Source organism: Leptospira kobayashii, assembly GCF_003114835.2.
Taxonomy (GTDB): Bacteria; Spirochaetota; Leptospiria; order Leptospirales; family Leptospiraceae; genus Leptospira_A; species Leptospira_A kobayashii.
This window is the reverse complement of record NZ_AP025028.1, coordinates 173,015-288,357: the sequence shown is the minus strand read 5'-3', so window position 1 is coordinate 288,357 and position 115,343 is coordinate 173,015. Positions and strand designations below refer to the sequence as shown.

Sequence of the window (115,343 nt, the reverse complement as noted above, 5' to 3'; positions counted from 1 at the left end):
CTTTGACAATGCATTCGTTTCCAAACTGATTAAAAACAAAGTTTATACCGTTCGCACTAAGACCAGAGAACAGTCATTAAACGAAATTCAATTCAGCCTTTCCGGTCTTACTTCCAACAGATTATCCATCGGGAAATTAAAATCTCCCAATTACTTTGTACGGGCAGACATCAATGAAAACCTGTTTACTGCAGACGGCGAAAAAATCGTAGAACAGTCGATCAATATCGAATTGGTAGAAGTGGAAACAACCATCGCAGTATGGTCTGAAAAAGTATCCTATCGCAAACAAGCGGTTCGCGGAAACAAAGGTGTTGGTTGGTAATCTTAAGGAGCTATAGATTGTTCCCCAAATTCTTAAGCTTTTTTGCCATTCTCGGTTTTGCCGTTTTAGGTTGTGCTTCCGATTATAAAAAAATAATCGAAGCCACTGAAAACGCCTACTTTAGCAAAAACTATGATTCCGCAATTCCTTCCATACGCGCACTTTACGAAGATTCCGCAACCAAAGACAGATTGCTCTTTCTTATGGAAGCGGGAATGATTTTTCATTCCAAAGGTGATTACGAAAGTTCCAATAAAGTATTTAAAGAAGCGGAAGATCTTTCGGATAATATAAAAACAAGTATTACAAAGGAAGGTCTTGCCTTCCTTCTTTCCGACAATGAGTCCAATTATACCGGCGAAGACTTCGAAAGGGTCATGATCAAGTATTTTGTCGCCTCCAATTATCTTATGTTAGGTGATTTAGAAAATGCGAAGATCTATTTCAGACGTTTGGATTTCGAACTGAAAGAAATGAAATTCATCGCTGCCGAGTACCGCCAAAACAATGCGGCACGTCTGATCGATGCGTTTGTTTCCGAAAGATTGGGAAGATTCAACGACGCAAGAGTTCAATTCAGAAATATGGAACAACTTATGTCCGGAAGTTCCGTACTTATGAGCGATCGTTACGTACTTGCCGTCAAAGAAAACGATTCTCGTGATATGGGAAAATATGCGAAAGGCGCTCCTTTCGTTCAGGCATACAATCAATCCATGCAAAAAGTGGACATAAAATCACCTAACCTATCCGAGGTGATTATCATTCACGAAGCAGGTAAGTCGGCAACAAAAGAATCCCGTGGAAAACTTTTAGATGACGAATATTTTGCTTTAGCGCTTCAAGGTGCGATAGAAATTGCGATTCGAACCGAAGGTGCGGGCGCTTCCGTATCGGGAGTTCTGGCGACTCTCAGCACCGCTGAAAATCCGATTCCTATCTACAAAGAAAGGGATTTGGAAGGATCAAGCAAACGTCATTTTTATATCAATGGAACAGACATCGGTGCCCCGGAAATTTTAAATAATTATTCGGACACTGCGATGAAAAACTTCAACGATAACTACAAAGCCATCATTACCAAAAACCTAACTTCCCTTGCAGTTAAAATTGTTGCAGCAGTAGTCGCATCGGAAGCAGCTTCCCGGGCCATCGAATCCAGTATGGGAAACCGAAAAAAGAAAGGAGAAGGCGACTTGGTTTCCAGCTTGATTCGGTTAGCTGCCGGTGCCGCCGCAGGGCTTGCCACTGCGCAAACCATCGCACCTGATTTACGTTGTTGGAGAACAATACCTGCCAATTTTCAAGTCAAAAGAATCTTCCTCGAGCCTGGAGAATATTCCTTTTCTCTGGATGAGTCTTCCGGACTAGTTACAAACGCTCCGAACAAAATCATCGTGGAAGAAGGAAAACCACTCTTCCTTTCCATTCGTTCTTATATCAATTAAAACGACTGTAGATTTTAAGTTTCGTTCTTTCTTCTTAAAAAAGCGGGGATATCATAATCCTCGCCGAAATTTTGGAAAGGTGAATTTTGCGACGAACGGTTGTTACCGAGCATTCTTCCCCCTCCCGATTTAAAATTCCTGTTGGATTCAAAATGAGAAGGTTCTTTTTCCACCTTCCTCTCTTCCGCTTTTCGAAGGTATACCATAGGAGCGACAGTCTGTTCTTCAGCACCGACAGCTTTCGATTCACGCGCATTTTGCCTTTGAAATCCTTTCTTTTGAAAACCAGTGGCAATCACAGTCACTCGAATTCTATCTTCCAGACTCATATCTTCATTTAAGCCGATGATGATATTTGCGTCCGGATCCGCTTGCGCGGTAATGATTTGCGATACTTCATTCCATTCATGAATGGTAAGATCACTTCCCCCGGTAACATTGATGAGTAAAGATTTGGCACCTTGTATGGAAGAATCTTCTAACAACGAATTATTGACCGCCTGTTCCACAGCTTCGGTAACTCTGGTCTCTCCGCGACCTTCTCCCACACCTAAAATAGCATCCCCAGTATCTTTCATAATGGTTTTGACATCGGCAAAATCCACATTGATAATTCCCGGATGGTTGACTATATCACTGATTCCGCGAACACCGTTTAACAAAATATCATCGATCACCCGGAAAGCCTGATCTACGGGAGTGGTTTTGTCCACTACCTGAAAAATAGAATCATTGCGAATTGTAATGAGCGTATCAACATTGGAGCGCAAAAGATCTAAACCTTGTTTGGCGAGGTCCGCACGTCTTTTTCCCTCGAAAGAAAAAGGAACCGTAACTACACCTACTACCAGACATTTCATCTCTTTTGCAATTGCTGCAATGATCGGAGCGGCACCTGTTCCGGTCCCTCCTCCCATCCCCGCAGTAACGAAAACCATATCTGCGCCTTTCAAAGCGGCCACAATTCTATCTTTGTCTTCCAATGCGGCTTTTTGGCCAAGCTCGGGATCACCACCCGCGCCCATTCCGCGGGTTACTTTCGTTCCCAGTTGGATTTTATGCTCAATAGGAGATTTTAATAACACTTGTTCATCGGTATTCATCACAAGAAAATCAACACCTTTCATTGCAGAGTTGATCATTCTTGTTACGGCATTCATTCCGCCGCCGCCGACTCCAACTACTTTTATAATGGCCGGGCTAGTTCTTTCTTCTTCTAGGTACAACATAGACTTTCCTTAGAGATTATTCTCCATCCAACGACGAACCTTCTTCATCAAACTATCTTGTTCAGAATTAGAATGTATATTTCTCTGTTCTAAGTTCTGTAATTTTGAAACGTATTTAATCAAACCGATCGCCGTTGCATATTCAGGCGAAGAAACTTTATCCGTGAGGCCGGTTAGTCCAGCGGGTTTTGCACGTCCAACAGACAATCGGAATACTTCTTCCGCCAAAACATCGATTCCATGGAGCAAGGATGTTCCACCCGTAAGGATAACTCCACCGGCTAATGCAGGTTTAAACCCGGATCTGTTCAATTCGTGATCCACCATTTCCAGAATTTCTCTGACTCTTGGCTCCATGATTTCCACCAATTCCTGGCGGAAAATCGAGCGTGCAGCTCTTCCCGAGATGGCGGGAATTTCTATTTTTTCGGTGGGATCTATCTGGTCTATCTGCGTATGGCCGTATCTTTTTTTAAGAATTTCCGCGGTTTCGATCGTGGTTTTCAAACCGATGGATAGATCGCTTGTTATGTGGAATCCGCCGAAAGGCACTACGGAAGAAAAAGCGATCCCTCCGTCCACATAGACGATAATATCACAAATTCCGGAACCGATATCGACGACTACGGTTCCCAAGTCCTTTTCCCCGGAAGTCAAAACCGCTTCCGAAGAAGCAAGCGAGGACAATACACGATCCATTTGAATGAGTCCCGACTGTTCGACACAACGATCGATATTATTTAAAGCGGTGGAACCGCAGGATACGATATGTACCTCCGCTTCCAACCTAACACCAGTCATACCAATGGGATCTTTGATATTTACCTGATCGTCTACTTTGAACTCTTTTGTTAAAACATGAATGACTTGTTGGTCGCCCGGAACGTGAACCGATTGGGCAGCTTCCACAACACGCATAATGTCCATCTCGGAAACAGTGCGTTCTCTGTTTGTGATCGCGATGATTCCTTTTTCATTAAATCCATGTACGGATTTGCCGGAAACATTTACAACAACTGCACTCACCTCTTGGCCGGCCATAAGTTCCGCATCGCCAAAGGCTTCGATGATGGACTTTGTTGTAGTTTCAATATTTACAATAGAACCGTTTTTGATTCCTCCGGAAGGATAAGAACCTGTTCCTATAATTTCGATTTCGTATTCATTGACAAGGCGCCCGATCACAACTTTGACAAGAGATGAACCTAGATCTAATGCTGTAACAATGGGTGCATCTTCCATATCAGTGATAGACTGCGTCTTCTCCCCTTAAATCAATTGTGGAAGCTTTTATATTTTCAGTTTCTAAATAAGCAAGAGAGGCGTATAATTTACGCATCGAATAAAAATCCAGTTTATCTCCAATAAATACTCTTGCCCGAAAAGGAGATTTTAAATAAACAACAACATCACCGTCATCTTCCAAAGTTACTTCGGAGATTCTTGTCCGAAGAGCAGGATAACTAAGTATGGTTTTTCGCATTTCTTTTGTTATATCTTCAATTTGAGTACCTTGAACCACATTCCCAGTCACAGGAAAATTACCCGACAAAACAATCAGGTTTTCCGCAAGAACTTGGTTTTGTGAAATAATTTCACGGTTTTCGTCAATCTCGTATAACATATCTCCCACATGAACACCGAACTCTGCAACTTTCTCTTGTAAGGTGATTACAAGAAAACCTTCCCTATCCCGAGAAACCCGAACTTTTCGAATCCTAGGGTGAGTTAAAAGTTTTTTTTCCCAATCCTTCCAGCCGACCATCTCAGGATCTATTTTTTCCGGATCTACTTCCAAAAAACCCATTAGATCGGCGGGTTTCAAAACTTCCAAACCTTCAAAAACCAATTTTTGAATGGGCTTCGGGCTCTTTACCCAATGAAGGATCAATGCCAAAGCAATTACACCAGAGACAAATAACGCCAATGGTACCATATACTTTCGGTTTGGTCTTTTTTCTGAGTTTTCCGGGGTACTGTCAACCATATATTGATTATGTCACATATGATGGTTTAGAAATCCTTTTATAGCCTGTCGATTGGGAAAAAGGGAGGATATAAAAAAAGGCCAGACATTTGTCTGACCTTTTGCAACCGTAAAGCTGAATGCTTGGGATTAGTTGCTAGCGACTTGCTTTCCCGCTTCTGCGAAACTCATAGATACTTTTTTGTATTTTTGAGCTTCTCTTTCGAGAGCTTCTGCGCGTCTGATCAATTCTTTTTGTTCATTGATCTGAGAAATGATTTTCCCACCGTGAGAAACTCGAGCTCTGTCACGAAGAGCTTGTGCAAGTTCGGTTTTTTCTTTAGCCACGTTCGCAAGGTATTCCGAAACGGCAGACTTTTGTGCTGGAGTGGATGCTTGTTCGATCACAGCATTTTCCAATAGTTCAAGTCTTTCGTTTGTATCTAGTGCGTAAAGATTAGCAGTTGCTAAACCAAATCCTAGAACCCCTGTTGCGATTATTTTTGTTAGTTTCATAGTCTTTTTACTCCTCTCTAGAGTAGGGAACCTCTTTAGGAGATCCCTCTTTGTGTTTTATATGACTCTATTAAACAAAAATGCCCGATTAATTTCAATCTCGAAAAATCAAAAATCCTGCTCAAATGCCCTTTTTCATTAAAAATTTAAGAAAAAAGTGCAAATTTTAATCTAATTTGGATTAAAATTAATCATTTGCGACATAAGAACGAGTATATTAAGAAAATTTAAGCACAAAGTTCTGTTTCTCTTCTATCTTTATAGAAAATTAAGGTCTTTTTCATTTGTGAATTTTTATAAAAAAAGCCAACCACGAAACCCAGGAATGGTTACGCGATTGGCTTATCTAAAGTCAGAAAGGAAGCTCTATGCCTTAAGATCTAATACTTTGTCTTAGTGTAGCTCAGCTTTTTGTTGAGAATGATATCTACTTTTGTTACTTCCCCGGGGGTCACAATGATCTCCGAGTTTTCCAACTTCATTTCTTCCATAAAGCTAGCTCTGATTTCGTATTTACCCGGTTTCAAATTGGTAAACCAGAAATATCCGTCTTTGTCAGTCGTTACTTTGAAGATTTGGTTGGTAGCTACTACAGTCGGCATATAGATAGGATGCTTTTCAATCGGGTTGTCCAGGGTTTTGTAAAAAACTCTTCCTTGGATGGCACCATATCCGTCCATCGAATTGATCACATCTACATTTGTAGTTTGTTTGGGAATCACTGCCGCCGCGGTCTTGTAAATCGGGTAATTGTCCGCTCTCACTTCAATCTGATGTACTCCGGCAGGAAGTTTTTCGATTTTGATATTATAAATATCTCCCGGAACCAAAGTTCCGTTTTTCGTGATTGCTCCCCAAATTTTGGATTTTTCCGTAGTGACTGTGGATTTGTATTCTTGGTCATCCACAAGCACCTTTATCTTTCTCAGTTTGTCTTCGGCAGTTCCTTTGGAAGAACTGAGTTTGCCTTGTTTGTTCAACAAATCGTAAGGGGACTTTGAAGCCACACCTCCGTAAGATTTGTCTTTGATGATGGAAGTCCGAATCAATATATCCCCCGTCGTGATCGAAGGTACAACAGGAGGTTCTACTTCTACGATCGGAGGAATAGGAACCGTAGTGTCATTCGCAGGAACTGTTTCCGGTTCCGGAGTAACCGGTGTTTGGTTGTTGTTCGTATTTGTAGTGTTGTTATTCGTATTGTTTGTTTCAGGAGGTTTGATCGGCTCGTTGATCACAATATTCGGTGGAGGCGGAGGAGGATCTTGCGGTTTGGGAGAACCGGTTAGAAAAATCCCTGCTGCATTCCCGGATACTTGCGGGTTTTGTTGGTGATTGAACTGTTTTGCCATTTTGACAGTATCGTCTTTTGCAACAAAGAAGGCTTCGAGTGCAGTGACCACGGAGTCATTGTTCAAGTCAGCTTTGTCCAAAGCCAATCCCAGGTTGTATGTAAAAATACCATGGTTGATCGATCCGCCCACTTCGATGGAAGTTTCATCCGAATCGGAAGAAGAAATTACAGCCTTGTCTTGGAAAAAATAATCTTCCGGATTCTGGCGCACCACTCCGTCGTTGCCTTGTGCAATCGGTACATCCGAAGCACCTCGTGTATTTTTTCCTTTTTTGGCAATTCCTCCCGAATAACAACAGTCCATCACAAGAACCGTTTTGGGAGATTTGATATCGCTTAAAAATTCATTGAGTTCTTCATCCGAAACATGGGGACGATCATAACAAATCAGATAATTACGCATTCCGTTCTTGGCTTTTGCATCTTTCTGATACATACCGTGACCGGAGAAATAGATGATTACAGAATCATTTTTGCCCGCTTGTTTTCCTAAGGTGGAAATCGCATTTTTGATATTGTCTCTGGTCACCATCTGGCCCAATAGAACTTTGATATCTTTGAAATTTCCTTTTTTTTGGATCTTGTCTCGAAGGAATGTAGCATCCGCTTCACAAAGGCCTAACTCGGGGATCTTCGCGGTATTGCCCTTGTAATTGCTTCCGATGAAAAGTCCGTACCGATTTTGTGCGGAAAGGGAAGTGACGAGCAAAAACCCTATCAATAGGGATGAAAGAATACTTCTAAAAGAGAACATGAATGGGATTCCTCTCAGTTTCATTTGAGTCTTTCAATTAGAAGGTCTATAAAAGGGAAATCAATTGGATTTTTCTCTATTTTGCAAAAAACGAAAGACTTCAGGTAAAATCAAATTATGAAATTCCTCATTCACTCTGGTCTCTCCCCTGCAATCATAATGGATATTATCCACAAAAAAATCGATAGGATAACCCGAATCGGGAAAAAAGAAAGATCCCACTTCCGGATGAGTTTTTAAAAATTTACGGAGCTCGCCTAATTTGTACTGAACCTCGGGAACATTTTCTCTTTCCCGGATCCATGGCATATATACAAAACCGAACCTGATTCCTTTTTCTTTCGTGTAAGCAATCAGTTCTTCCAAAACCAGATAATCCGGTTTTTCAAAACTCGAAATATCCGTGTTATGTGAAATATTTTTAACTTCTTCTTTTGCCTGGATTCTGGCCAAGGCTACAAGCTGGGGATTCACACGATTGGAAATATTATACTTACCCAAATGACGGTCGATTTGATCTTGGATGATCAAATTGTCTTCTCTTTGGGAATGAGGAGGCATACAAAGTCCTACTTCCACGTTTTTGCAATCCTCACAAAACTTTGATTTGGTGAGATAGTCCTTGGAAAGTTTCCAATGAGAAGAACTGATCAGGTTTCGAATTCCTCCGTGAAAACGATAGGATTGGTAAAGAAGAGGAATCGCCTTGGAAATGATGAATAATCTTTCCACACCTTCGTATTGATTCCAAAGTTCGGAAATGGAAAACTGGTGAAGGTATCTATGTCCGAAAAATTCCCATAGAATTTGATCCGCATCATCCTGTTTCCCGCCGTAACGGATGATATTTTCTTTTTTAGGAGATTGGAAGATATTTTTTTCCCAACCTTCCCTCCATCTTCTGGCTATATATTGGGATATACTTTCGTTTGAAGTGACTACTTTTCCGCTGGGATCGTAAAGAGGAGGCCCGTACCCCGACGAATAGAGTTTAGGTGAAGCGGCAAACAGAACCATTTTCGGTTTTTTGTTTCCCGCTTTCAGGTATTTATCCAAAAAGAATCGATAGTACTTCGGTCCCATTGCGGGGAGGCTGTGGTTGTACACGGAGAATTCCTTGTCATTTTTAGGAGAATATCCCTCCAAAGCCATGGAACGGGAATCACCTAACACAACGATATCGGCATCGGCTTTGCCCGATTCCACGTAGTTTTTCTTCAGGTTTACGAAAAAAATCTCGGGCTGTTCGAAATAATAAACATCCGTTAATCGAACAACGATTTCGAGTATTGCGAAAAAAGATAATGCGAATAGAATTCCGATAAATTTAGAACGCAAAGTAGATCACCTCTTTTCCAAAAATACCTTTGGTCAGAATCAAAAATCCGACTACGCAGAAGATAAATGCCTGTATGAGATAATGATAATTATAAAACCAGTATCTGTCTTTTTTGAAATAAGTAATTCCATCCAAAATAAAAAGAGGAAGAGTGATTTTCAACATCTCTTGGAATAAGATCCAGGAAGATTTCACCCCGTTGGTAGGAGCAAGGCTCCAATCCCAAAAGCAAAATACCTTTTGAAAATAAAGCAACATCATACTTCCGTCGTAACTTCGAAATGCAACTCCGCTGACTGCGACCAATACATAAATCAATATACGGGACGCAGTACCGGATAGGAAGGATTTGAATGTAATTTTGTTATCCGTTTCTTCTTCCTTCTTTTTAGGAGCGAAAAAAGCCAGATAAACTACGGTATAAACCCCTTGCATGGTTCCCCAAGTGACAAATGTCCAATTGGCTCCATGCCAAAATCCGGAGACTACAAAGATGATAAACAGGTTTCTAAGTTGTTTGAATTTTCCAAAACGGCTTCCCCCGAGAGAAATATAAATATAATCCCGGAACCAACGATTCAATGTTACATGCCATCTGTTCCAAAATTCGATCGGGTTACGGGAATACTCGGGAGTTTCAAAATTGACTGTCAATGTAACACCAAGTAGGCGGGAAGTGCCGAGCGCAATGAAAGAATAACCCGCAAAGTCGCAATAGACTTGCATCAGTAAACCGAGACAAGCAACGAAGATCTGACTTCCGTCGACAGTTGTAATGAGTCCCGGATTTGCAAGATAGAGTCCCTTGCCGCCGAGAAATACCTGGTCGATGTACATTGCAAGATTGTCCGCAACATAGACCTTCATAAAATAACCCAAAAGGATATCCCAAGCTGCCAAGGGAAGTACATCCAAAGTAGGAAACTTGGGCTTTTTCAATTGAGGTAGTAAGTCGACGGCTCTTTCGATCGGACCCGCCACCAGTTGGGGAAAATAATTTACGAAAAGTGCGAAATCAAAAAAATCTTTTTCGGGTTCGATTTGACCACGATACACATCAATTGTATAAGACATGGTTTGGAAAGTATAGAAGCTGATTCCCACTGGTAGAACAAAGTTTTGCAATACCATGATGGAACTGAAGGAAAGAGGATTTCCTCCCCAAATACCAACTAACGCATTATATGACGATACAAAACTGGAAGTAAAAAAGTCGAAATACTTCATCGTAAACAAAAGCCCTAGGTTCGCTACGACGGAGAATGCTAAAAAAAGTTTTTTGCCTGTGACGGATTTGGAACGTTGAATTCCAAGCGCAGCGAAGTAGTCGATGAAAGTACTGGTAAAGATCAGAGTGAGAAAAAACCATTCCCACCATCCGTAAAAAAAATAGGATGCGGCAAGTAGCCATAGATTTTGCGCACGAAGTGCCCAAGGACGATCTTTGGCAAAGTATCCGAAAACGAGAAATACCGCATAAACTGCTATAAAGAATAGAACGAATACAAAAGTATTAAAAAGCATGAATGGTTATTACAAGTTTCAGACGGGATGGAATTATTAAAGTGAAAAAACCCCTGATTTTTAGAATCTCATTTGCTTTTTGCTGTTGATACTTTCCGGTTCCGCCGGACCGTTTCCCGAACATCCTACTTATCCGTTTAGGTGTTGACCGAAATCAGTTTGGATTTATCCTATTCCCTGTTTGGATCTTTTAACTTCACTTCATTCTCAATTTGGCTTCAGCCAGTTTCGCTCCGGTCAAAAGGAAGCGATCGAATCCGTTCTTGCCGGCAATGATACTCTTGCCATTCTTCCTACGGGAGCGGGCAAATCCCTTATCTACCAATTGCCGGCAAGTCTCCAAAAAGACAAACTAACTCTTGTTATTTCTCCTTTGATCGCACTTATGAAAGACCAGACGGAGAGCCTCCTCTCCAAAGGAATACCGGCCGCATTTTGCAATTCCACGCAAGACGAATTGGTGCAGATGAAAACGATAGCACAGGCGGTAAACGGATCTTTGCGTGTTCTTCTGATTTCCCCCGAGAGAGCGCTCTCCCCGAGTTTTCTAAAAGTATTCAAAGAAATGAATTTATTTTCTCTCGTTGTAGATGAAGCACATTGTGTTTCTCAATGGGGACATGACTTCCGTCCCGAGTACAGACAGCTTCATTTTTTAAGAGAAAGGCACCCTTCACCTAACTTTCCTATTTTGGCGCTTACTGCGACTGCAACTGAAAAAGTAAGAACCGATGTACAAGCCGCCCTGGGAATGAAATTTCCCAAAATGGTACTTTCCACTTTCTTTCGTCCCAATCTTAAATTTTCCGTGGAATATCCGAATACGGAACGTGATAAGGCAGATCGTCTTTTTGAACTTTTGGAACCTTGGAAGGATGATAAAAAATTTGCAGGACGTACAATCGTTTACTGCGCCACCCGTAAAAAAACGGACGAAGTGTTTGAATTGCTAAAAGACTTCGGGTTCACTGCGGGGAAGTACCACGCGGGACGTACGGACGGAATCCGGGAAAGAACTCAAAATGCTTACACAGGAGGAAAAGTTCCCATCCTTGTTGCGACAAACGCATTCGGAATGGGGATGGATCAACCTGACGTACGTTTGGTGGTTCATTACCAAGTTCCGGCTTCTCTCGAAGCCTACTACCAGGAAGCAGGCCGGGCAGGAAGGGATAACAAACCGGCCGACTGTGTATTGTTTTATAAAAACGCGGACGTTGCCACCCAAGCCTTTATGATCTCCAAAGAAAGCAATTTCAAAGGAGGAGATAGTTTACTCAAACATATCAAGGATTATGCCAATCAGGAAAAATGCAGACAGGTTCAACTTTGCGAATATTTCGGAGAGTCGATCGAACCTTGCGGATCCTGTGATATTTGTTCCCATTCGACAAACGGAAAAGACAGAAAGGACTTTTTGCATGCGGAAGAAATCAAACAACGCAAAAAAGAAGAGAAACGGACCTACGAATTCGACCCGAATGAAGAGGAATGGATTCTGAATTTTTTAGCGGAACATCCCGGAGTCTTCGGAAAAACCATCATAGCAAAAACGTTAGCCGGTAAAACCACGAAAGATGTACTTCGTTACCGAATGGAAAGAAACCCGTTCCACGCAAAACTAAAACATATCCCGGAAGAAGCAATCATAGCCAAATTGGAATCCTGGACGGAACAAAGGAAAATCCTGGTCGCAGGCTCCAAATACCCGAAACTCTACCTTCCCCAATTTTCTCCCGTAAAGAAAAGAATTGGGAAAGAAGGCGATTCGGAAAGCCTGGTAAAAAAAACCAAAACTCCTACTGTCAACTCACAGATATTACGTGAATTGATGAATTACCGGGACAGAAAATCCCGCCAGCTCAAATGGAAAAAGTTTATGGTCTTCCAAAACCCTGTTCTGAAACGAATTGCGGAAAGGAAACCCAGAACTCTTTCCGAACTGGAAGCGACCAAAGGAATCGGTCCGGCCAAAGTAGAAAAGTTTGGAAGCGAAATACTGGAAATCTTGGAAAAGTGGAGATGAATTTCCGGATAGAGACATAATCTCTATAACGAAGATTTTAATTTCTGATTGTACTTCTAAGAGGGGAATTAAAATGAATTTTAATTTACACTTACCAATTAAGTTTGAGATAATAATTTTGGAGTTCTCATGAACGAATGCATTCAAAAAGACCTAGAACTTGCTAAACAGTTAATTTCTGATCCAGATTATTTACGTGATGTCGTTGTTAGACTAGACAATAGCGCATCCTCTTCCAATTCAAATACCTGGAAAGAAGAAGTAAAATACTCAATAGCAAATTACAAACTTACGGACTTTTTGGATGAAAGTTCCAACTGACATTCTTACCCAAGAGGAGCTGGAAAAAGCAACCGAACGGCTTGATCTTATTTTTTCTACCTGGGATGATCTTTGCCAAAATCATACTCTAACCAGCGAATTCAAAAATTCTTTTTTTCTCTCCGTGCCGATTACAACCGAAGCCACTCTGCGATATATTTTAGATGTCAGAAGAATTAAACAATTTCATCCGGAGGAAATTGAAAATATCAATGAATACAAAATTGCCGGTTATTTAACATATTGGATTTGCAAGCTAAAACCGGTTGTTGCCAAAGAGCAGATTAAAAGATATACTCGAACACAAAATTTTCTGAATGAAGAATTAGCATTTCATATCGCCATAGCGAGAATAAACCAGGAACGAACCATTAATAACCGCAAGAGAATCAATTTTGATGAGCAAAAAAGTAGATCTTCTCAATTTTTAAACGATTTGTTCTACACACTAAAATATAGAATCACTACAGGGGACACTTTGGCTTTGATCTATAGAAATCTAGAAACTTTTTAATTTCAGTGCGCTTCGAAATATATTCCTTCCCTAACTTATTTTAAATAACTCACTCCTTAGGAACGACCAAATGGGAAAAATCGCAGGTAGAATCGTAACACATACGGAAGAATTCAAAGGCACGGTTGTTTTTGACGAAACCGCAGGGCTAATCAAAGAAGTAAAAAAATCCGTTGATCCCGATGCACGTTTGTTTGGTGATGAGTGTGTGATATTTCCGGGATTCGGTGATATTCACATTCACGCACGCGAAGATGTCAGTGGAAAACATTGTTATAAGGAAGATTTTGTCTCAGCAGGAAATGCAGGAATAAACGGAGCGGTTTTGCATGTTGCCGATATGCCGAATAATCCCGTTCCGCCGATTGATGACAAGAGTTACGAAGAGAAACTCGCGCTTACTAAAAAATCACCGATACATATCACTCTTTATGCGGGAATCGGTCCTACCACCAAACCTTTATTAAAGAAAGTTCCCTATAAAGTTTTTATGGGACCTTCCATAGGAGAATTGTTTTTTGAAGACAACATCAGTCTCGAAAATACAATTCGGCATTACCAGGGACAGGATGTGAGTTTTCATTGCGAAGATCCAGAGATACTGACGGAAAACAAAAATAAACCCACTCACGAAGAACGTAGACCGAAAGAAGCCGAAACACTTGCGACCGACTTTGCACTTTCCCTGATTGAAAAATACGATCTCAAGGGAAAACTTTGCCACTATTCCACCAAAGACGGCCTGAATAAAATCATAGATGCAAAAAAACGAGGTGTGAATGTTACCTGTGAAGTAACACCGACTCACCTTATGTTCGATACTTCCATGCTAACGGATGATAATCGAAGCTGGTTTCAAATGAACCCCCCTCTTCGCGGCAAAGAAGATAGGGAAGCAATGGTAAAAGGGATACTAGACGGTCATATCGATTTTCTCGCGACGGACCACGCTCCTCATAGTATAGAAGAAAAGAAAAAAGGAACAAGCGGAATTTCACAATTGGATACTTACGGATTATTTGTAACTTATATGATAAATGTTCTTAACATTCCTTTGCAAACGATTGCAAGAATCTGTGCAAAAAATCCTGGAGATTTTGTCAAACAGTATTTACCGGAAAAGTTCGGATCGGGCTTTGGCGAGATTAAAGAAGGTTATGCGGCAAATTTTTCCGTTTTAAATTTAAAAAAGCCTTTTGTCTTTGAGAAAAGCATGATAAAAAGTAAGTCCGGTTGGTCACCTTTTGAGGGATTCGAGTTCCCCGGATCGATCGAAGCAGTTTATTTTTTAGGCAAAGATTTGCATGCGAAATGAAGCGGAAAATACATCTAGAACATTAGAAGACTCATTATACCCTATTCTATCTCAATTTCCGAATAGTCTGCAAATTTTCAATTGGGACGGAGAGTTCATCTCCGTCACCGAACGTTTTGCACGCTCTTTAGAATATTCTCAAAAAGAAATGGTAGGAAGGAGTTTGTTCGACTTAATCCATGAAGATGACAGAGATCAATCGATAGATGCATTGACCGACCTCAGAGACAGAAAAGCCATCATCAATTTCGAACACCGCCTGAAAACGAAATCGGGTGAGGATGTATGGATCATGTGGCTCGCGATTCCTCTTTCTGAATCGCAAATCATCATCGCAATCGACAGAGATATCACCATTCAAAAAGATATCTCTTTCGAATTCATCCTACAACAGCAAAAATACAAATCCATATTCGATAATCTTCCCATGGGCATCGCCATCACCGACGCCAAAGGGAAAATAGTGGAAACCAATCGCACGGCAAGACAGTATTTTGACATACAAGACGGAGAAACTTTAAACAGGACTCTGAACTTAAGAAAGTATACATTACTACAACCTAACGGAAGCAAGATGTATCCGCGCAATTCCAGTCTGATGAGAGCTTTGAAACAAAAAGAAGTAATCCGTAATATGGAACTCGGGCTGATCAAAGATGCAAAAGTAACTTGGTTTGAAATACTAGCGACTCCGATTCCTTTGGATAATTTCGGTCTCGCAGTAGCCTTTGTCGACATCACCCAAAGAAAACAAGCGGAAGAAAAGATAGCCTATATGGCTTTCTTTGATCAACTTACCAATCTTCCGAACCGCAATTCACTCATTGATAAATTTTTTCCCATATTTGAAGAAGCAAGAAGACACGAAAACTGGGTGGGAGTTCTCGCAATCGACATTGATAATTTCAAATTCATCAATGATTCCAGGGGCCATGAGTTCGGAGACAAAGTCGTTCAACTCATGGCATACCGCCTAAGAGAAAGCGTACGATCCTATGATTTGATCTCCCGCCAAGGAGGGGATGAATTTACAATCGTTCTGCCCGACCTTATGAATGAGAGGGACGCGGGAGTCATTTGCGAAAGCATTCTCGATGCGATGAATCATCCTTTTGTCATCGAAGGAGAGCAGATATTCGTTAACGTATCCATCGGTGTCGCTTTGTACCCGAATGATGGGAAAGATTCCAATTCTCTTTTGAAAAATGCTGATAGCGCTCTAAACCTGGCAAAACAACAGGGGAAAAGTTGTTATGTATTCTTTACGGAAGAGTTACAGACGTTAGTTGTTCAAAGACTGGAAATCGAAAACCAGATGAGAATGGCTCTCGCAAAGGACCAGTTCACATTATTCTTCCAACCAAAGATCGATCTGCAAACCTACAAACCGATCGGAGTGGAAGCTCTCATCCGATGGAATCATCCGGAAAGAGGAATGATTCCCCCCGATGTTTTTATTCCTATCGCGGAAGAAACCGGAATGATTCTCTCTATCGGAGAGCTGGTTCTCAAACTTGCCATCCAGACTTTGCGACTCTGGAGAGAAGAAGGGATCGAGGGAGTCAGCATGGCGGTCAATATTTCTACCAAACAGTTCAAACATGAAAAATTGATTTCCATCATCGCTGAAAATCTACGCCTCTTCCGGGTGGATGCCAAAGACCTCGAAGTGGAAATTACGGAAAGTTCCCTTATGGAAAATGCGGACGCCGCAGTGAAAACCATGAAAGCAATTCGTGAACTGGGGGCTACGATTGCGATCGACGATTTCGGAACTGGATACAGTTCTCTCGGATATTTAAGACGTCTTCCTATCTCTTGCCTGAAAATCGACCGTTCCTTCGTTTCCGAAATTACGATCGACAAAGACTCCGATACGATCGTCCATGCGGTTGCCAATCTGGCGCATAACTTAGGTTTGAGTGTAGTCGCGGAAGGTGCGGAAACTAAGGAACAAGTGGAAAGATTGATTGTGGATGGAATCGATTCCGTTCAGGGCTTTTACTTTTCAAGACCCCTTTCCGGTCCCGATTGTATCAAATTTCTTAAGGAAAAGCTCGGAATTTCGGATTGACCCCTTCTTAATCTCTCGGTTTCCTACACTTAAGGAAACCGCTTGAAACTCTCTCTTCATTGGCTAAACGACTTTCTTCCGTTAAATTCTGTTCCTTTCGATGTTGTCATTGAAAAGATCAATACATCCGTCTGCGAGATAGACGATATTGACGAATACAAACACCACCTAAGCTCGGTTATTACTGTAAAAATTTCTTCATTATCCAAACATCCCAACGCCGAAAAACTGCAAGTCACCGAATGTACAGACGGCAAAAAAAAATACCAGATTGTGACCGGTGCCACGAATGTCAAAGAAGGCGACATCGTTCCACTTGCACTTCCGGGAACAAAGCTAGACGGCAAAGAAATTTTATCTTCCGAACTGCGAGGAGTTCCTTCCGAAGGAATGTACTGTTCTGAAAAGGAATTGGGACTTGCGGAAGTTTCCTCAGGGGTTTTGATTTTTCCAAGCTCGACGGAACTGGGAATTTCCATCCGCAAACTATTCGCTTGGGAAGACACTATTCTTACCATCGACAACAAATCCATTACACATAGACCGGATCTTTGGAGCCACTTCGGATTCGCGAGAGAACTTTCTTCCCAATTGGAAATCCCTCTTCATTTCGAACCGCTTTCTGCGAAAGAAGATTTTCAAAAAGGAAACGACGGTTTGACGGTAAAAACAAATGGGAACGCTCACTCTTATAACGTCGCGTCCATTCCCAAAATAAAAATCGCTCCTTCCCATTTAAAAATCAAATCTCGTTTGGAGAAATGCGGAATCCGATCCATCAATAATGTCGTAGACGTTTCCAACTATCTTTTGTTAGAAGTTGGTCAACCGACTCATTTCTTTGATCGAGCCAAGCTAAAATCGACCGAGTTCCAAGTTGATTTTGCAAAACAAGACGAATCCTTCCCACTTTTGGATGATTCCGATCAAAAATTAACATCCGATATACTATTAATTCGAAACGGTTCCGATCCTGTTGCCATTGCCGGTGTGATGGGAGGAAAAGACAGTGCAGTGAGCGAAAGCACTGTGGATTTGGTTTTGGAATCGGCAGTTTTCAAAAGAGAAGATGTCCGTAAATCCATTCGAAAAACTTCCATTCGTTCCGAATCCGCCGTCCGTTATGAAAAAGGTTTGGATTCTTCTACATGCCTGCCTGTAATTGCGCGCGCCTTACAATTATTACGCGAGAATGGAAATCCGGAGGCAAAAGGTTTTGAACCGCAAGGATTCAATCATACCGCTTCTAAAAAAGTAATCATAGAAACTACATTGCGTTTTCTTCATTCCAAACTTGGCAAAGACATTAGCCTTGCGGAAATCCAAAAGATTCTGGAAAGACTCGGATTTGCGGTAAAAACATCGGGAGATTCCATCGAAGTGGAAGTTCCCAAGTTCCGTCAAAATTATGATGTCACTATACCTGAAGATTTAGTGGAAGAAATCGGACGCACCATCGGATATGCTTCCATTCCGGTTCAACCTTTGGCTTTGGCAGTGGAGACTCCCATCCGAAATCCTTTGCGGGAATTGGAAAGAAGGACGAAGGCATTTTTTGCAAACAACCTTACATTCCATGAAGTATATAATTATTCTTTTTCTTCTACCCAAGAATCACAAATCGAAGGGGAAAAGGAAAAAAACATTCTGGGAATTGCAAACGAAATGCCGGAAGAATATTCCGTTCTCAGAGCTTCCCTTTTGCCGGGACTCATCAAACAAGCGGCAAGCAACCAAGATCGTTTTGATATCGTCGATTTATTTGAAATCGGTCGCACCTATCATAAGATAAACGAAAAAGACCTCGCTTCCGAAAATCGTTGGATCGGTTTTATCAGTCTTTCTTCCGCAAAACAAAACGATTATCAAACGATTGATTCCGAATTTGTATCCCTTAGACATAAAATATCTCAAATTTTCGAAGTATTGAATATAAGATCCGGTCTCTGGTCAAAGGAAAATCTTCCTTACTTACACCCGAACGCGGGGCTCTCTTATAAGCTTGAAGGCAAAACAATCATTGAGATGGGAATCTTACATTCCAGATTTGCAGACAAATACGACCTCAAGAAACGGGCGTTCGTCGGCAAAATCAATTTGTTGAATCTTTTGGAAGTTTGGGAAAAAGAAGGAAGACAAAGTCATTTCAAAGCACCTTCTTCTTTCCCTCAAGGTCAATTGGATCTTTCCATTCTATTGAATGAAACGGAATCTACGGATCATTATCTGAACCTGGTAAAAAGTCAAAACATTCCTGAAATGGAAACCGGCTGGGTACATACGATTTTTCGCGGAGGCAATTTGGGTGAAGGAAAAAAATCAGTGACATACAGGTTTCGCCTTATGTCGTATGAAAAAACTTTTACCCAGGAAAGATTCAAAGAACTTTCCGATGAGTTGGTGAAACTTGCGGAAAAATCGGGATTGACCCTTCGCTAAATTTTCTTTGACAAAGCCGAATTTATGAATTCAATCGAGAAGACTTATGTTTTCTCGATTGGTTAGGGTCATACCTTTTTTATTCATTGTTTCCTGCACCCAACTACAAATTCGAAAATATCTTAAGAACGATACATTCATTCCGCAAAAGATCGGTTATATAACGGAAACATCTTCCTTTTATAACTTGAATTATTTGGTTTCGGATTCGGATGGAAAAATTCCCTTTACTCCTGTTTTAAAAAACAATCTTGCTTTCGGATTCAGATCGGAAGCGGTTTGGCTGCGAATCGAAGCGACCAATCATTCTTCTTCCGGTAAAATTATTTTCGATTTGGGTAACGCGCATTTGGATGAAGTGATCGTTTACGAAAAAGGAAACACCATACCGATCAAACAGGGAGGAGATTTCATTCCTCATACACAGTGGGATACTTTTTCCAAATCGGTGGCTTTCGAAATGGACTGGCCTATCGGAGAACAAAAAATATTTTTCGTGAAAACAAAATCAACGTCAAATATCAGTTATACGCTTCGTTTTTTTACCAAAGAAGCGTTCTATTTGAAGGAAAATCGTGAAAATATGATTCTCGGTTTTTTCTACGGGACCATTTTCATCATGGTTCTTTACAATCTATTCATCTATTTTATTCTGAAAGAAGGGGTATATATACTCTATTCCGTTTCCATCTTTACACATCTATGTGTTCAAACCTATTTAAACGGAATCCTCAATCAATTTTTAACTTACGATCATCCTGAAATCCATAACCGAAGCGGGAGTTTCATCATTTGTTTTTCCGTCATTTTCGGATGGAGATTCGCACAACAATCGTTAAACTTAAAAGATTTCAATCCTCGTTCCCATCTGATCCTTTGGTTTCTTATATTGATAACCTTCTTATACTTACTCTTCGGATTTCCGTTTTTAGGTTTAAACTATCTGGTTCGAATTGCAAATCTGATCGCTCAAATATTCGTAGTTTCCGTATTTGGTGTTGCACTATTGAATTATAATTCGGGAAACAAACGGGCAAAATTATTTCTATTGGGATGGAGTACTTTGCTTGTAGGTATTTTGTTATACACTCTTATGCAAAACGGATTGTTGCCTGCAAATCTAATCACAATCTATTCCAATCAAATCGGTTCTACTTTGGAAGCGGGTATACTTTCCCTAGCACTGGCAAGCAAGATCAATCAATTGAAAGAGGAAAAGGTAAAAACACAAGAAGAAGCTTTGATCACGTTGGAAGAAAAGGTAAGAGAAAGAACTAAAATTCTGGATGAGTCCTTATTCAATATCCGAAAGGATTTGAATGTTGCCAAAAAAATTCAACAAACCTTCTTTTCGCAAGTTACGATCAGCGATAGTCGTATCAAATTCGGATCTTTTTATCAATCCATGAATGAAGTAGGCGGTGATTTTTACGATATGACTCAGGTAGATTCCGATCATTACCGGATTTTCATCGCGGATGCAACTGGTCATGGAATCCAAGCCGCGCTCATAACGATGGCGATCAAAGCGGAATACGAATCTTTAAAGATTATGTATGATTCTCCCAACGATCTTATCTTTCATCTGAATCAAATTTTTATCAATAAGTATCATAATGTACAAACCATATTTACCTGCGCAGTCTGCGACATTGATCTGAAAAAAAGAAAACTTTATTTTGCATCGGCAGGTCATCCGGATCAAATCCATATCCGCGCAGGTGAGAAAAAAATTCTGCCGAGAACCGGGAAAATCATCGGCCTTATGGATCATACCATTTATAAATGTACGGAATATTTTTTAGAAGAAGGGGATCGTATCTATCTCTATACGGACGGCGCGTTCGAACAATTCAATAAATCCCGTGAGATTTTCGGAGAAAACCGTCTTTATGAAATTCTACAGGAATCAGATAAACTTTCGTTAGATGAAAGTATTCGATCGGTTGTTGAACATCTGGAAGAGTTCACTATGGAGAACTCACACCAAGACGATATTACAATCGTCGGATGTGAGATTGATAGTTTTGTTTGAAATGACTAGCGGGACCCGAAGGTAGTAAGTATAATCGAATCCGTTTGTTCCCATAAAGATTCCGATTTTTCAGGGGCAGAAATTTCTATCGCAGAATCTTGGGACAGAGGACTGTAATTTTCCTCTTCAATCTCAAAATTTAAAAATTGAGAAATCCCAATAGCAAAAAAGAAAGCACTTGCGACCGCATAAATCCATTTGATAGGAAAGCCGTTATTGGCAGGCATTAATTGTTGGTCCGCCGCTTTCAAAACCCGCGAAGCGACCCTTTTCGAAAATTGCGGATCTTGGATCAATTGATCAATGGTTTGGTCTAATTTAGATTTCAAATTTTCGTTCATAAATCCAGCTCCTGTTCTTTTTGATTTTTATTCATTAATCTTGCAAGCATTTCCCGTCCCCGAGCAAGCCTTGACTTTACAGTGCCCGCGGAAACTCCCAATTGTTGGGCGATTTTATTCACTTTATGTCCCGCCAAACGATACAATGTAGTTTGACGAAACGGCTCGGGCAATTCATTGATTTGCGCCCTCACCCACTTATCCCTATTCTCGTGATCAATCTCCACTGTGGGAAACGAATACAAAGATTCTATTCCTGTAAGATCATCCGACATTTGGAACGGCAGACTTCCAGCTTTTTTATTATCTCTCCAAGCTCTTCTGCATTCATTGCGTGCGACAACATAAAGCCATTTGTGAAGTGACTCTCCCGATAACGGAGGTTTTTCTCTAAAAGCAAGATAATATCTTAAGTAAGTCTCTTGAGTCACATCTTCGACGAAAGAAAAAAGATCCTCGGGCAGATTCTTGTGAATTGCCCGAAGAACAGTCGTTTTACTCTCTTCGATAGAATGAACTAATTCGTTTTCCGTCATTTTTTAGGTTCTACACATTCCAAACGATCAGGGCCGGGAAAGGGCTCTTTTCGGGATCGCATGGTTTCCATACGTTTTTTGTTAATGGATTTTAGTGTATCTTTTTGTTCCGGATTCAATTGCGATTCAAATTCAAGCCTTCCCTGGATTTGAATCATACGGATATCCAATTGAGTGTTGCTGATTTCCTGAAGCTTTGACTTAACAACCGCTAAATCTACCTTTTCGGATTCCAAAATGGATCTTAGATCTTCATGCAGAGGTGACATTTTGTCCACTTTCTCTTTTAGAAGACTCTCTTTTTTATCCAAAGAAGACTTGATCTTTTCTTTTTTTTCTTTGGTAAGTTTCAGATCCTGCGCTAATTTTTCGAACTCCTTCCCCTCCGGATCCGGGAAAGGAAAAATGATACCGAGTGGTGGTCCCATAAAAGGTCCCGGTGGAGGCGGTTGTGGAGGCTCGGCACTCAAACTCATATAAGTGCACATGGTCACCAAAAACATCGTCTTTACGGGGAATTCTTTCATTTTTGCTCCTTACTAATGATTAAACCCAAATGAAAAGAAAAGGTTCCCAAATATTTAAAAAATTTGAAACAATTCGAAAATCACAATGGAATGACACTCATCTATGAACTATTCCGAAATTCCTGAATTCTCAGATCCGTTTATCCATCCCCAGGCAACTGCGTTTGGAATGTTAAAATTCGGCATATCCGTTTCCTTATGGCCGGGAGCCGTCTTACGCGCTGATATGAATCAAATCGCATTGGGGGATTATGTAAATATCCAAGACAATTCCACATTGCATACCGACTCTCGTTCTCCCATTTCCATCGGAGCCTGGAGTCTTGTGGGGCATAATGTAATGATCCACGGATGCACGATCGGGCGGGGTGTGCTTGTGGGTATCGGCTCCATCGTTCTCGATAAAGCAGTGATAGGTGATGGTTGTCAGATCGCAGCAGGTTGTATGATTCGGGGAGGAAAAAAAATCCCACCGAGATCTTTGGTTGTACCAAATAACGGAGATATAAAAATTTACGAAGGAAAGGCCAAACCGGAGTTAACTGTAGCAGGGTGTATTGAATATGCTCATCTAGCAGTTCGGTTTCAAAAAGGAATCTTTGTCCCTTATACCGAAGAAGAAGAAAATTTGTTCGTGGAACAAGCGAAGGGAATCATAACAAGCTTAGGAATCTAAATTAACATAATCTCCTAAATGCCTTTGCGCTGCCGAAAGCATTTTTTCTTTTTACCTTCCTTATTTTTAAGAGAAGAAGAAGTTATAAGCACATGTTAATGTTCTTTTAATTTTCCTGTGACGTATTGATGTAAAATACTAGAAACTAAAGTTTGATAAGGAACACCAACTTCAAGGGCTTTCGTTTTTAGAAGTTGAATGTCTTTACCAGCAATTCTAATATTCATTCTCTTATCTTTAAGTAGGGTATTTTTAGCAGCAGATTTCAACTTCTTAAGATAGAGATTTTTATTCTCAACGGAAACCCATTCATTCTTCTCAATTGAAGTTTCTATTCTTTTTTCATCTTCATTAAGCTTCATCTTCATTGTCTGACCTCAGGAAAGAGTATATTAGTATATTTTCTAGAAGGAAACGCCGTTTTTAAAAAAGAAGAAACTACCCATTGTTCATTTTCTACTATCTTTGATTTTCCGAGCGAGTTCTTTTGCCGTTTCTATCCTTAATTTTCCTTCTTCGTATCGGCGAATTTCCGTAGGGGTTTTCAAAATCAATTCCGGCACCGGGGCAGGTTTTTTATTTTCATCCAAAGCAACAAACGACAAATAGGCGGTTGTAGCTCGAACACTTTCCCCCGTAAACGGGTTTTCCCGATTCACTTGCACGCCGACTTCCATCGAAGTTTTTCCTACATAATTGACCATTGCTTTCAGATGAACATGATCTCCGATCTGAATGGGTGAAATAAAATTGATCCGGTCAATACTTGCAGTGACCGCCTCCCTGCCCGAATGTCTCTGTGCTGCCATAACGGCAATTAGGTCAATCCAGGACATGATCGCTCCACCGAAAGCAGTTCCATAATGATTTGCATGATCCGGCATCACTACATGACGGGTTTCGACGGCAGAATCATTCGGCGATTTGGGATGTGGGGTTTGAGACATACCTCACAGGATTTTTAAAAATGAGATGGAAGGGAATGATTTTTTAAAAAGAAAATAAGATCGAAAAAGTGACATAAGCGCTGGCCTACGTTACCGCTAGAAGTGATTTCCTTGTTTTAAAAGTAGATCACTTACTTGATTTCCGCTGCGATCGTTGGCGCGGAATGCCTTTTCCAGTAAGAGAAATACTCTCTTAATTTAAGCAAAAACCGAAGAATGGCTTTATGGATAATAATATATTCAATCAGATTGCAAACAATTATGATACAAAGGAAAGAAAAGAATTAGCGCAAATCATCGTGAATGCGATAAAACCGGAGTTAAAAGAGGGCAAAAATAAATCGCTACTGGATTACGGATGTGGCACCGGACTCGTCGGACTAGAGTTATCTCCTCTGGTTGATAAACTTTTATTCATGGACTCTTCGGAACAAATGCTGGAGATAGTGAAAACAAAGATCATTCAAAATAACATAAAGAATGCGGAAGTCATTCACTCGGATTTTACCAAAATCACCTCAAATTTGAAAGCGGATATAATCGTAGTTTCGCTCGTTCTTCTTCATGTACCGGATGTTAAGAAGATACTGGGGCATTTTTATTCGGTCTTAAATGCAAATGGAAAGTTAATCATCGTTGATTTTGATAAAAATGAAAAAATCAATCACCCGACTGTGCATAATGGATTCACACATACGGATTTAAAATCCTTACTCACTGATGCGGGATTTCATACGATAGAAATAAAAAACTTTCATCATGGCAAAAATATTTTTATGAACCAAGATGCATCTTTACTGATTTCTACAAGTTTGAAATAAGTTTAGGTGTATGTGGTTTATTGATAAATTTAGAATTTAAGACTTGAATAAGTCGTTTTTATCCGATCTTGGATTTTTTAACGAAATATAAATCTTTCTATGATGGAACAATGAACGCAGTAAACAATTACCAAATAGTTCTTAAACCGGAAATTTTATATTTTTTCATTTCTGCATCTTTCGAAATTAGGGTAAATTTTCTAGAAATACATTGCCAGATGAGCATTCGATCGAAAGGATCTCTGAGAAAATCCTCTTTTAATTTATAATAGGAAGATGCATCTTCTTGATTTAGTTCTATTATGTTAATATTTAATTTTTCAAGATATTTTGGAATATCTTCAGGTTTAAAACCGGAAAGATTAAGTTTTCCTAATTTATATTTTAGTGAAATTTCCCATAATGATATAGAACTTACAAAAATCTTATTTTCTTGGTTTTCAATGATCAGAGCGACCTTTTTACTTAGTTGTTTTGAATCACCAATAACCCAGAGTAGAGCATGGGTATCTAAAGTATAAGGCATTTAAATACTTAAGAACTCTTCCTCAGAGATAGAAAAATCTTTTGCAAATGAGATTTTAACTTTTCCATCAAGAATCCCAATCTTTCTTTTTGAATCAGTCTTTTGAGGAACGGGAACAATCATTGCAATTGTTTTTTTATTTTTCCCAAATAGTATACCTACCTTTTCTCCATTTTTAACGTATTCTAACACTTCAGAAAAATGTGATTTTAGTTCACCAACCGGGAAAGATTTCATAATACTATGAGCTTGAAGCAAGTTGTCAAGAAAAAAGAATTTTTCTTTCTTCTCAGTTATCTTTAAAATGAGATTTTTACTTCATCGCGTTATACGAAGTAGAGATAAATTATTCTTTATTCACTGAGTGATCCTATTTCCTTAATATTTTATCCATAGCCTTCCCTTTTGCCAATTCATCGATTAATTTGTCAAGGTAGCGGATATTTCGCATAAGCCCTTCTTCCATCTCTTCTATTCGATAACCGCAAATAGTACCTTTAATGAGGGAAACATTATCATTTATATGCGGTGCCTGGTCAAAAAAATCTTCAAAATTGGTTTCTTTCTTTAGCTGTGCTTCCAAGGTTTTTTTATTATATCCGGTGAGCCAAAAAATGATTTGATCCACTTCCGATTTGGTTCGGCCTTTTCTCTCAGCCTTTTGCAAATAGAGAGGATAAACACTGGCAAAGGACATTGTAAAAATTTTTGATTCTTTCATTTGACCTTCCTTTAACTGTCATGCTATTTCTTTAAAGTCTTATACCAATTTTATTGCATTGGGAATCCCGCAGCGATGTTGGTAAAGTGTTCATACATCTTTGAATTGTTTTAGGATAAGATTTACAGTAGTTTTATATAAATTCCAATCTCTCTATAATTTCTTCAGACATTAATAAGATCTTTTTGGATACGATTTAAGAAAGAGACCTTAATTTGACTTCTCTTCCTAATTAAATCAACATTTCTCTCAAGAAGTTTTTCAAGAAAGATTTGAAGGCCAGCGAAAGAATCATAATCAGGGCTTCTCAAATCCACGAAAATATCGACATCACTATTAGAATTAATTTTGTCTTTTGCAAAAGAGCCAAAAAAGCCAATTTGTAAAACACCAAAATCATGTTCCAGCTTAGGCTTTGCATCGGAAAGCTTTTGAATCAATTCTTGTTTGCTTTCTACCTTCATATGTAAATTATCGGGAATTAGTGCGAAAAGTCAATGAAATCGTGCTTCGACGGTAATGTGTCGAAGACCGAGCAAAGGGGCTGTGCATCCTTTACCGACAAAATGAATCCAACCACTGTATAACAATTGCTTTGTAATCTCAAAAGCACCTAGAGATATAATCACACTGGCAATATTAAAATCCCCTACCCTTGCTTCGCTGGTGATTCTTCGAATGAGTTAAGCTGATAATAAATTCAGTTTATCTAAGTTTTTCAATGCAGTCGATTTTAGATTGTTAGTGATTGCTTCTTGAATCTGTTTACTATTTTCTTCCCTATTGATAAAAAAGTTTTTAAGGTCCTCCAGCACATCATTGGAAAATTCCTGATCCAAAATCGATTGTCGGATTTTATCATCCGTAAGCAGATCTAAAACCAGTGTTCTTTCGAAATCAAAGATAGCATTGGCGGAGATAAGTCCATAATCATCAAATTTGTCGATATTTTCGTTTGTTAAAAGTGCATATGTGGAAGTAAGTATTTTAGCTATTTCCGTAATCGCGTTTTGTTTTTGATAATAATTCAATAAAATTCTATGTACGTAGAGTTTTCCTTCGGTATAATTATTCTTTTTTGCAATTCTGTAGGCTTCTCTGATATTCGGACTGGCTTCCGATCTTTCGTCCAAGTTATAATAACATTCGGCCTTATCCGCAAGATTCCGAACTCTTTCTCTTATATCAACAGCTTGAAGTAATTCCGAAACTTTAGTTAAACATTGAATGGAACGATGATAATCTCCTATTTTATTATAGCAGACGCTCAATAGATTGTATTTGTTTTTTTCGGACTTTGTATCCGTAGTCTTCATTGATTTAAGATTTTTAATTGCTTTATGAATTTCTCCGTTGGAATAAAGGAGCATGGAGAGAGATTCAAGTAATATCGGTTCGGAGATGGTTTTAAGACCCAAATGCAAATTGTGAAGCGCTTCCCTAAACTTTCCTTTAATTTCTTTTGCTTTTACCGTTTTGAAATATTTCTTTATTCTTATAATCGCTTTATGATTTTCTATATAATAGTTTTTAGGAATAAAGGGTTTAGGAAATAATCTGAATAACGCCTCTTTGCTTTTTTGATATCTTTGCTTGTTCGTATTGTACACGATCTCGTTGACAATAAATCCGAATAAAATGGAGATCGTAACGATGGTTGCCTCTTTCAGAAAATCGTAAAAGATAATGTAGAAAGCAATTACACTCAGCAAACCAACGACAAGTAGTATTCTAACAATATTATATTTGTTCATTTCACATTCCTTAAACTTTTTCAAGGAATGTGTAGAATCCAGGCATTTAACTGACGCTAGAAGATTACAAAGAGGACAAGAAACCGAGATTTGAAAATCACAGGATCCTTGAAACAAGTATATTACATGATAATAGTAAGCAAATCCATTTAACAAGTATTATTTCCCATCCCGGAAACACCCCGCGCTAGGGATCGAAGCGGAAATCTTTCGCGGAACGCGAAAATTGGAGCGAAGAGCCCGGTCGTTCCTGATAGGATTCCAACAATGCAGATTGATCCGAAGCGCCCACCTAACAAGGATATTTTTCGGTTTTGCATCGTAGGAAAAAATTTTCTTCGAACCGCAAAATAAGGAAATTCCCATAGATCGCGCAGGCAGTGATTGTAAAAAAGGGCTCAAATCGATCAAGATATTATGTCACATACAGTAATGAAGGGAAATCGGGGGTTTTCCTCGTGAAAAACAAATCTTAATAATAAATCCGATTTCGCCCTTGACTTCCAGATTGGTACCAAAAGTCTTCTCAAAAGACTCTTTTTTTTCCGCGATTATATATAAATTAGGTAATTTTCATGAAACGTACATACCAACCGAGCAACACGAAACGCATTAGAACTCATGGTTTCCGAACAAGAATGGCAACTCCAGGCGGAAGAAATGTGATCAGCAACCGCAGAAAGAAAGGTCGCCACAAATTGACTGTCTCCGACGAGAAAATCGGGAGAAAGTTCTAGGATAGGAGCTTCCTTCGGAGACTCTTTGCAATAAATCGAGGATCCAAGAACTCTTTCGTAGTGCCAAAAAAGTAGGTAGGTTTCCTATTAGCTTTCTTTCCCGCAAGAACGGGACGGAAAACACCTACTTTTTATTCTGTCCCGACAGGTCCCACAAATCAGCCGTAGACCGAAATCGAACGAAACGACTCTTGAAGGAACTGGTTCGTTTGCATTTGTCTGCCTTTCCCGCAGGCAATGACATTGCAATCTTAGCTCATATCGATTTTGCACGGAAACTGCCGCAGGAAAGAGAAGAAATTTTTCTTTCTATCTTTCAAAAACCTCAATGAATCGGATCGCCCTCCTACTCATATTTCTTTATCAGAAATTTGTATCTCCGATACTTCCGCCTGCTTGTCGCTTTACGCCCAGTTGTTCGGAATATGCAAAAGAAGCATTTCAAACCTATCCCTTTTTCAAAGCATTCGGAATGAGCTTAAGCAGAATTTCCAGATGTCACCCGTTACACGAAGGCGGATTCGATCCGCTCCCTAAACCAACCAACAAGAGTTAAATTATGCAAAACGATACCACAGCCAGACAAGGCAGACTTTTTCTTGCTCTATTCATCAGCCTCGCGGCATGGATGGGGATCAATTATTTCTTCTTCCCGCAAAAACCGGAAGCTCCCAAAACTCAAGTAACACCCGTTACAGCCGATCCTAAAAAAGAAACGGATCAGGCAAGTGTCAAGGAAGCCGCAAAAAACAAAGACCTTCCTCCTGCGGATGCGCAAACAAAACCTTCCGCAATCGATCCCAAAGATATCAAAACTTATAATATCAAAACGGATTCGTTTTTAGTCAGTTTTTCCAGTCTCGGCGGAAGGATCACCGAATATTACATTCGCAATCATAAGGAAGCGGACGGTTCCGATTTTATCATCGCAAAAGATCCGAAATTCGAAGTCAACTTTGACGGACAAATCGAACGTGCCGTGGAACTTTCCCGTTTCGAAGGGTTTGATTTCAATATCATAGAAGACAAAGACGGAATTCCTTATTCCAGATACAACAAAGTCAACTTTGCTTCTTCTTACGATGCTTCTACGAAAACAATTACATTCGAAGCTCCTTCTCTCGATGGAAAATATCTCATCCAGAAAAAATTTCAATTTTTCCCTACGGAAAATTATTTCAAATTCAACTTAACTCTTAAGAACCTAAGCAAAGAAACAGTGACTCTGGCTTCTTCCAGTTCAGAAGCATTTTTCCGATCCTTCGGTTCTCTCGGTCCCATTCTAAAAGGAAAAGAAGAGTTCAACGATAGAGACACTGCGCATTACTTCCGTTATTATTACCTGGACGGATCATTCAAAGACCACGTAGACGGCACTACCACGATCGGATTTTTTGATAATCTATTCGGTTCCAGCGATGGAAAAGACGAAAGATTCGAAATCAAAAAAGGGATCAACGAAAGAGTCGATTTCGTAGGAACGGGAAGTCGTTATTTCATAGCTGTTCTCGATCCGCTCACACATAAACCTGCCGGAGTTCTTTTGGACAACCGAAAAGGAAATGAAACAGGTGTTCTTTTGGCTTATGACGATTGGAAATTGGCTCCGGGCGAATCGGTCAATTTGGATTATGCAGCTTACGTAGGAGTCAGAGAGCTGGACGGGACTGCGTTTCGGGACAGCAAATTCGATCCGATCATCAATAAAGAATCTCCTTTTGCGGGACTCAGTGATTCACTCAACAAATCGTTTAATCAAGGTATTACGACTCCTCTCCGTAACGCGATCATTTGGGTTCTGAAAAAAATCTATCTTGTGATTCCAAGTTACGGTTGGGCGATCGTTATCTTTGCGATTCTATTCAAACTTGCATTCTATCCGCTGAACAAAAAACAAGCGGAGTCCATGAAAAAGATGCAGGAACTTTCTCCTCAGATCAAAGCTCTGAACGAAAAGTATGCGGATGATCCGAAACTCAAACAAGAAAAAACGATCGAACTCTACAAAAAGAACGGAACCAATCCGATGTCCGGTTGTTTGCCGATGCTGATTCAGATTCCGATTTTTATCGCCCTTTATACTGCGTTCTCGGACACTGTGGATCTTTGGAATTCTCCTTTCCTTTGGATCAAGGATTTGAGTGAGCCTGATACAGTTTTCACCACACCGAAACTGGTATTCATCGGTGCTCTTAGCATCAACGTTCTCCCTCTCATCATGGTAGCGACCCAAGTGGTTCAATCCAAGATGACTACCGTTTCCACCGACCCGAACCAAAAGATGATGATGTATATGATGCCTTTTATCATGTTATATTTCTTCTGGTCCATGCCTGCCGGTGTAACAATGTATTGGACAATGCAAAATATCCTATCGATCGCCCAACAATTTTACACGAACAAGTTCGGTAAAAAGGACGATAACAAACCGAAGCCGGCCAATCAATTGAACGAGTCTTCGAACGGTGCGATCCCCAAAAAGGGATTTAGAAACCAACAAAAACGTAAAAAGTAATCATAGTATTTAAGGAAAGATTATATGGATAATTACATATTTGAAGCAGAAGGAAAAACAAAATCAGAGGCTGAAGAATATACACTGGAAGTATTGAGGTTGGAACCAGGCGACCTCAAATTCGAAGTAGTAGATTCCGGTAAGTCCGGCTTTTTGGGGATCACTCAGAAAAAGCCTGCCGTAGTACGAGCGTTTGTTGCCAATACGGACATCCCTTCCGAAAAAATCATTCACGGAGTCATCATCACCATCCTTCGAAAAATGGGAATTCCTGCGGAAGTTGTGGGAATGGGGGATGTGGACGGAAAAATCTACGTGGAACTTGCAAGCAAGGAATCGGGACTGATCATCGGGAAAAGAGGAGGAACTTTGGACTCTCTTCAATTCCTTGCCAACCTGATGGTAGACCCTCGCACCCGTCACAATCGTAAAATCGTTTTAGACATCGAATCCTACCGCGACAAACGTGAGTTATCTCTCATTCGACTTGCAAAGTCAATCGCATCTTCGGTCATCAAAACAGGACGTTCCAAACTTTTGGATCCGATGAATCCTTTCGAAAGAAGAATCGTTCATATGGCGATCCAAGACGACGAAAGAGTATTCACTCGCTCCGAAGGAAACGGAACTTTCAAACGGGTTAGAGTGATTTCTGCGAAAGACAAACACAAATACAAAGATCTGGAAGATACCTCTAAAAAAGGTCTGCCTGTAGAAGACTTCGCAGACTCAGAAGAGCTTGATTGATACAATTGCAGCATTATCTACCGCAAGCGGACCCGGAGCGATCGGAATCCTCCGGATCTCCGGTAGAAATACAATCAAGATAGCCACAACTTTACTTTTCAAAAACAACACACCACTTACTGAATCCTACCTGATGGAAAACAAAAGATCGGCGATCTTTTGCGATTTCATCTTCGAAGGAAAACCCTTCGATCAAATCGTATTTCTATTTTTTCCAGCACCTAACTCATATACAGGCGAAGATCTGGGAGAATTCCACTTACATGGAAATCCCATCCTATTGAAAAAAGCTTTGGATGCAATCTTCCAAACGGGTGCCCGTCCCGCAGGACACGGAGAATTCACCAAACGGGCTTTTCTCAACGGAAAATTATCGCTCACAGGTGCGGAAGCCATAGGAAGACTCATTGAAGCGCGTTCCCGTTATGAATTGGAACTTTCTCAAAAGAACGTTTTCGGAGAACTCTCCAAGCTCGCATCCAAAATACGGAGTGATTTGATTTCGTTGAAGGCGGAATGCGAAGCGGAGATTGATTTTTCAACGGAAGACCTAACTTTTGAAAGCCTGGAACAAAGAAAAGAAAGGATGATCGCTTTAAGGGATTTATGTTCCTCTTTATTACAAAATTCCGAACGCGCGGAAAAACTGATATTACAATCCACAGTGGTTTTGTTCGGAGCACCAAACACGGGTAAATCGAGTTTAATGAATCTTCTCATAGGGAAAGACCGTTCCATCATTTCTGATATTCCCGGCACAACAAGGGATTATATAGCGGAAGATATTACACTCGACGGCCTTCCTATCCGCTTGGTAGATACGGCGGGTGTAAGGGAAACTTCAGATCAAATAGAAATCCTGGGAATAGAAAGGAGTGAAAGGGAAGCAGATTCGGCTAATCTTCGTTTGATTCTAATCGATGTCTCTCAAACTCTGGACAGGAAAAAATTCATCAATGCATACCGAAACCGACTTCCCGGTTCCATTCTGGTAGCAAATAAAATCGATATCCCTCATCCCGACTGGAATCGAAAGGAATGGGAAGAAGATAGCAAATCCTTATCTTTCCAAATCGCGGAAGTCTCCTGTAAAACCAAACTGGGGCTTGGCGATTTACTTTCCCTTCTAAAAGACAGACTCAGTGCCAAAGAAGCGTTGGAAGATGTGGTTCTATTGGAAGAGAGACAAAGTTTTCATATAAGAGCAATTTACAATCATTTAGCGGAAGCCGTGGGCCTCCTGGAGTCATCCGCTCCAGCGGAAATTTATATTCAAGAAATCAATTCCGCGCTACGAGAAATCGGCGAAGTAAACGGGCGCGTAGACAATGAGGAAATTTTAGGTCGTATTTTCAGCAAATTTTGTGTGGGAAAATAATCTTAAATTTTAGCAAATTTTTATATTGTCGAAAGGAAAGACAGGTCTCAAATTGAGTCCACAATCATTTCGAGGTATAAAAATGAAAAAATTTCTAGCTATTCTCACAGTTGTCTCTTTCTTCTCCTTCGGAGTTTTCGCACAAGCAACAGAAGCACCTGACGAAGAGCCTACTATGGAAACAGAAACTGTAAAACCTGAGAAAGCCGAAAAGCCATCCAAAGGTAAAAAAGAAAAAGCTGAAAAAAAGGGAAAGAAAGCTAAGAAGGCTAAAAAAGCCAAAAAAAAGAAATCTGAATAAGATTTACTGATATCTCAAAGGCCCCTGTTTTTGCAGGGGTTTTCTTTCCTGTTTTACATTCCTAAAAATTCTCATATTATAAATCAGATGAAACACAACACTTCCAAGATTTTTTCTTTCTTATTTGCACCTAGCTTATGTTTGTTGATCTTGACTTGTTTGCCCGGTCAGTGGACAAAAGAAAAAACCAAGCCGGATTCTTTTCTTTTCAATCTGAAGATAGATAACTTGCCGAAGTTACCCGGCTTGGATAAATTAGGTTTTCAAATTCGTATTTATAACTGTTCCGTCGAAGATCTGAAGGCTTACAAAACACAGCCTAAAAAAAATCTTCCCGTTTGTCTGAAAGCCCCTCTCTCCAGCTCTCATCTTTCACAAGGACTTGCGTCTTCCATTACCATTCGTCCGACTATGGAAAATTTTTCCTGGACCCATCTTTCCATTGAGCTCACCGGAATCGAACCTATCAAAGGAATGTACTCTCCCGGCCACAATCCTTTCTGGGTGACCAACGAAGAAAATACAACGGACATTTCCATCAACCATACGTTTCGTTTTGTATCCCAGGAAAATCCGATCCCTGATGAAAAACAAAAGAAATTGGCCGAAACCTTTTCTCCTATTCTGGTTTTTCATAAAGATAAAAAAGTATTACCAACTAACTTAGAAAAGTATTTCCCGAATTATTCCACGGAAGAATACCCTCTTCCGGGAAATGACATCCGTCGTTACTCCACAGGAAAAGAGTCCTGGAAGTATATGATTTTTCCGGATGAGAAAAAAAACCAAGGCGACACACATCTTTATTATCATGTTCGTTATGCGAAGTCTACTGTTTCCGGTACACAAAAAGAAGCTCTTCCGGGTTTTAGAGACAATTGGAATTATTGGTATGAAGAAGCCGACGGAGATATGGTTATCTCATACTGGATATGGTATGATTTTAACGAAGGACCAACCAGTTTCGGAAATGTCCACCAAGGAGATTTGGAATCTTATTCCATTTTGGTTTCCAAAGAAGGAAAACCGAAACGAATTCTTCTGACAGGACACGATCATGTTCTGCTTGATACTTCATTTCAAAATATCAATTCATTGAATTCCCATCCCATACTTTACATTGCCAAAGGAAACAAAGGTGCGGACGGAGGAAATCCCACATCCGCTTACGAAAATTATACGGTGAAGCTGGAAGCTGGGAACTTTTTATTCAATTGGATTTCCGATCCGGAAGATATATTCCCTGTATTTGATCCTGAAAAATCACTGATCATCATTCCTGACAATCTCGATGCGAAAAAATTGGAAAAAGTGAAAATCGGATCGGGCTTGGACAAAACAACACGCTATATAGATGCAAGAAAAATGATTTTGAAACGAATCGTAAAACTGGTTGCTTGGGAAGAACCGGGTTGGATCGGCAAAAAAGCGGATAAAGACCCGGATGGAAATCATACGGTTTCGGCGGATATAGAAAAGATTCTCAGTTTTGAAGGCAGGCTAGGCAAACACCCTCGCGGATCTCTTGTTTGGCGGGAATTAAAACAATACGGCGAATCTCCCGAAAACGCCCCATTCAAAACAAATATAGAACAACATTTTAGTTTTGAAAGTCCGCGGATCGAAAGAAATCACGAAGACAGAAAAGGGAATTACGGTCCGAAATGGACCGGGGATGAAAAAACACCTCAGACGGAGTAGAATCTAGTCTATCAGTCGATTTTCCATTTGTATTTTTCTTCCGTAGTGAAGGGTTTTTCTTCCGCCACAAAAATTTGAATCTCTTTGATTTTGGATGCATCGTTTGCATCCAAAGCTTCCTTCCAGGTTTTTCCCAAAGCCTCTTTCATGATTTTCAAACTATGTCCGTATTTTTCCCGATGCAAAATGGAATAAGCAGTGTCTCCTTCATTATTTTTAGCAAGAAGATCAACACCTAACTTAATCCATTCGATGATAAACTCGGTAGCATCACCTTCGCACGCGGAAAGCAAAGCTGTATTTCCCGCTTCGTCCCTTGCCTCCCGATCAAGACCTAAATCAGTTAACAATTGTAAAATGGAATCGAGATTTCTTTCCGCTGCCAAATGAAACGCATTTTTTCCTTCCGAATCTGTAAGAGAAAAAGTCCAGGGAGCAATTCGAATCACATCCAAAATAAAACCTTCTTCTCCGGAAACAACAGACTGCAAAAAAGCATTCCACCCTTCCTTGTTTTTCATTTCCCATAAATGGATAGGAACAGAAGGTAAAATCAAATCCCAAATGTCTTTTAGGTCGGTTTCAATAAGATAGTGTAGGATTGTATTGCCTGTTTCGCTTTGTGTCTCCCAACTCACAGGAGTATCTTTTGCTTTCGCATCTGCCAAAGCATTTCCCAAAATGGAAATGGATCTGGTGTCATTCAAAGAAATCGCTTCAAAAAAGGGAGACCCTCCCGTTCTCTGGGGATACAGAGGATCAGCACCTAACTCTAATAATATGGATAAAACTTCATGATCCTTTTTGCGGATCGACCAGGAAAGAACGGTTACTCCGAAACCGTCCAAAGAATTGAGGGAGTCAGGATCTTCTTTACATATTTCCCGGATCTTTTCTAAATCACTAACCTTTACAAAATCAAATAAGGAACTCATTTCCCTTTAATGGAATGAGTCGGCTTTCTTTTCGGCGAGCGAAATAATATGGAATCGAATTTTCTCTTCTTTTCAAATGCAAAGAAAGAAACGTTTTTTTCCTCTTTCGGTGCAATCATACTCATCGCCCTTTCCGACAAGGCGGTGATCGTCAGACTGGGATTGACACCTAAATTCACGGTGAGCATCGAAGCATCGCATATATAAAGATTTTCATAACCGTAAACTTTATTTTCATAATCAATCACTCCTTTTTCGGGAGAATCTCCCACAATGCAACCCCCCATAATATGGCCTGTCACCGGAGCGCTTAATAATGTATCATTCAAGGAACTACGTGGAATCCCCCCTGCAATCTCTGCAAGTTTTCGGGCAAACGCATTTGCAATCGGTATATAAGTAGGAGTCCTTTCTCCGGTAGAGAGTGCGGATGTCATCGTTTTTTGGAAAGGCCAAACAAACCTTCTTCGCCGAACAAGCTTTACACTGTTATCGATCGTCTGCATCACAAGTAAAATGATGGATTTTTGTGCGAAGCCGAAAGGATTATGAGCTTTCAAAAAATAAATCGGTTGGGTCAGCATAATCCAAAAAAACTTCACAGGTCTTGGGATTTTGCCTCCTCCGTCCGCCATCACACTGGCAAGTGTTCCTAACAAATCGGAACCTTTTGAATAACGTACAGGTTCGATATGAGTGTTTTCATCCGGATGAACGGAAGATGTAATGGCAATCCCTTTGGAAAAATCCGCATTTTTATCGGAGACTGTTACGGGAAGAACGGTCTCACTATTGGTTCTCACCGTATCACCTAGTTTAGGTGATAGACGGATCATTTTTTCCTCTTGTTCCATTTTCAAAAGAAGACCCACTGTTCCCATCACACTCGCGGAGAGAACAACTCCCTTGGCTCTGAACTTTCGTTTGGGAAAACCAAACCATCCCGTAGTGCTTTCCGTTGAAATTTCATATCCGAAATCACCGCTTGCTTCCGGATCAGCGATCCCCCGTTCGTTGAGAGGTACAAGACTTACAACTTTTGTTTCCGGTAAAATTTCAGTTCCCAACTTCTCCGCCAGATAGAGGTAGTTTTTATCCAAAGTGTTTTTGGAATTGTGTCTGCAACCGACCATACAGCCGCCGCAGAAAGTACATGAATCCCGATCAGGTCCGTCTCCGTCGAAATAAGGATCCTTTGATTCGGCTTTTTCTTTTTCACTTCCAAAATAAATCCCGACAGGCGTTTTCCTAAATGTATTTTCCTTTCCAAAAGTTTTTGCAGTTTCCAAAAGCAAACGATCTGGTTCCCAAAGTTTGGGATTTTCCGTTACACCTAACATATGCTTCGCTACTTCGTAATAAGGTAATAATTCCTTTTCTCCTCCCATTTTGGAATAAGTAGGACTATTGAAAAATTTTGCGGGAGGAACATAGAGAGTACAAGCATAGACAAGAGAGCCTCCGCCGACACCCGCACCACTCACCAATAAAAAATCATTCAATAGATTCATTCTCAAAATCCCGTAGAATCCGAGCTTTGGCATCCAAAGAAATTTACGGACGGACCAATTGGTTTTGGGAAACTCCTTGGAGGCCCAACGTTTACCGGACTCTATGACCAAAACCGAATATCCTTTTTGAGCCAACCGGAGTGCCGATACACTTCCTCCGAACCCTGATCCGATGATAATATAATCGTAGTCATACGGGATAGATTTTGGAATGGATTGATTCATGGTTCTTTTTTCCTGAAAGTAATCTTTGACGAAGATGGATAGATGGTACAGATTTCAAATTTATGTCAATCTGCTCTTAATAAGATGGTAAATTTGTTATAGTCAATATTGACCAATCTACTAAATCATTCAGAATGACTGAAATTATCTCCTCCCTTCCCCTGCATTCCGCAAAAGGAGTTCTCACAAAAGCGGGTTGGGCCCGTGCCCCCTACTGGAAATATGATCGCTCCGCCATCCAATCTCCAAAATGGAGGATCAAGGAATGGGATTATTATTCCATCCTTTCTCCGAAACAGGAGTTCGGGATCACATTTACAGCATCAGACTTGGGTTATGCGGGAATGTTCGCCATTTGTTTTATCGACTTCAAGACGGGAAAGTTCAAACAAATCGATACTCTCTCCCTTTTGCCGATGGGAAAAACGGGATTTCCCGCCACCAACAAAAACGGAGTCATCAGTTATAAAGATGATAAGCTAATGTTGGAATTCACAATGAAACCCGGAAAAAGAAAAATCAAATTCGAATCCGCTCATATGGAATGTAGTAACGGAGAAGAGGGAATCGAAGGCGAGATTCATTTGGCGGAACCAAAAGATTTGGAGTCCATGAACATCGCCACTTCCTGGAAGGAAAACAGAAAAGCATTTTATTATAATACAAAGATCAACTGTATGCCTGCTTCCGGAGGATTTTACTATGGAGGCAACGATTATAAATTTAACGATAAACAAGACTTAGGTGCTTTGGATTGGGGTCGCGGAGTCTGGACTTATAAAAACAGGTGGTATTGGAGTTCCGCTTCCGGACATCTGGGCAAAAAAACTTTCGGATTCAATTTAGGTTATGGATTCAGTGATCGCTCCCCTGCCTCCGAAAATGTACTGATATATGAAAACAAAATTCATAAACTGGATGAAGTTCTATTTCATATCAATACCGAAAACTACATGGAACCTTGGAAATTTACCAGTAACGATAATAGATTGAATCTTTCTTTCCAGCCGATTGTAGACAGATCTTCATCGATCAATTTCCTGATTATGAAATCCGTTCAACACCAAGTATTCGGTCATTTCAACGGGACGGTCGTTTTGGATTCCGGCAAAAAACTGGAACTTAAAAACTTCTTAGGTTTTGCGGAAGACGTATTGAATTGGTGGTAATTTTTTCCTCTTTGGGCTAGACAGAAAAATCTTCCGGGTTTATCCTAGAAGATTAATGAAACAGATTACACCTTACGCCCTTTGCCTCATATTCCTCCTTCTTCCGTTTTGCGGCGGACCTTATGTTAAGATTCCCGCAAATGTGGAGTTAGGAAAGGAATACCCGTTCCCTGACGAAGAAAATACAACCAAACGAACATTAGACTTAACACTCAAGTCTCTGGAAGAAAGTTACGCTTCCAACGATTTGGTAAAAAGAGATGCTCACCCCAAACACCATGGTTGTGTTGCTGCTTCTTTTACGGTAAATAAAGACATAGATCCGTCTTTGAAACTGGGAGTTTTTCAACCTGGGAAAAATTATTCCGCGCTACTTCGTTTTTCCAACGGAGCACAAAAACCGAAAACAGATAAAGAAGGAGATATCCGCGGAATCGGAATCAAACTCTTCGACGTTCCGGGAAAAAAATTATTAGCTGATGAAAGCACTGCAACTACACACGATTTTTTATTAATCAATCATCCTGTTTTACCGATCGGAGCACCTGACGAATATTTGGCGCTTTTCGAAGCGGCATTTGCGGGTAAACCCGCTTCTTATGTTTTCGGATGGAACCCCTTCGGATGGAAACTGGGAGCATTATCCAAAGTAAGAGCGATCCGCGGCAAAAAAATCTCCAGCCCATTGGAAATCAGATATTGGTCCACTACTCCTTATGCATTGGGAGAAAACAGAGCTGTTAAATATTCGGTGAAACCTTGTAAAGATACCGTATCTGAAATTCCATCCGACGCCGGAGAAAATTATCTGAGAGATACGTTGAAAAAACAACTGAAAGAATCCAGCTCTTGTTTCTCTTTCTTAGTTCAATTGCAAAAAGATCCGAAGTCGATGCCTGTCGAAGATCCGGCCGTGGAATGGGATGAAGACGAATCTCCTTTTATCAAACTCGCCGAAATTCAAATCCCAAAACAGGAATTTGATTTCAAAGAAATGGACACTCTTTGTGAAAACGCATCCTTTACCCCTTGGCATGCACTTCCCGAACATCGTCCGTTAGGTGGGATTAACAGGGTTCGTAAACCGGTCTATATCGGAATCTCCAAATATAGACACGAGCGTAACAAAACCCCTAGAAAGGAAATCGGGAAAAAAGATATCCCCGCGAAACTACTTCCTTCCTCTTAATCGATAGTAGGCGGAAAAACTCGCTGGTATGAAAATCAGCGAGCCGAAGGTTCCGAACCCAAGTCCCCAAGCAAGAGAAAGAGTCATTGGAATAAGCATCGGATCGGAACCTCCGATCGCATACGCGGTCGGAATCATCCCAGCCATAGTAGTCATCGTTGTTACAAGAATCGGTCTGAATCTTTCTGCAGAAGCAGTAACAAGCGATTCATACAATCCTTCTCCCTTTTTCTGAAACTCTTCGATCGTATCCACAAGCACGATGGATGCGTTCACAATCACCCCGGCGAGTCCGATGATTCCGATCATGGCGAGAAAGCTCAACGCCTTACCAGAAATCAAAAATCCGAATACTACTCCTATAAATCCCAAAGGAATGGATAGTATGATCAGAATAGGTTTGGTCAAACTATTGAAGATGATAGCGAGGATGGCAAAGATTCCGAACATAGCAAGTATTCCCGCTTTCGCAAGAGATACCATGGACTTCGCCGTCTCTTCCTGCTCTCCCCGGAATTTGATTTTATAACCGGGGTATTTTTTGCCGAGATTTCCGAATTGTTCGATGATCTTGGAATTTACTATATTGGAGCTGGTGATTGCTTCATCAACGTCCGCAAGAACGGTAATCGCTTTCTCATAATCGTTATGGTAAAGTGCTTCAATTCCCTGTACAATCGTCCTAGTCGTAACGGCTGTTATTGGAGTTAATAACCCGTTTTTATTTGTAATCTGAATGGCATCCAAATCTTCAATTCCATCCCGGTGATTGTCACCGTTTTGAATCACAATTTTAACTTCGTCTTTTCCCTTTCTTAAATTGGATGCTTCAATTCCTTCCATTGCAGTACGAACGTAATATGCGGTCAGTTCGGTATCAATTCCAGTCATAGCGGAAGCCGTGTCTTTGACACGAATCTGAATCTCTTCTCTACCGGGCTTGTAATCATCGCGAATATTGATCACTCCCTTTTCCTGCCGGAGAAAAGATTGCATCTCTTCCGAAATCACTTTCAAAGTTTTATATTCTTTACCTTCGATCGCAACAGTAACGGCAGCACCGATAGGAGGACCATTGACAACTAACTCTACCATTACGGTCAATGCGTTAGGCAACATCTTCAACTCCGATTCGATTTCTCCGAAAATTTCCTGTGCTGTTCTTTTCCGTTCGGTTTCAGGAACCAAAATAATCTGCGCCATCCCCAATTGTTCGCCAATCCTTGTAAGCGGGTCGGTCGGATCGGTTTGTTGAATTCCCACTTTCAAAATGATACTTTGCACTTCTTCTTTGGGAATGCGTTTCAAAATAGGTTCGAAATATTGCAATTGTTTGGCGGTTTCCTGTGCGGAATAATCGGGTGGAAACTCGGCCTTTATCATCACATAATCGATTCCTTCCTTAGGGAATAAGTTGAAATTCATGATTCCAAGCATTCCACAGGAGCTGATGAAAACCAAAAAGATCATTCCAAGCGTAAGAACAGGTCTTGCTACAACTTTTCTGATGAATCTTTCGAAAGCATTTTTACTTTTATTGAAACCATTTTCCAAGAAAGTTCGAATGGAAGTCCTGATTCCCGATTTTTTATTCTTTTTCTCTTCCACGGCAAACAAGGAATAACGCACCGGAAGCAAAAAGAAAGATTCAAACAAGGATAAAGTAAGAGCCACAATCACCATAAAAGGGATTTGCCAAATGAATTTCCCCATGATCCCGGACATAAAAGCCATTGGCAAAAATGCCGCTACGGTAGTTAAATAAGAACCGATGATCGGTACAACAAGTTCACTCGCCCCTTGGACAGCTGCAGACTTCGCATCCCAATTCTGAGACCTATATTTATAAATATTCTCAGAAATGATGATACTATTATCGACCAACATCCCGAGAGAAATAATAATCCCCAACATCGATACCAAATTGAATGACACATCAAACAATGGAAAGGCGATGATTGTTGCAAGCAGCGTCAACGGTAAGGAAAGGCTGGTTAGGATGGAATCTCTCAAATTGAAAAAAACAATCAATACGATCACTACGAGCACAAGCCCTTGCAATGAGTTTGTGATCACAACATCGAGCCGTTTGGTAGCTCGGTGTCCTTCGTTGTTCAGATCAGAAAATTGAATATTTGAAGGGATTTGTTTTTTTATTTCAACTATAGCGAGTTTGATGGCAGCTACGGTATCAATGATATCGGCACTGTCTTTTTTGATGATCTGTAAAACATAAGCATCGCTACCGTTTGAAATCGCAAGCATCCTGGGTCTTTCATACGTATCTTTTAAAGTCGCCACTTGTGAAAGTAAAATGGCATTGCCGGTTTCATTGGAACGAATAGGGATATTTTTAATATCTTCCATCTCGTTGATTTCCCCGGTCACCCGAATGTCTTGGGTAATGGGTCTTAAAAAAGATCCTGCCGGTACACTGATATTTCTTTTGGCAATGGCATTGATGATATCCGAGAAACCAAGCGTATAACGGGATTTAAGCGTAGGATCGACGCGAATCCTCCACTCCTCTTTTCTTTTTCCGAACGCATCTACTCTTCCCACTCCGGAAACTTTTCGAATTTCATCTTCAACGATTCTACCGACTTCCTGAAGTTCCTTCTCATCGACAGCGCCGTGAATAGCAAGTTCCAGAATAGGGAAGTTGGAACTTTTTTGTTCCGTTACGATCGGGCGATCTTTTACTTGAATCGGTAAATTTGTTACCCGATCGACGGCACGACGAATGTCATTTACCACTTGATCAGGATTGTCATTTTCCAAATCTATTTTGATACTAATGTCTGATTCCGTGTTTCTGGAGATGGATCTGACTGAGTCCAATCCTTCCACCTCTCGAAGTTTTTCTTCAATGGGAATCGTTACTTTTTTTTCCACGTCCACAGGACTTGCCCCGGGATAAATGGTCAAAATTCGCACCTGACGGAAATTCACCCTAGGGAATGCTTCGCGTTTCATTGATAAAACGGAGATGATGCCTGCTAAGAACAAGAATACAAATATTAAAGTTGCAACTAATGGCCGATATACGAAGTAATGTATTATTTTTTTCATAAGGAAGGAATATTAGAAACTTTTCCAACAACCAATTTTTTGACAACAAAACAAACATGAATGTTCATTCAATTTGTTATCTTTTATTTCATTTTACGAATAATTTTGTGATTACAACCGCCGTTTCCGACTTTAACCACCAAACAGCTTAAGAAACCGGGATGACCAGATTTGTACCAAGACATCAAATACTTTTTCGTATGAGCAACCGCCAGTTCACCGGCAAATTCATGGTATGTTCTTCCGATCCCGGGAACATCTGTCCCACCTCTGATAGAATTGTTTCCGTCTTTGTGCATACATGCATGAGTGGCACCTACCAATCCTATTTTCCAATCGCTTTCCGGAGCGGTAAAACAATCCATCTGGTCATTGATGGATTCATGAGAATAAGGATACATTCCCGATTGTAAATTTTTGATATAAGAAACATTTCTCATATCTTCTACCGGGGCAAGTATGGGAAGAGGAGCTACCATCTCCGCCCAATTGCTATGAGAATAAAAATCCTGAATCACATGCATCCCTCTTCCGACTCGGATCAAAGTAGGATCTCCACTGAGCTGTTTTCCTTCATTGACTATCTTTTCCAGATTTTCACTACAACCTTGGAAGTTCGAATTATCACAATGAAACTCCGTTCGATCGGGAAAAAGTTTATCACCTTGCAGATTCCCTTGCATGATGAGCTCGGCACAAGGTGCGGCGATTTCGAATTTTGTATCGTCTGCAAATTGCTCCATCGCTTGAAAAGTGATCTCCCTATGTGTATAAGGGCCGAAAGAACTGAATCCTTTCAGCGGAAAAATCGTAAATTGGTTCAAAAATAAAATCAGGATCGTTAATCCGAAAAATCTAAGCATCTATTATTTATGACTAACTGGTCATTAATAATAGCAAAACAATACTGACTATTTGGTCAATGTTTACAAAAACATTACAAATAGCACTACGTGGTATCCTGTAAGAATTTTTACTACAAATTATTCTTCATCTGGCAACAAGGGGAGTATGAAATAGGCAATAAAATCCAGTTTTCCGCGAGTTCCCGATTTCTGATAAACGGAATAGGCCTGCGTTTCTATCGTTCTCAGGCTGGTTCCCCTCGTACCTGCTATCTGTTGGTTGGAAAATCCCCTGAGTAAGTAGGTAGCGATTTCGGATTCCGTCTCGGTATAATTCCATTTTCGAAATTGTTCTTTTACCCCGTTCCAAAATTCTTCCCGATTCGATTTGCTCAAAAGATTTTTGTGACTCAGTGTTTCGATCAATTGTTTGGATTCCCGGATTTCCTTTTTTAAGGTCATGGATTCGGTAAATACAAAATAGACGCCTAACAAAGATAAAACACCTATTCCCATTTCCAAATATACTGCAAACTCGGAAATAAGAGTGGCGAGTTTGGATTCGGAAAAAACTTCAATCGATTCTAAACTCATCCAAAATAAAACCACTAAGACATATATAAGAAAGAATTTGGATCTTTTCGGTAATAATAAATGAAAACTCATACGTACTCCCCGCAACTACGGTATTCTCGTATATATACAACGATAAAATAAGGATAAACTCTTCGTCATAGCCAAGACAAGGAGAATTAATTTTTGAAACTAACAATCAAATTCATTTCCATCAGTATCCTTTGTATTTTAAGCATTCCCGTTCATTCACAGTCAAAGTCGAAACAAAGCCTATTAAAGGAAGAAAGGCCATCTTCTGATTCCTTTACTCCTGCCAAAGAGGAAGAAAACACGAGCGAAACCAAAAAAGAACATTCGGAAGGAGGAGAACACAACGATCACCCGGTAGAAGTAAAACTGGAATTTGCAACGGATTATATACGAAGAGGTTGGGCTCTTGGAACGGAAGACGTTTCCAGGATGAACAATACTCCTTATAAATCCTTTCAACCTGTCTGGGCTTTTCAACCTACGATCGAGTTCCCTACTCCGATCAAACATTTATACGGAGAAGTATTTCTGAACTTATGGATGTCCAATCGCGGAGACAAAGACAACGAACAACGTATTCTGCAAAGCCAATCGGGAGGGCCCGAACTCTTTCCCAGATACCAACACGATTTACAAACAGGAAACTTTTGTCCTAGCCCTTCTTCCTGTTATAATCCTCTGACTGTTGAAAAATATGTAAATCAAAACGGTATGGCGCGAAACAGCGCGGGAGAATTCACCTTATTTTACGATTTCGAAAAATCAAAATACGGAAGATTCAAAGTAGGAGCGTTTCGATACGCTATTTTTCCGACATCGGGAAGTGGAGGACTTGCCAAGACACAAACATTTGTCAGTTGGGAAATTCCGTTTTTAACTTTTTTAAATCCTAAGTTATCCGTTTATAAAACTGTCAATTTCCAAAACCAAGGAACTCCTGCAACCGGACTCAACAGAAGCAATCTTTATATTCCTCTCGAATTAAGCCATGTTTTTAGAGAAGGCGAATTTTTCAAAGTCACTCTTGGAACTAATATCGGTTATATGTACCAAGCAAATCCTAAAAATAAAACTTCCGGATTTTCCGATATTTCCAGTTTCGTGAAACTGCATTTCGGCGATTTTTTTGTGACAGGTAACCATGTAAACCGTCCCGATGTGCATCTTTATGATAACAATAATTATTTCGATGGCGCGACGAGATTAACTTACGACGGACATGTGCAGGATCCTTCCAAGTTGTACGGTTATGACAATACCTTTATCTATGATAGGATTAACTCATTTACTTCAGACACGCTATTAAGACAGTATTTGAAAGAAACTTACAACCAACAGAGAATCGTTACGAACTTCTTTTACTTTAGCTTAGGTTATTCCCGTCACTTTTAATTATGAAAACATATACTAACAAACTAACTCATTTCATCCATAAACATTTTTTTTACTTCATCATCGGATCTTACATTGCCGGGGGTCTCTTTCCCCGATTCGGATTATTCATCAGAGATACTCACTTCGGGACATTTACGTTTTTTGACGGAAGCAAAGTAAAACTGTCACTGGCTCTCATTATGCTTTCAATCCTACTCTTTAATGCGGGATTGGGAATTATAAAATCGGAATTAACCAACTTATTCAAACAGCCAAAGTTACTATTGGTCGGACTCGTTGCCAACCTCTCCATCCCGATCGTATTTACTGTTTTCATTTCGATTACAATGACTCTATGGCACAACCCGGATGAAGTACAAAATATTTTGGTAGGCCTTGCACTGATTGCATCCATGCCGATCGCCGCATCATCCACCGCATGGGTGCAAAAAACAAACGGAAATCTGGCATTGAGTCTGGGTCTTGTTATTTTTTCAACTATGTTCAGTCCGATCACTACTCCACTTGGCTTGCATTCCATAGGGTTTATTACTGTAGGAGATTATTCGGAAAAATTACATGCATTAGCCGGGGAAGGAACGGGAGCTTTTTTATTTATCTCCGTACTATTGCCAAGCCTTCTTGGAATCGGTTTGCACTTTGTTTTTAAACCTTCCGTGATTATAAAAACAAAAGAACCGATCAAAGATATCAATTTGGTGAATTTGATTTTGCTTAATTATGCAAATGCATCCGTTGCTTTGCCGCAAGTATTCACTCATCCTGATTGGGATTTTTTATTAGTCATTGGAATCATCACTTGCGGTCTATGTATCTTTGCTTTCTTTTCAGGGAATCTCATTGCGAGAGTCTTTAAAAGTTCGGAATCCGAAAAGGTATCTTTGATGTTCGGACTTGCCATGAACAATAACGGAACCGGGCTTGTACTTGCTTCTTTGAGTCTGGCAGGACACCCTTCGGTGATGCTACCTATTATTTTTTATAACTTAATCCAACATATGATTGCAGGAATCGCGGAAAAACGATTTTATTCTACCGGGAAAAATACAACTTCCGATTGAATATAGAATATAAGCTTCACAAAAAAGGGAGTCATCATAATGGAAAATTGGATTTTATTTTCAATCCTTTCGATGTTTTTTGCGGGAATCACTTCCATATTGGCAAAGTTCGGGCTGGAGAGAGTATCCGCAGAAACAGGTTTAGGTGTTCGAACGGTGATTATCTTTTTAATTATTTCTATTATCTGCTTGAAAAACGATACGATTAAGGAAATCCAAACTCTTTCCAAATCTCAATTCGGGTTTTTGGTCTTATCCGGAATCACAACTAGTCTCAGTTGGATCTTTTATTATAAAGCAATCAAGGAAGGATTTGTCTCTTATGTTTCCGCTATTGACAAAGGCAGCATAGTCATTACAATCCTTCTTTCTTTTTGGTTGTTAGGTGAGCCTATATCCTTAAAGATCCTATCGGGAACCTGTTTCATCACGATAGGAATGATCATTCTTGTTTGGAAATAAGATAAGCATCGAATTCTATGCTCCTTCCTCTTCCCTTAGGATCGTTTCCACTACTTCCACAAAGATTTCCGGATTTTGAGCTCCACTCACTGCGTATTTTCCCTGGAAAATATAATAAGGAACACCGCTAATTCCATTTTGATGATAGTAAGCGATCTCCTGACGGATATCGTTTGTTCCCATTCCTTTATCCCAAACATCATTGAAGATGGATTCATCCGAGATAAATTGTTTTACTATGCCATGTACAACTTCCCGATTCGTAAGGTCAGCGCCCGAGATAAAATGAGACTGAAAGAAAAGATCCGCCATTTTGTCCTGTTTGGCCGGATCGGTGAGAAGACTAAGAAATGTATGTAACTTCAACGTATTGGGAGCTCTTTCGATTTTTTCAAAATGAAAAGGAATTCCTATATCGATTCCTATTTTCATAATTCTTTCCCAAGCAGCATCTAACCCTCGTTCGTTTCCAAATTTTGCAACCAGATGTTCCCGGTAGGGAACGCCTTCTTCAGGCAATTCAGGATTCAATTGGAAAGGTCTCCATTTGATTTCCGGGACCACTCGATTTCCCAATTGTTCCAGAGCGATTTCCAATTTTCTTTTGCCTACGTAACACCAAGGGCACACTACGTCGGAAACAATATCAATTTTGAGTGGAGAGGAAGAAGTAAGCATCGTAATTTAGACTTTATAAAGGGTAAAAAGGGGACTATCAAATTTCATGAATCATTCGTTTTTTTCACGTAAAAAATTCATTTCCAAAGTTTTTCAAACAAGCGCCATTTTTTCCCTATCTCCTGTTCTGGGAAAGTTATATGCCTACGGAAAAGAAGAATCTTTGATGTTCCGGCAAGATCCTTTTCTATATGCGGAAAGTCTTGGTTTGAAAAAAACCTTAGAAAAAATCATTCTTACCGCAACACTTTCACCTAACTCACATAACACGCAACCATGGAAGATCAAAATAGAATCCGATTCCTCGTTTTTACTTTATGGAGATGAAAATAGAACCCTCCCTGCAATTGATCCTATCAATAGACAATTTTATCATACCCAAGGAACTTATTTGGGATTGGCGAAATTGGCGGCCGCCGCTCAAGGATATGATTCTAAAATTTCATTATTCCCCAAAGGAATTCCTTCCACCAAACAAATGAATGTTTTGCCGGTAGCAAGATTTCAAATTTCCCCTAGGAAACAACAGACTCAAGATCCTTTGTTTTCCTTTCTTCCCAAAAGGCAAATGAACCGAAGCGAATATTCCGGCGATTGGATTACGGAAGATGAATCAAAAGAACTGGAAAGCCTGACAAGTCCCAGCTCAATTCAACTCAAATTCATTTTAGGCGAAGATAGGATACAACCTTATCTTCCTTTTTTAATAAACTCATTTGCGATGGAAACAAATCTAAAAGCGCAGAATGAAGTAACAAGAGTTTGGTTTAGAAAGGAAAGCGAAGACGTCTATTCGAAAAGAGACGGGCTCAGTTTGGAAGGAAACGGAATCTCGGGGCTTAAAGCCTGGGTTGCCAAAAAGTTCTTTTTGGATTTAAGTTATGAAGGCTGGCATTCGGAAGCATCCAAAAACGCATCCATCGACCTCTTTAAGTCACAGGCAAAATCAAGCAAAGGTTTGGTGTTCTTTATCACAAAAGGAAACGATGATGCAAAAGAATGGATACAAACGGGAATGGATTTTATGCGATTCACTCTTGCCGCTGCCGGCAAAGACCTTGCTTTTCATACGATGAACCAAGCTTTGGAAGATTACCCGGAAAGTTCGGTTTTTTATAATGAAATAAAATCCAAACTCGGACTTCAGAAAAAAGAAAGGATCCAACTACTGGGAAGATTGGGACGAAGCGATTATCATTACGAATCTCCCAGAAGGGATTTGAAAGAGATCTTAATCTGAAATCTACGGTTTATAACTTCGGAAACTTGGAAAAGAAATACCAAGTAACAACAACTAGTTGGGAAATACCGGCGATTCTGAGAATGACATAAGGTTCCACTTTGACTGCTTTCAAAGAGCCGACTCTTGCACCGAAAAAACCACCGATAGTTCCGACAAGTGCAAGATCCAGATAAAGTTTTCCTTGAAAATAAAATAGGATCGTTGTTCCCAAAGATGTCAGAAAAATACCTAAGAAAGAAGTGGCAACCGCTTCCACAGGCTCCATTCGAAAATAATAAACAAAAAGAGGAACTGCGAGAAAACCTCCGCCTATCCCCAGTAAGGAGGAGAATGCCCCGAAAAAGAAGCCGGTAATCAGTAGAACGATCAGTGTTTTTTGTCTGGAGGGAAGTCCGGTTTTTCCGCTATCAGGAAATTCGGAAGGATTGGACTTTTTCAATTCGGAAGCTTTTTTCTTTTTAACGGAAGAAATTAAATTATAAATTCCTAATATACTCATTGCAAATGTAAAAACAAACAGATATACGAATTCGGAAACCGGCATTCCGTAATACAATTTTCTTCCCAGTTCCGTATCTTCAAATCTTCCGAATTTCCAAGCAACATACTGGGCCGAAGGAATCGATGTAATCAATAGAAGGAAACCTTCTTTCCAGCGGATTTTATCGTTTTTCCAATAAACAAATAGTCCCGACAATGCAGATACGGGCATTTGTGCCAGAGATGTGGCTACCGCCTGAACCGCCGTTAGATGGAAAAAGGAATGAAAGAAAGGAGTATAAACAAATCCTCCTCCGATCCCTAAGAAAGAAGCGATATATCCTACAAGAAATCCGACCACCAAGACAGTCAAAATCCCCGGATAAAAACCCAGGGCAAATTGATTGAATATCTCAAAATCCAAATGAAAACTTCAGCTTTTAAAAATGGGATTTGGCATCTTCGAAAAATTGATTGGTAACTCTTTCGAATACTTCTTTTTCCGTTGCGCTGTCCAAATTCACCCAAACAAGCAAGCTCAAGAGAATCCATTGCGTGTAATTGCGAAACACATGGTATTCGTACACTTGAACGAGCTTTCCATTCTTATAAAGATGATATTGGATATCGTAACCGTCTTGTTTCGACCAAGCAGGAAGTAAGGTTGCCGTCAAAGTGGATAAAGTAATAAAAGCAAGCGCCGGAGTGGAAGGGCTTCTATAATTCACTTTGACGTTCACCAAATACCCGTTTCTCGGAATATCATTTCCTTCGGTTGTCTTTTTAAAAGGAGACTTTGAGTCGAAGTATGTTTTTAACGCTTCTCTTCCTCCCAAATTGAATTGGGGAAAAGTAGGAAGTCCGTAAACAAATTCCGAATCATATTGTTTCTCCTGCGCAGGAACAGGAGGAATCTTATCGTAGTCCCTGTAGCTAATCAAACAATTGGAAATGCTGAATACAAATAATAATAAACCTAAAACTCTGAATAACATCTATTTCTCCTTAATTCTGGCTATGATCATGAAGACCTTCTTCATCGTGACGTTTTTCCAGTTCATCGTATAACTCTTGTTGGTCTTCATCGAAAAACAATTCATATCCGATACGCAAACATACCGAATCTTCTCCATCTTCTCTTTCTCCGGCTAGAATCACATTCATTGCAAAAAAAGTGTCGGCTTCCGCTTCATCCAGGAAAGTATCAGTAGCTTCCCATTCTCCGAAATCAGGTACGTCTTTTTTACGAAACGGTTCCAAGATCTCATCGAACTCTTCCGTAATATAATTAAATTCGCCCGATTCGCTATCTATAATGAATTGTACATGATGACAGCCGGGGCCATCGTCTTCGAGCGGGGACAATACTTGAGTTCCGCATGCCGGGCAATGAATACGCGGATCTATGGCTCCGTTCGGCCAAGTGATATTAACAGTTTCAATCATAATCTTTCCCTCCATGAGAGATGATATAATATCCTTCCAAGGATCGTTCTATATGAAAAGAAGATTCCTTTTTTTTCTTCCCGACTTTCGTCATGGCTTTCGGTTATCTCTGTGTCCCAAGCAAAAAAGAAAACGAAAACTGTCCTATTTTTAGCGAATTTCCACCTCCGGAAGTGGAGATAAAGGCGATATTTTCGGTTTGCTTTAAAGAAAGCATACAAACTTTATAAAAAAACAAATGAGTGTAGACCAAAATTTCGGGCAGGCATTTCGTTCTTCCTTCCGCGAATTTTTCGGAGAAGAAGGAGAATCCGATTGGGAAATTTACGATCTGATTTCCAACGAAGAATTGATTGGAAATACTTGGATGACATTTACGGTTCGCAATCCCCTCGCGGGAAGAGCCCTTGTATTTCGCTACGATACCACCGAACATAGATTTTATGCTTTTCTAAAAGTCCAAGTCATTCCGGGAGAAGAAGATTGGAATCTTGATCAGTTGTTTAAAAAGAAAGGTTATACTGAACTAGATTCGGCGGAAGTGATAAATGAAAGCGGGGAATGGCTTTTTCATTCCCTGGCGCGTCATTATTTTTCGATTATACTTTCGTTTTGTCCTAGGATTTTAGAACCGGATTTCGTATTGGATTGATGCGTATTTTTAAGGATTTTATCTTTTAATCGCTAATCTTCGTATTTGATTTTTTTCTTCGGCTTTTTCACAAGATCAAAATTACTGATTCGATTCCAAACGGCACCCCAAAGAAAAAAGGTGGCATTCATATAAGCAAATATCATCAATACAACCATTTTCGAAAGCAGATCATAAGCAAAAGAGTAATTTACCGTAGCATCTTTGAACTGCAAATAAGATTGATAACCAAGTGTAACAGGCACCCATAATGAAGCGGCAAGAATCGCTCCGGGCAAGCTGTCTTTGAATAAAGTTCTTTTTTTGGAAACATAAGAGTAAAAAAACGTAAACAAACTAACAATGATTAAAAATGCGATGACGGGTAAAAAAATCTCGGGATATTTTCTAAATACGAACACCTTCCAATTTTTGAATAAATACTTTTCGAAATGCAATAGTCCGTAACTGATATAAAAATACAAAATCAGCAATCCCGCAGCCACAAGCATTAGGCGCAAATTGATCCATTGATTTCTGAAAAATCCGATTTTGGAATCGTCGTCATTGATGAATCGTAAAGCTTTTCCGATCGCACCGAAAATAGCAAGGCTGGAAAAAAAAGAAAAAACAAGACTGAGAGTAAGGATCTTAATACTCTTAACTTTTGTTAAGTTTTCGATGCTTTTGTCAATCGGCTGAAAGATAGGTTGCGGAAGTACTTTTCCCACCTGGTCGGTTAACATATTGATTGTTTTCGGATCTTGTGCAATTCCTAAAAGGGAAACAAACACAACTAGTAACGGAAATAAGGTGAGAAGGAACGTAAATGAAATCTCGGAGGCCAAACCGTGGATGTCATAATCGTAGAGATGTTTAAAAAAAAAGCGGATTCGTTTCAACAACTTGATTCTAAAATCGCTCTTTCTTTTGGCAAACCAGTTTTATCCCTAAAATTTGCAGTGCCAAACACTCGCGGAGCGGCAAAACTCAGGCAAAATGCTTCCAATACAGTTCCTATACAAAGATTATTTCTTGCCTGGGACCCGAGTACAACAATCCTGGAAGAATCTTAGTGACGTACCTAAAAGGGGAAAACTTCCATGGCTGAAGAAAAAGAAAAGAAAAACAAGAAGATATCCAAAATGACCATCGACGAGATCGATGCTGCCATTAAAAAATCCGCAGAGTCAATGAACGGGCAATCCAGCCAGTACATCAAACACCTTCGTGAAAGAAAAGAGGAACTATTAGCCAAAAAATAAGGTTAATCCTCCAAAAATTAAACCCGTGTCATAGCGGGTTTCTCCCCGCCTCCCTTGATCCAATTTATACAAATCCACCAACACTACGGACCCAAAGTTTTATTTGAGGGCTTCAGCTGGCATATCAAACCGGGCTGTCGAGTTGCGCTTGTGGGACCGAACGGGTCCGGCAAAACCACTCTTTTCCAAATGGCTTCCGGGAAAACCAAACCTGAGTCAGGCGAAGTTATCCGATCTAAAAACACGGTCCATTCCTTATTTCAGCAAATCCCGGAATTCAACCCGGATGCAAAAGTAGTCGAAACCGTTTTATCCGAAAACAAACTCTACAACGACTATCTTGGAAAACGAAACGATATAGAACATCGTTTTGAAACGACGGATCCCGATTCGGACGCCTTCGAATCCTTGTTACACGATCAAAGCGATCTGGAAGAATTTGCCCATACTCATGACCTGCACGGTTTGGAATCCAGAGCAAAAAAAATTCTATCCGGACTCGGTTTCGGCCAAAACGACTTTGAACGCAAAACCAAAGAATTTTCTCCCGGTTATCATCATAGAATCGGACTCGCAATTGCGCTTCTCAATCCTCATAACTTGCTTCTTTTGGATGAGCCAACAAACCATCTGGATGACAAAACCAAAAACTGGTTAGCTGATTATCTGATCGATCAAAACCAGGCATTTGTACTGGTCACTCATGATCCTGAATTTTTAAATAAAACGGTTTCTACGATTGTAGAAATCAATCCTCAAGGTGTTTTCGAATTTGAAGGAAGTCTGGAAGAATTTTTCGAAGCAAAAAATGAAATTCAAGAAAAATTGAAAGTACAATTCGAAAAGGAAGAATCCTATCTCAAAACCAGAATGGAATGGGTGGAACGGTTTCGTGCCCAGGCAACTAAGGCACGTCAGGTGCAATCGGTTATCAAAAGGTTGAACAAAAGAGACAAAGTTGAAAATCCCGAAGAATCCTTTTGGAACCAAAAGCCCGATTACCAATTTCAATTTGTTCCTTCCAGCAATATCATCCTCCGAATGGAAAAAGGAGTTTTTTCTTTTCCCGATAAAATCACAGGGCAGAAAAAACTTATCTTCGACGGTGCGGAAATGGAAATTTCGGCCACGGATAAAATCGCTCTCGTAGGACCGAATGGCGCCGGTAAGTCGACCATCATGCGAACCTTGTTGCAACAATACAAACTGGATTCCGGTTCCATTTACTACGGCCCGAAAACTCAATTGGGCTATTTTTCCCAAACCCACGGAGAGGATTTGGACGAATCTCTCAACCTGGTTCAGACGGTAATGAAAAAATACCCGGAATTGAACGAGGAAAAAGCAAGAACCCTGCTCGGTCATTTTGCTTTCCCGGGAGACGGAGTTTTCAAGTCCGTAAAACACTTATCAGGTGGAGAACAAAGCCGCCTCCGGTTGTCCCTTCTTATCCAACAGCCGACAAATTGCCTTTTTTTAGACGAGCCGACAAATCACCTTGATATTGTTATTCGGGAAGCTTTGAAACGGGCTCTTTATGATTATCCCGGCTCTCTTCTGATCATTAGTCATGATCCCGATTTTTTGAAAGGACTCTGCAATCGCACTTTCCAATTGTCCGGTGGCAGACTACAAAATCTCAACTGCTCCTTTGACGATTATCTGAAATTTCATAAAGAAGACCAGGACGAGCCTATTTGGCCTGCGAATAAGGAAAAGAAAGAACTTAAGAAAGATACGTCCGTAGCCAGCAAAAACAAACGCAAAAAACTGGAAAAAGAAATTCTGGAAATAGAAACTAAGTTGGAACGCTTGGAAAAGAACCGAAAGGATAAAGAAGAGTTACTTCAAAACCCGGAGTTCTATAAAAACAGAAGTTTTCAAATGGAAATGGATACATATAACGAAATTAAAAATGAGATTGCGAGTCTAACTAGTAAGTGGGAGCTTGCAACTCAAGAGCTAGATGAGATTGGGGGTGCCGTATGAGTGTGGGAGTTCCTGAAATTGATGTAAAATCCTTTAAGGCTCGCTTAGATGCGAGAGCCCAAGGAAAAGATGACTTTTTTGTTTTAGATGTTCGCAATCCGAACGAACAACAAATCGCACTTGTTCCGGGCACGGACAAACTCATTCCCGTAGGGGAATTGGCTGCTCGAATCGACGAACTAAAAGATCAAAAAGAAAAAGAGATTCTCGTATATTGCCGGTCAGGTGGTCGTTCGGGGATGGCCTGTGGGATCTTGGGACAAGCAGGGTTTAAATCTTTTAAAAATGTTGTGGGTGGAGTATTGGCTTACTCCGATCTAGTCGATCCGACGATGCAAAAATACTAGTCCAAATACTTCAAATAGAATGAAAAAAACAGATAATTTAAGAATCCTCGAAGAGCACAGCCTTATCCCAGCTTCCGTGATCATGGAAGAGCTACCTTTGACTGACAGAGCCGCCGAAGTGGTAACCAAAGCCAGAAAGGAAATTTCCGATTTGATCCACGGCCGTGACAACAAACGACTATTAGTTGTCGTCGGACCTTGTTCCGTTCATGATACGGCAGCCGTTATGGAATATGCGGGTCTTCTTCGGCCCATGATTGAAAAATTCAAAGAAGAACTTGTAATTGTGATGAGAGTCTATTTTGAAAAACCGCGTACTACCGTAGGTTGGAAGGGACTCATCAACGATCCCAATTTGGACGGATCATTTCATATCAACAAAGGTTTACAAACAGCACGCAAACTTTTACTCGATCTCAATAACTTAGGCATTCCTTGCGGTACGGAATTTTTGGATGTGATCTCACCTCAATACGTTGCCGATTTGGTTTCTTGGGGAGCGATCGGTGCCAGAACCACGGAGAGCCAAGTGCATAGAGAACTTGCTTCCGGGCTTTCCGCTCCCATCGGTTTCAAAAACGGAACGGATGGAAATGTGCAGATTGCAATCGATGCACTTCGTTCCGCCGGCTCTTCCCATCATTTTTTATCCGTTACGAACCAAGGTAGTTCCGCTATTTTCAAAACTGCGGGAAATCCCGACACACATGTAATCTTACGAGGCGGCAACAAAGGCCCGAATTACGACGAACAGTCAATCGGCGAACTGGGCGCACAAATTGAAAAAAGCAATCTTCCTGCCCGGGTAATGATTGATTGTTCCCATGGGAACAGCCAAAAAGATTACAGAAGACAACCGATCGTACTTGAATCGGTCGGCAATCAATTTGCGGCCGGATCCAAATACATCTTAGGTGTGATGGTGGAAAGTCACTTAAAAGAAGGCAATCAATCCATCGACGCCAAACCTTTGGTATACGGCCAATCGATTACGGATGCTTGTGTTTCCTGGGAAACGACCGTCCCTATGTTGGAAAAACTGGCTGAGTCGGTCAGAAAAAGAAAAATTTAATCAAAATATTTTCCGGGGATCATTCCAATCCTCGGAGTTCACTTCTTTAAAAAACGCTAATCCTTAAAACCGTTCTCTTCTCCGGGGAATAGATGTTTCACGACATCGTCATGATAATCCCCAACGGCTTTTTTTATATCATCTGCAAAGTTTGCATATTTTTTCAAAAACTTGGGATGGAATTCATCATTCATCCCCAAGAGATCCTGCATTACCAAAACCTGACCGGAAGTGTATCTTCCTGCTCCGATTCCAATGGTAGGCACGGAAATGGATTCGGTGATTTCCTTGCCCAAAGACTCAGGAATCATTTCAAAAAGAACGGCAAAAGCACCCGCATCTACAAGTTCCTTTGACTTCTGTATCATTCTGGCGCGGGACTCGGGAGTTTTCCCTTGCACTTTATACCCTCCCAAGGTGTTAAACGACTGAGGAGTGAGCCCCAGATGAGACATCACAGGAACTCCTATTTCATTCAACCTTTGAGTAAGTTCGATCACAAGATCCGAGTCCCCTTCCAATTTGACACAATCCGCTTTGGTTTCTTTCATTATCGTACCTGCGGCACGAATCCCGTCGGAAACTGAGGTTTGGTAAGATAAAAAAGGCATATCGGCAATGATGGTTTTGTTCGAAGCACCTCTGCAAACTGCATTCGTATGGTAGATGATATCGTCCAGAGTGACAGGCATTGTTGATCCGTGACCTTGGATCACATTGCCCATAGAGTCACCGACTAAAATGGAATCTACTTCCGTTTGAGCGAACAGTTTTGCAAAACTATAATCATAACAAGTGATAACGGAGATGGGGGTGTTTGTTTCTTTCTTTTTTTTAAACTCTAGAATGATATTTTTCATTATAGACATCCTGAAATACAGTATATAAATCCGATTCACCCATTTCATTTAATATCTGTTTAATGAAAGGACGGGTGAACAGGGAATGATGCGGAAGAGTTAGAAAATCCGTATTCATCACTACGGATTCATAAGTTAAAATATCTATGTCGATTTCTCTCGGGCCTTTCCAAGAGCGGTGTTGTCTTCCCAACTTCTGTTCGATACTTTGCAAAGTTTCCAAAAGACATGGCAAAGTAAAGGAAGGTACGATTCTGATTTTGACGATTTGATTTAGGAAACTGGGTTGGTTCGTATTTTCCAAAGGTAAAGTTTCGAGAGGTTTTGACTGAGATAGGATTGTGATTGCAGGTAATAAGGAAATTTCCCAAACCGCTTGCTCTAAATAATGGAAACGATCACCTAAGTTCGATCCGAGAGAGAGAAAAGCGATACTTGAGTATTTCACTTCAAACCCTCTCCGGTGTGAACTTCATCCTATAATCAGGACATTTCAACTGGATCTCTTTGGTCATCTCCATCAAACGGGAGTAGATTCTTCCTTGACCTCTCTCCCTCCATTCATCCAAAGGATGATTGGAAGTAAGAAGAGTGATCTTTTCCTGTTCATAGCGACTATCTATGAGGTCGTATAATTTTCGATTGTTGAACTCGGATTCTTTTTGAACTCCGAAATCATCAATGACAAGTACATCTACGTTGGCAAATTCGCGTTCAATGAATCTTTCCTGTCCGTGAGTTTCACTGTCCGTCTGGTAGGTATCCCGAATGGCAGATAGGAAGTCTTTATTGACTTTAGCATATTTGCATTTAACGCCGTAGCGAAAAATAAGTTCGTTCAAAATCACACAGGCGAGAAGTGTTTTACCCGAACCTGTACCTCCCCAAAGATAAAAACCTTGGGGAACAAAAGAAGGATCGGCCCAACTATGAACCAATTCATTGGCCCAATCATGTGCCACAATAAAGGAAAGATCGGGGTCGTGATTGCTCTCCCCCAAATCAATCGTAGATAAAAACTGAAATCTATAACGGGCAGGGATGTTTGCATTCTCCACCAATTGCTCCAAATTACGAACGGATAAACGGGCGTTATGGCAAACACACGGAAGCATCCTGTTTTGTGACTGATCAAAAACCAAATAAGGCGCCTGACCTTTCGACTCACATTTGTTACAGTCGGAACCAACGCAAAAACAGAGCGATAAAGCCCCCGAACGGGAACCTCGGACATTCTCCACAAGGGTAAAACCGACCCCCCCGCAGTTTTTGCACTGTGGGCTACCCTCTCGAATGGCTGTTGCTTCAGAAAGATTCATCTTCGTAGCAGTCTTCCCAACCATTCTCGCATGTCAAGAAATGAGATTCAGAAGGGAAATATCGACTTATGTCTCTTATTTAGACATTCCGGTCTCATTTTTCTAAAAGAAAAAGGTTTTTTTCCAGGTTAAATCGTTATTATTGACTAATTGGTTTCCGATACTTTCTTTGAAGAAATAGAATTATTCCTTTCTTCAAAATATTGAAAGAGACAAAAGGGTCACACGACTATGAAGATTTTTAAATATCTCCTCATTCTCCAGTTAGTGTTAGGATCTAGCGCGATGTTCGCGCAAGATGCAAATGCTCAAGACGGCCAAGCGGCAAAAGATCAAGTCGACGAACTTCTCAAAGGTGAACTCGTTCCTGAAAATGATGACGCTGAGCTAACTGAAGATCAGAAAAAAAGAAAAGCAACTGTGATGGAACACGAATCCATCTGGAAAAACCCCGACTACAAGGGTTACAATAAAACTTTCCAAGAGTTGCACCAACTTTCCAAAACTTTCGCAAACAACCAATTCCGATTGGCTCTTTCCAACTACCAATCAGGTGTGAATACCACTCTGAAAAACAGAGAATGGGTAGAACAATACCGAAAGGAAGAAGCTGAGAAAAAACGCTTAGATGAAAAATGGTACTGGCAAAAAGTAGATCGCCGTGCCCGAGAAGAAAGAGTTGTTTACCGCGAAAAAATGAAAGCGAAACAAGATGCTCTTAACTACTTCTCTAAAGCAATCAATCATTTAGATGAAATCAAAAACCCTGATCTAAGAGAAAGACCTGAGTTCAAAAGACTTTTGAGCGACGTATATCGTTCTTGGATTCTTGTAGAGTATGATTTGCAAAATCTACCGCAATGTATCCCGATCTTAGAGCTTTACTTGGAAATTGATGACAACGAAAAAGAATACCCTGCTCACAAATACCTTGCGAGTGCATATTCTTTCGAAGAAAACATGATCAAAAAGTCCAAAGGACCGGATGATATGTTATTCAAATATCGTTACAAGAAAAACGTTCACCTTCTTCGTGCAACTGAATTGAAATATGGAAAAGATTCTCCTGAATACAAACATATAGTAAATATCATCAACAGAGATGAGGTGATTTCGGTAGCACAATAATCCCGAATACATCTCTTTCAATGAAAAAGCCTGGTTGTGGAAACCAGGCTTTTTTTGTTTTATCTTACTTCTTTTAACAAAGTCTTCGGCGGCAAACGGAAGAGTGCTACCAATCCGGAAGCATATAATAATAGAGTAATACATACCACCGTTGCAAATACTACGGTAAGAGATCCCCAAGGTATCACACTTGTTAATTCCAAAACAAACCGGTTCAATATTTCGTTGGAAACAAGCGAATAAACCAACCCGATCAAAAACGAAACGGTAGCGATCAGGATTCCTTCTCTTGCAAAATGCAAAGACAGATAACGACTACGTGCCCCGATCACACGCAATAATGCAAATTCCTTTTTTCGTTCCAGCTGACTGGAATACAACGAAGTCAAAACAAGCAAAAGAGAAGATGCTAAAATAAACCCGGTCATCAATCGGATCATCTGGGTCACTTTTTCCAAAATCCCCATAAACGCCTGAACCGTTTTTTCTGTATCGATGACAGTTACGTTCGGGTATTTTGAAACTACCTCTTTTTGCAATTTGTACCGATCAGCGTTCTCTTCCAAAAGCAAGGAAGAGATATAAAAACGAGGAGCCTTCTCCAAAGTTCCTTTGGAAAAAATCACAACAAAATTCGGTTTCATATCAGACCAATTCACAGAACGAAGATTAGTGATTTTTCCCAAAACCTCCACACCTTGCACGTTGAAAGTCAAAGTATCTCCCACTCCCGCCTTCAAATATCCCGAAAAATCCTTTTCTACCGAGATTTCATTGATCTTGGAAGAATCCCACCATTCCCCCGATGTCACTTTCTCCGTTTCATAAAGTTCCTCTCTGTAAGATAAAAAGTATTCACGGGTTCGGGCAGTGGCTCTCCAATTTCGTTCCATCGCGTTACGAATCGTATCTTCTTTTTTAACAGGCTCACCGTTCACCTTGGCAAGTCTTGCTCCGATGATGGGAGATACGAATTTCTTTTGAATCGGGTACTTGGCAAAAATGGTTTCTATGTTTTCTCTTTGGTCTTCTTTGATATCCAAAAGAAATACATTCGGCCTTCTTTCTATCTCACGTGCACCGCTGAGTTCCATAAGACTTTCCTGCAATACAAGAGAGAGGCAAAGAATGAATAACGCGGACCCAAGTCCAAGAATAGATAAACGCATGGAACCGGATTTGCGGATAATTTTTTTGGTAACAAGACTCCATTCTTTGGAGACGAGTCCCCATTTGGTAAATCGAATCATCAAAAGTCCGAACAATTTGAATAATCCGAAAACAAGCAACGGCAAACTAACAAGAACTAATGCAAATACGGATCCTTTCAGGAAAGAATCGGTTTCATAAGTTGCCAGAATGAAAAACAAAAGATAAATTCCCAAAGAAGAAAATATGACTAACCTTTTATCTCCCGCAGATTGTTCTCTGGATTCCACTTCTTTCAAGGCAAGCAGAGGTTTGATCCTTCCTGCTTCGATTACCAAAGGCAACGCCACAAGAAGGGGAACGAAAATCCCAAGCAACAAACTCCAAAAGAGTGATGAAAAACTAATCCCGGGAGTGATGGTTCCCAGAAATTCCGATCCGGTAAAACTGGGAAGTAGCACTTGAATCTCATATCCGATCCAAAGCCCTATCCCTGTTCCAATTAGTGACACGATAAAAATTTCACTGATCACAAGTCCTAAGATGATTTTTGGTTCCGCTCCCAAACATTTCATCACAGCGATTTCATTTTTCTTTTCGCGAAGCCTAGTTCGAATCGTAGTATAAACGGAAATGGCTCCCAAAAAAAATCCGGCAAGCGCCAGTAAGGACATATAGTCGAAAGTATTGGTTAAAAACTGTTGGGAACCCGAATTGACCTCAGTGTTGTGATAAATAGTCAGATCGTTTTTGATCAATTCTTCAAAATGTTTCTCTTTCCAGTCCAAAGAATCTATGTTAGTCGGTATTTTTGCAAAGATGGTAAACCGAATCCTACTTCCTCTTTGGATGAGACCTGTAGCCTTAGCAGTTTCCTGTAAAATCACCGAAGTCGGAGCCGATCCCACAAAAGATCCTACCGCCCCCGGCTCTTTCAATATCCATCCGGAAACACGAAGTAAACTTTCGCCCAAGCGAACGGAATCTCCCAACTTTACCTTAAGGTTTTCGCCTAGATTTTTCTCTAGAAGGATCTCTTTTGAGGAAAGTTTGTGATAAGCGTCTTTTGGCTCTGTTTCAAATTGCCCGTAAAACGGGTAATTTGTCTCCACTGCTTTGATATAACTGAGGGAATTCTCCTCATTATTTGCGGAAATCACCATAGATAAAAATTGAATGGAAGAAGATGTCTCCGATCCGGAAGGCAATGTCCGATCGACCAAGGATCTGGCCTCTTCCGTAACTTCTTGAGGAGACTGCAAGGCAAGATCCGCCCCCATCAGGTTCTTGGCTTCTTTCTGAATGGCGGATTTGATATTGTCCTTATAAGAATGGATTCCGATTACGGATCCGACTCCCAAGGCAATGGACAGTAGAATCAAAAAGGAAAATTCCCATCTGGAAAACAGTTCCCGCTTTAAGTAAAATTTGAATAATCCGAGGTTCATTTTTTCTTCTTCTTAGCAGGCTTTGCTTTTTTTACCGATTTTGTTTGGGAAGGAGAAATGATTTCTCCGTCTCTCATTTCAAGAACCCTGTCTGCAAGTTTTGCCACTGCAGGATCGTGTGTTACAATAACAAGTGTTGTGTTTTGTTTCTTGTTTCTATCGAGAAGCAAATCCAAAACCACTTTGCTATTTTTAGAATCGAGGTTGGCAGTCGGCTCATCCGCAAAAATAATCTTCGGTTCATTGATAAAGGCTCGTGCAATTGCAATTCTTTGTTCTTCACCACCTGACAATTGTTTGGGAAAACTGCTTGCTCTATGTTCCATAGAAACGGATTTCAATAGAGTCATCGACTTTTCCAAAATTTCCTTCTCGCTCAAACGGGTTTTTAAGTAAAGAGGTAACCCGACATTCTCCAAAGCATTCATTCCGGGCAATAACTGAAAGTTCTGAAATATAAATCCTATTCTCTCCGCACGTAAAGAAGCGAGATTTGTTTCTGTTTCTTTAGTTAAGTCTACATCGTCCAGTACTACATTACCTACATCCGGTTGATCAAGTCCGGCAGCTATACCCAAAAGTGTGGATTTACCTGAACCGGACGGTCCCATTATTGCTACAAATTCACCAGATTTGACTCTAAATGATATTTTTTTGAGCACTTCAATGGGTTCAGGCTCGGATGGGAAAGACTTTGATACGTTTAAAAACTCTAACATTAGGGCTTTTCCTTACAATTTATTTCGTTTAACAGATAATCGATGACTAATCACGGGCAGTTATTCAATTTTAAAGTCGCATAACACTGAAAATGTTGAATTTTCGATAACAATTGATTTTTTTTCTTTTTGCAGAATCGTTCCAAAACTACCTTTCCTATTTAAAAAAAATCTCATAAAAAAAATCCACTCTTTGCACACAGTAAGCTAATTTTTTTTGACCCGTAGGCGATGATTTTATATAAAGTAACTTCATCGTAGTGTTCTCCCTAAACGTTCTCTAAGCCAGTTTAGAAAGTTATGAACAGCACTGTCGATAAGCGTTGATGTTTTAGGTAAAAAAAGAATGCTGGAATGCGATACAGAAATAGAAAAAGTGAATGAGATCAATTTAAATTTTAATACCCCGAAGGCGTGCGCAGAATGTGGCAATGTTTCTATCCTTTTCCAGAACGATCTTTGTAAAGTTTGCCTATCCAGGAGTTTCAAAAAGCTTGTAAAAATCATTGATTCCGTGAGAAAGTAATAAAAGCAACTTTTCTCCCGTTAGTCGATGAATTACCCCTTCCAAGATATTGAACCAAAATGGCAAACCCATTGGGCAGAAGAGAATACCTTCCGTACCAATCCCCATTCTACCAAACCAAAATACTATTGTTTAGACATGTTTCCGTACCCAAGTGGTGCAGGATTACATGTAGGCCATCCTGAAGGCTATACAGCGACCGATATTATCTCTCGATTGAAGAGAATGCAAGGATTTGAAGTTCTCCACCCTATGGGTTGGGATGCATTCGGGCTTCCGGCGGAAAGATACGCCATGACGACCGGTGTTCACCCCAAAGAAACCACCAAAAAGAACATCGATACCTTCCGCCGACAGATCAAAATGTTGGGGCTTTCCTACGATTGGGAAAGGGAGATTTCCACTACAGATCCCGAATATTACCGATGGACCCAGTGGATTTTCCTTCAAATTTATAATTCCTACTTTGACCGGAAGGAAAAAAAAGCCAAACCGATCGACGGACTGATTTCTCTTTTTGAAAAAGAAGGTTCCTCTTTCTTTGAAGGGAAAGAACTCCCCAAAGGAGTGAGTTTTTCCGCAGCTGACTGGAAAACGAAGTCCCGTAAAGAAAAAGAAGACATTTTATCTTATTTCAGACTGGTTTACGAAGCGAGCATTCCGGTTAACTGGTGTGAGGCGCTCGGAACGGTTCTTGCCAATGAAGAAGTGGAGGAATGGACTTCCAAAGGTTATTCCGTAGAAAGAAGGCCGATGCGTCAGTATATGATGCGTATCACTTCCTATGCAGAAAGATTATTGGAAGATTTATCTCTTTGCGAATGGCCGGTTTCCACTTTGGAAATGCAAAGGAACTGGATTGGAAAGTCGGAAGGATTGGAAATCGAATTTCCTTTGGAATCGGGAAAGGGAAACATTCTGGTTTATACAACCCGCCCTGATACTATCTTCGGTGCTACTTATATGGTACTTTCGCCGGAACATCCTTTGGTCCCTGAAATTACCACTGCGGAACAAAAATCTGCGATCGAAACTTATCAAAAAGACTGCTCTCTCAAAAGTGATTTGGAAAGAACAGAGTTGAATAAAGACAAAACCGGGGTCTTTACCGGAGCATATGCCACTCTTCCTACCAACTCTTCCCAAAAAATTCCGGTTTATATTTCCGATTACGTTTTGTACGGATATGGAACCGGTGCCATTATGGCGGTTCCCGCACACGACCAACGTGATTATGATTTCGCGGTAAAATTCAATCTTCCTATCATTCCTGTCATCCGGGGAGAAATCTCAGAAGGCAAAGCATTCGACTCGAAAGAATCGGTATGCATCAATTCCAAATCCGACTCGATTTCTTTGGACGGACTAGCCTACAAACAAGCGTTTGCCGCTATTTCCGATTGGGCCGAGTCAAAAGGTGTCGGAAAAAGAAAAACCCAATTCAAACTCAGGGATTGGCTTTTTGCCAGACAAAGATATTGGGGAGAACCGATTCCACTCGTTCATTTTGAAGATGGAACTCCACAAGCTTTGACCGATGCGGAACTTCCTCTTGTACTTCCCGACTTGAAAGAATTCAAACCTTCCGGCACAGGTGAATCTCCTCTCGCTTTGGCGAAAGACTGGCTTGTTTATAAAGACCCGAAGACGGGCGAGATTGCGAAAAGAGAAACCAATACTATGCCACAATGGGCAGGATCATGTTGGTATTACCTGCGTTATATTGATCCTAAGAATGACAAAAAGCTGATCGATCCTGAATTGGAAAAAAAATGGATGCCTGTGGAAGCCTACGTGGGCGGTGCGGAGCATGCCGTATTGCATTTGTTATACTCTCGTTTCTGGCACAAAATCCTTTTTGATCTGGGCCATGTTTCCACTCCGGAACCTTTTCAAAAATTAGTCCACCAAGGACTGATTCTGGGAGAAGACAAAGGAAAAATGTCCAAATCCAGAGGGAACGTAGTCAATCCGGACGATGTAGTTGCTGAATTCGGCGCGGACACTCTTCGCCTTTTTGAAATGTTTATGGGCCCTTTTGAAATGGCCAAACCTTGGAGCAAAAACGGAGTCGATGGAGTATTTCGTTTTTTAAATCGGGTGTGGAGATTGTTTCATTCCGGCGCAGACGAATCCTTCCTGATCCAAGATATAGAACCTACGGAAGCGGAATTAAAAACACTTCATCGCACTCTTAAAAAAGTAAAAGAAGATATCGACGGGTTTGCTTTCAATACGGCGATTTCCCAGATGATGATATTCGTGAACGAAATGACCTCATCCGGCAGAAAACCAAGAGCGGTCTTTGAACCGTTTCTATTGGCACTTTCTCCTTTCGCTCCCCACCTAGCAGAAGAAATATGGAGTAAATTGGGTCATAAAAAATCTTTAGCTTACGAACCTTATCCTTCTTGGAATGAAAAATATCTCTTGGATGCAACGATTACGATTGTTGTACAAGTGAATGGAAAGATGAGAGGCGAATTTTCTGCTGCCAGAGATGTAAATCAAGCCGATGCGATTTCACTGGCCAAAAAAGTGGAAAAAGTCCTTCCCTTTATCGAAGGGAAGGAAATCAAAAAAGAAATCTATGTTCCCGGCAAATTGGTAAACTTAGTGGTTATAGGATAACCATTACAAAAATAAGAAAACCGATCAGAATAATCGCAGCAAAAATCCCTATCAAAGTATAAAGAGTTCCGCCACCGCTGGATTCTTGTTTTTTCTTGGCTCCACCTGACTTTTGTTTTGTGGAAGATGCCGCACCTGCAATTTTGGGAATCGCAACTTTTACGGGATGTTCTTCGATAGAATGAAAAAGATAATTGTTCGGGCCTTCGGCAAAAATATGGTATTCATTTTTAGAAGACGCAATTCCTAAAAATTTACCTACGATCGGTGCCTTGGCAACATTTCCATCTTCATCGATCAACCCGAGCAGATTTGCATTGGTCATACCTTCGGCAGTATCCAAAGGAACACGAAATAAAATTTCCTGACCTTCCATTAGATCATCAAAATCAACTCCACTGATGGGAGAAATGACCGTCTTCATTCGAAGCTCTTTTCCAAACCCTGCCCGGAATTGCTCCATCTGACGATCGATAGGTGTCATGTCTCCGGAACGAACCGCTCCAGCTGGAACAGCGGTCGGGTCGACAGCTTCCGGGGCTGCAGGAGGTGCGTCGTCTTCAGGTTTGGCAACAGGATTGATTGTTCCCTTCATCGGGTTTTCATAACGAAATTTAGCACTGGAAAGTTTGTCAATCTCCGCTTGGATTTTGACTCTTGTAGCTTTAGTAGCATTGATAATGGCAGGTTCGATCAGATCGGGAAGCCTGGAAGGATCTTTCTTTTGCCAAAGAGGAAGGAATTCATCCAAAGTTTCCTTTGTAAAAATGCGATGCAATGCCCGTCCCACATTTTCAGAAAGAGCGAGATCCATCCCGCCGCTTTTTCCAATATCAGCTAAGTCCTGGGATATTTGTACATAATCGGCGAAAGTACGGATCCTTCTGAAAATCTGCGAAGTACCTACCACGGAATAAATTTCCATGATATGTTTTCTGATGGAAGATACCAGAATGAGTAACATCCCGTTTTTATTATCTATATCTAACTTAAGTTTTATAAGATACGAGTCTGTGATCTTACCCTGAAGAACTTCTTTGGCTTGTTCATCGGTAAAAACCGCGTCCATGGTCAGACCCATCATATCCGCTTGGCGTTTTAATAATTCAGTTTTAGGTTGTGTATCAGACATTATTCTACGAACAGTTGCTGTTCCCCATTTCGAGAAGTACTCATTATTTCCAAAGGAACTTCGACACGTGCAATCGTTTCCTTTTTTCTTTCGGAAGAATAGATGGAAAACAATCTCCTATCAAAACCAGATTGAGATAAAAGAATTTCCACCATCGTGATTCCCATCCCTGCTCCTTCCGTGTTATCACCATGTTCCATAAAGAACTCGAAAAGATTATCATATTTTTTCGCATTCAAAAACTTTTCTCTGATTCGTTCCGCCTCAATAGGAATTAAAGGAAAATTATTTCGAATTTCCAAATCCACTTTATCCGGTTTGTAGATACAGGAAATCTTAACTTGATAACCGTATTCTCTCATTTTCTTTTTATAAGCGGGGAACTTTCTTTCGTTCAGATTCGATTTGAAAAACTTCATTCCTTTTTCATAATCTTCTAAATTTTGAATATTCAACTTCATCTCTTCAAAAATCATTCTTTTGATAGCGGCTTTCGTTGAATTCACTATCAACTCTTTTGCAGAAGTGTAAAAGAGTTCCATCAAATCCGGTCTTCCTACATGATCCAGGACGGAAGATAGGACATACTTTAGGATCGCTTCGCCGGAATCACCTAGTACGTAGGTAACAATGGAGATCTTCTTTCCAAGAAGAATGCCCTTGTCTATGGCATCGCGAAAGTTGGGTGGCAGAAGAATTTCCATATTTATGAATGTTGTTCAACTTAAGGAATTTGCCACAAATGAAATGTTTTGTCTACCTATTTATAGTGATCTAGTTTTTTCCCTAAAATTTCCATCACACTGCCGAGATTTGCCGGGCAGGAAATAATGGAATTACTTAGTCTTTCATCAGTTCCGGGGATCTTCCTTTCATGATAATTGACTTTGAATTCAGTGAACTTTAACCCGTTGGCAGTGGAAATTACGACGACCTGATCCCCTTTTTTTATGTCTCCCTTTTCCTTCGCCTTAAGCATTGCAGCAAGTGCAACCCCGGTATGAGGGTCATTATAAAGGCCGTAAAGATCTCCCCTTGCCGCAGCATCAGATAGTTCTTCTTCGGTTGCAACTTCCACAATCCCGTCGAATTTCTTTAGAATACGAATTGCCTTTTTCACGGAAACAGGATCTCCGATCTGAATCGCAGAAGCTAAAGTTTTTTGCGCCGTCACGGATTTGAAATTTGCAAAACCGGTTTGGAAAGAATCATAAAGCGGACTTGCATTCTTTGCTTGCGCCAAAAGAATTCTTGGCAAACGATCGATGAGTCCAAGCTCTTTCATCATTTCAAATCCCATTCCAAGCGCGGAAACATTTCCCAAATTGCCTCCGGGAATAACGATCCAATCCGGAACATTCCAGTTCAATTGCTGTGTAATTTCGATTGCGATTGTTTTTTGTCCTTCGATCCGAAGGGAATTCATCGAGTTGGCAAGATAAATGGATTTTTCCTGAGTCACTTGTTTTACAATCGCCATACAACCGTCGAAGTCGGTGTCCAAAGCCAGAACCAATGCTCCGTTGGAAACAGGCTGAATCAATTGTGCCGTAGATACTTTGTTAGCTGGTAAAAATATAATAGCAGGAATACCTGCTTTTGCCGCATAAGAAGCAAGTGCGGCGGATGTATCTCCTGTGGAAGCACAAGCCACCGCATCGATCGGAACACCATCCGCTATCATCTGTTTGACTTGACTGACAAGTACAGTCATACCTAGGTCTTTGAAAGAACCAGTGTGGGAGATACCACATTGTTTGATAAAAAGTCCGCCGAGACCAAGGTCTTTTGCCCAACGATCGGCATCATAAAGATGGCTTGTTCCTTCTCCCGAGGTCACTATATTTTCCACTTTGATCTCAGGTAGAACCCATTCCTTTTTCCCCCAAACTCCTGAGGTAAACGGAAATTCCCTGGAACGGTATCTGGAATCAAATAGATCCTTCCATTCCTTTGCGGAAATTTTCTTCAATTGGTCAAGGTCATGCTCTACGGAGAGAAGTTCCCCGTCCCTTTCGCAGGAATAAATTACCTGTCCTAAAGAGTAAGTTTTCCCACAGGTCTCGTGGGTGCAGCGAAACTGCGCGCGGAAATCATTTTTTGTAAGTGACATAGAAATTCTAATCCAATCTGATTTAGGTTAAGTTCCTTTTCCACGATAGGGAAGGGAGTAAAAATCACGAATGATTTTTATTTTAGAAACGACCCATGGATAAAGAAAGAGAAATCATTCCTTTGAAAAAAAAGATAAAACGTTACCTGAAACGCATTTTGGGACTTTTGCTTTTTTGCGGGATTTTACTTTTAACCCGGATCTTTCTGTTTCAGGTTTATTCCATTCAGGGCAATTCCATGTATCCGACCCTGGAAAACGGCTCCATTGCCTTCGTATGGAAAGCCGGATTTGCCGTTTCGGCCAAATTTTTCGGTACTCCCTGGGCCTATCGGGAACCGAATATTGAAAAACTGGATCTGGTTCTGTTTGCCAATCAGGAAGGCGAACTCATTGTAAAAAGAGTGATCGGTTTGCCTAACGAGTTTTATTCCATAGAAGCAGGAAGGGTAGTGATCGACTCACAGATGTTACTCGAAAATTATTTACCTCAGGGAAGTTTTACGAGCGAGCCGGACAATTCCATATTTTTAAATCTTAAAAATTCACCCTTTTTGGCAATGAACTCTCAGGGAAGGATTCCTCCGGGATACTATCTTCTATTAGGTGACAATCGGGAATATTCGACCGATTCCAGAAGTATGGGCTTGGTACCTGTGGAAAAAATCAAAGGTAAAGTCATTTTCTATTTTTAACAATGAACGAAAGCAAACTCAGACTTCGCTATATATTCTACTTAATACTCGGTCTTTTTTTCATTCTTTTTATCAGAGTTATCTATCTTACCTACTTTAACGACAATATCATCAATTTAAAAGCCGGCAAACTGGTTCAAAGGGGTACGATTTACGACAGAAGGGGAATCGAGCTCGCCTTATCCCAAGAATCTTCCACGATCGGAATTGACCCGCCTAACATATATGACCCGGAGCTGACTTCTCAAGAATTGGCACCGATCTTGGGAACCTCTCCCGAAAAACTGTTCAATACGATTCGGGAAAAGCAGAATTACTTTTTATTGAAACGCGAAATCGAGCAGAAAAAAGCGAATCAAATCAAAGCGCTCGCATTGCCGGGAGTTCGTGTAGAAAAAGAATTCAAGAGAATTTACCCGCAAGGATCTCTTGCTTCGAGCCTCATCGGCTTCACCGGTTACGATGATGACAAAGCGCTCTCCGGACTAGAAACTATCTACAATCTCGAGCTGTTATCCGCAGCCGACGCAGACTCCGCCAAAGGAAACAATGTCCATCTAACGATAGATAGTATCATTCAATATCGTTTGGAAAAATCATTGGGCAAAGCATTCTTGGAAACCCAATCCAAAAAAGGAATAGGAATCATAATGGATGCGGAAACAGGTAAAATCCTGGCTATGGCTTCCTATCCTAATTTCGATCCGAATCATTTTCAGGACTTTCCTCCCGAGGCACAAACCAATTGGGGGATCCGCCATGTATATGAGCCCGGTTCCACCATGAAGATATTTATCGCATTGATGTTGTTAAATGAAGGGGCCATTCTGCCTCACGAAAAATTTTACTGTCCGGGATTTATTGAAGTGGGAAAAAACATCATTCGATGCAATGAACAGCACGGACCCGTTGACTTGGAAGAAATTTTACAATACTCTTGCAACGTAGGGATCATAAAAGCGTCCCAAAAAATTTCAGATGTTACTTTCCACCGTTATCTGGATCAGTTTCATTTCGGTAAACGGACGAATTTTTCCTTACACGAAGCCCGAGGTTATCTTTCTCCTCTTTCCAAATGGAATAAAAGCACACCTTTTTTCTATTCCATCGGGCAAGGTTTGTCCGTGACACCGATACAACTCATCACATCCGCTGCGGCAGTCATCAACGGTGGTATCATGTACGAGCCTTCGGTCGTTTCCCATATAACAAATTCATACGGTGAATTGGTTCACGAGTTCACTCCCAGAAGCGAACCTTTGGGAGTGAAAAAAGGTGCCGCAGAAAAAGTGGTGGAAGCGATGAGTAAAGCGGTCACATCCGGAACTGGAAAAAAGGCATATTTGGAAAATTATTTTATCGCGGGTAAAACGGGAACAGCGCAAAAATCAACCGCAGGCCAAGGGTACAGCCAAGGTTTGTTTACAGCTTCCTTTTTGGGCTTTTTTCCCGCCGACAAACCGAAGTATGTCGGTCTGATTCTTTTCGACGAACCCGGCGGAACCGCACATACCGGAGGCGGGATCGCTGCACCTGTGTTTCGGGAAGTGGTGGAAAGTATCATTCCCATCGTGGAAAGAAGTGAAAAACCGCAAAACTATGTTTTGCGAACGAAAAAAGACAAACAATTCAAACTGGATCCGAAGATCGTACCTGATTTCACAGGAGTTACCATTTCGGAAAGTTTGGTTATTTTGAAAAAGTTAGGGCTACCTTATCAGATTACCGGATCGGGCTTTGTGATGAAACAGGAACCCAGCCCGGGAACATCGACAAAATCTATAACAGAGATTAAATTGTTTTTAGAGAACTAGTTCCATTTCGATGAATCAAGATCTTTTAGAAAAAAATTTAAAATCGGTTTCCGATGATTTTGCAAAGGAAATCAGGGAAAGCGAAATCCCTTCCGATTTGCAAAAAACAAAATCCGGGGATTGGACGATCGAACTCGACGGTATCTTCCTTCATAGTAAACATGATCCCAAAAAAGAAGCGAACCGATTGGTTGCAGAACTTCCCGATGATAACGAAAAGAGAGTTTATCTTCTGTTTGGTGCAGGTCTCGGGTATATTCTACCTTACATATTGGAAAAATCAAATATAGACGTAGTTTGGATGGAACCCCATCCTTTTTTAGTCAAAGCGGCGTTTTCCTTATTTGATTTTTCTTCCGCACTTGATTCGGAAAAATTGATTTTGGTTTTACATTCGACTAACGAAGATGAAATGAATTTTGCTTTCAAAGGAAAAGCAACCACCCCTATTACATTTGTCCCTCATAGAAGTTCCTGGGCTTGGAAAGAATCGGAATATGCCCGGCTTCGTGCGATCGCAGAACAAACCTTTCATAAGAAAGACGTAAACCTAGCCACACTCACCCGATTTGAAAAAATCTGGGCGAAAAATATCTGTTTTAATCTTTTCGATCTCATTCGAATGAAACCGGTTTCTTTATTATTCGGTTTGGCCAAGGATACGAAGGTATTGGTTGTTTGTGCAGGACCCAGTCTTTATGAAAGTATCGAAGAAATCATCCAATACCGGGATCATTATGTAATGATTGCAGTGGATACCGCCTTACCTATATTAGATCATTTTAGGATAGAACCCGACTTGGTTTATTCCGTTGATCCCCAAGCTTTGAACAGCCAGTATTTGGAAAGTCATACTGGAAATTCGATTCTTATATTTGATCCGACTTCCACTTACTTGAGTTTACGATTGGAATCTGGTCCTAAAAAAGGATTCTTTGCTTCTTCTCCATTTCCTATGGTCAAAGTTTTGGAAGAAGTTGCGGAAAAAGAAATCGGTCATGTTCCTTTCGGCGGCTCCGTTTCTACAAATGCAGCAAGCCTAGCAACACTCATGGAATCGAAGGAAACTTTTTTAGTCGGACAGGATTTATCTTTTACAAAAGGTTGGGCTCATTCCAAAGGCGCAATTATGGAAGAACGTTTGAACTATAAAGAATCGCGTCGGTTCAGAAGGGAGCTTCATAATTACCGCCAATTGTCCGCGCTGCCTCCCAAAAAAGTAAAAGGTAAAAACGGAGAAGATCATCTAACAAATGAAAAGATGCTGATTTTTAAAAAATGGTTCGAATCCAATGCAAAGGAAAACAATTGGATCAATTTGACCAAAAATGGTGCTGACTTGGAAGGAATTCCTAACAGAGCGTTTAATAGTAGTTTTACGGACTCCGATCGATTGCAAGCGGATCTTGTCCGTAAAAAAATTCGCACACTCGCGGGTGAAAAATCCGATTATATTCCCGCAGACTCTCTTCTAAACAAATTGGATGAAATCATAAAACATCTGAACGAATTTTCCATTCCCGTGAAAAGAGGATTGGAACTTTCTAAAAAACTATATTCTCAAATCAAAACCAATCAAATTCATCCGCAAAGATTCCAGGAAGATCTCAATAAAATGGATTCTATCGATGAAATGGTATCTCAGAAAAAAGGATTGAACGAAATCTTAAGCCTGGGAATCCAAAGAACGATTTTGACGATTACGGAAGGATACGAAGACCAATTGAGTTTGGAAGAAAGAGAAAACGCCCAACTGGGTATTGCAAAAAAATCAGTGCTTTTGTATGAGGGACTTTTTGAATCCCTCACCACAACAAAAAAGAATCTTAAAAAAACCTTATATCGTTTGACGGAAGAGACTTCAGTCTAAGGTTTTTTTTCCTTTGACACATCAACACCTAATACGGAAAAGTCGACCCGTCTGTTTTGAATCCTTCCTGCTTCGGTATAGTTCGTATCTATATTTGTAGTCTCTCCGAACCCTCTGTAATCCAATTGGGAAGAACTCACTCCGTTTTTTTCCAATTCGTCTTTGATGAATTTCGCACGTTCATCGGATAAAATTTTGTTTTCATCCAGTTCCCCGATGAAACAAGTATGCCCTTTGATTCTTACATTGATTTCAGGATATTCTTTCAATGCGGAAGCAAGAGTTGCAATTTGATCGGGAGCATCCGAAGAAAGTGTTAAGGATTGTTTGATAAAACGAATTTTCAAGTCGTTGATATACCGAATCGCTTCCCCCCGGGTTTTGAATCGGGAAGTAACTTTTCCAGCTTCCACTTCCGTTCGATTCAAATCAATCTTAGGAGTAGTGTTAGAATTTGATGAATTAATGCTTGTTTGCTTGGAAGCCTTGTTCTTTGAAGGAGCGCAAGAACAGTTTCTTGCGAAGTAAGCAATGGCAACAACTGCGATAACAATCAAACCAATTAAGATCAATTTTCTATAAGATTTGGATTGTTTCTTTTCGTAATTATTCAGTTCTACCAACTCATCGTATTCCGGAGTAGGAGCGATCTCATCTTCTTCGGATTCATCGTAAGAATGAAAATAAGAGGTTGAATCCTCTTCTTCGAAAATTTGATTTCTAGTCTTTGATCTTGTGTTGGATGATTTTGATTTTTTAGAAGCCGCTTTTTTGGCAGAAGGTTTTTTAACTGCGACGGAAATTTTAGCAGCCCATTTTCGAATCTCTGTTCTTAAGTATTCGTCCGCTTCTTCCGAGAAACTAAAATTCTCCCGAATGTATTTTACGGTTCTTTTTTCCGTCTCGGTATAATCGTTTCCATCTTTGATGGCTTCAAAAAGGTTCTTAGCAACATTTTTGTTTAAAGGGGATTTTGTACGTTTCGTAGCCTTCTCGACGATTTCGAGTAACTCCCGATCATATTGTTTGCCTTTTATGGTTCGGTAATAACTATCAGCCACGTAAACACCCCATATGTTTTATATCGACCCCGGGGCGCTCCGAATCGAGCCATTTTCCAAATTAGATGACCCTTAGGAGTTGTATCCGATAAGAAATTGGTTGTTTTTGATCTTATATTGGAGAGCACCTCGGCTAATCCCTAGAAGTTTTGCGGCTTCCTCCTGAGTGGAAACCCTTTGGAATGCTTCCTTGATCCAGACCGCCTCCAGTCTTTCGGTAGCAATTTTCAAAGATAGATTTTCGCTGGGGGTCAGAATGTCCGGGGGAATTGACAAATTCGAACCTGCCATTTGGCTCACCGGCAAATCCGACTCCAATTTTCCCAAAGAACTTTGAGCAAAAGAAGTGGCCACCAATTCCGTTTCAGGCGCAACTAACACAGAATATTGAACCGCACTTTGTAATTGTCTTACATTTCCTCCCCAAGGCATGATAGCCAATGCGCGCAAAGCCTCGGTAGTCAGAGTTTTGTTTTTTCCATATTGGCGATTGTAGATATAAATGAAATGATTCGCAAGGAGAGGAATGTCCCCTCTTCTTTCTCGAAGGGGCGGTACTCTAAGCGGAACTTCTGCTAGGCGATAATACAAATCCATGGAAAACTTTCCATTTTGAATTTCGTCCAATAGATCCCGTTTACTTCCGGTAAATACCCTTAGATTTAAAACACTACCTTCGTCCGCGGTCGGATTGGGAATCTTTTTCTCTCTTAAAGTGACAAGTAATCGTTCTTGCAAATCGAAAGGAAGATCTCCGATTGATTCGATATAAATCGATCCGCCATTTGCCTGTTCCAATTTTCCCGAGTTGAAAATTTTACCTGAGTAAGAGCCGAATAATTCCGCTTCCAATAATTCGTGGCTGAGCCCAGCGCAATCCACAGTCAGAAAGGCCTTGTTTTTTCTTTGAGAAACGAAGTGAAGGGATTTTGAAACTAATTTTTTGCCGGCACCTTCTTCTCCTATGATCATTACGGAAGTATCGGAAGGACCTACTTGACGAATTCTATTTTTCAAAAATAAAATCAGAGGATCGTAACCCAAAATCTCTTCTACAGGATCTTCTTCCCGTTTCGATTTTTCAACGGCCTCTTTGGCTATTCTTTCTTCTAGTATAACAATTGTTAGCTGGGATGCGAATAAATTGGCCTGGTTGATGATCGCAGGTTGGAAAAAATCCACCTTGTCCGACTCTAGGTTCAAAACTCCGATCGTCGTATCACGGGTCACAAGCGGGATCGCAAGCTCCGATCTTACGGATTCAATCAATTTGATATAATTGGCATCTTTGGTAACATCGGGCGCATAAACGATTTCCCTGGAAGATGCGGCTCTACCGGTTACCCCCAGATTGAAAGGTAATTTTACCGCGATTTTTTTCTCCCAATCCATGCCCTTTGCGGCAACGATCGTAAGAACATTTTCTTCCTGATCGGTAATGGAAATACTTCCGGTAGTAGCGCCAAACAAAGCCAAGGTGGCTTCGAGGATATAATTTAGCCTATCGGAAATATTCGGGAGAATATGGATCTCTTTCTGGATCTTTCGAATCGTGCTCGAAATATCCTGAGACTGTGCCATTTACGCCTTCACACCGAATTTTAAATTTGTTACATATTTCAAAAATGCAATGATGAAACCTTCCAAATCTCCGTCCATTACGGCATGCACGTTTCCTGTTTCAAAGTCGGTACGATGATCTTTTACAAGATTATAAGGATGAAACACATAACTTCGAATTTGCGAGCCCCAGGAGATATCTCTTTTTTCTCCGGCTTTTTTTTCATTTTCCTCGGCCGCTTTTTGTTTTTCCATTTCATATAGTCTTGCCTTCAGCATTTTCATGGCGGTATCTCTGTTTTTAATCTGAGATCTTTCATTTTGACAAGCGACCACAATACCGGAAGGAACATGAGTGATTCGAACTGCAGAGTCCGTAGTGTTCACGTGCTGACCACCCGCTCCGGAAGAACGATACACATCGATCCGCAGATCTTTTTCTTCAATATTGATTTTGATATCATCATCCACTTCGGGAGTTACGTAAACCGAAGCAAAGGAAGTATGCCTTCTTTTATTGGAATCGAAAGGTGAAATCCGAACCAATCTGTGTACACCGGATTCGCATTTTAAATATCCGAAAGGATGATCACCATGCACATATAAAGTGGCATTTTTAATACCTGCCGCTTCTCCTTCCTGATAATCAACAAGAGAAACCTGGTATCCTTTTTTTTCACAATAACGAGTGTACATTCGAAGCAACATGTCAGCCCAATCCTGGGATTCGGTACCACCCGCTCCGGGATGAATATTGATGAATGCAGGTTTATTATCGTCGTTGCCGGAAAGGGCATCTAACATCTGCAAGTCTTCAAACTTGTCGTATAATTTTTCATAATCGGAATTGAGACTCGGCAAACCTTCTTCGCCCAATTCTTCGCTGGTAAGCTCGATCAAATCCGGCAATTCCAATAATTCCTTTTGCAATTCCAACCAAGGGTCCAATTTCATCTGCAACTCGTTTCTTTTCTGAGTCACAGTCTTTGCGTGGTCTGCATTGTCCCAAAGTTTAGGATCATTTGCCTTTTCCACCAAAGATTGCAAACGGTCGAAATCTTCCTGAAAGTTATGAAGATCCCAATATTCTTTAAACCTAACGATTGTTTCTTGGGTTTGTTTTTTAAGTTCTTTGAGCGAACGATCCATGTGGTTACAAAATCAAAATAATTAGGAGAGAGATAATTAAAAGCGAAAATCGAAACTAAAAGAGGGAGTCTTTGCGAATTCTCTCTTCTTCCCATTGGAATACGGTTTCGCGCAATTGGGGGGTATTGCCTTCTACAGTGGAAATGAGAGAAAATCGGCTTTCCTGCCCATATGTGTCAGGTAATTTTTTTAAAATGAATTTCCCGGCTTTGATGAGTTCAATCACATGAACCAAAAACGGATCTCTTTCCTGTTTACTCATTTCTTCCATGGAATAATAGAAAGTGGAAAGACCTTTATAGAACCAATCGATGTATTCGTTTTTGCCCTTCGGCCAAATTTGTTCGATTTCGATTTCGGATTCCTGGACAAGAGACTTTCCTAGAAAAGGTTTTTGCAAAAGTCTGCACTGAAAATAGATTTCGAAATTCAAATCCCGATCTCCCCCTTTTTCAAAATCCACTCCCATCCAACGGATCCAGGATTTTTTTTCTTTGATGGAAAGAGAGGGGATCAACGCGAATAAATAACCTTGGTCCCGAAAAATCCTTTCATGAGATAGATACTCCAGAATTTCCAACGGAATCATATAATGACCTTTTTTCCATTGAACCACATAGGGAATGGATTCGATCTGCATATATTCCAATGGAGTTTCCGTGCGAGTAACATCGCCAAACTGAGTTAATACGAAGATAAAGGATAATAATTCCTGACGACTGAGCCCGCTAAGCACATCGACAGAACCACCCAACTGTTGTAAGGCGCGCCGAATCATGATATGCTGCTGCAAATGGGGCTGGTTTTCGGACAGAATAATTCCTAGGTGTTTTTCAAAATTGCGAAGACTGCCTTTTTCGAAATTTTTTACATGACCTGAAATTGCAAAAGACATTATAGAGCCCGTTTTCCTATATCACGACGGTAAAAAGTATTCGGCGCCGAAATTTTGGAAAGAAAATTATAACACTGATCCAATGTTTCTTTCAAACTTTCGGATACGGATGTGATTCCCAAAATTCTTCCTCCGCTAGAGATCAATTTGCCGGATTCGTCTTTTTTGGTTCCAGCATGAAATACCAAAACCGAATCCGTAGGAGATGGGATTTCCAACTCCATTCCTTTCATCGGAGCATCGGGATAACCTTTTGCGGCAAGAACGACAACAGCACTTGCTCCCGACTTTAATTTCAAATCTCTGGATTCCAATGTGCCGGTAGAGGCCTGATAAAAAATCGGAAGAATGTCTTCATCAATCAAACGAAGCACACATTGGGTTTCCGGATCACCAAACCGACAATTGAATTCGACTACATTCGGCTTTTGGTCTTTGGAAATCATAAGACCTACATAGAGAAGTCCTTTGTAAGGAAATTTTCTATTGCGAAATTCGGCGAGAATCGGTTCGATGATAGCCTTTTTTACTTCTTTCAAAACCGCATCAGTAACAATCGGTGCGGGTGCATAAGCACCCATTCCACCCGTATTCGGGCCTACATCACCATCAAACGCTCGTTTGTGGTCCTGCGCAGCGGGAAGGCAGGTATAGTTTTTGCCGTCGGTGATGACAAATAAGGATGCCTCGTTTCCTTCCAGAAAAGATTCGATCACAACCTTTGCACCGCTCGCTCCGAATTTTTGTTCTATGAATATATCATTTAATGCTTGTTTTACTTCTTCGATGGTAAGTGCAACCGTTACACCTTTTCCTGCGGCAAGACCGTCCGCTTTGACAACCAAAGGAAGCATCTGTTTTTGAGAATAAGACCAAGCGGAATGAAAGTCTTCGAAAACAGCAAAGGAAGCAGTCGGAATATAAGCATCCTTCATCATTTCCTTTGCGAAATGTTTCGATCCTTCTATTTGTGCGCAATACGCTGAGGGCCCGAAACAAGGAATTTGGATTTCGTCACACCAATCCGCAAGTCCCGCAACCAAAGGATCTTCGGGCCCGACCACGACCAAGTCCGTATTTGAATTCTTAATATATGCAAGAAATTTGTTTTTATCGGTTATCGAAATTTCATCCGGATTTAAAATCAAACGGGAATCAAAACCGCCATTTCCGGGAAAAACTTTTAATTCTTCTAGATGGGAAGACTGAAGTATGGAATGTGCAAGAGCATGTTCCCTACCCCCACCGCCGATTAACAAAACTTTAAGTTTATTTTTCAATTTTCTCTAACGCTCGTAATGTGCTTTCCAGTTTTTCTTTCCAGGTAGCATGTTTTTCTTTTTCTTTTTCCACTACCTCGGGTTTTGCTTTTTCCACAAAAGCCGGGTTATGAATCTTCGCTTCCAATTTTTCCATTTCGGAAATGATTTGTTTTTTCTCTTTTTCCAGTCTTTGTTTTTCTTTTTCGAAATCAAAAATTCCCGCAAGAGGAAGAATGATTTCTCCAATGGAGAAAGAGCCGACGGAATCGGTATTTGCCAAAGTGTAATCATTATCGAACAGAATGGAATCCGCTTTAGCAAGCTGAAGCATGGATTTGTTTTCTTTTTCGATGATCAAGGAAACGGTTTTGTCCTGTGATTTGATGATCACTTGGCATTTTTTTTCCGGCTTCACACCGAGTTCAGCACGCATGTTTCTAACCTTTGTTACAATCTCCTGAAGGAGTTCCATTTTTTTAACCGCAGGATTGTCCGAAGAAATTCCGAACGGTTTTGGAAATTCCGATCTGGTTAATAATTCGTCTTTCAAAAAGGAATGGATCTCTTCCGTAAGAAAAGGCATAAACGGATGCAAAAGTCCGAGTGCCTTCAGAAGTATATTCACGAGAACTTGTCTCGCGGTATCTTGAGATTCGGGTGTTAAGTTTCCGTAAATTCTCGCCTTGCAAAGTTCAATGTACCAATCGCAAAAAGAACCCCAGATAAAATCGTAAACAAGATTTGCCATTTCAAAAAAATGATAATCGGAATACGCTTTTTCATAAGAGGCCAGAGTCTTATCGAATTCATGCAAGATCCAAAGATCTTGTTCTTCCAATCTGTTTAGATCGAGATCTTTGATTTGAAAATCCGGAGGAAGATTCATGAAAATGAATCGGCTTGAATTCCAGATCTTATTGCAAAAAGAGCGATAGCCATCTAACCTAGATTCGTCGAAAAGTATATCCTTCCCTTCCGGTAAAACCGCTGCGAGAAAAAATCGAAACGAGTCCGTTCCGTACTTCGACATCATATCCAAAGGATCCACTACATTGCCTACGGATTTACTGAATTTTTTACCTTCTTTGTCCCTTACAAGTCCATGAATCAAAACTTTATGGAAAGGAACTTCTCCCATAAATTTAAGTCCGTTCATAATCATCCGGGCTACCCAAAAGAAAATGATATCGAATCCGGTTACTAGAACCGCCGTAGGATAATATTTTCGTATATCATCTGTTTGATTAGGCCATCCGAAAACGGAAAAAGGCCAAAGTCCGGAAGAAAACCAAGTATCCAATACGTCTTCATCCTGTTTGATTTCGGAAGCGGTTACTTGTTTGCCTGATTTTTGAAAAAGCTCGATCGCTTCTTCCAAGGATTCCGCAACTACCATGGAACCGTCGGTAAGATAATAAGCAGGAATACGATGACCCCACCAAAGCTGACGGGAAATACACCAATCCCGGATGTTTTCCATCCATTCGAAATAAGTCTTTTCCCACATCTTCGGTTGAAACTGGATTTTGCCGGATCTCACCACTTCTAACGCAGGTTTTGCGAGACTTTCAATTTTAACAAACCATTGAGTCGATAGGAGTGGTTCGATGACTGCGCCGCCTCTTTGATTGTGACCGACACTGTGAGTATGATTTTCTATTTTATCAATGTAACCGAGAGATTCCAATTCCTCGACTACTTTCTTTCTCGCTTCGAAACGATCCATTCCGGAATACTTGCCGGTATTTTCGTTGAGAGTTCCGTCCAGATTTAGGATCATCAAAGGTTTGAGGCCGAGCCTAAGTCCCGCCTCATAGTCGTTAGGATCGTGGGCCGGAGTGATTTTTACAAGACCGGAACCGAATTCTTTGTCTACGAAGGAATCAAAAAGAATGGGAATCTCTTTATTAACAAGAGGAAGTACAACGAACTTTCCTTTTAAAGATTGGTAACGAATATCATCCGGGTTGGCGCAAACGGCAACGTCACCGAACATAGTTTCGGGTCTTGTGGTAGCTACCACAATGTAATCATCCTTGGTAAGGGATTTGATATCCTTTTTCGTTTTTAAAGCATCAACTTTAGGATAACGAATATGATAAAGTTTTCCTAATTTTTCCTTATACTCTACTTCTATATCGGAGATTGCCGTTTTGGTGGCAGGGCACCAATTGATGATCCTTTCTCCGCGGTAAATCAAACCTTCTTCGTATAACTTTTTGAATACGACCGTTACCGCTTTTGAAAGTCCTTCGTCAAAAGTAAAACGTTCCCGACTCCAATCGACGGACTCGCCGAGTAGTCTTTGTTGTTTGGCAATGATGCCTCCGGAATGAGCTTTCCATTCCCAAACTTTTTCATTGAACTCTTCTCTGGTAAAATCGGTTCGCTTTTTTCCCTCTTTAGCTAACTCTCGTTCAACGACAACCTGGGTAGCGATTCCGGCATGATCCATGCCGGGGATCCAAACTACATTTTTCCCTTTTTTTCGTTCAATTCGAATGATTATGTCTTGAATCGTATGATTGAGAGCATGGCCGATGTGCAAATTTCCCGTAACATTGGGAGGGGGGATGACAATGGAAAAACTTTCTTTCGCATTTTCATCGGGCAAGAACGCTTTGGTTTCCTGCCATTTCAGAATCCATTTCGATTCTACGGATTCTGGCTCATAACGATCGGAGAGTTGTTTATTCATAGGGATAAAAATTTCTTGGACTTACTATGTTTCTCCCGTCCGTTACTGGTCAAGGAATCTGTGGATGTACGTTGACAGAAAATATCTTAAAAACAGGATGACAGGCATGAACGCAAAAACAGCAAAAATTTTGGGAAAATTCGCTACTTTCAAAGGAGTTTCCGAAAAACAACTTAAAAGAGAATGGCAAGGTCTTTCTCAATTCGATAAAGATAAAAAAAGACAAGAAATCCTCAAAGAGCTAGTTAAAAAATAAGGAGAGCCTTGGCTTCTCGCATTTTAACTTTACTTATACTCGCCTACTCCCTTTTTCTTTTAAGGGAGTCTTATCGTTCTTATACCAAATTCCAGAAATTTTATAAAAAGCATTCCGAGATTGTTGCGGCGGAGTTTCCTCCGAATCGATCAGCAAATTCGATTCTTCGTGAATTTGCAGGATTCAAGCTGGATCCGTCGAAATGTCCTGAATCTTTTATTTTAATTCCGGAGACCACAAGCCCGAACCAAGTACTGATTCACCAAGTCATTGAATATGGTTTTACACCTTGTGTTGTAATTAGAAAAGAAGAAGGTCTGCCACCTAACATAAATTTGCCGTCTCTGGTTTTGGCATCTAAGGATAAGATTCAAAATCGGCATTCGACGGATATTGTAATACGAACTTCCCAAAATTACAGTTTGTTTCAGATGAAACCATGAACGTTTTTATTCTTAGCTTCTACATACTTTCGATTGTATCTTATTTTTTAATTTTGATCTTGCCGGCCCAAAATCGATTTTTATTCAGCACTCTGATTCTTTGCGCTATTTTCTTTCTGATTTATCATCTGGTTTATAAAAATTTCCGTTCTATACTTACCACTGTTCGAAGCATTCCTTTTTCTTATTTTCTAATTTTGATTATCTATGTAGCCATCGGCGTCTATGGAATGTATTTACGTTGGATTGCAGAACCATATGGAATGTGGGATGCCTGGGCCATATGGAATTTAAAAGCTAAATCGATAGCAAACGAATTTCTATTCGGAAATCAGGTAAATTTTGCCAATGAATATTGGCCGCATAAGGATTATCCATTAGGTCTTCCTTTGGTTCATTCTTCCATTGCGATTCTGGTTGGGGGGTGGAGTGAATGGATTTCCTACGGGATTCAAATTGTTTTTTTTGTTGCTATCGGGTTTGTGTTTTTACTTCATTCTCATTCTAAAAAATTACATTATATTTATCTAATACTCCCTTTATTGATTTTGGCAATGAATTCGCAAGTGCTGACAATTGCTTCCGATCTTTGTGCGGAAATGGCATTAAGTTGCTTTTTGATTATAATTTACTATTCTCTTATTAGAGAATCCGAAACAGATTTAAAAAATGATTCTTATTCCGGAGCTGTGAATTATGGATTGATTTTTGCGGCTCCACTTATAGTAAAAAATGAAGGAATCATTTATGTAGGCGGGATTTTATTTTTATATTCGATTTTTTATATTCTGAGCGGAAAATTTACGGACAGAACTAAATCGATGCGAATCAAAAATCTTTTATATACATTGTTACCGACTCTGGTTCTCGCTTTATTATTAGTTTACTGGAAATACAAGGGAAACCAATTGATTCCCGAGGATTTTAATCAAGATAAAGCTGTGGGAAAACTTACTTGGGAATTAATTCTTGGTAAGTTGTCTTTTATTAATATTTATTTTTCTACTTTTCAATTTTCAATGATGAATGGTATATTTTTTATTGCGATTTCATTAGGCTTATTTATAAGAAAACGAGCTTTTGTAAGCGTTGCCCTTCATTTGTTTTTTATTTTGATGATTTATCATTTTCTTTTTATCATTTCAAATAAAGATATTTCTTGGCATCTGAATACGGCATATATTCGAATTCATTCTTCACTGATTGCACCGGCTATTTTTCTCGGCTGGAGTTCGATTATAATGTTATTGACCCGGAAAAAGGAAGCCAAGGTCAAGAGGTCAGAGACATGAAAACTCAGTTCGAATTTATTAACTTAACGAATATTAAACTATTTTTTGTTATGATTTTTTTTGTTTCCTGTACGCGGCAGCAAACATCTGCTATTTCCTTATACGAAAACTCTCTTCGTTATGCGGAAAAAGAGAATAAAAATTTAATCGTTCTGTTCGGTGCGGATTGGTGCCCCGATTGCAAGGCCCTGGATCGAATGTTGGTTACCCAGGAAATCAAAAGTTTAATTCAGAAAAATTATATTATTTTGAAAGTCGATGTAGGCCGATTTGATAAGAATCTTGATCTGGATGAAAAACTAGGGCATCCTATTGGTAAAGGAATTCCTGCTCTAGTGATTCTATCACCTAACCCTCTGAAAATTGTAGCCTCAACGGAAGGTGGGGAATTTTCGAATGCTAGTCAAATGTCTCAAGATCAGGTCTTTGCTTATCTAAAAAAATTTGGAACCAACTGACCTAAACGCAAACCTTCTCTTCCAAGATGGAAGAACATATCATTGATTTTAGCGATTTTAAAAATTGGGAATTTGTCCACAAACGTTTGGCGATCGAAAAATCCCAAGAAATTCATTATCACCTCAATCCTGAGGCAACTTCAAGCACATCCTTTTTAATTCCAAACCATCTGGTAGATCGATTGGTGGTTTCGAAAAATCGATATTTTACTATTTCCGGGCGCATACGTAGCTTGTTGGAAGAATCCGCTTACTTGATTTACCAAGCTTTAATTGTGAAGAAGCGAGAAAGGCTCACTCGAACTTACCAAGAGGAAGGTTTGGATTTAAAAAAAGTCAGCTGTAGGATTGGGGATAAAGAACTAATTGAAATGGATATAATGTCCCATGGTTTGGGAATCTCGAGGTCAAGATTGCTGGTGATGATATTGGAATTGGCTGAGCTCGGTTGGTTGAAGGTAGTGCGTGAGTTGGGGTTGGTAAGAGGTACCACATCCCTCCGCTCAATCCACTCTCACCAATACCTCGACACCCCATCCCGAGCCTATAAAATAGAAATTTACCATTTAGCAGATTCCCATTCGAACGCCCCCGAACTATGGCGGTGGCCCCAAAATAGGTAATTATTGACAAATTCGAGCTCTTTCTAAGTCTTTTTTGGCAAATATTGCAAATAATTCTTGAAACACCGTTCCTTTTTGAGTAAAATTCTCATCTTAGAGAATCAATATATGACTTTACCAAGAGTTTGCGTAATCGGTGCCGGATCGTCCGGCATAACAGTAATTAAATCTTTAAAAGAAAATGGAATTCCATTTGATTGTTACGAAAAAGGCAGTGATGTCGGAGGAAATTGGCGCTATAAAAATGATAACGGGTTAAGCAATATCTATAAATCCCTGCACATCAACACCCATAGAGATCGAATGGAATATCGAGACTATCCAATGCCGACGGATTATGCTGATTATCCAAACCATGAACCGATTCAAAAATACTTTGGTAATTTTGTTGATCACTTCGGACTGAGAAAACACATACAGTTCAAAAATGGAGTTAAAAAAGCGGAACGAACTCCGGAAGGAATTTGGAAAATCACTCCTGAAAAAGGTCCTGTAAAATACTATGACGTGTTAGTTGTCGCAAACGGACACCATTGGAGTGAAAAATGGCCTGATCCGGCTTTCCCGGGAAAGTTTACAGGCGAGACGATTCATTCTCATTCTTACGTTGACCCAAAAACACCAGTTAATTGCGAAGGAAAAAATGTCGTTATTCTTGGGATGGGAAACAGTGCGATGGATATCTCAGTCGAACTTTCCAGACCAGGCGTCTCTAAAAAAGTATTTCTTTCTTCCCGACGTGGGGCTTATGTAATTCCGAATTACCTATTTGGAAAACCGTTGGATAAGTTAACGGCAAATATTCCTCCATGGGTTCCCTTTTGGATTCAACAAACTCTCGGCAATCTACTCATTCGTTACGGCGTAGGAAAAATGGAAGATTTCGGGCTTCCGAAGCCTGATCATAAATTTGGTTCAGCGCATCCGACCGTTTCCCAAGACCTCCTTGTGAGATTGGGGAGAGGGGATATAAAGCACAAAGCAGTGATCAAAGAACTAAAAGGAAAAAAAATCCAGTTTGCTGACGGATCCGAAGAAAATGCAGATGTGCTTATCTATTGCACGGGTTATGCTATAAAATTCCCATTCTTCGATGAAAATTTTCTTTCAGCGCCAAATAATTATATTCCGCTTTTTTTCAAAATGATCAAACCGGAAATCAATAATCTTATGTTTGTCGGTCTGATGCAACCGCTCGGTGCAATTATGCCCCTCGCGGAAATGCAAGGAAAATGGATCGCTCAGTATCTCTCAGGCAATTACAAACTACCTTCCGAAAAAGAAATGAATAAGTGGATTAAAAATGATGAAACTGCAATGCGAAAAAGATATGTGTCCAGTGCAAGACATACAATTCAAGTAGACTTTGATAGTTTTCTATACCAAATGAAAAAGGAAATGAAATCTGGCAAAAAACGGGCTGACGCAGAAAACCATGTTTATCCAATTCCAGCTAGAGCGGAAGATTTTGAAAAATCCATTTCCAAAGCAAATACTAAGGAAACTTCTAAGCCTAAAAAGTCTTCGGCAAGAGCAAGGGCTTAAATACAATCCGCGCGGATTTTTTAAATCCGCGCGCACACGAAAGTCTCAAAAATCAACATTAGCCATTTTAATCTTAACTCTTTGTCTCCTAACCCAATGCCAATCTCCGAAAGGACTTGGGTACCAAGGAAACCCGCTCTTCGCTTGGCTAGGCGGCGGGACAGCGGAAAAAAAAGCAGATCCTGTTTCCATTTACCAACGTTATCCGCAATTTTTTGTAGACTCTTATGAATTTCCCGTAGGAGGAAAATTCGGGGAAGGCTTTTATATTGCTCAGAAATTCGGTGTGGAGAACCCTAAATTCGGTTATCGATTTCACCTGGGAGAAGATTGGAATTATATAGGAGGGGGAGACTCCGATTTCGGTTCACCTATTTACTCTATTGCTAATGGAATTGTCAGTCTAACAGCTGATTATGGAGGAGGATGGGGGAAAATAGTACGAATTGTTCACAAACATCCAAGTCCCGAAAAAGGTCAGTTCTTCTTTATTGAATCCCTTTACGCACACCTATACACTATAGAAGTCGAACCGGGTCAAATGGTTAGAAAAGGAGAATGGATAGGAACAATCGGAGATGCAGGAGGAAGTTACCCGTCTCACCTGCACTTTGAAATCAGGGCAGGTTTTGGATCGGCATTAGGTGGAGGTTATTCCTTTGGAACGGACGGCTTTTTTTCTCCTACAAAGTTTTTAATAGCGCAAGTTTCGAAAGAAAAACTAATGAACGAAGATCAATTTGCTCCGGCTCTGGAAAAATCTTTGGCGCCTTAAAAACTTTTTATAAAGCCCAAAACCTCATCTTCTTTTTCCGCATTCGTATCATAAAAATTGCAATGCAATTCATACAACTTTTCACCTTCCGATTTGGTGCATTTCAGTACCTTCACTAAAAAATCAACCGATCCGGTCAAAGAAATCATCTTTAAAGATACTTTAACAATCGCAGAAACATCAAAAGGGGTCGGGTGAATAAAGGTAATGCCCCTTGCGCTGATGTGTTTGTGAATATCGTAATCTGCCAAAACCTCTAGGTTCAAAGTGAAATTGGCGGGAATTTCTGTGTAATGATTTGGTTTCATAGGCTTTAAGTACTTTGTAGCTAACATAGATTCAGTAGAACATCACTCAATTACTATTTTATGACAGGAGAGTAAAACTTTTTTAATTAATTTCCAGCTTCATTAAACCTTCGTTTGTCGGTTTTTAAGAAAGGATGACTTATGATTCTCAGAAAGATTACACTCAAAACAAATTTTTCACGATTTCGACCCAAATGGAACCGCAGAGCCTAAGTAGTAAAAAAATTTCTCCCTCGATTTCCCCGTCCTTCCGATAGAAAAATAGAACGAACTGTTTTGCGGTTTCGGAAAAAGACTTTCCGAATTATGTCACATTGCTAATTTCGTTCCGAACTGGAGGCACCATGTTTTATCTCCTTTTAGCACTTCTTCATGAGGACTTCTCCTCAGGCAGGATCGATTTTAAATCCTATTTTGATAATATTGTCCTTTTGGCAGAAGACCACGAAAGAATTAAAGATACTCTTAAAGTTTCTAAGGCAGCCTAAGGGTTATTCGCCATAAATTTAATATTTTTGTAGCAATTTAGCAGTTGCGATTATTATGGAAATGCGTTCCGAAGGTGGCATTTCCTTATGTTTCAGTTGCTAGTGACAATCTGTTTAGCTGCCTCCTTTATCTTCTGCCTTTTCCAATGCCAAATCAAAGACAAAAAGTCCGACAAAAATGCAACTCTTTGGCTCAACCAACTAGTTCTCTCCAATAAAAGCACAGCTCCTTACTCCCCTGAAACTTGCAGCCCTATCACTGCCCCAAATGACAGTTTGTTTTCCTATCAATGGCATCTGAAGAATACCGGCCAAGCCATGTACTCCTCACTTCATCCTGCGGGCGTTTCCGGTAACGATATAAATGTGGTACCTACCTGGTCTCTGGGCCTCAGTGGCAAAGGAACCCTTGTTTCCATAGTGGATGATGGTGCCGTTCTGGAACACGAAGACCTACAACCGAATGCGACCGGTTCCAGCGTCAATTTTTTACACGGAACAAACGGGCTCGCGTCCAATGACCCAGGAGGAAATCTCGCCAACCATGGAACCTCAGTCGCGGGGATCATCTCCGCAAGGGGAGGAAATAACTTAGGAATTACCGGAGTCGCCCCTTGTTCCGAGTTCTTAGTTTATAATTATCTCTCTAAAAGTAATGATTCTAATATGACCCGATCGCTTACCGAAAACAAATCCGTATTCGTCTCCAATAACAGTTGGGGCAGCGCAGACGGATCGGGCAATTACCAAAAAGCACCTAATTCGTTTTATACGGCAATCGAATCCGGGATTGCAAATAACCGGAACGGAAAAGGTACTGTTTATGTTTGGGCCGCCGGTAACGGCGCAGGTACGTTAGGAGAACCGGTAGGAACGGAAGTGGACAATTCCAATTATGACGGTTATACAAGTCACTATGGAACCATTGCGGTGGCCGGTGCATTAAATACAGGTGTCCGAGCGGCCTTTTCCGAAAAAGGTGCCAATCTATGGCTAACTGCTTATACGGGAAGGGACGGAAGCAATAACACAGGCATCACCACCACGGACAATCTGGGTGCAAATTCGGAATGGGGCTACAATCCCGGAGGAGGAGATACCTCCTACCCGGACACTTCAAGTTTTAATTATACGAATAGGAAATATACATCCACATTCAACGGAACATCTGCAGCAGCTCCTATGGTGACCGGAGTCGTATCCCTTCTCTTGGAAAAATATCCGAACTTCACTTGGCGGGATGTTAAAAAAATCTTAGCCTTATCCGCAAAAAAAATAGATTCATCTAATACCAGTTGGGTGACAACGAGTCCCGGAATCGATTTCAGTACCATATACGGATTCGGCGCGGTAGATGCGGAAAAAACACTCCAAACCGCTGCTAGTTGGACAACCCTAGGCGGTTCCTCGAGCCTCAAGACTTGGTCCACGGAAGGAACAATCAGCCTTGCGATCGACCAGTCCGGAAGTTTCAGTACCCAATCCGTTCCCATTTCCGGCTCGGGAATCACAAAAATCGAATTCATCAAACTGATTCTGACTTCCGATCATCCAAATCCTGGAGAGATTCGCATTCAAATCCAATCTCCAACAAGTCCTGTTGTTCGCATATTGGAAATCCATGAACCACATCTCTGTTATTCGGGAGAAAAAAAAACATTACCAACAAAAGATTGTTTGGCGATGACCGATCAGATTTTCGGCATTTCCGGTTATCTGGATTTTCCTGCGGACGGGACTTGGAAAATTCTGATCAAAGACGAAAACAACGGAACCCCGACAGGCAATCTGACCTATTATAAAATCATATTTTACGGTTCCTAACCGCTAATCTTAGGAAGAATTTTCTCCTTGTTCAGGGAAGGCTTTTTTCTAGGGTAACAGAAAACTACATCTCAGGAAAATATAATGACTACTCCGAAACTTCTCTCTAGTTTTTCCTCTCAATCTCAGAAATTTTTTTTGCAGTTTGGAGGACAAGGCTCACCTTATTTAAAGGAGCTTGCCAAACTATACCAAGAACCTGAATTAAAAGAATTTTTTGACGTATCTTTCCGAACTACCGACGAAATCGCAGCACGCGATGGAAAAAGCCCTTTCCTCAATGAAGGTTTCAATTTCAAAGCTTGGTTGGAAAATCCGGATTCGGCTCCTTCGGAAGATTATCTGGCACGCGCACCGATCTCCGTTCCCGGAATTTTCATGACCCAAATTGCAAACTATGTTTTAGTTACAAAAAAAGGTTATCCTACTGCTGATCTTATCAAAACGACAGGAGGAATCAGCGGACATAGTCAAGGTGTCATCGCAGGTGCGTTAGTTGGTCTAGGAAAAGAAGGAAGCGATTTTTTAAAAGCATACAGCGATTTTTTGAAATTTGTTTTTTATCTTGGATTTAACGGACAAAAAGTTTATCCTGATTTCACAATCTCTGCGGAAATTGCACAAGGAAACGAAGCCAACGGGGACAAAAATCCTGCTCCCATGGCAGCAGTCATCGGTTATTCCAAAGACGAATTGGAAGACAGAGTGAAACAAACCAACGAATCACTCGGACTCACCGGTCAAAATACAATCTATATCTCTTTGTACAATACTCCTGATTCTATGATTCTTTCCGCACTTCCTTCTTCCTTGCTTGCCTTCCGTTCCAAATGGAAAGCGGAAATGGATGAGAAAAAATTCAAATTCGTTTATCTGAAAACTACAGCACCTTTTCACTGCCCGTTTATGAATTCTTCTCTTCCAGGATTTGTGAAAGAAGATGCTGAAGTGGTTCCATTCCCTTACAACGGAAGCGATTTGAAAGTTCCGGTTTATAGCATCTTCGACGGCCACAACTTACAAAAAGACGGAAACCTTCGCGATATCCTGTTCAAAATGGTCTTGATTGAGCCGCTTTACTGGGATTTGGCGATCGCTCCTATCTGGAACGATGCAAGCATCCAAGCAATCATCGACTTCGGACCAAGTGTTGTTTCCCAAAGATTGACCGGCGGTCATTTGAAAGCAAAAAACATCGAAAAACAATCGCTATGTGCATCGAATGCAAAGGAACTAAAAGCGATTTTAGAAGTTTAATTTGAACCCAGCAACGCTTCGTGCCGCATCCAAACTCAATTTAATCAGGATTCTTTCCGTACACCCTGACGGATTGAGTTTGGAAGACTTGCAAAAGATCACCGGTCATAAATCCATCGGTGATCTCAAACGAGAATTAGGCGAACTTTTCATGATAGAAATGTACCCCTATTCTCCACAGGATTGTGTTGAAGTAGATTACGACGGCGAAAAAGTAAAAATCAAACTTCCCATCGCCTTGGACAAGGCACTTCCTCTTTCTCCCGACGAATGGATTTTACTCCGAGATATCCTATCTAACAAAGACGAATCCGTCGCCGCAACGAACTCCGACCAAAAACAAATTTCAGAATCGATTTTAAACAAAATCAATTCGGTAATTCCTTCCGGAACATGGGAACCTCACTCAATCATTCGCAAAAAAATTTCAGACAACATTCAAAACGCGAAAATCATTCGATTGGAATATTGGAAAAGAAATACAAAGGATAAAGAAACAAGAACAGTACATCCTTGGATTCTTTGGGAAGAAAATGATTCCTATCTTTTGGGATTTGATTTGGAAAAACAGGATTTCAGAGCATTTCGATTGGACTGTATTTTGGAAGTCACGGAAACAAACCAGGAAACAAAATCATTACCGGATGGCGCCAAAGACTGGTTAAATGGATTTGTTCAACTCCTCACATCAAAAGAATCTGTAAACGAAGCCACTGCTTTGATTTACTGCACGGATTCCGCAGCATTTCACTTGGGACAAAAATTACCTTTAAAGCCGATTTCGGAATCCAAACAATTTTTTGACCGGAATTATGATGCTTATGAAGTTCCCATCCGGGAAGAAAACTGGTTTGTAAATACAATCTTGGGTTATGGAAATAGTATTATCCTAAAATCACCCGGAAATCTCCGAAAAAGAATCCTCCAAAGCTTGGAAAAAGCTAACTCCATCTTCGTATCATAAATTAGAATTTCCATAATGACGATCTCTCCCGCAAAAATCAATTTAGGTTTAGAGATTCCTTTCAAAAGAGAAGATGGTTATCATGAGATCAGAAGTATTTTCCTTAGAACAAACTTCGGAGACGACTTCCAAGTAGAAACCTTTCCTCTTTCCAACCTTCAAATACCGGAATTTCAGCTTGTTTCCGAAAACCAGCTCCCACAAACAAAACAAGCGCTATTCGAAGCAGTATCCGAACGTGGAAACCTAACAAAAAATATACTATACAAATCCTATTTTACCGTTTTTCCCCACCTCAAAGAACCCGAAGGCATCCGGGTCCGTTTGACAAAACGAATTCCTCCCGAAGGTGGCGTGGGAGGAGGAAGCTCCAACGCAGGCAGCTTACTCAAATTCCTATTTTCCAAAACCTCCCTGAACCAAGACGAACAAATCGCGCTCGCCAAATCAATCGGCGCCGATGTTCCCTTTTTTTTGCAGGAAAACCACTGCATTGTCACGGGAATTGGTGAGAATTTAGAGTCCGTTCAGGTCGCAAAAGGGCATGGAGTTCTTGCCATCCCCTCCTATTCTTTATCTACCAAATCAATGTACGACGGACTTCAAAGAAGTTTACAAAATACCCACGATTCAAAAGTATGGAAAACTCTGACAGAGGATGTGGTTAGAAGTCTTCGAGTCGGGGATTGGACAAGCCTAAACGGCAAACTAGAGAATGATTTTGAAAAAATCGCTTTCCAGGTTCATCCCGATTTAAAGGAATTGAAATCAGGAATTTTACAAGAGGGAGCGGTTTACTCTTCTCTTTCCGGTTCTGGTTCTTGCTTTTTCGGCTTAGTTGCAGAAGAACGAGATCAGTTGCCATTGTTAAACTCACTGAAATCCCGATTTCCAGAAATGGATTTCCGATCCTTCTCTTTTTAGAAACTGGCCTGTAGCCAAGCGGTAAGGCAGCGGTTTTTGGTATCGCCATTCCCTAGGTTCGAATCCTAGCAGGCCAGCCAGTTTTTATTTTCCGAATTTCGCATGTATGAACAATGAAACGACTGTAACTGCTGTTATATTGGCGGCGGGGAAAGGCACTCGAATGAAGAGTGAGCTCCCCAAGGTTGCGGTTGTACTGAACGAATCTCCACTTTTAATCCACGTTCTACAAAATATAGAAAATGCCAACATCCGACGTAAAGTTGTAGTGGTTGGTTATCGCAAAGATATAGTTACCTCCATCGCCGAAAAATTTCCCGGCGTCGAATTTGCGGAGCAAACGGAACAATTAGGAACGGGTCACGCTGTAATTTCAGCGGAAAAAAATCTACAACCTCACAAGGGTTATATTCTGGTTGCTTGCGGTGATGCACCCCTGATTTCCGCATCTTCCTTTAAAGAACTCATCCAACTTCATAAAGATAATCATTATTCTGCGACTGTCCTTTCCGCCAAAATGGAAGATCCTACGGGATACGGAAGGATCATTCGTTCTTCCGATGACGGTTCCCTACTCCGAATTGTAGAACAGAAAGACGCCACGCCGGAAGAAAAGGCGGTAAATGAAGTCAACACAGGAACCTACTGTTTTACAGCAGAACATTTGTTTGATGCCCTAAAAAGTATAGGCAATGACAATGCTCAAAAAGAATATTATCTCACCGATGTGATTAAGATTTTCCGTTCCCAAGGCAAAAAAGTGGGCGCACTCACTCTTAAGAATGCTTTGGAAAGTCACGGAATCAATTCCCCGGAAGATTTAGAAAAAGCAAAACAATATATAGATAAAGGTTTAGTTGGTGTATGAATCCAAGTGAAGTTGCAGTATTTTCCGGAAATGCGAACCGCCCCTTAGCGGAAGAGATCTGTCAAAATTTAGGAATTCCTAACGGACAAATCACCGTAAAAAGATTTTCCGACGGAGAAAGCGCCGTCAAAATCGAAGAAAACGTTCGAGGCAGGGACGTATTTGTCGTTCAGTCCATCAGTTATCCGGCAAACGACAGTTTAATGGAACTTTTACTTATCATCGATGCACTTCGTCGCGCTTCGGCACGCCGGATTACAGCTGTTTTGCCTTATTACGGATACGGACGCCAGGATAGAAAAGTGGAACCAAGGGTTCCCATTTCAGCCCGTGTTGTTGCGGATTTGATCGAAACAGTCGGTCCCAATCGTATTCTTACTATGGACTTGCATGCAGATCAAATCCAAGGATTCTTTCATATTCCGGTAGACCATCTTTACTTTTCTCCCGTACTTGCGGAATACATCAATTCCTTGAAACTGGACGATTTGGTAATTGTCTCGCCGGATTCAGGTGGTGCGGAAAGAGCTCGTAACTTTGGAAAAAAAGTGAACGGGTCTCTCGCGATCATAGACAAGCGACGCCCCAAAGCCAATGAGTCCGTCGTAATGAATGTGATAGGCGACATAAAAGACAAACATTGTCTGATCTTGGATGATATGATCGATACTGGGGGAACCATTGCAAAAGCGGCAAATGCTCTTTATGATAATGGTGCAAAATCCGTAATGTGTTGTGCCACTCATGCGGTTCTTTCCGGAGAGGCTCCGGAAAAGCTCAACGGAGCGAAATTCGAACAGATTGTTTTATCAAATTCCATTGCGGTACCCGAGACAAAGAAAATAAATCACTTGAAAACGCTCTCTATCGCCCCACTCTTTGCTAAAGCAATCGAAAGGATTCACAATGAGGAATCCATCTCTAGTCTGTTTTCATAATAATAAGGAACATAATCATGGAAAAATATAGCATTAAAGTACAACCAAGAACTCTTACTGGCAAAGGTCCTGCAAGACGCCTTCGTACAGCAGGTTTAGTACCAGCAAATATCATCGGAAGTGGACAAGCAACTTCAGGCACTGTAGTTGAAAAAGAAATCCAAAAATTGATCGATTCTGGGATCAGAAAAGCAACCCTCATCGAACTTGACTTAGATGGTAAAACCGAAAAAGTATTTGTTAAAGAAGTACAAAGATTTCCTCACACTGGAAAAATCCGTCATATTGATTTTTTCAAAGTGACTCCTGGTAAAAAAATCATTACCACTGTTGCGATTCAAACAACAGGAGTTGCAAAAGGTTCAAAATCGGGCGGTCAATTCGAACATTTGATTCATGAAATCAAAGTTAAGTCGACTCCGGAAGACCTAACAGATGTTCTTACGGTAGATGTGACTGATCTTGATGTTGGGATGGCGATTAAAGTGTCCAACCTTCCTTATCCGAAATCTTGGGATATTTTGATCAACGGCGATCCGATTGTAACTTCCTGCAATAAGACGAAAGCGATTCTTGCTGCAGAAAGAGCGGAAAAAGCGGAAGCTGATGCCGGCGGTAAAAAACCCGCAGCAAAAAAAGCCGCTAAGAAGTAGTTTTTTCCAAAACCAATGAAGCTGATAGTAGGCCTGGGCAATCCAGGAGATAAATACAATAACAATCGTTCTAACATTGGTTTTAAGATTCTCGATGTCATAGCCAACAACATTGGCCTCGAAATCAAAACGAAGAAGAAAAAATCTCTGATCGGAAGGGGTGATTTTGAGGGGGACGAAGTGGTTCTCCTCAAACCTCAGACTTTCAGTGACCTTTCCGGCGAATCCGTACTTTACATTGCCTCTTTTCTCAAAATCCAAGTAAAAGACATAGTTCTGATCCATGAGGATCTTGACCTGGAATTGGGGCAAATTGTGGTCACAAAAGGCGGAGAAAGCGTCGGCCACCCCGGTGTGGATTCGGTTTCCGTTTCCCTCCGGTCCCCCAATTTCATTCGAATTCGTATTGGGGTGCGCAATTCCAAATACAATCCGAAAAAAAGAGAAGAATTTTTACGTGATGATTTTGAGCCTCTTGAGAACTTAAGTCTGATTCAGATCATCAATGACGCGGAGGCCGCGATTCGATCGATTTCCATGGGGGATATCGACGAAGTGATTCAAAAATATCACCTCTGATTTTAGTCTAATAAGGGAGACAATCTTCCATGAATAAAAACATCAAAAATGTATTTCTGTTCTTACTTGTAATACTATTAGTATTAGCTGTCTGGTACAGACCGGACTCCCTTGGATCTCGTCCTGACGAGATCAGTTACTCCGAATTCCTCAATATGGTAGAACCGGTTGAAGGTAAAAAACAAATCGGAAAAATAACTTCGAAAGACGGGAAAGATATCACCAACAAATCTCAGATCACGATTGATCGTGAATTGATTGAAGGTTGGTATATCCCTTCCGATTCGAAAGACAACAAACCGAAAGCTTTCAAAACTAACATCGCACCGGTGAACGAGGATTTGATTACCAAACTTCGTAAACAAAGATTATCCTTTACTGCGAAGTCCACCGAAGAGAATAAATTCTGGAGTGTTGTTTCCAGTATCATTCCTTGGATCTTTGCCCTTGGTATCATCTGGTTCATCATGATGAGACAACTGCAAGCTACAGGAAACAAAGCATTCACATTCGGTAAGTCCAAAGCCAAAATGAATGTTGATCCTAAAATCAAAATTACATTCAACGATGTGGCCGGTTGTGATGAAGCAAAAGTAGAATTGCAAGAGATCATTGAATTTTTAAAAGACCCTAAAAAGTTCCATGCCATTGGCGCTAGAATTCCTAAAGGTGTACTACTTGTCGGTCCTCCGGGAACAGGTAAAACCTTACTTGCGAAAGCAGTTTCAGGAGAAGCGGGAGTTCCTTTCTTCTCAATCTCCGGTTCCGATTTCGTGGAAATGTTCGTGGGTGTAGGTGCTTCCCGAGTACGCGATTTATTCGACCAAGGAAAAAAGAACGCACCTTGTATCATCTTTATCGATGAGATCGACGCAGTAGGAAGACTTCGTGGTGCAGGACTTGGCGGCGGTCACGATGAAAGAGAACAAACTCTCAATCAAATGTTAGTCGAGATGGACGGATTTGAAATGAACGAAGGTGTTATAGTGATGGCAGCAACTAACCGTGCTGATGTGCTTGACCCTGCTTTGCTTCGTCCGGGCCGATTTGACAGACAAGTCATCGTGGATTTACCCGACCTGCGAGGACGGGAAGAAATTCTGCAAGTTCATGCCAAAAAAGTTCCTATGGTATCCGATATTTCCGTCAATTCGATTGCACGTGGAACCCCTGGTTTTACAGGAGCGGATCTTGCCAACTTGATCAACGAAGCCGCGTTACTTGCTGCTCGTAGAAACAAAAAAAGAGTCACTCAGGAAGAACTGGAAGAAGCTCGCGATAAAGTGATGATGGGACCGGAACGCAAATCAATGCTGATTTCCGACAAGGAAAAGGAAATGACCGCTTATCATGAAGCAGGTCACGCACTTCTCGGAACACTCCTTCCTTATACGGAACCTGTACATAAAGTAACAATCATTCCTAGAGGGAGATCTTTGGGTTTAACTCAGTCTTTACCGGTAGAAGATCGTCATTCTTACAAAAAACAATACTGTTTGGATCGAATCGTAATGTCTATGGGTGGTTATATCGCCGAAGAACTTATATTTGGCGATCCATCGAATGGTTCCAGCAATGACATCCAACAAGCAACCAATATCGCCCGCAGAATGGTCTGTGAATGGGGAATGTCTGAAAAACTAGGAACAATTAATTACGGTGGACCGGAAAACTCTCCGTTTATCGGAAGAGATTACGGTCATAGCAGCAAACCGTATTCGGAAGAATTTGCAGCGATGATTGACCAGGAAGTTCGCAGAATTGTACAAACTTCTTTGGACAAAGGAAGAGACTTGGTTCGCAAAAACGTGAAGAAACTGGATGCAATCGCCAAAGCTCTGCTTGCAAAAGAAACAATAGATAGTCAGGAATTGATGGCCATCGTTCATCCTTCCGGTGAAAAAATAGAAGAGGAAAAAAAGAAATCAGTATCTTCTTCTAAAAAAACAAAAGGCGCAACTTCTACAAAACCAGCTTATTCAGCTTAGAAGATGAAGTATTGGCTTTTTAAAACAGAACCCGATGTTTTTTCCATAGACGACCTGGAAAGAGAGAAAATCTCTTTCTGGGAAGGTGTTCGCAATTACCAAGCACGCAATTATTTAAGAGACGAAGTCAAAAAAGGTGACTTGGTTTTATTTTATCACAGCAGCACTGATCCGACAGGGATCGTAGGAGTTGCAGAGATAGTTGAATCGCAAATCCCCGATCCTTTTCAATTTGATCCGAATAGCAAATACTTTGATCCTAAAAGTAAAAAAGAAGATCCTCGTTGGTTTGGTGTTAGGCTAAAATTATCGAAACGATTTAAAAACTTTTTGTCTTTAGCCGAATTGAAAACCGTAAAGAGTTTGAGCAAAATGGTTTTGGTTCAGAAAGGTTCGCGACTTTCCATCCAGCCGGTTCAAAAATCCGAATTTGATACGATCACCAAACTCGGAAATTAAATTTCTAGAAACGACCCTTTTCCCTTCCCTTCTATGTTTTCCCGGACCGAGGAGAGAATGTTTAAAATTGCAATTTAAGGTTTTGAAGAGAAAACTTGTACAGCCTTTACCTTGTCCATATTCTGAAATTTCGCATCCTGATAATAATAAACTCCACCGCCCATATAACTAAAGTCAGGGTTTAGAATATTTCTTCTATGAGGAGGAGAGTTCATCCAGGACTCCACCAAAGAATCAGCTAGGCTTAGATAAGTATGGTTGGGAATCGGAGGGCCTTTTTTCTGGTAGCTGAAAAACTTTCCTTCGTTTTGTTCCGGGTTATAAACAGGAGTCCCGGGTTTATAATCAATGGCAAAGGAATTGATTATATTTTCACCGGATGTAGGATTGATGATTCCCACAAGTTCCAATCTATCCTTCAAATTTTCTTTTCCCGAAACCTTGCTTGTATGTGAATAAAAATTAAGATTCACCATATCTTGGGCGTGACCGAAGGCAGCCTGTTCACATAACGCAGAATAACGAAACGGTTTTAAACCCAATTTTCTTCGTTCCTTGCTGGTCTCAAAAAACAAAGCTGCGTTTAAAAGCGGATAATCTATATTTGCAAAATCGATTCTCTCTTTTGCGGGCGCGTAAGAGCTGAAAGACTGATCGTTCAATTCTTCGTATTGTTCCGGTTTCCATTTGCTGGAAGAAGGAAGTTTTCTTCCGTCTTCGATCGCTTCCAGAAATGCCAGTTGCCCTTTGTCGGCTACCGAATTGCCCACAGTCGTGGTTTCTTTTTTTTCTTCTTTAACAACTGCTTGTTTTTTAGCCGGGGTGGTGCAGGAAATTAAAAATGCAACCGACGAAATAAAAATTATGCTAAACTTTTTCATCTTATTTTCTCCTTAAAGATAACGATTATAGTCCTGGATCATGTTGTTGATCATATTACGTTCTTTATTGTATTGAATGATCTTTGCCTCTTCGATTCCGGACTCCCAAATAAAAAAGAAAGGAATACCGAAAAGAGTAGAGTGTTTTTGTCTGTATTTTTCCCGACCAACTAACTTCTCTTCAACGTAAAAATCGGCGTGCAAAACCCTTTCTTGCGAATAAATGGACGGTAAAATACCGACGGTCAAAATCATAAACAAACTGGAAACGGAAGAAACCCAGAAATGTTCGTATTCATTTACTTCGGAAGTATAAATATCTATATGATGCGAGCTGCGGATTCCTTCATTGACCACTCTTCCGAAATAACCGGTATCATTGATGTACTTGGTATATAGTGTGGTAATATGTTTTCTGGAACGTTCCGACTCCGGGCTTGAAACTTTTATAGTGAGAAGGGAAATCCTTTGTTTCAATTCGGGACGAACTATGATAGGTACATCTTCACTGAGATAATTATAACAATTGGTAAATAATAAAATACTTACCAGAAATAATGAAATGCGGCTAAATAACATCTTCCGCTTGTATGCTACCGATAAACTTATCTAAGAAAAGCATTTTTTGTAGTAATTAATGCGAAAAATCCACCCATCCGGCAAAGTGTAAAATTCCTCCGCCTACAGCCAAAAAAACGATCAAAGCAAGTATGGAAATGATTCCTCCTATCTTTGCCATCTCTATACTCTTGATTCCACCGTAACTAAATGCCAAAGCATTGGGAGGAGTGGAAACCGGAAAAGGCATAGCAAGAGAAGCGCCGATTGTCGCTCCAAGTGCGGCGGGAAGAATGACTTCCGTAGGCAAACCCATTGTAATGGGAAGCATCAGATTGGCAACGGATGTATTGGACAAAAAACAAGATAAACCAAGAGACATAATGGAAAATATGCAAAATAAAGAGAAAGAAGAGTTGTCACCTAATAAAAGTAAATCGATAAACTGTTTTGCAAGCCCCGTTTCTTCCATCGCTTTTCCAAGGGCGATTCCCCCTCCCATCAAAATCAAAACATCCCATGAAAGAGATCGAAAATGATTTAAGTCCAAAAGTTTTAATCCGAAGAAAGCAATGATCGGAACCAATGCGACCGTTCCATTGGAAATCTTATGAAGATCCGATGTCATCCAACCGAGGATAGTGATACCGATAATCAAATAACTTAAGTTATACTTCAAACTTGTTTTTGAAATTTCATCTTTCAAAGGCGTAAATAGTTTCGGACTTTCCTCTTCCCTGTCTTTCAAAAAACTCCAATACAAAAGTCCGCACAAAAGCATGACTGAAATGAGAAACACCGGCATGCCGAAAGCCATCCATGGCAAAAAACCGATATCGACTCCTTTCTCCTTCATATATCCGATTCCGATTACATTCGGTAAAGTTCCCACAGGAGTCCCAATCCCGCCCAAATTGGCGGAAAAAGGAATCACGAACAAAACCGACTTTCTCAAATGAGACTCCAAACTCAGGTTTTTCATCATGGGAGCGACAAGACCGAGCATCATAGCTGCCGTTGCGGTATTGTTCATCCAGCAGGATAAAAAGCCGGTAGAGAGCCCAAGACCGATCAGCAAGTATAAAGAAGAACCTTTTGTGTTTTTGATCACAAATCTGGCGAGAGTTTCATCTAACCTATAATGCGCAATCGCCTCCGAGATGACAAAACCGCCTAAGAACAGTAATATGGTTTCGGAAAAATAACAGGATAAAAATACGATCGGTTTGGGAGCAGGTCCTCCCCAATTGGGCAATAACCAAATCAGCTCCAGAAACAGGATTAAAAAACCAGTTACATAAAGAGGTATGGCTTCCGAGACCCAAAGATATGCCGCAAGCAGTCCAATTGCCAGATTGATTTCCTGGGAGGGAGTCAACCCGAACCAAGACTGGTAAAAACCAAAACCAGCGGGAAGAAGTAGAATTAAACTGATTAGAAATGAAATGATTGGCATTGTCGCTTGACGATTTCCTTCGGTATTGGCAGTTTTATATAAAATAGAGAGGGCTTTCAAGAAAAAGAAAGTTCCCAGGAGAGTTTCTAAGATGTTGAGAAAAATACTTTTTCATACGATCGGCTTTGGTTTGATTTTGGGGGGATGGTTTATTTGCGTCATCAACGTGGGATTGGATAGAGGAGCTACACCTTTTAAGTTTTTTTCCATCCCGAATATGATCGGTCTCGTTCTTATTTTAATCGGCGCGTATTTTCCTGAGATAGCGATCCGACTTTTTGTTAAAAAAGAAAACTAGTTTTAAAAGTACAAGTATATGTCTATCGCCTATCACGACTTAAGACAAGCCGTATTAGGAAGCGGACCGATGGGATTGATAGTTTCCACATTGGTAGCGCAAAAATACGATGAAGTCACTCTATGGATCCCCGATAAAGAATTAGCCGAGTCTTTAAAGAAACGGCGCCAAACAGAAATTATGGGGATGACTTTGGAAATACCCCAACATATCGAAATAGTTTCCGGTCTGGATCAATTCGGACGGGATGATTGGGCCTTCCATATCGCAGTTCCATCCCGCTCCTTTATGGACAATTTGCATTCTCTCATAGATACTCTTGATCCGAAAAACGATTATGTATTTTCTTTTTTCACAAAAGGAATCTTAGAAAGCAAATACAGAAAGAAACACGGGTTTGTTACTTATAGCCAATATCTGGATCATGTTCTAAAAGAAAAAAATTTCACTTCTTCCACTATCGCAGTAGTGAACGGACCATCCATGGTGGCGGAACTTATGGAAGAAAAATATACATTCTTCAATATAGGTTCGGAAATAAAAAAGACAGCTGACTATTTGGCCGAATTATTTTTATCCAATTACGTTCATACTTCCACAACGGATGACATTCATGGGATGGAGATCATCGGCGTTGCAAAAAATCCTATGGCGATCGCCGCAGGAATCGTTTCTCTTATGCCGAATTACGGAACGAATCTATTAGGCGAAATTATGTCTGTCGGTTTCCAAGAAGTAAGAGATCTTGCAATGAAATACGGAGCAAGGCCTGATACGGTTATGGGCAGGTCGGGACTTGCCGATTTCATTGCAACTGCAACAAGCAATCGAAGCAGAAATAAAAAATTCGGACAAAAAATCGCAGGAGAGTTGTTAAGCGGTCAGGAAAAACTGAGTATACTGGATAAAGTAGAGATCTTTTTTTCACCGAAACAATTCATCGAAAGAGAATCCAATAAATGGCATGATAATGTGGAAGGCACTTATGCTTTGAGTATTTTAATCGAGCTTGCCAACGATATACGTTTGCCTTTCAGTTTTCATCGTACATTGTTTGATGTGCTGACTAGAAAACAGCCTCCTGATTCGCTTCTTCATCTCATCCGAGGAACAAAAACTTCCTCGGCACCGAGCCAACTGATTGTTCCCAAAAAACAAGGGTTAAATCTTACATCCGGTATCGATTTTCAAAGCCTTTTGGTGGATCGCATCGTAAAACACATCAATAACTCCTCCGGCACAACTTCGCGAATAAAAAAACAATCTGCGGCAATCGTTGAAACAACTCAAAAAAGACTGAGTAAAGCCAAACGAAAAAAACAAAATCTGGATATCGAAAAATTCTCACAGGAATTGGAAGTTTGGCAGAGGTTCCATGTTTCCAATAAAGATGAGGAATCAACTCTGATCAAAGAACTGATCCGTTTTTATGTAAGAGAAATCGCGGATAATTACAGCCCGACAGTTCGTGAATCGTTATTGCGGTTCATAGCCCCCATCCGGTTGTTTTCCGGCGGTTTTATGCGTGGGTCGATGATTCCACATATCGGCGGTAAAACGGAAGTTGTAAAAGCACTCTCCAGCAAATACAACATACTATATGCACCAACACATAGATCCCATTTGGATTCGGTGGAAGTCGCCTACTCATTATTTCATTTGGGACTACCTGTTCCTCGTTATGCGGCCGGTATCAACTTGATGTCCAATCCTTTTTGGGAATGGATGCTCAAATCACTTGGTGCTTATGCAGTCGATCGGGAAAGAACCAGAAATAGTTTGTATTTGGAATGTCTGACTTTATATTCACAGGTAATGTTGGAACAAGGAATCCCATCTTTGGTTTATCCCGAAGGCACTCGCTCCAGAACGGGAGGGGTAGTTCCGGTCAAAACGGGATTACTCACAACCGCTGTGAACGCGTTCCGAAGTTCAGGGACTGAGATTGTTATCGTTCCGATGGCACTGTCCTATGAAACGGTTCCAGAAGACAATCAGTTCTGCGATATTCCGGAAGACCTGGGCATGGCGGGATTTTTGGCGAAACGATCCAATGTGTATGTCGAGTTTTGCGATCCTATACCTATATCAGAATATGCTCATACGGATGATCCTACTTTGGAACTGTCCTATCGTATTTCCAAGGGCTGGAAACAGTATCATAAACTTTTACCAAATCAGATAGTGGCGAAGATTTTGTCGGAGAACGAACATAATGTGGAAGTCAGCCAGGCCACATCTCTCGTAGAGGACTTTATCACACGGCATAACGGCAATTATCTGACCCGCGACCCCGAGGAAATCTGGGAAAAAGGAAAAAAGGTTTTGGAAAAAAGAAAACTGGTCGAAGAATCGAATCGGGTTCTGCGTTCTAAAGTGGAATCTCTTGTCAATTACTACGGCAATATGATTCCGGAAGACGCAGATCAGAAGTACTAACCGAAGCGATTAATTTTGAAGAGGCAATTTGCCTCTTCTTCGCACATAGACAACTTTTTCCACACGAGCGATTGCCTCGCCTTCCGTATCTTTGACATCTGCATAAAAAACAAAGTCCGCTTTTTTCTTTTTTACCACTTCCTCTTTGATGCGTGCAATTTCCTCATCCGGGATATAAAACTCCGCAAATACTTTGCCTGTTCCCGGCTTTAGAAATTGCATATTGCCGGCTTTGTCCCAAACAATATAATCCGTTCCCAGCTTTTCCAAAAGGATCAACATAAAAAACGGATCACACATGGCATACAAAGAACCGCCAAAATGAACTCCCACATAATTCTTATTATAGAAAGTGAGATTCATTTCCGTTCTAAATTTGGAAAAATCAGGAGCAATATGAGTGATCCTGATTCCCGCTCCCAAATAAGGAGGGTAAAAATTAAATAACCAAACTCTTAATCTAGTTTTCCACGAGACTTTCAATTGCTACATCTTTCCTTTTCGAATTAATAAGATATACTGCAAGAATCGCCAAACCACCACCGATTAACACCGGTAATTGGATCGGTTCGTCGACGATAAAAACACTGCTCAAAAAAGCGGATAAAGGTACGATAAAAATAAAAGAGCTGGCGATTTGAGAACCAAGTCTTGCCGCCGCATAAAAATAAACAGTGGTTCCGAATGTTGTAGAGACGATGGAAAGATAAGCGATAGATAACCAAAAATCCCAACCGAATTCGAATACCTGCAAAATTGCAGGGTCACGGAAAGCGAATAAAAATTCGATCACAGATCCCACCAAATACACGTAAAGACTATAAACAATAGGGGACATCGACTCACCGGTTCTCTGGCTATTCAAAGATAAGGTCGCCCAAGTGAATGCACATAATAGAAAAAATAAGTTTCCCGACTGAATGAGAGACCCAACGCTGAATTGCCAAACTTTCAAAATTACAAGTCCCCCGATTAACCCGAAGAATAAACCGAGTGACTGTCGTTTGCTGACCCTTTTTTTCTGAATCGAAGCTACGATAAAAAATGTAATAATAGGATTTAGAGTCGTAACCAAGACTCCTCCCGCACCGGGCAAACCGTTCACCAATCCCAAAAAGAAAAACTGACCGTACAATGTATATATGATCCCTCCGATTAGCACATTCATGTAATCACGACCGGACTTAAGTAAAAACGGAATCTTTAAAAAATAAAGCAATGGAATTACCGAGAGGAAAGTTACCAAAAATCTCCAAAACACCAATACATGGACAGGTAGTAAATTGGCGACCAATTTGGCAATCGGCCAGGAAATCCCCCAAGATACCATTGCAAGTATCAATAATAATAAAAATTTTATATTCATGTGATTCCTCGGATTATGTTCAACACAATCCATGTAGTTCCGAAAGAAAGAGGGATTCCAACACCTAACATAAGACCTGCGAGATGTGGGTTTAAATGTTTTTCCATTGCGATGATGGTGGAAGTTACCATAGGTGCCATCGATGCTTCCAAAACAATCGTTTCAAACATCATCCGGTCCGGCGTGATTTTAGCATAAATAAAGTAGATGAGTACCGGAATGAAGGCGAGTTTGAATCCTAATCCCAATAGAAGAGTTTTTTTATGCCCTCCCAAAGTCCTTAGATTCAAAAGGAAACCCACTGATACCAAAGCCAATGGAGTCAGAGTATCACCTAATCTAAGTAAAACGATTTTTGCCCATTCCGGATAAGGAAAAGAGCGAAGCAAAAAAGCAAGTATCAATGCTTGCACAGGGGCAAAACCGATTACTTTGACAAACAAAGGTTTGAATTTCCAAGATCCTTGTTCCGCCAAGGAAGCAAGTATGATACCGGGAAAACTCAAAGCAAGAAAAGTTCCCAATTGATCGGCAACAATTCCGTAACCTAAGGATTCTTTTCCTAAATACGCCTCAAGCAAAGGAAATCCGACAAAGGAAGTATTTCCAAATCCGGCAGTCAGAATCAGACAAACCGCAGTTTTAAATTCGATCTTTTTAAATTTGTGCAGGCTTAAAAAAAATCCTGCGGCAACCAGAAACACAATCCATGGCATGATCGCCGGTAAAAGAATAGCGCTCGTTATTTGAAGTTCGTGAATATGATACAATACGAGCGCAGGAAGGGAAACATGCAAAATAAATCCGTTCAGTACTTGAGTCGTACTTTCCGGAAAACGTCCCGACCTGCGAAAGAGAAGCCCTAATCCAAAACAAATTCCAAGCAAAAGGAGATTGGACATTAATATTGGACAATCGCCTCCAAAGATTCGGGATTCAAGAACACTCCATCTCTCTTTCTGGGAGAATCGATGCCGTTTGAAAATAACTCCGCGTATCCGTTCGCAAAATCAGTATAAACTGACTTGGAGCCTTTTTTAAGATCATACGCAGCTTGTTCCAAAAATTCGGCCAAAGCAGTCACACCATAAGTGAGGTCGGCGATATAAACCCGATTGATTTCTCTCCAGTCCTTCGTTTCCTTTTCCAGAATATCCTTTATCTCTTGGAATTTTTCTTCCAGAATATCGTAAGCATATTTCAATTCGGATTTTCCTTTCGCGTCTTTTCGCAAAACTTCGATTAGATTAGAAAAAGCCGTGAAAACTTTCGGTTTTTGTAATGCATGCAAACAATGATCCGTTACGATCAGATGAGTTCCTTCCCAAGTTTCATTGATGATGGAATCGTTATGGAGTCGAGGAAGAGGAGAAAAATCTCCTACAATTCCATTTCCTCCCAAACACAAAATCGCTTGTTGCGTTACCCAACTTGCCTGGGAAGAGGATTTGTATTTCAAAAGAGGAATCAATACTTCGGAAGCGGTATCTTCTTTTTCCACAAGATCCACCGAACGAAAATTTACAAATGTCATGGCAGTTTGTAAAATTTGCATTTCCGCGAGATTGCGGGCGTAAGAACTGAATTGATTTACTTTTTTGCCGTAAGCTGTTCTCCATTTAGCATATTCGATGGCTTCCATCACACCACGGCGTGCATTCCCGCAAGCACCGAACCCCACATGGATGCGGGAAATCTTGATGATGTATTTGATTAAGTTTACGATTCCATGTCCGGGCCTTCCGAATTCTTCCGCTTCCACGTCTTCATAGATGATTTCAACAGTGAGTTTTCCGCGAGAACCGATGATGTCTTTTTTGCGGAGGATATGATGACCGTTGAGTTCTCCGTTTTCTTTGATCCTGGGAACAAGAAACATTCCTATCGTATTTGTTCCTTCTATCTTGGCAGTAGTTACCCAAAGATCGCCGGGATTGGAGCAAAACCACTTTTCTCCATTTAACAACCATTTGCCGTTGTCTAGTTTTTTAGCAATGGTCCGGTTTGCCAGTACATTGCTTCCGCCTACTCTTTCCGTAACATACTGACCTGCCATAAAATGAGATTCACTTTTTTCGCCCGCAGTAAGAGCCAGGTATTTTTCCTTTTGTTTATCCGTTCCGATTTGTTTCAGGGCATTGATCATCCCGTCGGTCATAGCCAAAGGACAGGCAACACCGCCTTCACCATTAAGATTCATCAGATAAGTGAGCGCATAACGATGAATATATGGAAATCCGAATTTCCAATTCGAATGAAAATCCAGATTCACCACACCGTAATCGTAAGATATTTTGCGGGAGAGGGTTTGTTCGGGAGAATAAACGATTTGGTCGATTCTTTTGCCAGTACGATCGTATTTGACAAGCTCGCCGTATTTACCTTCTTTGTGGGACTTCTCCGTAAGCTCGTCTAAAATCCCGCCAACCAGTTCCCCATACCCTTTGATATGATCGACCATAGCTTTTTTATGATCGGGAGCGAACTTTTCGCTGTATCGTTCCACAACTCTTTGCAGAGCCTTGTCTTTCTCGTAAAAATTCTGTCCCCGAAGTCCTTTATAATCGGAAATATCATAGGGATCAAGAGATGGATGTTTCAAAGTCGGATAAGTCATAATTCCAATAAACAAAACTGAATAGGTTTCACTAGCAAAAAAGAAACTCCTTGCTAATTTGGTAATAAGGCAGACTACGGAATATGGTAGCGAATGCAGAAACCACCAAATCCAAACGAGTCCTTGGGGATGTAATCTTTGAATTGCAAAACCATAGCGATTCCCTGCGTTGGTTTCTTTCCTATGAGCGCTTAGCCGAACTTTTGGAAATCCGAAAGGAAGAATGCCTTCGCAAAATTTACAATTTTCGCGCCTCCCAGCCGCATATGTCATTTTCCGGAGGATTCCATGAAGTGGATGGGGACTACCTGATTGATTTTTTATCCAAAGAATTGGATGTGGATTATGTTTCGGCGGAATTTTTACGATCCGGGATTTTTTTCAGCGAACGTCCATTATACGAACTTAGAGAATCCTACAAGGCGTTGATTCAAACTACAGTCGAAAATCATAAACTGGACAAAGAACTTTTACTGCTGCTTGCCGCAGCAACGGTTGATTTCGATGATGCTGTGGATTCTTATCTTATGGATAAATTTGAAATCGAATTCTTCGTAGGAAGAACGATCAATATGTTCATCGAACTTCGAAAGATCAAAACGGAATACGGGGCCGAAGGTTTTCTAAAAGATTATCTCATGGCACTCGTTCCTACTAAAATTTTGAACTTCCGGGATATCACCAAAGAGTTTCGAGATAGGACTTATTACGAAATTTTCGGAAGAATCAGAGAAACGAAAAAAAAGAAAAAGAAGCCAAAACAAAAACTGAATTTGGAATTGGAACAGCTACTCACATTCTTTCAGTTAGGTGAAGATGCGAAAATAGCGGATGTTAAGAAAAAGTTCAAAGAGCTTATGAAAAAATATCACCCCGACATCAATAAAAAAGGGGAAGAGATGACGAAAAAAATCATTATCAAATACAATCGCCTGATCGTGTTAATGGCCGAGGCAAATTAACCCGAACAAAGCGGGTGATTAAGGCGAACTTATTTATAAAAAAATTTCAAACAACCGAAACCGATTTGGAAAAATCGGCCAAGTATGATAAATGGAACACATTGGGAGGCGGGTGTAGTTCCCCACCCAGAATCGGGCGGGGATAATCGTACCCCATCCTTTACCCCCTCACTTCACCCGGATCAAAAACGAATATCGAATTTCAATTTCATCTTTTGCTTTGAGAAATAAAAGAGAAGGATTTTCCAATTGGTATTCCGAAAAACGAGCGATGGTTTTTCCTTTCACTTCGATCTGATCTTTTTCCACTTTATCGACTGTTAGATTGGATTTAAAATCTTTTGTGATTCCATGGATTGTCAACTTTCCAGAAGCAGTGTAACCTTCACCTTCTAGAGAGACAGATTCAATTTTCACCTGAATAAAATTAAACTCAGGAAATCCCAAGATTTCTTTGATATGAGAATCTCTGCTTTCATCGCCTGAAGAAATCTTCGTAACGGGAATTTTGATCTGAAAAGGAGAAACCAAAGAATACCCTTTTGCGCTTTGTTTTATATTGATCGGATCTAATTCTATTTCGGTGCAAATCCCGATCACATCTTTTGTTGCATGATCCACATAGAAGCTAATTTCTTTTTTTGTAATTTCAGATGCTGTTAAAGAAACAGAAAAACTAGTTACAAGAAAGAAAACGGCCGTTAATTGAAATAAAAAATTTATCATATACTCTCCTAAAAAGTAATTACTAAAACTGAGATGGACATAGCCCCAAAGCCTGCCCACCCTACCTGCTGCATGTCTCTAACCGCATTTGGTCCTTCTTTTCCAATCCTTGCTCCAAGTCCAGGCAACAATAACATGGAAGCTAAATGAATTGGGATCATAGCTTTATGCGCGAAAATTGGACTATAAAATCTAACTTCACCTGTATACTCTTCTTCAATCTTTGGAGGAGCAAAATAAGCAAGCCCTGCAGTAAGTGCATACATTCCGAAAGTAGCCATTGCCAATTCCTTATGTGCAGATCCTGAATTTTTCGCCTCCCATTCCTCGTTTGCTTTCAAAGCAAAATAAAGTGATGCATTGTTTTGAGGATCTTTGAGTAATAAGTAGTTAGCTGCAATACTATGTTTATCTAATGATTGGAATGCAATCGCATAAAGAGGATCGTTATTTGCATATTCGGGATGAGTCAAAAGAATTCCCTGCGCAAATTCATCCGACTTTCGGTATAGGCTTCTGCTTGCTTTCTCTCCTTCTAAATTGGTCGCCAGCCAAAAAGCCAGCGTCGTAAGCCCTGCGATTTGGTGCCATTCCAAGAAGGATCTTCTTTTCATCAGAGACTCTTTGGTTACTTTTTCATAAGACACTTTATCATCGTTACCCATAGATAATGATTGTGCAAAAATGAAACCATTTGTTAAAAAGAACACATGTACAAAAATAATCCATTTTTTCATATATTTTTTATACATGGGAGATTCCAATAATCTAACATTTTTTAAGGCCTATGATATATTTTACTTTAAAATTGATTCTTATTCTCTATTAAAACTTCACATATACAGAAGTTACATTTCATTTTGAAACAAATTGCCGATTGTATCCAATATAAAATCCGGCTTTACCGAAGAACTCCGCAATTGCTCTTCCCGAAATTTTCCCGTTTTTACAAGGATTCCCTGAATGCCCAAATCTTTGGCTCCGCCTATATCTGATTCGATATCATCGCCTATCATGATACAATCGGAAGCCGCCAACCCAAGATAATCTAACCCTGACCGAAAAAAAGAAGGAGACGGTTTACCGATCACTTTTGCAGTAATGCCGGTTGCATATTCAAGACCGTTAATAAAGGCACCTATATCCAAGCTCAAACCTTCTTTTGTCTGCCAATACTTTCCTTTGTGTAATGCAATGAGTTTGGAACCTGCAATTAAATTCCGGAAAATGCTATTGAGAAGATCATAATTCCACTTATCACCGATGTCTCCGATGATCACAGCTTCCGGATTTTCTTCTACCTGTTCCAAACCGAAAACATCTTCTTTCACTTGATCCGCAAGAATAACACGGACTTTCGACTTACCTATTTTCTTCAAATAAGAAGCTGCCATTTTTGGTGTTGTGAGGATTTCATTTTCATAGATATGCAAACCCAATTGACTCAAATCAGCCCGGATATTTTTTTCCGACTTTGTAGTGGTGTTTGTTAAAAAGACAAATGGGATTCTTTTTTCCCTAAGAGTTGTTAATGTTTCGATAGCACCCGGAAGTAAATTTTCTCCCTGATGAAAAACACCTTCCAAGTCGAGTAAGTATCCTTTTCTACCACCGACAAACATAGTTTTGATTCTCCTTTATTTTTTTACTTCGTCAATAAGGATTCAAAATAAAAAAGAGCACTCATTGTAACTATTCGGTTACTTGATGATGGAACCTTTCCAAGTAGGAATTCCCGATTTACTGATCGGAAACGGTTTTCCCAAATATTTGGGGGGAGTGTCCCAAATATGAATGTCCCACCAGGCAAGTTGGCGGGCGAAAAATTCACGCCAATAATAATAACCTTCTTTTTTGTAAGTGCGAAGATTACACTCAAACGCCTGTAAGTTGAGTCCCAGATTTCTGCCCAAGTAAATGGCTCGGGGGAGGAAGAAAGATTGGCTGACAAAAATAGCATCGTTTACCAAAAAAACTTCTTTTGCACGAATCAAAGTATCCAAAGTGCGAAAGCCGGCATGATCCACAAATACATCTTCCGGTTTTACATGATTCGCCAACATAAACTCAAGCATGGGACGTAATTCGTTATAATCCGCTTGGCCATTGTCCCCCGAGAGTAAAATCTTTTTCACTTTACCCGATTGGTACAAAGACAAACCGCATTTCAATCGATCTGACAAAACAGGACTTGGTTTGTTTCCATGGACCGCGGCGCCCGGAATCAACGCTACAGTAGCAGGAAGCGACTCTTCCGCTGATTGAATGTGAGGAACTGCGTCGTAATTGCGAAAAAAATCCCAATCTACAAATCCTATAAAAACCAAACAGGACAGTAGAAATATCGCTATCACGCGAATCAGGGATTTCCACTTGACCCGAAATGGGAAAGACCATCTGCTATATTTGTTAGGACTTTGTGCGCTCATGAAAAAGAAAATCAAAGAGATTAAATCTGTTTTCTCACAAGACAATCCTAAAATCAAGAAACAGATTGATCGGGTCAAAGAAAAAGGACACCAAAGGATGACGATTTTGGTCATTCCCCACGGTTACGACAGTTCCTTCCATTTTCAAATCTCGGTTTTTACCATCCTTTTCTTCGTCGGACTCACTGTCGGCTTATTAAGCCTTGCTATCTTCGGAATCGTTCGCTCCAATAATACCCGTTCCCAAATCAATCAGCTCTCCGAAATCTACGGAAATTATTTTGATACCTACCTGACTCATTCCAACCAATTGGAAGAGATGAAAGAAGAATATTCCAAATTGAATGAAAACATGCTGGAGATTTTTTCTCTTATAGACGGACAAGATGACGAGCTGCTTAAAATTCCCGGAGAAGATGCTATCAAATCCGCATCTTATGAACTTTTACAAAGAGAAGAAAGAGAAGATAAACAATTGGACATAGGTCGTAAGTATCTGAACGAAATTTACGATTTGAGATATTTAAAACACAGAATGACCAGCAATGAAAAGTTAGTCGAAGTAAACTTCGAATACCTTTTTACACGGGCGGCCGTTTTGTCCTCCACTCCTCTTTTCAATCCGATGTATTCCTATAATCTGACTTCCCAATTCGGAATGCGCAAGTCACCTACGTCCGGTTTTTGGGAATACCACGACGGACTGGATATGGCAAATGCTACTGGCACTCCCATCTATGCCACAGCCCCTGGGCGAGTCATAAAAGTTGCCTACTCTAACGTAGGTTATGGACACCATATCATCATTCAGCATGAATTCGGATTCAATACTTTGTACGGTCATTGTTCCCGCATCTATGTTCGTTCGGGACAAATTGTAAAAACGGGAGATATGATCGCCGAAGTGGGAGCGACAGGAAACGTAACAGGTCCACATTTGCATTATGAAATCATTTTGTCCGAAGAGGGCAAAACAGACCCGGAAGAATACCTTCAATCAGGAATCTATTGATTGGCACCAAAAGAAGAAGATCCCAAAAAACGCATCCGTGCTTTGACAAAAGAAATCAAAGCGCATAACGAACGCTATTATAAGAATAACACCCCAATCATCCCGGATAAAGAATACGATCTGCTTTTCAGTGAATTGAAAAAACTGGAAGAAAAATATCCCGAATTTGTTTCCCCTAATTCCCCAACAAAAACGGTAGGCTCCGATCTTTCGAATCAGTTTTCCAAATTCAAACACCAAGTCCCCGTTCTTTCTTTGGAAAATACGTACAATACGGAAGAACTCTGGGAATGGATTGTCAAGACCGGTGAAGACGAATTGTATTCTCTTGAATGGAAAATCGATGGCGCCTCTATTCTGTTATACTATGTAGACGGTAAATTGGAAAACTGTGTTACCAGAGGAACGGGGGGAATCGGAGATGTTGTCACTGAAAATGTGAAAACCATCAAAGGGCTTCCGCATGAATTGAAATCGGGAAGAACCGTTACCGTTCGAGGGGAAATTTATATGAATTTCTCCGATTTCGAAGAATTCAATGAAGAATACGGCGGACGTTTTGCCAACCCACGCAATCTATCCGCAGGTTCCATCAAACAGAAAGATCCGGCGGAAGTGGCGAAAAGGCCTCTTCGCATTTTTGTTTACGATGCAATCTTCGGAAAAGGTAGAAAGGGAATTACCGAACATAAAGAAATTTTGAAACTTTTAAAAGAAGATAAATTTCCCCTCGCGCCGGATACGGAAATCATTCCCACAAAACAATTGCTACAACGTATTGAAACTTTTCGTAAAAAAAAGGACGATACCGAATTTCCCGTGGACGGACTTGTCATCAAACTCAACAGTCTGGAAAAAAGAGAGTCGTTGGGAGAAACATCCCAATCACCCAGATGGGCA

109 protein-coding genes, 1 tRNA gene and 1 pseudogene (2 of these 111 running past the window's edge) are annotated in these 115,343 nt (G+C 40.5%); 58 read left to right on the top strand and 53 right to left on the bottom strand.

What is annotated here, in order from left to right; translation table 11 throughout:
• A protein-coding gene (locus tag DI077_RS01395) for a penicillin-binding protein activator LpoB (protein ID WP_109021951.1) crosses the window boundary here: on the top strand, positions 1-325 show its 3' portion. The gene continues 254 nt to the left of window position 1, outside the view; only the last 325 of its 579 coding nucleotides appear in the window; the start codon falls outside the window, past its left edge; its stop codon occupies positions 323-325.
• A 17-nt stretch (positions 326-342) separates the two neighbouring features.
• A complete protein-coding gene (locus DI077_RS01390) occupies positions 343-1,773 on the top strand; it encodes a COG3014 family protein (RefSeq protein WP_242935304.1) in 1,431 nt (476 codons plus the stop codon).
• Between the two features lie 14 nt (positions 1,774-1,787).
• On the opposite strand, the gene ftsZ is transcribed toward DI077_RS01390, so the two are convergent.
• The 7 genes from ftsZ to DI077_RS01355 form a co-directional block, all read right to left on the bottom strand.
• Positions 1,788-3,002: a cell division protein FtsZ gene (ftsZ, locus tag DI077_RS01385; protein WP_109021950.1), complete on the bottom strand. Its 1,215-nt coding sequence runs from the start codon at positions 3,000-3,002 to the stop codon at positions 1,788-1,790.
• Between the two features lie 9 nt (positions 3,003-3,011).
• Positions 3,012-4,244 (bottom strand): cell division protein FtsA, encoded by a 1,233-nt coding sequence (gene ftsA, locus DI077_RS01380; protein ID WP_109021949.1) that lies wholly within the window; start codon positions 4,242-4,244, stop codon positions 3,012-3,014.
• A gap of 1 nt (position 4,245) precedes the next feature.
• Positions 4,246-4,989, bottom strand: coding sequence for a cell division protein FtsQ/DivIB (locus DI077_RS01375; RefSeq protein ID WP_109021948.1), 744 nt, complete (start codon positions 4,987-4,989; stop codon positions 4,246-4,248).
• 129 nt (positions 4,990-5,118) lie between these two features.
• Positions 5,119-5,484 (bottom strand): LIC_10421 family protein, encoded by a 366-nt coding sequence (locus DI077_RS01370; protein WP_109021947.1) that lies wholly within the window; start codon positions 5,482-5,484, stop codon positions 5,119-5,121.
• Positions 5,485-5,864: 380 nt separating this feature from the next.
• Positions 5,865-7,592: a caspase family protein gene (locus DI077_RS01365; protein WP_109022197.1), complete on the bottom strand. Its 1,728-nt coding sequence runs from the start codon at positions 7,590-7,592 to the stop codon at positions 5,865-5,867.
• A 60-nt stretch (positions 7,593-7,652) separates the two neighbouring features.
• Positions 7,653-8,930 (bottom strand): DUF1574 family protein, encoded by a 1,278-nt coding sequence (locus tag DI077_RS01360; protein ID WP_109021946.1) that lies wholly within the window; start codon positions 8,928-8,930, stop codon positions 7,653-7,655.
• Positions 8,920-10,455, bottom strand: coding sequence for an MBOAT family O-acyltransferase (locus DI077_RS01355; protein WP_109021945.1), 1,536 nt, complete (start codon positions 10,453-10,455; stop codon positions 8,920-8,922). The genes DI077_RS01360 and DI077_RS01355 overlap by 11 nt, the downstream gene beginning before the upstream one ends.
• Before the next feature lie 181 nt (positions 10,456-10,636).
• On the opposite strand from DI077_RS01355, the gene DI077_RS01350 reads away from it, so the two are divergent.
• From DI077_RS01350 to DI077_RS01325, 6 genes are all read left to right on the top strand, one after another.
• Positions 10,637-12,481, top strand: a complete 1,845-nt coding sequence (locus DI077_RS01350; RefSeq protein ID WP_109021944.1) for a RecQ family ATP-dependent DNA helicase — start codon at positions 10,637-10,639, stop codon at positions 12,479-12,481.
• 304 nt (positions 12,482-12,785) lie between these two features.
• Positions 12,786-13,316, top strand: coding sequence for a hypothetical protein (locus DI077_RS01345; RefSeq protein ID WP_109021942.1), 531 nt, complete (start codon positions 12,786-12,788; stop codon positions 13,314-13,316).
• 70 nt (positions 13,317-13,386) lie between these two features.
• Positions 13,387-14,631, top strand: a complete 1,245-nt coding sequence (locus DI077_RS01340; RefSeq protein WP_109021941.1) for an amidohydrolase family protein — start codon at positions 13,387-13,389, stop codon at positions 14,629-14,631.
• Positions 14,621-16,705, top strand: coding sequence for a putative bifunctional diguanylate cyclase/phosphodiesterase (locus DI077_RS01335; RefSeq protein ID WP_109021940.1), 2,085 nt, complete (start codon positions 14,621-14,623; stop codon positions 16,703-16,705). Before DI077_RS01340 ends, DI077_RS01335 begins: the two co-directional genes overlap by 11 nt.
• Before the next feature lie 42 nt (positions 16,706-16,747).
• The gene (pheT, locus tag DI077_RS01330) at positions 16,748-19,144 is read left to right on the top strand and encodes a phenylalanine--tRNA ligase subunit beta (RefSeq protein ID WP_109021939.1); all 2,397 of its coding nucleotides are present in this window, start codon (positions 16,748-16,750) and stop codon (positions 19,142-19,144) included.
• A gap of 46 nt (positions 19,145-19,190) precedes the next feature.
• Complete coding sequence (locus DI077_RS01325; RefSeq protein WP_109021938.1) at positions 19,191-21,179, top strand: SpoIIE family protein phosphatase; 1,989 nt, start codon at positions 19,191-19,193, stop codon at positions 21,177-21,179.
• 5 nt (positions 21,180-21,184) lie between these two features.
• On the opposite strand, the gene DI077_RS01320 is transcribed toward DI077_RS01325, so the two are convergent.
• The 3 genes from DI077_RS01320 to DI077_RS01310 are packed head-to-tail and all read right to left on the bottom strand — an operon-like array spanning position 21,185 to position 22,583.
• Positions 21,185-21,520 (bottom strand): hypothetical protein, encoded by a 336-nt coding sequence (locus tag DI077_RS01320; protein ID WP_109021937.1) that lies wholly within the window; start codon positions 21,518-21,520, stop codon positions 21,185-21,187.
• Positions 21,517-22,056, bottom strand: a complete 540-nt coding sequence (locus DI077_RS01315; RefSeq protein ID WP_109021936.1) for an RNA polymerase sigma factor — start codon at positions 22,054-22,056, stop codon at positions 21,517-21,519. The genes DI077_RS01320 and DI077_RS01315 overlap by 4 nt, the downstream gene beginning before the upstream one ends.
• Entirely contained in the window at positions 22,053-22,583 is a 531-nt protein-coding gene (locus tag DI077_RS01310) for a hypothetical protein (protein WP_109021935.1), read from the bottom strand. Before DI077_RS01310 ends, DI077_RS01315 begins: the two co-directional genes overlap by 4 nt.
• Positions 22,584-22,686: 103 nt before the next feature.
• On the opposite strand from DI077_RS01310, the gene DI077_RS01305 reads away from it, so the two are divergent.
• The gene (locus tag DI077_RS01305) at positions 22,687-23,259 is read left to right on the top strand and encodes a gamma carbonic anhydrase family protein (RefSeq protein ID WP_109021934.1); all 573 of its coding nucleotides are present in this window, start codon (positions 22,687-22,689) and stop codon (positions 23,257-23,259) included.
• 95 nt (positions 23,260-23,354) lie between these two features.
• On the opposite strand, the gene DI077_RS01300 is transcribed toward DI077_RS01305, so the two are convergent.
• Together DI077_RS01300 and DI077_RS01295 are read right to left on the bottom strand one after the other, a co-directional pair.
• A complete protein-coding gene (locus tag DI077_RS01300) occupies positions 23,355-23,627 on the bottom strand; it encodes an antitoxin (RefSeq protein WP_109021933.1) in 273 nt (90 codons plus the stop codon).
• Between the two features lie 81 nt (positions 23,628-23,708).
• Positions 23,709-24,206: an acyl-CoA thioesterase gene (locus DI077_RS01295; protein ID WP_109021932.1), complete on the bottom strand. Its 498-nt coding sequence runs from the start codon at positions 24,204-24,206 to the stop codon at positions 23,709-23,711.
• Between the two features lie 224 nt (positions 24,207-24,430).
• Here DI077_RS01295 and DI077_RS01290 point away from each other — a divergent pair, with 224 nt between their 5' ends.
• A complete protein-coding gene (locus DI077_RS01290; protein ID WP_109021931.1) occupies positions 24,431-25,027 on the top strand; it encodes a class I SAM-dependent DNA methyltransferase in 597 nt (198 codons plus the stop codon).
• A gap of 127 nt (positions 25,028-25,154) precedes the next feature.
• Here DI077_RS01290 and DI077_RS01285 read toward each other — a convergent pair whose 3' ends face one another.
• From DI077_RS01285 to DI077_RS01265, 5 genes are all read right to left on the bottom strand, one after another.
• The gene (locus DI077_RS01285) at positions 25,155-25,553 is read right to left on the bottom strand and encodes a type II toxin-antitoxin system VapC family toxin (protein ID WP_109021930.1); all 399 of its coding nucleotides are present in this window, start codon (positions 25,551-25,553) and stop codon (positions 25,155-25,157) included.
• The gene (locus DI077_RS01280; RefSeq protein WP_109022196.1) at positions 25,554-25,790 is read right to left on the bottom strand and encodes a type II toxin-antitoxin system Phd/YefM family antitoxin; all 237 of its coding nucleotides are present in this window, start codon (positions 25,788-25,790) and stop codon (positions 25,554-25,556) included.
• A 133-nt stretch (positions 25,791-25,923) separates the two neighbouring features.
• Positions 25,924-26,274, bottom strand: coding sequence for a DUF2200 domain-containing protein (locus DI077_RS01275; RefSeq protein ID WP_109021929.1), 351 nt, complete (start codon positions 26,272-26,274; stop codon positions 25,924-25,926).
• Positions 26,275-26,438: 164 nt separating this feature from the next.
• Positions 26,439-26,738: a nucleotidyltransferase family protein gene (locus tag DI077_RS01270; RefSeq protein WP_109021928.1), complete on the bottom strand. Its 300-nt coding sequence runs from the start codon at positions 26,736-26,738 to the stop codon at positions 26,439-26,441.
• A gap of 219 nt (positions 26,739-26,957) precedes the next feature.
• Positions 26,958-28,028 carry a tetratricopeptide repeat protein gene (locus tag DI077_RS01265; protein ID WP_109021927.1) on the bottom strand — a complete coding sequence of 357 codons (1,071 nt, stop codon included), beginning with the start codon at positions 28,026-28,028 and terminating at the stop codon, positions 26,958-26,960.
• Positions 28,029-28,603: 575 nt separating this feature from the next.
• Here DI077_RS01265 and rpmH point away from each other — a divergent pair.
• From rpmH to DI077_RS01225, 8 genes and pseudogenes are all read left to right on the top strand, one after another.
• A complete protein-coding gene (gene rpmH, locus DI077_RS01260; protein ID WP_109021925.1) occupies positions 28,604-28,765 on the top strand; it encodes a 50S ribosomal protein L34 in 162 nt (53 codons plus the stop codon).
• A gap of 29 nt (positions 28,766-28,794) precedes the next feature.
• Positions 28,795-29,097, top strand: a pseudogene (locus DI077_RS01255) (ribonuclease P protein component); the annotation flags it as partial.
• Positions 29,094-29,321, top strand: coding sequence for a membrane protein insertion efficiency factor YidD (gene yidD / locus DI077_RS01250; RefSeq protein WP_109021923.1), 228 nt, complete (start codon positions 29,094-29,096; stop codon positions 29,319-29,321). The pseudogene DI077_RS01255 and the gene yidD, both read left to right, overlap by 4 nt.
• A gap of 3 nt (positions 29,322-29,324) precedes the next feature.
• Positions 29,325-31,280, top strand: coding sequence for a membrane protein insertase YidC (yidC, locus tag DI077_RS01245; RefSeq protein WP_174705659.1), 1,956 nt, complete (start codon positions 29,325-29,327; stop codon positions 31,278-31,280).
• Between the two features lie 24 nt (positions 31,281-31,304).
• Positions 31,305-32,027, top strand: coding sequence for an RNA-binding cell elongation regulator Jag/EloR (jag, locus tag DI077_RS01240; RefSeq protein ID WP_109021922.1), 723 nt, complete (start codon positions 31,305-31,307; stop codon positions 32,025-32,027).
• Positions 32,020-33,405, top strand: a complete 1,386-nt coding sequence (gene mnmE / locus DI077_RS01235) for a tRNA uridine-5-carboxymethylaminomethyl(34) synthesis GTPase MnmE (RefSeq protein WP_109021921.1) — start codon at positions 32,020-32,022, stop codon at positions 33,403-33,405. Before jag ends, mnmE begins: the two co-directional genes overlap by 8 nt.
• Before the next feature lie 82 nt (positions 33,406-33,487).
• The gene (locus tag DI077_RS01230; protein ID WP_109022194.1) at positions 33,488-33,706 is read left to right on the top strand and encodes a hypothetical protein; all 219 of its coding nucleotides are present in this window, start codon (positions 33,488-33,490) and stop codon (positions 33,704-33,706) included.
• Between the two features lie 87 nt (positions 33,707-33,793).
• Positions 33,794-35,407 carry a hypothetical protein gene (locus DI077_RS01225; protein WP_109021920.1) on the top strand — a complete coding sequence of 538 codons (1,614 nt, stop codon included), beginning with the start codon at positions 33,794-33,796 and terminating at the stop codon, positions 35,405-35,407.
• Between the two features lie 11 nt (positions 35,408-35,418).
• Here DI077_RS01225 and DI077_RS01220 read toward each other — a convergent pair whose 3' ends face one another.
• Together DI077_RS01220 and DI077_RS01215 are read right to left on the bottom strand one after the other, a co-directional pair.
• Complete coding sequence (locus DI077_RS01220) at positions 35,419-36,342, bottom strand: ankyrin repeat domain-containing protein (RefSeq protein ID WP_109021919.1); 924 nt, start codon at positions 36,340-36,342, stop codon at positions 35,419-35,421.
• Entirely contained in the window at positions 36,339-38,078 is a 1,740-nt protein-coding gene (locus tag DI077_RS01215; RefSeq protein WP_109021918.1) for a GMC family oxidoreductase, read from the bottom strand. The genes DI077_RS01220 and DI077_RS01215 overlap by 4 nt, the downstream gene beginning before the upstream one ends.
• Positions 38,079-38,212: 134 nt before the next feature.
• Here DI077_RS01215 and DI077_RS01210 point away from each other — a divergent pair, with 134 nt between their 5' ends.
• Together DI077_RS01210 and DI077_RS01205 are read left to right on the top strand one after the other, a co-directional pair.
• Positions 38,213-39,247 (top strand): DUF2804 domain-containing protein, encoded by a 1,035-nt coding sequence (locus tag DI077_RS01210; RefSeq protein WP_109021917.1) that lies wholly within the window; start codon positions 38,213-38,215, stop codon positions 39,245-39,247.
• A 55-nt stretch (positions 39,248-39,302) separates the two neighbouring features.
• Complete coding sequence (locus tag DI077_RS01205; RefSeq protein ID WP_109021916.1) at positions 39,303-40,436, top strand: catalase family protein; 1,134 nt, start codon at positions 39,303-39,305, stop codon at positions 40,434-40,436.
• On the opposite strand, the gene DI077_RS01200 is transcribed toward DI077_RS01205, so the two are convergent.
• From DI077_RS01200 to DI077_RS01190, 3 genes are all read right to left on the bottom strand, one after another.
• Entirely contained in the window at positions 40,419-43,508 is a 3,090-nt protein-coding gene (locus DI077_RS01200; RefSeq protein WP_109021915.1) for an efflux RND transporter permease subunit, read from the bottom strand. The two genes, DI077_RS01205 and DI077_RS01200, sit on opposite strands and share 18 nt — an antisense overlap.
• A gap of 83 nt (positions 43,509-43,591) precedes the next feature.
• Positions 43,592-44,371, bottom strand: coding sequence for a hypothetical protein (locus tag DI077_RS01195; protein WP_109021914.1), 780 nt, complete (start codon positions 44,369-44,371; stop codon positions 43,592-43,594).
• 120 nt (positions 44,372-44,491) lie between these two features.
• Positions 44,492-45,019: a helix-turn-helix transcriptional regulator gene (locus DI077_RS01190; protein ID WP_109021913.1), complete on the bottom strand. Its 528-nt coding sequence runs from the start codon at positions 45,017-45,019 to the stop codon at positions 44,492-44,494.
• A gap of 93 nt (positions 45,020-45,112) precedes the next feature.
• Between DI077_RS01190 and DI077_RS01185 the strand changes: the two genes are divergently transcribed.
• The 3 genes from DI077_RS01185 to DI077_RS01175 are packed head-to-tail and all read left to right on the top strand — an operon-like array spanning position 45,113 to position 47,877.
• Positions 45,113-46,351 carry a hypothetical protein gene (locus tag DI077_RS01185; protein WP_109021912.1) on the top strand — a complete coding sequence of 413 codons (1,239 nt, stop codon included), beginning with the start codon at positions 45,113-45,115 and terminating at the stop codon, positions 46,349-46,351.
• 2 nt (positions 46,352-46,353) lie between these two features.
• Positions 46,354-47,415, top strand: coding sequence for a bile acid:sodium symporter family protein (locus DI077_RS01180; RefSeq protein WP_109021911.1), 1,062 nt, complete (start codon positions 46,354-46,356; stop codon positions 47,413-47,415).
• 39 nt (positions 47,416-47,454) lie between these two features.
• Positions 47,455-47,877, top strand: a complete 423-nt coding sequence (locus DI077_RS01175) for an EamA family transporter (protein ID WP_109021910.1) — start codon at positions 47,455-47,457, stop codon at positions 47,875-47,877.
• A 15-nt stretch (positions 47,878-47,892) separates the two neighbouring features.
• On the opposite strand, the gene DI077_RS01170 is transcribed toward DI077_RS01175, so the two are convergent.
• Positions 47,893-48,555 (bottom strand): DsbA family oxidoreductase, encoded by a 663-nt coding sequence (locus tag DI077_RS01170; protein WP_109021909.1) that lies wholly within the window; start codon positions 48,553-48,555, stop codon positions 47,893-47,895.
• A gap of 46 nt (positions 48,556-48,601) precedes the next feature.
• Between DI077_RS01170 and DI077_RS01165 the strand changes: the two genes are divergently transcribed.
• Positions 48,602-49,795: an Acg family FMN-binding oxidoreductase gene (locus DI077_RS01165; RefSeq protein ID WP_109021908.1), complete on the top strand. Its 1,194-nt coding sequence runs from the start codon at positions 48,602-48,604 to the stop codon at positions 49,793-49,795.
• A 10-nt stretch (positions 49,796-49,805) separates the two neighbouring features.
• Here the strand turns inward: DI077_RS01165 and DI077_RS01160 are convergent, their stop codons facing one another.
• From DI077_RS01160 to DI077_RS01150, 3 genes are read right to left on the bottom strand one after another with little or no spacing between them, the layout of a single operon-like run.
• Positions 49,806-50,702, bottom strand: a complete 897-nt coding sequence (locus DI077_RS01160; protein WP_109021907.1) for a sulfite exporter TauE/SafE family protein — start codon at positions 50,700-50,702, stop codon at positions 49,806-49,808.
• A 16-nt stretch (positions 50,703-50,718) separates the two neighbouring features.
• Complete coding sequence (locus DI077_RS01155) at positions 50,719-51,273, bottom strand: LIC12231 family lipoprotein (RefSeq protein WP_109021906.1); 555 nt, start codon at positions 51,271-51,273, stop codon at positions 50,719-50,721.
• A gap of 10 nt (positions 51,274-51,283) precedes the next feature.
• Entirely contained in the window at positions 51,284-51,724 is a 441-nt protein-coding gene (locus DI077_RS01150; protein WP_109021905.1) for a hypothetical protein, read from the bottom strand.
• 238 nt (positions 51,725-51,962) lie between these two features.
• Between DI077_RS01150 and DI077_RS01145 the strand changes: the two genes are divergently transcribed.
• Positions 51,963-52,376: a hypothetical protein gene (locus DI077_RS01145; protein WP_109021904.1), complete on the top strand. Its 414-nt coding sequence runs from the start codon at positions 51,963-51,965 to the stop codon at positions 52,374-52,376.
• Positions 52,377-52,408: 32 nt separating this feature from the next.
• Here the strand turns inward: DI077_RS01145 and DI077_RS01140 are convergent, their stop codons facing one another.
• Complete coding sequence (locus tag DI077_RS01140) at positions 52,409-53,257, bottom strand: YihY/virulence factor BrkB family protein (protein ID WP_109021903.1); 849 nt, start codon at positions 53,255-53,257, stop codon at positions 52,409-52,411.
• Positions 53,258-53,458: 201 nt separating this feature from the next.
• Here DI077_RS01140 and DI077_RS01135 point away from each other — a divergent pair, with 201 nt between their 5' ends.
• The 4 genes from DI077_RS01135 to DI077_RS01120 are packed head-to-tail and all read left to right on the top strand — an operon-like array spanning position 53,459 to position 57,028.
• Complete coding sequence (locus DI077_RS01135) at positions 53,459-53,620, top strand: hypothetical protein (protein WP_167837214.1); 162 nt, start codon at positions 53,459-53,461, stop codon at positions 53,618-53,620.
• Positions 53,621-53,674: 54 nt separating this feature from the next.
• A complete protein-coding gene (locus DI077_RS01130) occupies positions 53,675-55,609 on the top strand; it encodes an ABC-F family ATP-binding cassette domain-containing protein (RefSeq protein ID WP_109021901.1) in 1,935 nt (644 codons plus the stop codon).
• Entirely contained in the window at positions 55,606-55,956 is a 351-nt protein-coding gene (locus DI077_RS01125) for a rhodanese-like domain-containing protein (RefSeq protein WP_109021900.1), read from the top strand. The genes DI077_RS01130 and DI077_RS01125 overlap by 4 nt, the downstream gene beginning before the upstream one ends.
• A gap of 19 nt (positions 55,957-55,975) precedes the next feature.
• Entirely contained in the window at positions 55,976-57,028 is a 1,053-nt protein-coding gene (locus tag DI077_RS01120; RefSeq protein ID WP_109021899.1) for a 3-deoxy-7-phosphoheptulonate synthase, read from the top strand.
• Positions 57,029-57,084: 56 nt separating this feature from the next.
• Here the strand turns inward: DI077_RS01120 and panB are convergent, their stop codons facing one another.
• From panB to DI077_RS01105, 3 genes are read right to left on the bottom strand one after another with little or no spacing between them, the layout of a single operon-like run.
• Positions 57,085-57,888, bottom strand: coding sequence for a 3-methyl-2-oxobutanoate hydroxymethyltransferase (gene panB / locus DI077_RS01115; protein WP_109021898.1), 804 nt, complete (start codon positions 57,886-57,888; stop codon positions 57,085-57,087).
• The gene (folK, locus tag DI077_RS01110; protein ID WP_109021897.1) at positions 57,863-58,336 is read right to left on the bottom strand and encodes a 2-amino-4-hydroxy-6-hydroxymethyldihydropteridine diphosphokinase; all 474 of its coding nucleotides are present in this window, start codon (positions 58,334-58,336) and stop codon (positions 57,863-57,865) included. Before folK ends, panB begins: the two co-directional genes overlap by 26 nt.
• Before the next feature lies 1 nt (position 58,337).
• The gene (locus tag DI077_RS01105) at positions 58,338-59,207 is read right to left on the bottom strand and encodes an ATP-binding protein (protein ID WP_167837213.1); all 870 of its coding nucleotides are present in this window, start codon (positions 59,205-59,207) and stop codon (positions 58,338-58,340) included.
• A 231-nt stretch (positions 59,208-59,438) separates the two neighbouring features.
• Here DI077_RS01105 and fcpA point away from each other — a divergent pair, with 231 nt between their 5' ends.
• A complete protein-coding gene (gene fcpA, locus DI077_RS01100; RefSeq protein WP_109021896.1) occupies positions 59,439-60,335 on the top strand; it encodes a flagellar coiling protein FcpA in 897 nt (298 codons plus the stop codon).
• A gap of 59 nt (positions 60,336-60,394) precedes the next feature.
• Here the strand turns inward: fcpA and DI077_RS01095 are convergent, their stop codons facing one another.
• Positions 60,395-62,932 carry an ABC transporter permease gene (locus DI077_RS01095; RefSeq protein ID WP_109021895.1) on the bottom strand — a complete coding sequence of 846 codons (2,538 nt, stop codon included), beginning with the start codon at positions 62,930-62,932 and terminating at the stop codon, positions 60,395-60,397.
• Positions 62,929-63,651 carry an ABC transporter ATP-binding protein gene (locus DI077_RS01090; protein WP_109021894.1) on the bottom strand — a complete coding sequence of 241 codons (723 nt, stop codon included), beginning with the start codon at positions 63,649-63,651 and terminating at the stop codon, positions 62,929-62,931. The genes DI077_RS01095 and DI077_RS01090 overlap by 4 nt, the downstream gene beginning before the upstream one ends.
• A 346-nt stretch (positions 63,652-63,997) precedes the next feature.
• On the opposite strand from DI077_RS01090, the gene DI077_RS19815 reads away from it, so the two are divergent.
• Positions 63,998-64,177, top strand: coding sequence for a hypothetical protein (locus tag DI077_RS19815; RefSeq protein ID WP_109021893.1), 180 nt, complete (start codon positions 63,998-64,000; stop codon positions 64,175-64,177).
• A 27-nt stretch (positions 64,178-64,204) separates the two neighbouring features.
• A complete protein-coding gene (leuS, locus tag DI077_RS01085) occupies positions 64,205-66,808 on the top strand; it encodes a leucine--tRNA ligase (protein WP_109021892.1) in 2,604 nt (867 codons plus the stop codon).
• On the opposite strand, the gene DI077_RS01080 is transcribed toward leuS, so the two are convergent.
• Genes DI077_RS01080 through thrC form a run of 3 tightly spaced genes read right to left on the bottom strand, consistent with a single transcriptional unit; the run spans position 66,798 to position 70,053 of the window.
• Entirely contained in the window at positions 66,798-67,940 is a 1,143-nt protein-coding gene (locus tag DI077_RS01080) for an LIC10486 family protein (RefSeq protein ID WP_109021891.1), read from the bottom strand. The genes leuS and DI077_RS01080 overlap by 11 nt on opposite strands.
• On the bottom strand, positions 67,940-68,650 hold the full coding sequence (locus DI077_RS01075) for a hypothetical protein (protein WP_109021890.1): 711 nt from the start codon (positions 68,648-68,650) through the stop codon (positions 67,940-67,942). Before DI077_RS01075 ends, DI077_RS01080 begins: the two co-directional genes overlap by 1 nt.
• A gap of 50 nt (positions 68,651-68,700) precedes the next feature.
• Entirely contained in the window at positions 68,701-70,053 is a 1,353-nt protein-coding gene (gene thrC / locus DI077_RS01070) for a threonine synthase (RefSeq protein ID WP_109021889.1), read from the bottom strand.
• Positions 70,054-70,148: 95 nt separating this feature from the next.
• Between thrC and lepB the strand changes: the two genes are divergently transcribed.
• From lepB to DI077_RS01055, 3 genes are read left to right on the top strand one after another with little or no spacing between them, the layout of a single operon-like run.
• The gene (gene lepB / locus DI077_RS01065; protein WP_109021888.1) at positions 70,149-70,748 is read left to right on the top strand and encodes a signal peptidase I; all 600 of its coding nucleotides are present in this window, start codon (positions 70,149-70,151) and stop codon (positions 70,746-70,748) included.
• A gap of 2 nt (positions 70,749-70,750) precedes the next feature.
• Positions 70,751-72,562, top strand: a complete 1,812-nt coding sequence (locus DI077_RS01060) for a penicillin-binding protein (protein ID WP_109021887.1) — start codon at positions 70,751-70,753, stop codon at positions 72,560-72,562.
• A gap of 10 nt (positions 72,563-72,572) precedes the next feature.
• Positions 72,573-74,432 (top strand): motility associated factor glycosyltransferase family protein, encoded by a 1,860-nt coding sequence (locus tag DI077_RS01055; protein WP_109021886.1) that lies wholly within the window; start codon positions 72,573-72,575, stop codon positions 74,430-74,432.
• Here the strand turns inward: DI077_RS01055 and DI077_RS01050 are convergent.
• The 6 genes from DI077_RS01050 to DI077_RS01025 form a co-directional block, all read right to left on the bottom strand.
• Positions 74,429-75,493 carry an OmpA family protein gene (locus DI077_RS01050; RefSeq protein WP_109021885.1) on the bottom strand — a complete coding sequence of 355 codons (1,065 nt, stop codon included), beginning with the start codon at positions 75,491-75,493 and terminating at the stop codon, positions 74,429-74,431. The two genes, DI077_RS01055 and DI077_RS01050, sit on opposite strands and share 4 nt — an antisense overlap.
• Before the next feature lie 72 nt (positions 75,494-75,565).
• On the bottom strand, positions 75,566-77,074 hold the full coding sequence (locus tag DI077_RS01045; protein WP_109021884.1) for a sigma 54-interacting transcriptional regulator: 1,509 nt from the start codon (positions 77,072-77,074) through the stop codon (positions 75,566-75,568).
• Positions 77,075-78,202, bottom strand: coding sequence for a peptide chain release factor 2 (gene prfB, locus DI077_RS01040; RefSeq protein WP_109021883.1), 1,128 nt, complete (start codon positions 78,200-78,202; stop codon positions 77,075-77,077).
• A 55-nt stretch (positions 78,203-78,257) separates the two neighbouring features.
• On the bottom strand, positions 78,258-79,097 hold the full coding sequence (locus DI077_RS01035) for a hypothetical protein (RefSeq protein ID WP_109021882.1): 840 nt from the start codon (positions 79,095-79,097) through the stop codon (positions 78,258-78,260).
• Complete coding sequence (purD, locus tag DI077_RS01030) at positions 79,097-80,377, bottom strand: phosphoribosylamine--glycine ligase (protein WP_109021881.1); 1,281 nt, start codon at positions 80,375-80,377, stop codon at positions 79,097-79,099. Before purD ends, DI077_RS01035 begins: the two co-directional genes overlap by 1 nt.
• Positions 80,367-83,057 carry a valine--tRNA ligase gene (locus DI077_RS01025; protein WP_109021880.1) on the bottom strand — a complete coding sequence of 897 codons (2,691 nt, stop codon included), beginning with the start codon at positions 83,055-83,057 and terminating at the stop codon, positions 80,367-80,369. Before DI077_RS01025 ends, purD begins: the two co-directional genes overlap by 11 nt.
• Before the next feature lie 106 nt (positions 83,058-83,163).
• On the opposite strand from DI077_RS01025, the gene DI077_RS01020 reads away from it, so the two are divergent.
• From DI077_RS01020 to DI077_RS00990, 7 genes are all read left to right on the top strand, one after another.
• On the top strand, positions 83,164-83,313 hold the full coding sequence (locus DI077_RS01020; protein WP_167837212.1) for a hypothetical protein: 150 nt from the start codon (positions 83,164-83,166) through the stop codon (positions 83,311-83,313).
• A gap of 8 nt (positions 83,314-83,321) precedes the next feature.
• Positions 83,322-83,756, top strand: a complete 435-nt coding sequence (locus tag DI077_RS01015; RefSeq protein WP_109021878.1) for a hypothetical protein — start codon at positions 83,322-83,324, stop codon at positions 83,754-83,756.
• Positions 83,753-85,048: a hypothetical protein gene (locus DI077_RS01010; RefSeq protein WP_109021877.1), complete on the top strand. Its 1,296-nt coding sequence runs from the start codon at positions 83,753-83,755 to the stop codon at positions 85,046-85,048. Before DI077_RS01015 ends, DI077_RS01010 begins: the two co-directional genes overlap by 4 nt.
• Positions 85,045-85,506 (top strand): thioredoxin family protein, encoded by a 462-nt coding sequence (locus tag DI077_RS01005; RefSeq protein WP_109021876.1) that lies wholly within the window; start codon positions 85,045-85,047, stop codon positions 85,504-85,506. The genes DI077_RS01010 and DI077_RS01005 overlap by 4 nt, the downstream gene beginning before the upstream one ends.
• Positions 85,507-85,532: 26 nt before the next feature.
• The gene (locus tag DI077_RS01000; RefSeq protein ID WP_109021875.1) at positions 85,533-86,129 is read left to right on the top strand and encodes a DUF1564 family protein; all 597 of its coding nucleotides are present in this window, start codon (positions 85,533-85,535) and stop codon (positions 86,127-86,129) included.
• A 108-nt stretch (positions 86,130-86,237) separates the two neighbouring features.
• Complete coding sequence (locus DI077_RS00995) at positions 86,238-87,674, top strand: flavin-containing monooxygenase (RefSeq protein ID WP_109021874.1); 1,437 nt, start codon at positions 86,238-86,240, stop codon at positions 87,672-87,674.
• 286 nt (positions 87,675-87,960) lie between these two features.
• A complete protein-coding gene (locus DI077_RS00990; protein ID WP_242935302.1) occupies positions 87,961-88,449 on the top strand; it encodes a M23 family metallopeptidase in 489 nt (162 codons plus the stop codon).
• Here DI077_RS00990 and DI077_RS00985 read toward each other — a convergent pair.
• A complete protein-coding gene (locus DI077_RS00985) occupies positions 88,446-88,757 on the bottom strand; it encodes a PilZ domain-containing protein (protein WP_109021872.1) in 312 nt (103 codons plus the stop codon). The genes DI077_RS00990 and DI077_RS00985 overlap by 4 nt on opposite strands.
• Before the next feature lie 575 nt (positions 88,758-89,332).
• On the opposite strand from DI077_RS00985, the gene DI077_RS00980 reads away from it, so the two are divergent.
• The 11 genes from DI077_RS00980 to DI077_RS00930 all read left to right on the top strand — a co-directional run bounded on the left by DI077_RS00980 (position 89,333) and on the right by DI077_RS00930 (position 99,699).
• On the top strand, positions 89,333-91,069 hold the full coding sequence (locus tag DI077_RS00980; protein ID WP_109021871.1) for a S8 family peptidase: 1,737 nt from the start codon (positions 89,333-89,335) through the stop codon (positions 91,067-91,069).
• Between the two features lie 84 nt (positions 91,070-91,153).
• Complete coding sequence (locus DI077_RS00975; RefSeq protein WP_109021870.1) at positions 91,154-92,326, top strand: ACP S-malonyltransferase; 1,173 nt, start codon at positions 91,154-91,156, stop codon at positions 92,324-92,326.
• Between the two features lies 1 nt (position 92,327).
• Positions 92,328-93,290 (top strand): WYL domain-containing protein, encoded by a 963-nt coding sequence (locus tag DI077_RS00970; RefSeq protein WP_109021869.1) that lies wholly within the window; start codon positions 92,328-92,330, stop codon positions 93,288-93,290.
• A gap of 15 nt (positions 93,291-93,305) precedes the next feature.
• Positions 93,306-94,214: a 4-(cytidine 5'-diphospho)-2-C-methyl-D-erythritol kinase gene (locus DI077_RS00965; RefSeq protein ID WP_174705658.1), complete on the top strand. Its 909-nt coding sequence runs from the start codon at positions 93,306-93,308 to the stop codon at positions 94,212-94,214.
• 4 nt (positions 94,215-94,218) lie between these two features.
• Positions 94,219-94,294, top strand: a tRNA-Gln gene (locus DI077_RS00960).
• Between the two features lie 26 nt (positions 94,295-94,320).
• A complete protein-coding gene (locus DI077_RS00955) occupies positions 94,321-95,082 on the top strand; it encodes a sugar phosphate nucleotidyltransferase (protein ID WP_109021867.1) in 762 nt (253 codons plus the stop codon).
• On the top strand, positions 95,079-96,020 hold the full coding sequence (locus tag DI077_RS00950) for a ribose-phosphate diphosphokinase (protein WP_109021866.1): 942 nt from the start codon (positions 95,079-95,081) through the stop codon (positions 96,018-96,020). Before DI077_RS00955 ends, DI077_RS00950 begins: the two co-directional genes overlap by 4 nt.
• A gap of 17 nt (positions 96,021-96,037) precedes the next feature.
• The gene (locus DI077_RS00945; RefSeq protein WP_109021865.1) at positions 96,038-96,673 is read left to right on the top strand and encodes a 50S ribosomal protein L25/general stress protein Ctc; all 636 of its coding nucleotides are present in this window, start codon (positions 96,038-96,040) and stop codon (positions 96,671-96,673) included.
• Between the two features lie 15 nt (positions 96,674-96,688).
• On the top strand, positions 96,689-97,252 hold the full coding sequence (pth, locus tag DI077_RS00940) for an aminoacyl-tRNA hydrolase (protein ID WP_109021864.1): 564 nt from the start codon (positions 96,689-96,691) through the stop codon (positions 97,250-97,252).
• A 29-nt stretch (positions 97,253-97,281) separates the two neighbouring features.
• On the top strand, positions 97,282-99,240 hold the full coding sequence (gene ftsH, locus DI077_RS00935) for an ATP-dependent zinc metalloprotease FtsH (protein ID WP_109021863.1): 1,959 nt from the start codon (positions 97,282-97,284) through the stop codon (positions 99,238-99,240).
• Between the two features lie 3 nt (positions 99,241-99,243).
• Positions 99,244-99,699, top strand: coding sequence for an EVE domain-containing protein (locus DI077_RS00930; RefSeq protein WP_109021862.1), 456 nt, complete (start codon positions 99,244-99,246; stop codon positions 99,697-99,699).
• Positions 99,700-99,773: 74 nt separating this feature from the next.
• Here the strand turns inward: DI077_RS00930 and DI077_RS00925 are convergent, their stop codons facing one another.
• Genes DI077_RS00925 through DI077_RS00915 form a run of 3 tightly spaced genes read right to left on the bottom strand, consistent with a single transcriptional unit; the run spans position 99,774 to position 102,594 of the window.
• Entirely contained in the window at positions 99,774-100,580 is an 807-nt protein-coding gene (locus tag DI077_RS00925; RefSeq protein WP_109021861.1) for a CAP domain-containing protein, read from the bottom strand.
• 12 nt (positions 100,581-100,592) lie between these two features.
• On the bottom strand, positions 100,593-101,159 hold the full coding sequence (locus DI077_RS00920; protein ID WP_109021860.1) for a hypothetical protein: 567 nt from the start codon (positions 101,157-101,159) through the stop codon (positions 100,593-100,595).
• 55 nt (positions 101,160-101,214) lie between these two features.
• A complete protein-coding gene (locus DI077_RS00915) occupies positions 101,215-102,594 on the bottom strand; it encodes an SLC13 family permease (protein ID WP_109022192.1) in 1,380 nt (459 codons plus the stop codon).
• Between the two features lie 91 nt (positions 102,595-102,685).
• Between DI077_RS00915 and DI077_RS00910 the strand changes: the two genes are divergently transcribed.
• Positions 102,686-102,892 (top strand): hypothetical protein, encoded by a 207-nt coding sequence (locus DI077_RS00910; protein ID WP_109021859.1) that lies wholly within the window; start codon positions 102,686-102,688, stop codon positions 102,890-102,892.
• Between the two features lie 18 nt (positions 102,893-102,910).
• The gene (locus DI077_RS00905; RefSeq protein ID WP_109021858.1) at positions 102,911-105,331 is read left to right on the top strand and encodes a 1-acyl-sn-glycerol-3-phosphate acyltransferase; all 2,421 of its coding nucleotides are present in this window, start codon (positions 102,911-102,913) and stop codon (positions 105,329-105,331) included.
• 9 nt (positions 105,332-105,340) lie between these two features.
• Here the strand turns inward: DI077_RS00905 and DI077_RS00900 are convergent, their stop codons facing one another.
• From DI077_RS00900 to DI077_RS00885, 4 genes are read right to left on the bottom strand one after another with little or no spacing between them, the layout of a single operon-like run.
• On the bottom strand, positions 105,341-105,814 hold the full coding sequence (locus DI077_RS00900; RefSeq protein ID WP_109021857.1) for a DUF4442 domain-containing protein: 474 nt from the start codon (positions 105,812-105,814) through the stop codon (positions 105,341-105,343).
• On the bottom strand, positions 105,792-106,697 hold the full coding sequence (locus DI077_RS00895; RefSeq protein WP_109021856.1) for a DMT family transporter: 906 nt from the start codon (positions 106,695-106,697) through the stop codon (positions 105,792-105,794). Before DI077_RS00895 ends, DI077_RS00900 begins: the two co-directional genes overlap by 23 nt.
• Positions 106,694-107,599 (bottom strand): AEC family transporter, encoded by a 906-nt coding sequence (locus DI077_RS00890; protein ID WP_109021855.1) that lies wholly within the window; start codon positions 107,597-107,599, stop codon positions 106,694-106,696. The genes DI077_RS00895 and DI077_RS00890 overlap by 4 nt, the downstream gene beginning before the upstream one ends.
• On the bottom strand, positions 107,599-109,314 hold the full coding sequence (locus DI077_RS00885) for an acyl-CoA dehydrogenase family protein (protein WP_109021854.1): 1,716 nt from the start codon (positions 109,312-109,314) through the stop codon (positions 107,599-107,601). Before DI077_RS00885 ends, DI077_RS00890 begins: the two co-directional genes overlap by 1 nt.
• 83 nt (positions 109,315-109,397) lie before the next feature.
• On the opposite strand from DI077_RS00885, the gene DI077_RS00880 reads away from it, so the two are divergent.
• Positions 109,398-110,276, top strand: coding sequence for a molecular chaperone DnaJ (locus tag DI077_RS00880; protein ID WP_109021853.1), 879 nt, complete (start codon positions 109,398-109,400; stop codon positions 110,274-110,276).
• Between the two features lie 168 nt (positions 110,277-110,444).
• On the opposite strand, the gene DI077_RS00875 is transcribed toward DI077_RS00880, so the two are convergent.
• The 4 genes from DI077_RS00875 to DI077_RS00860 all read right to left on the bottom strand — a co-directional run bounded on the left by DI077_RS00875 (position 110,445) and on the right by DI077_RS00860 (position 113,431).
• Positions 110,445-111,002, bottom strand: a complete 558-nt coding sequence (locus tag DI077_RS00875; protein WP_109021852.1) for a YceI family protein — start codon at positions 111,000-111,002, stop codon at positions 110,445-110,447.
• Positions 111,003-111,010: 8 nt separating this feature from the next.
• Complete coding sequence (locus DI077_RS00870; RefSeq protein ID WP_167837211.1) at positions 111,011-111,754, bottom strand: hypothetical protein; 744 nt, start codon at positions 111,752-111,754, stop codon at positions 111,011-111,013.
• Positions 111,755-111,850: 96 nt separating this feature from the next.
• On the bottom strand, positions 111,851-112,624 hold the full coding sequence (locus DI077_RS00865; RefSeq protein WP_109021851.1) for a TIGR01458 family HAD-type hydrolase: 774 nt from the start codon (positions 112,622-112,624) through the stop codon (positions 111,851-111,853).
• Positions 112,625-112,702: 78 nt separating this feature from the next.
• Positions 112,703-113,431 carry a SanA/YdcF family protein gene (locus DI077_RS00860; protein ID WP_109021850.1) on the bottom strand — a complete coding sequence of 243 codons (729 nt, stop codon included), beginning with the start codon at positions 113,429-113,431 and terminating at the stop codon, positions 112,703-112,705.
• Here DI077_RS00860 and DI077_RS00855 point away from each other — a divergent pair.
• Both DI077_RS00855 and ligA read left to right on the top strand, forming a co-directional pair.
• Positions 113,430-114,443, top strand: coding sequence for a M23 family metallopeptidase (locus DI077_RS00855; protein WP_109021849.1), 1,014 nt, complete (start codon positions 113,430-113,432; stop codon positions 114,441-114,443). The genes DI077_RS00860 and DI077_RS00855 overlap by 2 nt on opposite strands.
• Positions 114,444-115,343, top strand: partial view of an NAD-dependent DNA ligase LigA gene (ligA, locus tag DI077_RS00850; protein ID WP_109021848.1) — the start only. 1,110 nt of this gene lie beyond the right edge of the window; 900 of the gene's 2,010 nt are visible here — the first part of the coding sequence; it begins with the start codon at positions 114,444-114,446; its stop codon lies off the right edge, out of view.

Bases quoted from the DNA above. Each gene is read 5' to 3' on its own strand.
- DI077_RS01320 (WP_109021937.1), bottom strand. From the start codon at position 21,520: ATGAACGAAAATTTGAAATCTAAATTAGACCAAACCATTGATCAATTG.
- DI077_RS01035 (WP_109021882.1), bottom strand. From the start codon at position 79,097: ATGTCTTTTGCAATTTCAGGTCATGTAAAAAATTTCGAAAAAGGCAGT.
- DI077_RS01305 (WP_109021934.1), top strand. From the start codon at position 22,687: ATGAACTATTCCGAAATTCCTGAATTCTCAGATCCGTTTATCCATCCC.
- yidD (WP_109021923.1), top strand. From the start codon at position 29,094: ATGAATCGGATCGCCCTCCTACTCATATTTCTTTATCAGAAATTTGTA.
- DI077_RS01200 (WP_109021915.1), bottom strand. From the start codon at position 43,508: ATGAAAAAAATAATACATTACTTCGTATATCGGCCATTAGTTGCAACT.
- rpmH (WP_109021925.1), top strand. From the start codon at position 28,604: ATGAAACGTACATACCAACCGAGCAACACGAAACGCATTAGAACTCAT.
- ftsZ (WP_109021950.1), bottom strand. From the start codon at position 3,002: ATGTTGTACCTAGAAGAAGAAAGAACTAGCCCGGCCATTATAAAAGTA.
- DI077_RS01180 (WP_109021911.1), top strand. From the start codon at position 46,354: ATGAAAACATATACTAACAAACTAACTCATTTCATCCATAAACATTTT.
- DI077_RS01315 (WP_109021936.1), bottom strand. From the start codon at position 22,056: ATGACGGAAAACGAATTAGTTCATTCTATCGAAGAGAGTAAAACGACT.
- DI077_RS01220 (WP_109021919.1), bottom strand. From the start codon at position 36,342: ATGAGTTCCTTATTTGATTTTGTAAAGGTTAGTGATTTAGAAAAGATC.
- lepB (WP_109021888.1), top strand. From the start codon at position 70,149: ATGGATAAAGAAAGAGAAATCATTCCTTTGAAAAAAAAGATAAAACGT.
- yidC (WP_174705659.1), top strand. From the start codon at position 29,325: ATGCAAAACGATACCACAGCCAGACAAGGCAGACTTTTTCTTGCTCTA.
- DI077_RS00980 (WP_109021871.1), top strand. From the start codon at position 89,333: ATGTTTCAGTTGCTAGTGACAATCTGTTTAGCTGCCTCCTTTATCTTC.
- DI077_RS00920 (WP_109021860.1), bottom strand. From the start codon at position 101,159: ATGTTATTTAGCCGCATTTCATTATTTCTGGTAAGTATTTTATTATTT.
- DI077_RS01000 (WP_109021875.1), top strand. From the start codon at position 85,533: ATGGAAGAACATATCATTGATTTTAGCGATTTTAAAAATTGGGAATTT.
- DI077_RS01285 (WP_109021930.1), bottom strand. From the start codon at position 25,553: ATGCCTTATACTTTAGATACCCATGCTCTACTCTGGGTTATTGGTGAT.
- DI077_RS01230 (WP_109022194.1), top strand. From the start codon at position 33,488: ATGAAAAAATTTCTAGCTATTCTCACAGTTGTCTCTTTCTTCTCCTTC.
- DI077_RS00860 (WP_109021850.1), bottom strand. From the start codon at position 113,431: ATGAGCGCACAAAGTCCTAACAAATATAGCAGATGGTCTTTCCCATTT.
- DI077_RS00875 (WP_109021852.1), bottom strand. From the start codon at position 111,002: ATGATAAATTTTTTATTTCAATTAACGGCCGTTTTCTTTCTTGTAACT.
- DI077_RS01135 (WP_167837214.1), top strand. From the start codon at position 53,459: ATGGCTGAAGAAAAAGAAAAGAAAAACAAGAAGATATCCAAAATGACC.
- DI077_RS00895 (WP_109021856.1), bottom strand. From the start codon at position 106,697: ATGAATATAAAATTTTTATTATTATTGATACTTGCAATGGTATCTTGG.
- DI077_RS01215 (WP_109021918.1), bottom strand. From the start codon at position 38,078: ATGAATCAATCCATTCCAAAATCTATCCCGTATGACTACGATTATATT.
- DI077_RS01150 (WP_109021905.1), bottom strand. From the start codon at position 51,724: ATGATTGAAACTGTTAATATCACTTGGCCGAACGGAGCCATAGATCCG.
- DI077_RS01120 (WP_109021899.1), top strand. From the start codon at position 55,976: ATGAAAAAAACAGATAATTTAAGAATCCTCGAAGAGCACAGCCTTATC.
- DI077_RS01080 (WP_109021891.1), bottom strand. From the start codon at position 67,940: ATGTCTGATACACAACCTAAAACTGAATTATTAAAACGCCAAGCGGAT.
- DI077_RS01265 (WP_109021927.1), bottom strand. From the start codon at position 28,028: ATGAACAAATATAATATTGTTAGAATACTACTTGTCGTTGGTTTGCTG.
- DI077_RS01270 (WP_109021928.1), bottom strand. From the start codon at position 26,738: ATGAAGGTAGAAAGCAAACAAGAATTGATTCAAAAGCTTTCCGATGCA.
- DI077_RS00950 (WP_109021866.1), top strand. From the start codon at position 95,079: ATGAATCCAAGTGAAGTTGCAGTATTTTCCGGAAATGCGAACCGCCCC.
- DI077_RS00855 (WP_109021849.1), top strand. From the start codon at position 113,430: ATGAAAAAGAAAATCAAAGAGATTAAATCTGTTTTCTCACAAGACAAT.
- DI077_RS00880 (WP_109021853.1), top strand. From the start codon at position 109,398: ATGGTAGCGAATGCAGAAACCACCAAATCCAAACGAGTCCTTGGGGAT.
- DI077_RS01325 (WP_109021938.1), top strand. From the start codon at position 19,191: ATGTTTTCTCGATTGGTTAGGGTCATACCTTTTTTATTCATTGTTTCC.
- DI077_RS00910 (WP_109021859.1), top strand. From the start codon at position 102,686: ATGTTGAGAAAAATACTTTTTCATACGATCGGCTTTGGTTTGATTTTG.
- DI077_RS01340 (WP_109021941.1), top strand. From the start codon at position 13,387: ATGGGAAAAATCGCAGGTAGAATCGTAACACATACGGAAGAATTCAAA.
- DI077_RS01345 (WP_109021942.1), top strand. From the start codon at position 12,786: ATGAAAGTTCCAACTGACATTCTTACCCAAGAGGAGCTGGAAAAAGCA.
- DI077_RS01165 (WP_109021908.1), top strand. From the start codon at position 48,602: ATGAATCATTCGTTTTTTTCACGTAAAAAATTCATTTCCAAAGTTTTT.
- DI077_RS00930 (WP_109021862.1), top strand. From the start codon at position 99,244: ATGAAGTATTGGCTTTTTAAAACAGAACCCGATGTTTTTTCCATAGAC.
- DI077_RS01195 (WP_109021914.1), bottom strand. From the start codon at position 44,371: ATGCTTAGATTTTTCGGATTAACGATCCTGATTTTATTTTTGAACCAA.
- DI077_RS01175 (WP_109021910.1), top strand. From the start codon at position 47,455: ATGGAAAATTGGATTTTATTTTCAATCCTTTCGATGTTTTTTGCGGGA.
- prfB (WP_109021883.1), bottom strand. From the start codon at position 78,202: ATGGATCGTTCGCTCAAAGAACTTAAAAAACAAACCCAAGAAACAATC.
- DI077_RS01095 (WP_109021895.1), bottom strand. From the start codon at position 62,932: ATGAACCTCGGATTATTCAAATTTTACTTAAAGCGGGAACTGTTTTCC.
- DI077_RS01060 (WP_109021887.1), top strand. From the start codon at position 70,751: ATGAACGAAAGCAAACTCAGACTTCGCTATATATTCTACTTAATACTC.
- DI077_RS01055 (WP_109021886.1), top strand. From the start codon at position 72,573: ATGAATCAAGATCTTTTAGAAAAAAATTTAAAATCGGTTTCCGATGAT.
- ftsH (WP_109021863.1), top strand. From the start codon at position 97,282: ATGAATAAAAACATCAAAAATGTATTTCTGTTCTTACTTGTAATACTA.
- DI077_RS01125 (WP_109021900.1), top strand. From the start codon at position 55,606: ATGAGTGTGGGAGTTCCTGAAATTGATGTAAAATCCTTTAAGGCTCGC.
- DI077_RS01190 (WP_109021913.1), bottom strand. From the start codon at position 45,019: ATGAGTTTTCATTTATTATTACCGAAAAGATCCAAATTCTTTCTTATA.
- DI077_RS01145 (WP_109021904.1), top strand. From the start codon at position 51,963: ATGAGTGTAGACCAAAATTTCGGGCAGGCATTTCGTTCTTCCTTCCGC.
- DI077_RS01290 (WP_109021931.1), top strand. From the start codon at position 24,431: ATGGATAATAATATATTCAATCAGATTGCAAACAATTATGATACAAAG.
- DI077_RS01375 (WP_109021948.1), bottom strand. From the start codon at position 4,989: ATGGTTGACAGTACCCCGGAAAACTCAGAAAAAAGACCAAACCGAAAG.
- DI077_RS01335 (WP_109021940.1), top strand. From the start codon at position 14,621: ATGCGAAATGAAGCGGAAAATACATCTAGAACATTAGAAGACTCATTA.
- DI077_RS01205 (WP_109021916.1), top strand. From the start codon at position 39,303: ATGAAACAGATTACACCTTACGCCCTTTGCCTCATATTCCTCCTTCTT.
- DI077_RS01280 (WP_109022196.1), bottom strand. From the start codon at position 25,790: ATGAAATCTTTCCCGGTTGGTGAACTAAAATCACATTTTTCTGAAGTG.
- panB (WP_109021898.1), bottom strand. From the start codon at position 57,888: ATGAAAAATATCATTCTAGAGTTTAAAAAAAAGAAAGAAACAAACACC.
- DI077_RS01010 (WP_109021877.1), top strand. From the start codon at position 83,753: ATGAACGTTTTTATTCTTAGCTTCTACATACTTTCGATTGTATCTTAT.
- DI077_RS01005 (WP_109021876.1), top strand. From the start codon at position 85,045: ATGAAAACTCAGTTCGAATTTATTAACTTAACGAATATTAAACTATTT.
- DI077_RS00945 (WP_109021865.1), top strand. From the start codon at position 96,038: ATGGAAAAATATAGCATTAAAGTACAACCAAGAACTCTTACTGGCAAA.
- thrC (WP_109021889.1), bottom strand. From the start codon at position 70,053: ATGTCACTTACAAAAAATGATTTCCGCGCGCAGTTTCGCTGCACCCAC.
- DI077_RS01170 (WP_109021909.1), bottom strand. From the start codon at position 48,555: ATGCTTACTTCTTCCTCTCCACTCAAAATTGATATTGTTTCCGACGTA.
- leuS (WP_109021892.1), top strand. From the start codon at position 64,205: ATGAATTACCCCTTCCAAGATATTGAACCAAAATGGCAAACCCATTGG.
- DI077_RS01275 (WP_109021929.1), bottom strand. From the start codon at position 26,274: ATGAAAGAATCAAAAATTTTTACAATGTCCTTTGCCAGTGTTTATCCT.
- DI077_RS01225 (WP_109021920.1), top strand. From the start codon at position 33,794: ATGAAACACAACACTTCCAAGATTTTTTCTTTCTTATTTGCACCTAGC.
- jag (WP_109021922.1), top strand. From the start codon at position 31,305: ATGGATAATTACATATTTGAAGCAGAAGGAAAAACAAAATCAGAGGCT.
- DI077_RS01370 (WP_109021947.1), bottom strand. From the start codon at position 5,484: ATGAAACTAACAAAAATAATCGCAACAGGGGTTCTAGGATTTGGTTTA.
- DI077_RS01295 (WP_109021932.1), bottom strand. From the start codon at position 24,206: ATGTCTCAAACCCCACATCCCAAATCGCCGAATGATTCTGCCGTCGAA.
- DI077_RS01365 (WP_109022197.1), bottom strand. From the start codon at position 7,592: ATGTTCTCTTTTAGAAGTATTCTTTCATCCCTATTGATAGGGTTTTTG.
- DI077_RS19815 (WP_109021893.1), top strand. From the start codon at position 63,998: ATGCTGGAATGCGATACAGAAATAGAAAAAGTGAATGAGATCAATTTA.
- DI077_RS00965 (WP_174705658.1), top strand. From the start codon at position 93,306: ATGACGATCTCTCCCGCAAAAATCAATTTAGGTTTAGAGATTCCTTTC.
- DI077_RS01025 (WP_109021880.1), bottom strand. From the start codon at position 83,057: ATGAATAAACAACTCTCCGATCGTTATGAGCCAGAATCCGTAGAATCG.
- DI077_RS00870 (WP_167837211.1), bottom strand. From the start codon at position 111,754: ATGTATAAAAAATATATGAAAAAATGGATTATTTTTGTACATGTGTTC.
- DI077_RS01045 (WP_109021884.1), bottom strand. From the start codon at position 77,074: ATGGCACAGTCTCAGGATATTTCGAGCACGATTCGAAAGATCCAGAAA.
- DI077_RS00865 (WP_109021851.1), bottom strand. From the start codon at position 112,624: ATGTTTGTCGGTGGTAGAAAAGGATACTTACTCGACTTGGAAGGTGTT.
- DI077_RS00890 (WP_109021855.1), bottom strand. From the start codon at position 107,599: ATGTCCAATCTCCTTTTGCTTGGAATTTGTTTTGGATTAGGGCTTCTC.
- DI077_RS01105 (WP_167837213.1), bottom strand. From the start codon at position 59,207: ATGAATCTTTCTGAAGCAACAGCCATTCGAGAGGGTAGCCCACAGTGC.
- fcpA (WP_109021896.1), top strand. From the start codon at position 59,439: ATGAAGATTTTTAAATATCTCCTCATTCTCCAGTTAGTGTTAGGATCT.
- DI077_RS01210 (WP_109021917.1), top strand. From the start codon at position 38,213: ATGACTGAAATTATCTCCTCCCTTCCCCTGCATTCCGCAAAAGGAGTT.
- DI077_RS01090 (WP_109021894.1), bottom strand. From the start codon at position 63,651: ATGTTAGAGTTTTTAAACGTATCAAAGTCTTTCCCATCCGAGCCTGAA.
- DI077_RS01310 (WP_109021935.1), bottom strand. From the start codon at position 22,583: ATGAAAGAATTCCCCGTAAAGACGATGTTTTTGGTGACCATGTGCACT.
- DI077_RS01155 (WP_109021906.1), bottom strand. From the start codon at position 51,273: ATGTTATTCAGAGTTTTAGGTTTATTATTATTTGTATTCAGCATTTCC.
- DI077_RS00905 (WP_109021858.1), top strand. From the start codon at position 102,911: ATGTCTATCGCCTATCACGACTTAAGACAAGCCGTATTAGGAAGCGGA.
- DI077_RS00885 (WP_109021854.1), bottom strand. From the start codon at position 109,314: ATGACTTATCCGACTTTGAAACATCCATCTCTTGATCCCTATGATATT.
- pth (WP_109021864.1), top strand. From the start codon at position 96,689: ATGAAGCTGATAGTAGGCCTGGGCAATCCAGGAGATAAATACAATAAC.
- DI077_RS00995 (WP_109021874.1), top strand. From the start codon at position 86,238: ATGACTTTACCAAGAGTTTGCGTAATCGGTGCCGGATCGTCCGGCATA.
- DI077_RS00985 (WP_109021872.1), bottom strand. From the start codon at position 88,757: ATGAAACCAAATCATTACACAGAAATTCCCGCCAATTTCACTTTGAAC.
- DI077_RS00925 (WP_109021861.1), bottom strand. From the start codon at position 100,580: ATGAAAAAGTTTAGCATAATTTTTATTTCGTCGGTTGCATTTTTAATT.
- DI077_RS01300 (WP_109021933.1), bottom strand. From the start codon at position 23,627: ATGAAGATGAAGCTTAATGAAGATGAAAAAAGAATAGAAACTTCAATT.
- DI077_RS01355 (WP_109021945.1), bottom strand. From the start codon at position 10,455: ATGCTTTTTAATACTTTTGTATTCGTTCTATTCTTTATAGCAGTTTAT.
- DI077_RS00975 (WP_109021870.1), top strand. From the start codon at position 91,154: ATGACTACTCCGAAACTTCTCTCTAGTTTTTCCTCTCAATCTCAGAAA.
- DI077_RS00915 (WP_109022192.1), bottom strand. From the start codon at position 102,594: ATGCCAATCATTTCATTTCTAATCAGTTTAATTCTACTTCTTCCCGCT.
- DI077_RS01020 (WP_167837212.1), top strand. From the start codon at position 83,164: ATGAACGCAAAAACAGCAAAAATTTTGGGAAAATTCGCTACTTTCAAA.
- DI077_RS00955 (WP_109021867.1), top strand. From the start codon at position 94,321: ATGAACAATGAAACGACTGTAACTGCTGTTATATTGGCGGCGGGGAAA.
- ftsA (WP_109021949.1), bottom strand. From the start codon at position 4,244: ATGGAAGATGCACCCATTGTTACAGCATTAGATCTAGGTTCATCTCTT.